Source organism: Nonomuraea sp. ZG12 (genome assembly GCF_052068115.1).
Classification (GTDB): domain Bacteria; phylum Actinomycetota; class Actinomycetes; order Streptosporangiales; family Streptosporangiaceae; genus Nonomuraea.
In genome coordinates this window covers 1-115343 of sequence record NZ_JBQHCW010000006.1, presented here as the reverse complement: position 1 = coordinate 115343, position 115343 = coordinate 1, and the positions used below count along the sequence as shown (strand labels likewise).

The window sequence follows — 115343 nt, the reverse complement described above, 5'->3', positions numbered from 1 at the left end:
GGTCACCGCTGCGCAGCACGAGCAGCGTCGTCGCGAGCGCTCCGCCCAGGATGAGCAGCACGGCGAGGGCGGCCAGGGCAGGCTTGCGCTCGCGCGGGGGCACGGGGAGCTTGCGCGAGGCTGGGCCTGACAACCCGGCCGTGTTGACGGCGGGTTTTTCACTGGTCCTCATGGGTCGGGGGCTCCCATTAGTGAATTGCGGAATTCACGCCATTATGTGCATCCGGGTGGCGGAGTGGGGGTCGAATGCGAAGAACCATGCTTGTTTCGCAGGCGGCTTGGTGTCAACTCAAAATAATCAATGCCTATTGTTTCTAGCGAGTTGACGGGTGTTGACTTTTCCGGCTAGGAGTCACTGGTTTAACATTTGTCACTTTGTTAACTGAGGTTTTCGGATTTATCGCTTTACGTGTGCTTATATTCGGCGCGACCTTAACGGGATATAGGGCATAGGTCAGGCGTACTGGGTGGCGATCCGGGACTTCATGGACTTTTCGCCTTCGCTTTGCGGCTTGTCCACAGGGGTGCGTTCGTGTCCTGGGTTATCCACAGGCCACGGCTTTCATGCCATTGATGTCAACCGAAGGGCCTAACGTCGCTGCGGGCGCTACCTTGGCGCCGAGATCCGACCGAGGAGACGGCACATGCGGATCATGCTCACCGTGCTCGGCGAGGCGAGCAGTCGTGACGTCGTGATCGACGGTGACGATGACGCGACGGTCGCCGCGGTGAGTGAGGCGCTCAGCGGCCGCGAGCCGGTCGCCGAGGTCGTCCGGCTGCCCCGGGCGCGCGCGCCCTACGGCATGTCAGCCACGGCGTCACCCGCCGCGTCTCCCTCTACGTCTCCCGCTGCGGCCACCCGTGTCCCAGGGCAGCGCCTGCCCGACGGGGGCGGCTCGGCCTGGCACACTCCTGGCCCCACCGGCGGGCTCACACGCGAGTCCGCCCTGTGGCGCAACGGGCGTCCTCTCGACCCGCGCGCCCCCGCCAGGTCCGTGCTGCACGACGGCGACAAGGTCACCCTCGACCCCCGCCTCGCCAGGATGACGATCATCGAGGAGCCGGGCGGCGTGGCGGAGATCCGCGTGGTCGGCGGTCCGGCCGCCGGCGCGGTGCACCGGCTGGGGCTCGGGGTCCACGTCATCGGCTCCGATCCGATGTGCGCCATCACCGTCGCCGACGCGGCCCTCGCCCCGGAGGCGGTGACCGTACGCGTGGCTCCCGACGCGATCACCGTGGAGCGCGCGCTGCGGGCGGCGCCCGGCCAGGCGCCGCGCCTCAAGCTCAAGGGCAGATGGGCCGACGAGGTCGCGGAGCTCACGGAGCGGGTGGCGGAGCGGCAGGCGGCGGAGTTCGCCTCCGAGGCCACGCGACCCCCTCCCGAGCTGGGCTCCCAGCCGCTCACCGACGCCGTCGACTGGCCTGAGGACACCCTGCTGGCCTGCGGCTCGTCGCTGTTCACGCTGATGGCCATCGAGCCTCCCGACGCCCACCTGACGCCCAGGCCCGAAGGCGGCGTGGCCTACAACCGGCCGCCCCGGCTGCGCCGTCCGGAGGGCCGCCGCTCTTTCGTACGGCCCAAGGAGCCGACCCGTAACGAAGGGATGCGGCTGCAGTTGCTGGCCGCTTTCCTGCCCGCGGTGCTCGGCCTCACCCTGGCCTTCGTGCTCAACCAGTGGTATTTCCTGCTCATGGCCCTGATGACCCCCGTCATCATGGTCGGCCAGTGGTGGAGCGACCGTCGCCACGGCAAGAAGCAGCACAGGAAGGCACTCAAGGAATACCGGGAGCTGCTCGACGCCTACGAGGAGGCGGTCGAGCACGCCAGGGCCGAGGACGAGCTGCTGCGCAGGTCCGACTCGCCCGACCCGGCCCAGGTGCTGCTGACCGCGATCGGCCCGCGCAGACGGCTGTGGGAGCGCAGGATCCACGATGACGACGCGCTCCGGCTGAGGGTGGGGCTCGCCGATCTGCCCGCCAACCTGGATCTCAGCGAGGAGCAGGGCGGTTCCCTCGATCCGCCGACCTGCCGGGCGGTGCCGGTGTCCCTGGCCATGCGCAGGCTCGGCGTCGCAGGCGTCACCGGGCCGCGCGACCAGGCCACCGGCCTGGCCTGCTGGCTCACCGGGCAGGCCGCGACCCTGCACAGTCCGCGCGACCTGGCCATCGTGATCATCTCCGCGCACGCCGACAGCGAGCGCCGCTGGGGCTGGACGCGCTGGCTGCCGCACTGCGCGCCGCGCGGCGGTGAGGAGTGCGTGGCGCTGGTCGGCGCCGACCCGGAGTCCGCGGCCCACCGCGTCAGCGAGCTGGCCGCCCTCATCGACGAGCGGCAGAACACCGCGATCCCCGAGCTCGGCAAGATCCCCACCGGCTGGGACGACCTCGGCGGCCCCGAGCCGCCCGCCTTCTCGACCTACGACACCCGCCCCTACGACGTGCTGGTCGTCCTCGACGGCGCGCAGGCCCTGAGAGGCCTGCCCAACATGCCCCAGGTCCTGCGTCAGGGCCCGCGAGCGGGCGTTTACACACTGGCCATCGACGACGACCAGCGGCTGCTGCCGGAGGAGTGCGCCACGGTGGCCGCCTGCGACCCCGACGGCCAGGTCCATCTGCGCGGCGGCGGCCTCGACGTGATCGGCCCGGTCCTGGCGGATCTCGTGTCACCCTCGTGGTGCGACCGCCTGGCCAGAGCCTTGTCCCCCATCCGCGACGTGAGCAGGCAGGACACCGCCGGCCAGCTCCCGGACGCGGTGCGGCTGCTGGACCTGCTCGCGCTGCGCTCCCTGTCAGGCCAGGAGCTGGCCGCCCGCTGGCACGACCAGGGGTCGACCCGCGCGCTGATCGGCACCGGCCCCGACGGCCCCTTCTCGATAGACCTGCGTCTGGACGGCCCGCACGCCCTGATCGCGGGCACCACGGGCGCGGGCAAGTCGGAGCTGCTGCAGACCCTCATCAGCTCCCTCGCGGTCGCCAACCGTCCCGACCAGCTCACCTTCGTGCTGATCGACTACAAGGGCGGTGCGGCGTTCAAGGAGTGCACCCGTCTCCCGCACACCGTCGGCATGGTCAGCGACCTCGACGGCCACCTGACTCAGCGCGCCCTGGACTCCCTCGGCGCCGAGATCCGGCGCCGCGAACGCCTCCTGCTGGCCGCCGGCGCCAAGGACATCGAGGACTACACCGGCCATCCGCTGCCCCGGCTGGTCCTGATCATCGACGAGTTCGCGGCGCTGGTCGCAGAGCTGCCCGACTTCGTCACCGGCCTGGTCGACATCGCCCGCCGGGGCCGCTCGCTCGGCATCCACCTCATCCTGGCCACCCAGCGCCCCGCCGGTGTGGTGACGGCCGACATCCAGGCCAACACCTCACTCCGCATCGCCCTGCGCGTCACCGAGCCGGCCGAGTCCGCCGACGTGATCGACATGCCCGATGCCGCGCACATCTCGAAGTCCACCCCCGGCCGCTGCTACGTGAAGTCGGGCGCGGGCGCGGCGACCGCTGTTCAGACGGCCAGGGTGGGCGGCCGCAGCCCGAGCCTGGCCACCGGCGCCACCAACGGCACCGGCGGCCACCCCGGGCTGGGCGGTCCCACCTGGGCCCCGGGCCACGACACGGCCCATGCGGACGTACGAGTCGTGAGCGTCGACTGGCGTTCGCTCGGCAGGACTCTGCCGAGCCGGCCGGACACCGCCGAGATGTCGGCCGTCACCGACCTGTCGATCCTCGCCGACGGCCTGATCGAGGCCGCACGCCTGGCAGGCGTCCCGGAGCAGCCCCGCCCCTGGCTGGAGCCCATCCCCGCCCAGGTGGTCCTGGGCCTTCCCGCCGCAGCCGCACCTCAGCCTCCCGCGACCGGCGACTCCGCCCCTGGCGGCTCGGCGTCGCCGATCACCGTCGTCGAGCCGTACGGACCAGGAACCGCGAGCCGCGACCGGTCAGGCGAGCTGGAGCCGCTCGCCTTCGGTGTGACGGACCGCCCCTGGGCTCAGGACCGGCTCCCCCTCTCGCTCGACCTGGCCCACGGCGGCCACCTGGTGATCGCGGGGGCCGCCCGCAGCGGCAGATCCACCGTCCTGCGCACGATCGCGGGCGCCATCGCGGCCTACGCCCCTCCCTCCGACGTGCACGTCCACGCGATCGACTGCGGGTCCGGCGCCCTGCTGCCGCTGGTGGCGATGCCCCACTGCGGCGCGGTCGTGACCCGCGACCAGCTGGACCGCGTGGAGCGTCTGCTCACCCGTCTCCGGGCGGAGGTGAGCCGCCGCCAGCAACTGCTGGCCGAGGCCGGGCACGCCTCACTGGCCGAATACCGCCAGGCAGGCCATCGACTCCCCTGGCTGGTGCTCATGCTCGACCGCTGGGAGGGCTACGTCGCCGCGTTCGAGGGCTACGACTACGGCCGCCTGCTGGAGTCCCTCATGCAGCTTCTGCGCGAAGGCCCCGCCGTGGGCCTGCGGGCCGTGGTCACAGGCGACCGATCCTGCCTGCTCGGGCAGATCTCCACCCTCTTCGACAACCGCCTGCTTCTCCGCCTCACCGACCCCACCGACTACGGCCTGGCCGGATTCCCCCTCAAGGGCCTGCCGACGTCGATCCCGCCGGGCCGCGCCCTGTCCCTGGGCCAGAACGGCATCGTCGAGCACCAGATCGCCCTCCTCAGCCCCGATCCGGCCGGTCCCGCCCAGGTGGCCGCACTCCAGTCCCTGGCCCGTGCCGCCTCCAGCCCGGTCACCCCGCTCTTCCCGCCGGCGCCGGGGTCGCCCGGCGACGCGGCGGAGGGCCCGGCCTCGCCACACCGTCCCGGCCCCGCTCACGAGCGATCGGTGCCTGCCGGGCGAGGCCCCTGGCTCTGGGAGGGAGAGCCGCCGCTGCGCGTGGACCCGTTGCCGATGCGCATCACCGCCGGTCAGACCCTCGCCCTGGACCCCACGTTCCGCCCGCCGTCGCCCCTGTGGGCACTCGTGGGCGCCGGGGGCGACTCCCTCGCCCCGCTCGGGCTCGACCTGATGGCGCAAGGCCCAGGCGCGGTGATCGCGGGCCCCTCGCGTTCCGGCCGCTCGTCCGTCCTGATGACCGCCGCCGAGTCGCTGATCTCCCAGGGCACACCGGTCATCGCCATCACGCCCAGACGCAGCCCGCTCAAGAATCTGTCCACCGCCCTGGCGATCCTCGACGCCGACGCCACGAACCTCCGGGAGCTGGTCGCCGAGCTGCACCACTACGTGGTCCTCGTGGACGACGCCGAGCTGATCGACCCGGACAGCCCGCTGGGCTCGGCCCTGGAGGAGATCCTCCGCTCCGGCCGTGACGGGGACCACGCCCTGCTGCTCGCCGGCGCGACCACCGACCTGACGGTCGTCTACCGAGGCTTCGCGGCCGAGACCCGCAAGTCCCGCACCGGCGTGCTGCTGTCGGTCCAGAGCCAGGCGGACGGCGACCTCTTCTCCATCCGCCTACCGCGCGGCACCGTCGGCGGCCCCCCAGGCCGCGGCCTCCTGGTCACCACCGGCAACGTCTCCCCCCTCCAGGCAGCCCTCCCGGACACCACCTGAGGACCGCTGCCCATAAGCCCCTGACGACTAAGCCCCCTGACGACCACCCTTGAGACAGCCTTTGACGACCGGCCATGACGACCGCCCTTGAGACAGCCTTTGACGACCGGCCATGACGACCGCCCTTTACGCCCGCCTCTTCCCCACCACCCCTTACAACCAGCCATGAGGGCCACCCTTGAGAACCGGCCTTGACGAGCACCCCAGGCAACCGCCCCTCGCGACCGCCCCAAACGACCGGCCTTACAACCGGCCATGACAACCGGCCCTGAGCGAGCGCCCCTAAGGACCGCCCCTTACGACCGGCCGCTGGGACCAGCCATGAACGAGCGCCCCTGAGCGAGCGCCCTGATGACCGGCTATGAGGATCGGCGCTGAGTGAGCGTCCGCGTCCATGAAACGGAGGTCGGCGGGCTGCGGGTGGCGGTGCTGGTCAGCACCGAGCCGGGACACCGCAACGGGGTCTCTCGGACGACCAGCTAGCTGGCTGGGAAACCGTCAGCTGAGCTGGCCAGGGGAAGACCAACTGGCCGACGGACCACCCGCTGGGCTGCTGGCGGAGGACCAGCTCCGTCGACCGGCGGGGAGACCAGCGGCCGACCACCAGAAGACCAGCCAGCCAACCAGCAGCTGAGCTGGCCACGGGTCGACCAACCGGCCGACGGACCACCCGCTGGGCTGCTGACGGAGGACCAGCTCCATCGACCGGCAGAGAGACCAGCCGGCCAACCACCAGAAGACCAGCCAGCCAACCGGCGGGGATACCAGCCGACCGACCACCAGAAGACCAGCTGGCTGGTTGGTGGAAGAGCGGCTGGATGGTCGGTGGCCGGCTGGGTTGCTGGTTTTAGCTGGTGGCGCGCCAGGCGAGGGACAGGCCGGTGGCGGCGCGTTCGGTGCGGATCTCCATCATGCTGCCCAGGATGGTGGCATGGTCGGACACCATGGGAATGGCGTCGGATGTGTAGGTGATCCGGGCGCTGACGAGCACGGGGCTGCCCTCGGGCTCGTGGAGGCGGCGGGCGGCGGCGGGGTCGAGCAGGCCGGGCCGGACCACTTCGGACGCCCGGGCGACCGCCACTCCCGCGTCGGCAAGGGCCTCGTAGAGGGAGACGGCGGTGAAGTCGCGGTCGCGGATCTGGTCGGCCACCGGCCGGCGGACCCAGGACACCTGGTGTACGGCGGGACGGCCGGCGAACTCGCGGACCCGCTCCAGCCGCAGGGCGGTGTCGCCGGGGCGCAGCCGCAGCTCAGCGGCGACCGGGGCCGGGGCCCGGCGCATCGCCCGCCCGGCCACCACGGTGCGTACGTCGTGGCCCTGTTCGCGCAGGTCGTCGGCCAGGCTGCGGAGCGAGCCGAGCTGGTACGCCAGGTGGGGTGGGGCCACATACGTGCCCTTGCCGGGCCGTTGCACGATCAGGCTCTCGTCGCTGAGCTCGCGCAGCGCCTGGCGCAGCGTCATGAGGGTCACCCCGTAGGAGGCGCTCAGCTCCCGCTGCGGGGGCAGGGCCTCGCCGGGGGCGTAATGTCCCGACCGAATCTTCGCGGCGAGGTCGGCGGCGATGGCGCGGTACCTCGCCTCGTACCCGGCGTCGGTGGTCATCGTGGGGGGTCACACTCCTGGTCGAGGGCCCGCCGCAGGGTCGCGAGGAAGGTCCGCAGGTCGTCCGGCCCGGCCCCGTCGAGCACCCGCCGCATGACCGCGGCGCCGACCACGACGCCGTCGGCGTGCCGGCCGGCTTCCCGCGCCTGGTCGGGCGTGGAAATGCCAAATCCTAGCAAGACCGGCCGGTCGGTGCCCCGTCTGATCCGCGCGGTGAGCTCGGCGGCCGAGGCGGCGAGGGCGGCCCGCTCTCCGGTGGTGCCCATCAGCGACACCGCGTAGACGAAGCCGCGGCTGCGGCGCGAGATCTCCTCCAGCCTCGGCTCCGGCGTCGCCGGCGACGCCAGCAGGACCAGCTCGATCCCGGCGGCGGCGGCCACCTCCGTCAGCTCGTCCGCCTCGTGCATCGGCAGGTCGGGCACGATCAGGCCGCTGACGCCGGCCCGGCGCAGCGCGGCGCAGAACGCCTCGCCCCCGTCGTGCAGCACCAGGTTGTAGTAGGTGCTGACGACCAGCGGCACGCCCACGTCCGGGATCCCGGCCAGGTCGGCGAGGATCCGGCGCGTGCTCGCCCCCCGGGCCAGCGCCAGGTCGCCGGCCTGCTGGATGGTGACGCCGTCCAGGGTGGGGTCGGAGAAGGGCAGGCCGACCTCGATCGCGTCCGCGCCGCCGGCGGCGAACGCCCGCAGGTAGTCCGTCCAGCCGGACGTGATCCCTCCGGTGATGTACGGCATCAGCAGGCGGCGGCCGGTGTCCCGGCGGGCGCGCAGGTGGCGTTCGACCGTGCCCGGAGTCAGTGTGGAGGTCGTCACAGAAGCTCCTTCAGGGTGGAGATGTCCTTGTCGCCCCGGCCGGACAGTGTCATCAGGACCGTTGATCCGGCGGGCAGCTCGCCGCCGTCCGCGGCCCGGATCACCCAGGCCAGGGCGTGCGCCGATTCGAGTGCCGGGACGATGCCCTCGGTACGCGCCAGCCGTATCGCCGCGCCGACCGCCTCGTCGTCGGTCACCGTGACGTACCGGGCCCGGCCCAGGTCGCGCAGGTGGGCGTGCTCCGGGCCGACCCCCGGGTAGTCGAGCCCGGCGGCGATGGAGTGCGCCTGGTTGATCTGCCCGTCGTCGTCCTGCAGGAACAGTGAGCGGCAGCCGTGCAGGACGCCCAGCCTGCCGCGGGCCGCCCCGGCGCCGCCCTCCGCCTCCACACCGGTCAGGCGCGCCGGGGTGTCGGCGAATCCGGCGAACGTGCCGGCCGCGTTGGAGCCGCCGCCCACGCACGCGATCACGTGGTCCGGCACGCCGGTACGGAGCGCGGCGGCGCACTGCTCGCGGGCCTCGTCGCCGATGACCCGCTGGAACTCCCGGACCATCCATGGGTACGGATCCGGCCCGACGACCGAGCCGACGCAGTAGTGGGAGTCGCCGGTGGCCCCCACCCAGTGCCGCATGGCCTCGCTGGTCGCGTCCTTGAGCGTACGGCTGCCCGTGGTCACCGGGATCACCTCGGCGCCCAGCATGCGCATCCGGAAGACGTTCAACGCCTGCCGCTCGATGTCGCGCTCGCCCATGAAGACCGTGGCCTCCAGCCCGAGCAGTGCGGCGGCGGTCGCGGTGGCCACTCCGTGCTGGCCGGCCCCGGTCTCGGCGATCAGCTTGCGCCGTCCCATCCGGACGGCGAGCAGAGCCTGGCCCAGGACATTGTTGATCTTGTGTGAGCCGGTGTGGGTGAGGTCCTCGCGCTTGAGGTACAGCCGCAGGCCCAGCTCCTCCGACATCCGCCGGGCCGGCGTGAGCGGGGTGGGACGTCCGGCGTGCAGGGCGAGGAGTTCGGCCAGGGCGCCGCGGAACCCCGGATCCACCCACGCTTCCCGGAACACCTCCTCCACCTCGCGGCACGCCTCCACCAGCGACTCCGGCGCGTACCGCCCGCCGTAGGCGCCGAACCGGCCCCGCCCCCGGGGCTCGCCCATCGTCCCCGTCGAGTGGACGGGCTCACGCCATGGCGACACGTTTCGCATCCCACACTCACCTCGTTCTATAACTCTTCAGAGAGTTCTATAACAGTGAGTGTGGCATGGACGGGCCTGGGCGCGCCACCCTGACGCGTCCGCTTCGCCGGTCGTACCGGTGTCACATGGGTCCGTCCGCCATCGACGAAGTCACCCCGCAGCCTGGAACCCGTGAATTCTGGGTCTGGTTATTCGGCGTGGAGGCGGTAGAAGTCCGTCAGGCTCTGGCGGTAGTAGGCGAGGTCCCGCTCCAGGGCGGCGCGGGTGAAGCGTTGCGGTTCGTCCTCGCGGGCCGATCGGCCCATTTCCGTCCAGAACTCCTCAGCAGGGAGTTCGTCCGCGTCGTCGGGGAGGAACTTCAGGGCTTCGGCCACGGCGTCCGCGGCGAACCGCCAGCCGGCCGCGACGCTCTCGTACTGGGCATCGTCGGAGGAGTCGGCGGCGAAGAGGAAGGCCTCTTCCAGCGCGCGGTTCGCGTAGGTGACGGCGACGAGCGCCCACTGTCCTGGGTCGATCAGCTCGGAGAGGCCCGGGCCGAAGGTGAGGTCCTCGTTCCTGGCCGCGTCTTGCGAGGCATAGGGCACGAGGACGTCGACCTCTCCGAGGCGTACGCGCCAGGCGTCCTCCTCCTCGGAGAGCACCGCCTGCCGGCTCACGCTGACCGGGTCGTCATCGTCAGGGTCATGCGGGGCACGGCTCTGCGTGTCGGGGGTGTGGTTCAGCTCCAGGTAGAGGAAGGCCTCGACCAGGGTGCGGGCGGGTGGGAGCGCTGGGCCCGGGTGGTCAGGCATGGTGGGCCGCCAGCTCCCGGTAGGTGTCTCTGACGATCATCAGGCGGTCGAGCTGGAACCTGCCGGGTTCGGCCGTGCGCATCTCGTGGCCGCGATCTGACCAGAACGCGTCGGCGGGTGTCTCGTCCTGGCCCGGTGGGATGAACTTGATGATCTCCTCGACGGCCGCGGCGGCGACGGCCAGCGCGTGGTGCGCCTCGTCCGGGTCGTGTGCCGGCACGTTGCCGGCGGTCAGGTCGGCCACCCAGAGCCATTCGCCGGCGTCCAGCAGCTGGGAGGGCTCGTCGCCGCCGAAGGTGGGATAGCCCTGGGGCGTCACCGGGTGCTCCGGGAGGCCGAAGAGGTATTCGCGCGGCTCTTCACACTCGCCGCAGGCACCGGCGTACCGGTTGACCAGCTCGCCCTCGACCGTGGTGAGACCGGTGTCCCAGTCCGTCTCCACCGACCCGCACGTCTTGCAGGGGTGCAGGTCCAGGTAGAGGTGCGCTTCATCCCTGGTGCGCGCCACCGCGAAGGCCATCGCTCATCCTCTCGTCCATTCCCCAGTCTCGCAGCCCGGCGGTCCGGCCCGCGCCAGACCGCATCCCTCAGGTTCGATCATGCCCTGGCGGCGGAGTGTTCGGTACGGCGGCCGCAGAGGCAGGGGCCGTCCTCCGGGCACTCCTCGGGCAGGTGCCACCCGGTCCCGTTGGTGAGCAGGCGCAGGAGCTGCCGGTGTTCGTACGTGAGACGCGACTTCGCGTGCTGCAGCTCGGCGGTCAGCTCGCCGGCCAGCTCGGGCGTGAGCAGGTGAACGATGTCCGGTCGTACGGCGAGGTCGAGCAGGGAGGTGACCCGCGCCGGCCGTTGGGTGGGAGTGGCCGTACGGACCTGGCGTACGGCTTCGGCGAGTGCGGCGACCGCCGGGAGGTCCGGCTGGGAGGTGCCGAGGGCGCGGGACACCGCGTCGGCGGCGGCGGCCGCCGCGGCCCGCTCGGTCGCACCGATGGTGGCGTGGGGGGCTATCTGGAAGACCAGGACGCCGTCCACGAGCGCGGGCGGCCCGGCGTGGCCCTGTGGGGACCGTACCTCGACCGGGATGGGCGGATGGCCGGGCACCACCAGGTCGAGGAGGCCGGGGCCGGGGCGGCGGACCTGGGCGCCGGCGAGCAGGGCGCCGCGCTCGATCGCGTGCATCGCGGCCGTCACGGGCAGCTCGGCCGCCGACATCGGCACCGCCGACGAGCCACCGAACGCAGGCGAGCCCGGAGCACCCACGGGTGGGGACGAGCCCGGCGCCGATGGGGTGCCCCAGTTGATCAGGGCTTCGATCCTGTTGCGGGGCTTCGGGGGTGCTACGCGGCCCAGGTCCTGGGGGGAGGCGGGCGGGGTGTGGCCGCGTCGGGTGATGTCGGCCGCGATGGCGTCGATGGCGGCGGCGAGGTAGCGGCGGACGGCCGGGTCGGTGGCCGCTTGCCACTTGCGGGACAGGTGGGCGTGCTCGTTGAAGCGCGGCAGCAGGCAGTTGTCGGTGCCCTCGGTCGCGGCGGACGGCAGTGCGGTCCTGACCATGCCCTGAGGCCGGCCGGCCGTCGCCGCCGCCTGCTCCTGGCCGAGGTGGGTGATCTCGTGCACCATCACCGACGACACCAGGAGCGGAGGCAGGTCTGGGGAAAGGACCATGATGTGCGGGTCGTCCGCAGTGCCCGCGCGCTGATGGGATCGGCCCATCAGGCCCTCGCCGGGATCGGTCAGCAGCACTTTGACGTGCGCGACGGGCATGGTCGGCGACCGCATGAGCAGCGTACGGCGGTCCCCCGCCCAGGCGGCCGTGATTCCGGCACCGCCGAAGTCGGCCGCCGTCAGGTCCTGGCCGAGGACCTCGGCCATGGACAGTTTCGCGGCCTGTTCCGGCCGGCCCGGCACGTCGTACGGCGTGCCGGGCAGAGCCGATGAATTGCTCGCCATGGCTCCGACGGAGACGCCCTGGCCGGCACTTGTGCCCGCGGTCGGGTGCGGTGTTCCCTGGGCGTACGGCCACTCACCCTTCGGCGCCTCGGCGGCGGCGACGTTCCGCGTCCGCAGTTCCTCCAGGACCTGCTGGGTGAAGGTGCCGGGCACCTCGGAGGTCATGAAGATCAGGCGCAGGTCGAGGTCTTCCTCCTCGGCGATGGCCAGCACCTCGGGGGCGAGCGTGCTGAACGCCTCAGCGAACCCGCCGTCGGCGGTTTCGCTGTGTACGGTGCCGTCGGGGAAGGCGCTGAAGCGGTGCACGCCGTCCGGCTCCCAGACCGCCACCGAGGCCGCTTCCCCGCGCTCGCGTGCCTCCAGGCGCGCGTCCGTGAGCCGCTGGATCAGGCCGGTGCGGGTGGAGGTGGTGGTGAACGTGGCGGTCACCGGGCGCGCCGCGCCGAGCCGTACGCCATGTTCCATCCGTTCGCGCAGCTCCGCGAGCTCATCCTCGAACAGGGTGAGGTAGACCTCGCCGGAGGCGGCGTTCCCCCGGAAGAGCGGATCGCCGACGGCTCGCTCCAGACGGCCCGGCCGGCGGGCCATGCGCTGGTAGGTCACGTCGTAGTCCACCCGGAAGCGGACGGTGTAGGTCTTCGCGCTCTTCTCGTTCTTGGTGCGCTCCTTGCGGCTTCCGCCGCTGTCGGACATGCTCTCCGACGCCTGCTCTCCGATTGACATCCCGACGCCGACCCCGGACGCGTTGTCGGCGCCGTTCATGCCCACGGTCAGGGGGCCCAGCCGACCGCGGCTCACGCTGACGCTCCTGTTGTCCGCCCTTCTGTCGATCTCCCCCTTCTCGGCCTGGTACGGACCGCCGACGACCTCGAGGTCGCTCAGGTGGGCCTCGACGGAGACGTTCAGGCCCTGGTCACGGACGCCCGGCACCGCCACCGGAACCATCACGGCGCCGCCCGGGCTGGCCATCCGGTCGAAGCGGGCGAGCAGGGATGAATCGGACAACCGCGCGACCACCTCGGCGCCCTTCTCCGCCATCGTCTTCGGGCCGAGCATCTTGGTCAGCTGCCCGGAGACGACTTCGTACAGCGTGGGCTTGTCCCGATCGAAGAAGAGGGACTCGACGAAGTGGCCGGCGTGCACCTCCGCGCGCCGGGGGTCGTTGACCGAGGAAGGGGTGATGGGCCCGAGGTGGGCGGGCCTGGACATGCCGGCGGGGATCCGGCGCACCAGCGTCGCGCGCAGCTCCGGCTTGTCGGTCGTGGCGTTACGGACAGTCACCTTGCCCGTGCGCGGATGGGGACGCTCCACCTCGATGACCGGGACCATCACCTGCTCGACCTGCTCGATCCCCCGGAACAACGCCACCCGCTGCAGCGTGACGTCCTGCTGGTTGCGGCTGCCGGAGAAGGAGCGGGTACGGTCTGTCCCCACGCTGAGGCCGCTGGCATCGCCGTTGTCCTCGGTGTTGCCGCTCACCCCGACGGCGTAGGAGCCGTTGTAACTCTCCGTCTCGGTCAGGTCGTAGTACACATACCGCTGCTTGATGATTCCGGCATCGCCGGTGCGGCCGATCAGTTTCGCGCGGTCGGGGGCGACGTCCTTCAGGGGGACCAGTCTCACCCTGACGGTGACCTTCTCGGTCTGTCCGGTCTCCTCCGAGGTCAGCACTTTGTAGCTTCTTTCGAGACCGCGACGGCTCCACATGTCGCCGACATGGATGTGGCTACGATCGCCCGCGAAGTCGACGCTCAGCTGCTTGAGGAAGGTCGGGTCGTGGACCGGCGCTTCGGAGTCGTCCTGGGCCACCGCGTCCAGCACCGCGTCCAGCAGGGTGACCTCGTCGCCTTGTTCGTCGGTCAGGACGAACGACTCGACCGTGCTCGTGCCCATCGAGTTCACCAGCGACGGGGCCAGCACGACGTCGCTGGCCCGCTCGTTGAGCTCGGCCGCTCGGCTCAACGCCCGGTTGAGCCGCTCCACGGGCTCCCGCCGGGTGCGGTCAGGCTTGCCGAGATCGGCGATCTGCCGGACGGCGCGGAGCAGGGTCCGTGGGGTGTGCCGGTCGGCGAGACCCACGTCCTGGCCGGCGGCGCGGGCCTTGGCGACCTCCTTGAGGTAGCGCTGGATCAGCGGAGTGGCCAGCATCGTATCGAGGGACAGGCTGCCGTTGGCGAAGCGCTCCACCGCATCGGCCACCAGGTGCAGGGGAAGGGCGAATTCGCCCTGGGCGTACAGCTGTAGGGCGTCGTACTCGGGGATCGACATCAGGCTCATGCCCTGGCTGGTGGTGTGCAGCGTCTCCCCGGCGGGGGTCCGGCCGGCGGCCGTTCCCGGGACCGCGACGCTCTCCGAGCCGGTCAGCTGGAAGTTCACCTTGGCGGTCAGGAAGTAGTGGATGCCCGTCCCGATCGACAGGTCCTCGTTGCCCGCGATGTCGAGCTGCGACCTGGATGCGCCGGTGCCACTGGTGCGGCTGGGCAGGTCGATTTTCCCCCCGTCATTCGTCGTACCACCGTCGTTCACGCCGGCTGCGCCGACGGACGCGCCCGCGGACGTGTTCGAGGAACCGCCCCAGGAGATGCCGGCGCTGGTGAGCCCGAACTTGATCCGCCCGGACACGTAGTGGACCGCGCCGATGACCTCCGCCTCGCCGAAGGCGCCCGTCACGGACAGCGACGACTGCGTGCCCCCCTTCTGGGGCTGGACGCCCAACTCGTCCTGGTACCGCCCCTCCCGCCATTCCCCCGCGTGGGCGACGAGGCTGCGCGAGCTTACGAAGTTCGCCCAGTGGTGGAACGGGGCCTGCTCCCCTTCTTTCAGGTCCTCCTGCTCCCCTTCTTGCGAGTCCTCCCCCGCGGCGTCCTGGTCCTGCTCGCTGCCCATCGTCCGTGGCAGCACCCGCTCCGCGGCGGCCAGCATGTCCGGCGTGTCCATGTGCAGCAGGGTCGCTTGGTTCGCCACCATGTCGGGCAGGCTCCCCACGGACGCGTTCTGCGGATGCTCAGCGGGCAGCAGGTCGGCGGAGAATCCCAGCGTGACCTGCCCGCCGGAGACGGACAGCTCAGTCCGCTCGCCCTGGTGCAGCAGGTCGAAGATCAGCTTGTGCTCGACGTCCATCTTCGCGACGAGTCCGGCGGTCTCTCCGAGCCCGACCACGTTCCCCGTGTTACCGGTGCTGGAGCCGATGGTTTCCGTGCTCCCCACGCCGAGGTTCGCACCGATGTCGTGTTTCTGGCCGTCCTGCCCGGGACCAGGAGAGTCGCCCATGCCGAGCGAAACTCCGGCACTGTACGTCCTGGACCAGCTGGTCGCCTGGCCCCTGGTGTCCGAGCCGATGGGCAGCCCGACCTGCGCCTCCGAGTCGACCACCCTGATGTTGCCGATGGTGTCGAAGTTCTGCTTCAGCTGAATGTGCAGCGTGTAGAGCTCTGGTGCGTGGTTGAGCTGGTGATGTACCAGATCGACGTAGATGCCGTCCTGCGCCACGGTGTCGTAGGCGGCCAGGATGCGCTGTTCGGTCAGCTGCTCGACGACCTCGATCAGGTTGAGGGCCTGGCTGACGGACTCGATATCGTTGCTCGAGTACGTGTGCTTGTTGTTGGCGTAGGTGAGGACCTCGCCGTCGATCTTCGGCACGATGCCGAGCTCGCCGAGTTTCTTCAGGACCTTCTTGGCCGCGTCGTCCAGGTTGGTGATCGACTCGACCATGGCCGGGCCCGCGCCGCGCATCTGCCCTGGGCCGTCGCCGAGCCAGTCCGGCGGCGCGGCCCTACGTCCCTTGGGCCACCTGGGCCCGACGGTGCCACGCAGCCGGGGGACCCCGTCAGGCCCCCTTACTACCTTGCCGAACCTGTACACGAGGGCCTCGCGGCTGACCGGCAGACCCAGCCGGAAGGCCGCCGATTCCAGCATGCTGACCAGGGCGGTGCCGTGGACCGGGGCCAGGGTGACCGGTGGCTTTCCGGTCTTCCGCACGGTGATCGTGTGGACGAGGCGGACTTCGTACCCCTGCCTGTGTCCCGTCTTGCGGAGCACGTTCGGGTAGATCGCCTGTGCGTTGGCGGTCGAGGAATCCGAGCGGGCCACTCCCCTGCCGAGGTTGCCGCGTGGTCCGAACGTCGGCGCGTACTCCCCATCGGAGCCGGGGAGCTCTACGTCCGTCAGGTCCGGGATCGCCGGCCCGACCGAGCCGGTGATCCCTCGCGACCGGGTGTACGACGCGTTGCCGTTCACCGCGGCGAAGTCGACGAGGACCTCTTCCTCCCACACGGCGTCGCTCGCGCCTCCCACCATTTTGCTGCGGGGCACCTCGACGAGCTCGCTCTTGACCTCCACGGTGGCGTCCTGCCGGCCGTTGACGGTGATGACGCCCTGATATCCGGTGTTGACCGCCTGGCGGAGCTTGACCTGCAACTCTTCGGTGATGATCGTGCGCAGCTGGTGGTGGGCGACGCTGCCGATTCTGGCGTACTCGCCGCCCAGCTCCTTCATCGCGGCGTCGAGCGCTTCCTCCAGGCCGGTCATGCCGCTGGGCGTCACGTTGGGCATGGCCGGGTCACGCTTGTCCGCATCGATCGTGATGACGTCCCGGGCAGGCGGGTCGAGGTAGGGATGCGAGACCCACATCCGCTGGCTCGCGCTGTCACCGGGCTCGCCGGAGTCGACCGTGACCGTGCCCTTCCAGCCCTCCTTGTACGAGGTACGGATCTGTACCTTATAAGCGGCCGAGCCGTCGACCACCGATGAACCCGACCGGTTGTCGACGACCGCCCCCATCTGGGCGAAGCTCGCCGCCGCACCGGTCATGGAGGCGCCCCGGCTCACGTTGGGAGAGATCCTGACATTCACCATTTCGAGGATCATGCGCGCCGGATGGTCCTCGGGCAGATGGGCCGCCAGGGCCGCGGTGTTGATGGGGGGCGCCAGGCCGACGCTGCCCGTCTTGGTCGCCCCGACGGTCCTGCCGCCCAGGGCGAACAGGCCCACCATCATCTCCGAGGCCTCGGTCTCGAGGTCGAGCACCTCGACGAGGTCGCCGACGGTGAGCCGGATGCGCAACTCCGCCGCCGACCGGCTGCTGCCGACGCGCAGCACTCCGCCTTCCGGGGAGATGATCCGCTGGAAGTCCTGACGCATGGCTTTCTGGAGTCCGTCAGTGGTGTACCGGTGGTCGATGCCGTTGTCCCGCAGGAGTTCGTTGACGGTGTCGGTGAGCCGGGTCAGGTGGGCGAACCGGCCGGCGGGCATCGCGTCGGACAGGCTGGCCTCGTCCGGCAGCGCCTTCGACAGCAGGTGCAGGAAGAGCTGGTGCTCCACCCGGGCGCGCAGCGCCAGCTGCAGCTGGGTCGCCCCGGGCCGCAGCGCCTCTTCGTAGGACTTCCGCGCTTCCTCCGCCTGGCCGAGCGCGGTCCGGTACGCGTCGGCGATCCGCTCGTGCCGCTTCTGCGTGGCCTGCTGACGCCGCACCTCCTTGCGGGCCGTGCGTGCGCGTTCGTACCTGCCCGCGTCGCGCTGCCTGTAGGCCCTTCGCGCGCCCTTCGAGAACTGCTGTGCCGTGGCGGCCGCCTCTTCGGCTCGCTGCTCGAGGGTGGCGATCTCCTTCCGCAGCCTCTCTTCGGTGCCGGTGAAGGCGTCGACGGCCTCCTCCATCTGCAGCCGGGAGGGGATGCCGTCCGTCAGGGGCGGCGCGTGGGGTGGCCGTTCGGCCTGGGGCGGCGCCCACGGCGGCGACGGCTCCGGGTGACCGCGCAAGGCGATGTCACGTGCCACCCCGTCGATGTCCACCGCGAGCAGGCGCTTCTCGGGGAGAGTCGTCGCCTGCTTCCACTGCTCGCTGAGGAACGCGTGCTCGTTGAGCCGGGCCGGAAGGCACTCGTCCTGGGTCCCCCGTCGCCGCCAGTCGGTCAGCAGCCGGCGCAGCGTCCGCCGCTTCCTGGGCGACGCCTGCCGCTGCAGGGTGTCGGTGATCTCGTGCAGCCAGACCCTGGCCACCTGGTCCGCGGCCATGCCGGGCGCGAAACGAACGACGTGCGCGGTGTCCTCTGTGGTGCCCGCCCGGATATCGGTCTTCGCCATCAGGGTGCGGGCCAGGCGGCCGACCACCGGCCGGAAGTACTGGACGTTGTCGGCGCCGATCTGTACGCGGAGCGTGGAGCCGTCGCTCGACCAGGTCAAGCTCCGCACGTTCTCCTGAAGGAAATCGCCGGCCTTCAGGGTGGTGATTCCGGCCCGGATCTCGTCGGGGGTGAGGGTCGTGCCGGGCGGCCGGCCGCCGGTCACGAACCTGGTGCCCCGCAGCGGGCGCGACGTGACCGTCCCCGGCCTGCTCGTGTCCTGGTCGCCGTCGGGGGCGCTCTGGCCTTTCACCACCCTGCCGACGGCCTGGACCAGCAGCAGTGTCGCTTCCGCGCGCAGTCGTGACAGGTCGGTGACGTTCTCGGCGCTCCGGTTCAGGGTCGCCTGGATGCCGCGCACGGTCGCGGCGGACACGACGAGGTCGCCGCCGTTGCGCGGCACGACCAGGTCTCCGTCCCGGTTGGCGGTCATGTTCGGGAAGCTGGTCCCCAATGCCTCGACGAGTGCGGTGTGCGCCCTGACGGCATGGGGTGGCGCGTTGTCGGCGAGACTTGTCGCGGTCGCCGCGGGCCGCCGCTCGGAGGTGTCCGCGCCAGGGTCGGTGGCAGGGTCACCCTGGACAGGTCCCGGCTCAGCAGCCGCCTGCCCCGCCGCGGACGGCCCCTGATCACCAGCCGTCTGATCACCGGACCGCGAGTCTGCGGACTCCTGGTCAGCGGACTGCGGGTCACTGGACTGCGTGTCCGCAGACTGCGGGTCAGTTGCCTGCGCGTCTGTGGACTGCGCTTCTGCGGACCGCTGATCACCGGATCGCTGGTCTGCGGACTGTACGTCGCCGGACCGCTCGTCGGCGGATGGCTGTGCCAGGTCGGCTGCCTGGGTCTGCTCGGGGGTGGGGCCGTCCGCGGCGGTGGTGCGGGGGGAGCGCTGGGGGTCCGGGGCCGAGTCCGGGGTCGGGGCGGTGGTCGGGGTCCGGTCCTCGTCCCGGTCGCCGGGCGGCGTGGTGGAGTCGTCGGCGGTGGGCGCCTGGCGGGTCGCCGTTCTGCCGCCGGAGGCGTCGCCCGGCTGTCGCGACTGCTGATCGGCCGCGGACGATGCGCGCGTGCCTTGGTCGGCCGTGTCAGGGGCGCCGGGCCCGGACGTACGGGTGGCGGCGGTGGTCCCGGCGCCCTGCGGGGTTGAAGCGCCCGGGGTGGACGTACCCGGGGTGGGGGCGCTCGGGGTGGGGGCGCTCGGGGTGGGGCCGGTGGTCGAAGGTGGACCGCTCGGTGAGGAGCTGTCCGGCGTGGGGCCGCCGGCGGGGGGCGGGCCGGCCGCCGTGCGCGCCGCGTCCGCCTGCGCGGCGGCGTCGTACGCGGAGGCCAGGGCGCTGGTCGGGTGGGTCAGCGCCGACAGGACGTCGGGGTTGAACGGGCTGATGCTGCCGGTCCGGCCGACACCGCCGAGGAACCCGCCGGTCATGGAGTCGGCGGTGAACGGGTTCTGCCACTGGTCATAAACGACACCGTTGGCGACGAAGCTGCCGACGGGCGAGGCGATGGCGTTGTTGAGTCCGGTGCTGAGCGCGCGCCCCGTGAAGCCGGGGACGTGCCGGGTGACGCTGGAGACGGGTCCGGCCAGCCGCATGCCGACGACGGCGCCGGTGCCCGCGCCCACCGCCGCCGCGCTGGTCTTGTTCCAGTCCCACTCCGTGCGGGTGCCCTTGTTCATCTGCAGGTACTGGGAGATGCCGTCGATGGCGCCTTCCTCGCCGATCTCCTCGACGAGTTCCCTGCCGATGGGGCTGGCGATCAGCCTGGTGAGGGCGGCGGGGCCGGTGGGGCCGGTCATGGCGGCCACCCTGGTCAGATGACTGGCCACGGCGGGCCGCCCGCCCGCTGCCGCGAGTCTGGCGAGCAGACGGCTGATGGCCGCGCGGCCCGCCGCCGCGTACGGGCCGATGAGCGGGGTGGCCGAGCCCGCGGTGAAGAAGGCGACGTAGAGGGCGATCGCGATGGCGATGACCGTGATCCAGAAGGCCACGTTGATGGAGATCTTGGAGTACTGCGTCTCGACCGCGAAGTTGCTCACCTGGGAGGAGTAACTGCCGGCGTTCCCCCGGACACCCGCCAAGCCCGATTCGTGGCCGTACAGGAGTCTTGCTCTGGTGATGAAGTTCGCCGTGGCGGGCGCCGACATGCCGGCCGCGATGGTGCGGGCGGCGGTGCCCGCGGGCGCGTCGTAGCCGGCGACACCCTTCGCCAGGTTCTCGTACGCCTGCGCGAGCGCGGACAGCCCGCTCTCGCTGGCGGCGGGCCACTTCTGGCCGGCCGACAGCATCGGGATCAGCCAGTTGACCACCCACTCGGGCAGCGCCTCGGTCTCCCAGACGGGGAGCGTGTCCCGGTCGATGCGCACGACGGCCTGCTCGGTCGGCTGGCCGCCCGAGCCTTGGGTGTCGATCGTGCCGCCGCCGGTCGTCACTGGGGCTTCCGTTCAGAGCCCGTCGATCGCCTCAAGCCTGGAACGTCCGTCCCGTCGCTGCCCAGTCCTGGGCATTGGCGGTGTGCGCGCCGACGACGTTGTCCACGGAGGCGCGCATCCCGTCACCGAGCTCGGCGATGTCCTTGGCAAGCCGCTTGCACTGGCTGACCATGTTCGTCGGCCCACCGTCGCCCAGGTGGGCGGCCCGGAACGCCTGCCCTTCGGCCTGATCGCCCCAGGGCGCGGCCTCCAGACAGCGCAGGACTTCGGCGGTCAGCTGGGGGCAGTCCTGTTCCAGGTCGCCGGCCATGGTGGCCCATTGCGAGATGCCCTGGTCGGCCACCGACTTGATGAGCACCGACTCGTTCCAGGGGTTCATCCCTCGTCTCCCTTCTCACCGGCGAGCAGGTCGAAGACCTCGTCGATGTCGCCGTCCAGGTGCGCCCTGAGCTGGTCCTGGGGGATCAGCGGTGCGAAGAGCTCGATGATCCGCTCACGGACGCGCTCCCCCGCCCGGCCGGCGGTCTCCACGATGGAGTCGGCCAGGTGCCGGGAGTCGGGGCGGCGGAAGATGCGCGGGTCGAGGTCGAGCCGGACGAGCTCGCCCCGTGAGCCGACGGTCACCGAGACCAGGCCGTCATACGACTTCTCGGTCACCTGCAGTGCCTTGGCCCGCGCGTGGAGCTCCGCGCCTTCGTCCCGTAGCCGCGTGAACGTCGCGCGCAGCTCCTCCGCGTAAGCCTGCATCCCCGCGACCGACTGACTAGCTGAGTCCATGACACCCCCCGACAAACCCCTGCGCACACCCGCCACACGGGACGCTATGCGCCATTTGGGTAAGTTTCTGCCACATGAACATCATGTAACAAGAGGCGGTCTAGGAAAAGCCCTCCACGAGCACTGCGTGTTCCCGTATTTCGCCGGCCTCGGCGCGCGGCACCCAGCGGCGGTGGACGCCGCGCTCGATCCGGTCGAGGCCCAGCTCCGCCGCGGTCAGCACGGACCCGCCGGTGTACTCCAGCAGCAGCTCACCGTCGCGCTCGGCATGCACCTGGAACGGCTCACCACGCCACCGGCAGACCGTGACCACGAAGTGAATCGCCTCGCACTCCCGCGCGGGCACCGGGCGTACGTGGCAGCCGGGTTCCACCTCCTCGAACCCCTCGCGCGGCTCGGCGCTGCGCAGCCGGATCCACAGCTCCAGCGCGTGCGGCTCGGGGCTGGCCACATAGTCGGTCCCCTGCCAGCGGGCCCGGTAGAAGTGCCAGGTCATCGCGCCCGGCCCTGGATCAGCAGCCAGCGCCGCAGGTCACCGTGGTAGATCGCGCGCCGGTGCTCGGTCCCCGCCAGGGTGAGCTCCCAGATCTCGGCGCCGTGCGGCAGCCCGACGCCGTGGATCCGGTATTCGCGGATGACCTGGTCGACGTTGGGCACCAGGCCCATGCCGACGAACGGCGGCTCCTCGACCACCCAGCCCGCCACCGCGTCCCGGCCCTCCTCGGAGATCCCGCCGTACGGGGTGCGGTAGAGGTCCAGCCCCACCGGGCGCCAGCGCAGCAGGTTCAGTGAGCCGTCGCCGGTGATCATCTCGGGCCGGCCCAGCGCCTCGGCCAGCACGACGGGCGTGGCGATGTGCGCGACGTCGAGCGCGTGGTGGCAGTAGCCGGAGACCCTCGGCTCGCCTCCGGCCAGCAGGTCGTGGACGTCGGCGGGGCTCAGCGGCTTCTGCACGACCGGCACCCCCGACTCCGGGTCGAGGAGGAGATCCTGGGCGAGGGTGGGCACGGCCAGCCGGGCCACCGTGCCGGGCTCCAGCATGAAGCCGACCGGCAGGCCGGGATTGATCGCCAGCCCCCACCTCGGGTCCGGCCAGCCCGCCGCCAGCTCCACCAGGGAGGTCACCCGGCAGTGCGCCGCCACGCCGCCGCTCGCCACGCGCATCGCCTCGACCGAGGTGTACGCGAGCATCCAGGTCCGATCCGGCCCCTCGGCGGTCGCCCACGCGACCGGCTCGTCGCCCGCGGCGGCGGCCGCCGTGATCGGCAACGCGAAGTCCGCGTCGCGCAGCAGGCTCAGGCACAGAGCGCTCTGACCTGCCTCATGAGCCGCCCACAGCCGCTCCTCGAAGTCGCCCCCTGGTCGCACGGCCTCACGTTAATCCACGAGCACGGGCGGATGGGGTGCGAAACAGGAGGGAGAACTGGGATATTTGGGGCGAGGTGCCCACAGGACGCCTGACGCGATGAGGGGACATGCAGACCAACAAGGACCTCTATCAGGCTCATCGGCTGATGCAGCAGCGGCTGGGCATGGCGCTGCTGCAGGCCGAGCCGGACGTCCCGGAGTCCCCCATGCGCCGCCAGAACGTGGGCACGTTCGGCGGCATCCTGGTCGGCGTGCTGGTCCTGGCCGTGTTCGGCATCTGGGGGCTGGTCTCACCCGGGAACGCCACCAAGCTGACCGAACCGGGACAATTGCTGGTCGAGGAGGAGAGCGGGGCCACCTACGTCTACAGCGCGCAGCAACGGCGGCTGCTGCCGGTGGCCAACTACGTGTCCGCACGGCTCGTGCTGGACGCCGGGGAGGTCCGCACGCGCAGCGTGAGCGCGGCCTCGCTGGCCGAGTTCGCCCGCGGGCCGCTCATCGGGATCGAAGGGGCCCCCGACTCGCTGCCCGAGCGGGAGAAGCTGGTCAAGAAGCCCTGGTCCGTGTGCGTTCATGACGGGCCCGACAAACTCGGCGAGAGCAAGTCGCACACCACCTTGGTCGCGGGGACGGACGTCGGCGGGAATCCGGTCGGCACGGACGCGATGGTGGTCAGTGACGGGCGGCAGAACTGGCTGATCTGGGCCGATCGCCGCATGCGGGTGGACGAGAACGGCGTGCGGGCGCTCGGCGCACGCCCCAGGAAGGTGCCGCCGGCCTGGCTGAACGCCCTGCCGGCCGGGCATGACTTCAGCGGTCCCAAGGTGATCGGCCTCGGCAGGAAGGTGCGCGCCGGCGGGAAGGTCACGGCGGTGGTCGGGCAGGTCTTCACGGTCCCGGCGGTCCCCGGCACGTCCGCCCGCTGGTACGTGCTGCTCTCCGACGGGCTGGCGCCCATCACCTCCGTGCAGGCCAGGCTGCTGCTGGAGGACCCCGACAGCAAGAAGGCGTACGGATCGCGCCCGGCGCTGCCGATCACCATCGACGCCGCGTCGGCCAACGCCTCGCCGTCGAAGCAGAAGGTGCTGGACGACAGCCTGCCGGCGACCATGCCCGAGGTGGTCAGCCCGCCCGGTTCGGCGCCGCTCTGTCTGACCTACCCGAACACGCAGACGGGCTCGCTCGTGGCGAAGGTGACGATCGGCAGCGACGTCGCGATGCCGACCCCGCCGAGCGCGGGCAACCAGGAGCGGTTCGACCAGGTTCTGCTGCCGCCGGGAGGCGCGGTGATCGCCGGGCTGCTGCCCGGCGAGGGCCAGGTCAGCGCGGCGACCTCCTCCCTGTCGTTGATCAGCGACCAGGGGGTGCGCTACCCGGTGCCGTCGGCGGAGGTGCTCGCCAAGCTCGGCTACGACGCCTCGGACGTCACGCCGGTGCCCGCGAGCATCCTGCGCCTGATCCCGCAGGGGCCGACGTTGGACCCGGCGGCGGCCCGGACACCGATGAACGTCCTGTCCGGATAGCCGGACAGGACGGACAGGCGGGCGGGCGGGCGGGCGCTAGAAGCCGAACTCCGGCATGAAGGAGTCGTCCAGCTTGCCGGCGTCGAACTGGGACTGCGGATCGTCGACGACGTCCAACGTGGCGGGATTCCAGATGGCGCTGGCCTCCATGAGGTTCGGCGCGGTCCCCGACACCGCCTCCAGACCGGGCAGGTCCTGGGTGAACTGGTTGTAGGCGACGGCCGCCACACCCAGGATCACGCTGGCCTTCAGGACCAGCTTCCAGTGATTGGTGAAGATCGCCTTCGCCGTGATGTGCAGGCTCTCCACGACGCCGATGGCCTGCGCCTCGCCGGCGAGCGCCAGGGTCGCCGTGGCGCGCAGCATCGTGACGTAGGCGGCCAGCGTCGTCAGGACGGCCGCGATGGCCACGCAGCACAGCACCAGCGCGTGGGTGCCCTGGGCCGAGGCTTTGAGCGTGCTGCCGGTGTTCATCCTGTTGCTGTCCAGCGTGGCCAGGTGCCCGTCGAGCACGTCCACCTTCTCCAGGAAGGAGGTGTAGCCCCGGCCGGCCCAGTCCTTGTTGCTGCCGATCTCCCTGCTCAGCCGCTTCAGCTCGCCGCGCAGGTAGGTCAGGTCGCTGGCCCCGGTGGCGTGCACGCCTTGGGACGAGGCCGGGGCGGCCATCGGCGGTCGCCACTCCTGCGTGGCCGTCTGCCCCACCGGGCCGGGCTTCGCGCCCGCGTCGATCGGGGTGGTGTTGAGCCACTGGTCGGCCGCCCGATCCTGCTCGGCCGGGTCCGCGACCAGCAGGCCCATCAGCCCGACGATCGGCGAGGCGTACGGCAAGATGACCGCGGCCGCCGTCGCGGTCGCCACCGCGCCGAGGAAGAGCTCGAAATCGCCTTCGTGTGCCATGACTTCTCTAAACCTCTCTGCCGAGCACCGACGGCGCTATGTCCTCGTCCCCGCCCCAGACTCCCTCGTCCTCGGCCAGGTGGGCGCCACGGTCGCGGTCCTGCTCCTGGCCGCCCGCACCGGCTCCCGCTCCGCCGCCCATGGGGTAGAGCGGCATGCCGCTGTTCAGCGCCTTGGAGAGGTTGCCCTGCCCGGCGGCGCCCTGGGCCCCGGTGCCGGACGACGCGCCGCCGACGCCCCCGTCCGGCAGGGTGACGCCCGTACGGGGCATGGAGCTGCGCGGATCGACCGTCGTGCTGTCGGGGATGGGCACCTGCGGCATGGCCGGGGTGTTCAGTCGTGGATCGACGCCCGCCAGATCGGTGCCGTCGGGCGGCTTCACCGCCCCCAGATCGGGAGTCTTCAGGTCCGGCTGGCCGATCTTGTCGAGGTCCGGCTGCTTGATCTGGTCAAGGTTCGGCTGGTCGATGTCACCGGGCTTCGGCACGTCGACGTCGCCGGGCTTCGGGATGTCGACGTCACCGGGCTTCGGCACGTCGACGTCGCCGGGCTTCGGGATGTCGACGTCACCGGGCTTCGGCACGTCGATGTCACCGGGCTTCGGGATGTCGACGTCACCGGGCTTCGGGATGTCGAGGTCCCCCGGGCCTCCCAGACCAGGGCCGCCCTTGCCGATCCCGCCCAGGTCACCGGCTCCGGGAAGCCCGCCCGGCGGCTTCATGCCGCCGATGCCTCCCCCGGGGATCTTCGGAGGCTTCGGGCCGCCCTTGTCGGGCGCCTTGCTGTACAGCTCGGCCTTTTCGGTGTTGTCGGCCGCGTCGGACAGGGCCTTCTTCCAGGACTCGAGCACCTTCGTGCCCTGGGTCAGCGCGTCCGCCGCGCCGTCACGCACCGAGCGGTGCGCGACGTTGAGCCCGCCGCCGACCACGCCGAAGGTCAGCGCGTGCATGTCGATGGCCCTGGTCTTGTCGCTCATCAGCGACAGGTCCTGGCCGTAACCGCCCACGTTGGACCCTAGGTTCCTGACGCTCGAGTACTTCATGTCGAACTCGGGGTCGTTGTCCCTCGGGTGGAGTCTCGGCACGGTGGCGCCGAGCCCGGCGAAGGGATCATCGGTAGACGAGGATGAGTTGGACACTGGCCCCCCTTGTCGCATCGCTCACATACGCTACGCCAGCCTCTCAGATGTCACCCAATAGGACTGGGAGAATAAGGGGTAAATGTGCAACCCTTGGGGCGATAGTTCACTAATGTGACGTCGGGGCCCCGACACCGGATGAATGCCCCGTGTCAGCCGAGCAGCAAGGGAGGGAGATCTGTGGGCGCCGAGCCGCAGACTCAAGTAAGCGAATCCGATCTCAAGGCCGCAATCGCCCTGATCGAGGACGCCGCTACCAAGTTGCGTACCATCCAGCGGAATCTCGACACCGCTGGAGCCACCCTCAAGACGAGCTGGGTGGGTCAGTCCGAGGCCGCCTTCCACGCCGTCCACGTCAAGTGGCACGAGCGGATGGACGTGATCCTCGCCAGCCTGCACCGCCTGGCGGAGAGCATCGGGACGAGCGGCAAGAACTACGCCGCCTTCAACCAGGAGCGGACCGAGGCGATGAACCACATCGCCCAGCTCATCAGCGCCAAGCCGCTCTAAGACCCTTCTAGCCAGACTGGAGGCCGCAGATGGCCGCGGATGACATCTTCGATCGTACAAAGGTCAACTTCTCGGGTCTCGGCCAGGGCGAGGACGCCTTCGCCCAGGCCCACAACGGCCTGGTGGAGACGCTGGAGACACTCGAGCGGGACCTCATGGCCAAGAGCGCGATCTGGGAAGGCCAGTCCAAGACGGTCTTCACCGAGGTCCGGGAGCTCTGGAACCGCGAGGCCAGGGACATGTCGCAGTTCGTCCAGCTGCTCAAGACGAACATCAACATCACCAGCATGAACATGCAGCAGGTCGAGAGGGTCAACTCCCAGATCTTCGACGGCCGCTAGAACGGGCCCAGGGGCGGCACCGCCGGGGTCTGACACCAGAGGGGAAACATGGGCAGCGATCGTGGCGTGGATCTCAGCAGGAGAGCGATCAAGGCGGCCAAGACCGATCTGGAAGAGGCGCTGGCGCTGCTGCGCCCCGACAGCTCGGGCGGCGAGGTGCAGCCGGTCCTCACCCAGTCGGGACCGGCCGGGCAGCTGAGCGCCGACTACGAGGCGCTGGGCGGGCTCTGGCCTGCCGCCATGGGCTACCAGCAGAGCACGCGCGCGGCCGTCACCGCGGTCACCGGCTCCTACGGCAACATCGGCGTACAGGTGGAGAACGTCATCGAGCTGCTCAAGCAGGCGTTGCGCAATTACGACGACGCCGAGGGAGCCGGGGAAGGCAGCAGGCAGGTCTGATGGCCGAGAACCAGGCGCCGATCAGGGCGGAGATCGCCAGCACCGACTTCGACGGGGTGCTGTCGCTCGACCAGCTGCGGGAGACGCTGGCCAAGAACAAGCCGGAGCTGGTGCGCGCCGCCGCCACCGAGCTGCTCACCGCCAAGCAGCGCCTCGACCATCTGGTCGGCGTGCTCGACCTGCATCTGCGGGCGCTGAACGAGCACTGGACTGAGGGCGAGGACGCCAAGGTCGTCAAGACCCAGCTGCGCAGGCTGCGCGACTCCGCCGCCACGATGTCCACCACGATCAACGACCAGCCGGCGGACGCCACCCAGTGCGTGGCCAACCCGACGGGAGTCGCCCCCGCGCTGCTCCTCCAGGCCCACACACTGGCGACCTTCAGGGGCGAGAACCTCCCCGAGTCCCCGGACCGGGACGTCTCGATCCTGGAGGGCGCCTACCAGGGCGGCATGGCCGGCCTCGGCGTGGGCGCCGGGGTCGGATTCTTCGTCGGCGGCGTGGGCGCCGGGCCGGGCGCGGTGATCGGCGCGGTCGTGGGCACCGTGGCCGGCGGCATCACCTCCGCCTTCTCCGACGGCCCGTTCATGAACATGTTCGGCGACTCCAAGGAGGAGCAGGACAGGAACCTCGCCGCGGAGCACATCAGGCTGCTGAGCGAGGCCACCAAGGCCAACAACCAGGCGTTCCCCGCGGCGCTCAGGACCGACATCCCCCAGTTCGACGTCCTGAGCCCGAGACTTCCTGTCACCCCCTTCAACCAGGGAACGCTCCCCGCCGGCGGCCTGCCCGGAGGTCTGCCCCAGTCGTACGCCCCAGGGAGCGGCCTGCCTGACGGCCTGTACGTCCCGAACCAGGACGGCATGCTCGACCCCGGCCGCCACCAGATCCCCGGCTTCGATGACACCGGTCTGTCCATCGCCTTCCCCGGCGGCACGGACGGCCCCGGCGGGACCGACGGGACCGGCGGCGACGGATCTGGCGGCGACGGGTCCGGGACGAACGGCTCAGGCCTCCCCGGAGGCGGGCCGAACTCCACGAATCCCAACGGAACGACGGTCCCCGGCGTAAAGGTGCCCGACGCGCCCAACGGCACGATCCCGGACACCGGCGTCGGCAGCCCGACCGCGCTGGCCGGGCTCCCCGACTCGTCCTTCACCGGCGGCCAGCCCACCGGCTACCCATCCGGCAACCCGACCGGCGTCACGACCGGCCCAGGCTCGCCCACGACGGGCATCGGTAGCCCGTACGGCGGGTCGGGCTTCGGCGCGGCCTCCGGAGGAGCGGCCGGAGGGGCGAGCGCCGCCCTCCTGCGCGCCTCGGGCGGCGGCGGTTCCCCGTTCATGATCCCTCCCGGCGGCGCCGGTGGCGCTCAGCAGCAGAGCGAGCAGGAGCGGAGCACGTTCCTCCTGGAGGACGAGGACTACTTCAGGAGTGAGGAGCCCACGACGGGCCCCTACATCAGCGGTGAATCGAAAGGCAGGGCATGAGCCGTCCAGATGACAGCGGCATGGGCACGCCCGTCCCGGAGTTGGACCTCCCCAAGAACTTCCCCGGCCTCGGCGGGGACGACGGCCTGGGGCCGGACATCGACCACGCGGGCGTCAGAGAGGTCATCTCCCGCCTGCGCAAAGAGCTGGGCACGCTGCGCGGCAGCGCGCCCGCCTCGATGAGCGCCACCTGGAGCGGGCCCGGCACGGTCGCCGAAGTGGCCGGAACGGGCAACATCGGGTCCCAGGAGACGGGCAAGTGGGAAGTGGCCCGCTTCTTCGGCGGAAACACCGCGCAAGCCTACGAAGTGTTCGGAGGCAGCTACTACGAGCTGCTGGACCACGTCGAGAAGTGGGCGGACGCGGTGGAGAAGGCCGTCAGTAATTATGAGAAGGGTCACGCGGACAGCAGTGCGTGAGAATCGGCGAGGGTGACGGAAAATGGCTGAAAACTGGAAGCCGATCAAGCTGTACGTCTACCTCGGCAGCGTCACACCGCCCCAGGGCACGAGCCGGGAGACCGTCCTCGAGTACCTGAACAGCGCCGACCCGGACGCGATCGAGCGCGCCGGGCGGAGCTATGTCGAAGCCGCCAAGCTGGTACAGGGTGACGCCGGGGGCAAGGGCGGGGTCCAGGGCGCGGTCATGAAGGCCGCCGAGGACCTCGCCGCCGTGTGGCGCGGCGGCGACGCCGCCAACGCGCTGAAGGCACTGCGGCTGCTGCACGCCAGCGCGGGCGCGCTCGGCCAGGCCATGAAGCAGACCGGCGAGCCGCTGACCAAGTACGCCGGCGAGGTCAGGCGCTACCGCACGATGGTGGCCGACCTGCCCCCCGCGCCCCTGATCAAGCCCATGCCCACCTTCGCGAACGGCGGTATCGACCTCCCCGGCGGGAACGGCGTGACCGCGCCGCCGGTGATCAGCGCGTACGGCCCGAACGGACTGACCGGCCCGATCATCGACTCGGACGCGCAGGCCAGGAAGCGGCTCGAAGAGCTCAACGTGGTGATCTACGACCTGAACAGCCAGATCGCCGACGGGCTGGCCTTCAAGATGCCGAACATCACCCCGATGGACGTGAACACCGAGCGGGCGCCGCAGCTCGACCCCGGCTCCGGCACGAAGGTGCCCTACGGCACGACCAGGTACTGGAGCGACGGCACGGGCGGCGGCCCGGGCGGCGACTACTCCGATTACACCGGCTCCTCCGGCTCCGAGGACTCCTCCGGCTCGGGACGGCCGGGCGACGACACTCCGGGTCCCGGCGACCGGCCGGGCGGTCCCGAGGACGATACGCCGGGCCGCGAGCAGGACCAGGGCGGGCGCGACCCGGTCGACGGGTCCGACGACGACCCGTCCTCGACCGACCGGCCCGGCAGCGACATCCCCCAGCAGCAGCCGGAACAGCAGCAGCCCGGCCCGAACCAGGACGGCGGCGAGCGGGAGGTCCCCGCGGTGATCGGCGGCGAGGACCGGGGAACCCAGCTCGCCGACGCCACCACCACGACCACGCCCCCGACGACCACCACCACGACGCCCGCGAACCCGCACACCAGCATCCCCACGACCGCCTACACGCCCACCGCTCAGACGCCGTTCACCACCACCAACCCGTTTTCGACCCCCGGCGGGCCGACCGGCGGCACCTGGTACGGCGCCGGCACCCCGGCCTCGGCGGCGAGCCCCGCGGTGCTGCGAGGCGGGCCGGCCGCCGCCGGCAACGGCTTCATGGGATACCCGCCCGGCGGCATGGGCGCGGGCTCCAACGAGGGCGAGGAGCGCACCCGCGAGTACTACGACCCCGAAGGGGACCTCTGGTCCCCGGCGCAGGAGGTCGGCCCGCACACGATCGGCTGACCGGCCCCTCAGCGCTCCATACGGTTGCGGATCTGGTCGAGCTCGCCCATGAGGTCGTCGAAGGTCCGGTTGTAGGCGGCTTCCGCCTCCCGGACCTGGGCCATGGGCCCGTCGGGGTCGTCGGCGAAGCGCATCGGGTTCTCGTCGCCGAACAGCTCCTGCATCGACTCGGTCACCTTGCGCCGCAGGTCGTCCGCTGCCTCGGCGATGACGGCCTGGATGAGCTCGGCCAGCTCGCCGGAGGTGCGGCGCATGGCCTTGGGATGGAGCTGGAGACTGCGCAGGCCGGCGTTGCCCATCTCGACCTGGACCAGGCCGTCCCGGTCGGCCGCCCGGCCGACGAGCTCGGTGAGCACCTCCCGGAGGTCGCCGATGCGAGCCATCTGCGCGTCCGCGTTCTTGAGGACCCTGTCGAGGTCCATCGCCCCGAACTCCCGCTCGATCATCCGCACACTCCCCTAGCCATATTTCCGACGAGAATATCGATTTCTAACCTGACAGGCCCCGGATCCACGTGTAGACCTCCAGCACGCCGAGGGCCAGCGGGAAGAGCGCGATCAGCAGCACGATGTCCACCAGGTCGCCGGCCCGCCCCCAGAACGGCGACAGGCGCCCGGACGGCAGCCACAGGCCGAGCCCGACGACCAGCAGGGCCAGCCAGAGCAGGCCCATCACCACCGCGGCGGCGGCCACCGTGCCCGCGCCCGCGCTCATCGAGACGCCCACCGCCACCAGCCCGCCGAGACCGCCGCACAGCAGCCAGAGCCGCTGGCCCAGGCCGTGGAAGACGCGGGCGCGCAGCAGCAGCGTCAGGCAGAGCACGACGGCCATGGAGGTGGCCATCCAGCCCGGCGTGCCGACCAGGTAGACCAGCGCCCCGATGACGGTCAGCGCGATGCCGACGACCATGCCGGTGGCGTAGCGCCTGGCCTGGGCGGTGCGGCCGAGGACGCCGTCGCTGTCCAGCCGCTGGTTGTCGGCGCGCAGCTCCTCGGCGTTGGTCGGCAGGGTGGGCAGCGGCACCCGGGCGATCCTGAAGGACAGTGAGGGAATCAGCGGGCTGAGCGACATCAGGATCGTGGCGGCCATGGCCGCCGCACCCGCCGCGGGCACGCCGGAGACCATGACCACGGCCGCGGCGAGCGCGCCCACCACCGTCGCGATGGCCGTGCCGAGGAAGCCCGCCACCCCGTCGGCGACCACGCTGCCGCCGATCGTGGCCACCAGCGCGGTGCAGACCAGCGCGGCCAGCAGATGGGGGGCGCCGAGCCCGGCCACGCTGGATCCGCTCGCCAGACCGTACAGACCGGCGACGAAGGCGTACGGGAGCGCGGCGTAGCCGATCAGCGCGCCCGCGGCGGAGTCGCCGACCGCCCTGGACAGGGCGGCGCTGACCCCGATCAGCAGGACCGCCAGCATGCCCGCGACCACGGTCAGGCCCAGCGGCGGGCCGCCCGCGAGGACGAGGGCGGGGACGCCGAGGGCGAGGATGACGGCCGCCGCGCCCGCGCCCAGGAGCCTGGTGTGGCGCGGCTCCCACTTGCTGGAGCTGTCCTTCACCCCGGTGGCCACCACGTCGGCCACATCGTCGTACAGCGCGGGCGGCAGGGTGAACTCGCGCGGCCGCAGGTACAGCACCTCGCCGTCGAGCACGCCGAGGGCGGCGAGCGTCTGGCCGAGGTCGAAGGGCGCGCCGCCCAGCCGCTGGAGCACCCAGCCGGGCGCGCTCGCCGAGTCGCCGCCCGCCTCACCGACCGCGCGCAGCAGTCCGGGCAGGACGTGCGGCAGCGGGATGTCGGCGGGCAGGGCCAGATCCGCCCGGCGACGCGGGGCGACGATCGTCACATGGCACAGCGGCGGCAACGCCGGCGGCGGGGCCTGCTGCGGTTGCCGCTGCGGCGGCCGCTGCTGGGGCTGCTGGAGGTGCTGATGGGCGAGCGAGGTCACGGACATACTCCAGGGGCTTACTGGTTAAATCCGACATGCCGAACATATAGGGACGGTGCTTCTGGTAAGAAAGTGTTTCAGGTGTCAGGAGGGTTGTCTCACCAGTGAGCATTGTCGTCGTCAGGCGCCCCGAACGCCGCCCCAGTCCCCAGCCACCGCGCGGGGAGATCCTGCTGGAGTCTCCGCCGGAGATCCCCGAGGTTCAGCCCGCGGGGCTCAGTGGCATTCTCATGTACTTGCCCATGCTGGCGGGCGGGGCCGCCATGGGGCTGATGTTCACCGCCAACGGCAACTCCAACCCGATCATGTACGTGGCCAGCGGCCTGTTCGCCGTGTCCATGCTCGGCATGACGCTCGGCCAGGTGGGCCGCAACTCGGGTGAGCGCAAGAACCGGCTCAACGGCCTGCGCCGCGACTACTTCCGCTATCTCTCCCAGATCCGCCGGAAGATCCGTAAGGCCGCGATCCAGCAGCGCGAGGCCCTGGAGTGGAGCGGGCCCGCCCCCGACACGCTCTGGTGGGTCGCGATGGGCCCGCGCCTGTGGGAGCGCCGCCCCCGCGACGACGACTTCGGCACGGTACGGCTCGGCACGGGCGTGCAGAAGCTGGCCGTCCAGCTCATCCCGCCGGACTCCAAGCCCGTCGAGGACCTCGACGCGCTGACGGCGGGTGCGCTGCGCAGGTTCGTCAGGACCCACTCCACCGTGGCCGGGCTGCCGGTGGCGGTCGCGCTCGACTCCTTCGCCCGGATCCACCTCGGCGGCGACCCGCGAGCGGTGCGCGACCTGACCAGGGCCATGATCGCGCAGCTCGTCACCTTCCACTCCCCCGACGACATGCGGATCATGGTGTGCGCGAGCAAGGAGTGGATGCCGCACTGGGACTGGGTGAAGTGGCTGCCGCACGCGCTGCACCCCGAGGAGGCCGACGCGGCCGGTCAGGTGCGGCTGATGGCGGAGAACATGGCCCAGCTCGACCAGCTCATGGGCGACGAGCTGAAGGAACGGGCCCGGTTCCGGCCGGGAACGGCCTCGGACGCGCTGCCGTACCACGTCGTGATCGTGGACGGCGGGCACGTACCGCACGACTCCCAGCTGGGCACGGACGCCATCCAGGGCGTCACGGTCATCGACCTGTCGGAGGCGACCGGACCCGTCGAGGAGGGCAGCACCCTCAGGCTCGACATCGAGCCGGACGGGTTCCACATGGTGAAGATCGACCATGCGGGCAAGCGGTCGACGAACCGGCTCGGCGATCCCGACTCGCTCGACTACGCGCGGGCGGAGGGCCTGGCCAGGCAGCTCGCGCCGCTGCGGTCCTCGACCGGCTCCGGCGGCGAGGCGCAGGACCTGCTGGGCGCCAACACCACGCTGACCGACCTGCTCGGCGTCGGCGACCCGGCGCTGCTGCACCCCGCGATGACCTGGCAGCCCAGGGCGGGCCGCAACAGGCTGCGGGTGCCGATCGGTCTCGGCAGCGACGGGCGGGTGGTCGAGCTCGACATCAAGGAGTCCGCGCAGGGCGGCATGGGCCCGCACGGGCTGGTCATCGGCGCGACCGGCTCCGGCAAGTCCGAGCTGCTGCGCACCATGGTGCTCGGCCTCGCCATCACCCACTCGTCGGAGATCCTCAACTTCGTCCTCGTCGACTTCAAGGGCGGCGCGACCTTCCTCGGCCTGGAGACCCTCTCGCACGTCTCCGCCGTGATCACCAACCTGGAGGACGAGCTCCCCCTGGTCGACCGCATGCACGACGCGCTGCACGGGGAGATGGTGCGCCGGCAGGAGCTGCTGCGCGCCGCGGGCAACTTCGCGTCGCTGCGCGACTACGAGCGGGCCCGTGAGCAGGGCGCCGACCTGCGGCCGATGCCGACGCTGTTCCTCGTGCTCGACGAGTTCAGCGAGCTGCTGACGGCCAAGCCGGAGTTCGTCGACCTGTTCGTGATGATCGGCCGGCTGGGCCGCTCGCTCGGCGTGCACCTGCTGCTGGCCTCCCAGCGGCTGGAGGAGGGCCGGCTGCGCGGGCTCGACACCCATCTGTCCTACCGGATCGGCCTGCGTACGTTCTCCGCCATGGAGAGCCGGGTCGTCCTCGGCGTCGCCGACGCCTACGAGCTGCCCTCCGCGCCGGGCAACGGCTATCTCAAGTTCGACACCACCGGCATGACGCGGTTCAAGGCCGCCTACGTCTCGGCGGCGCACCACGGCGACGCCTCCCAGGTGGCCGTGGTGGACGGCAAGGCGCCGATCCGGGAGGTCGTCGAGTACGGCCCCGGCTACATGCCGCTGCCCGAGGTCACCACGCCCGTCCAGCTGAACGCGGAGTCCGACGACGAGCCCGCCGGCGGCAACCAGCGTAGCCTGCTCGACGTGGTGGTCGGCCGGCTCGCCGGGCACGGCCCCGCCGCCCACCGCATCTGGCTGCCGCCGCTGGCCCAGCCGCCCACGCTGGCCCACCTGCTGCCGCCGCTCTCGGTCACCCCCGAGCACGGCCTGTCCACGACGGGCTGGCCCGGCCGGGGCAAGCTGCACGCGGTCGTCGGCATCATCGACAAGCCCTTCGAGCAGCGCCGTGACCCCTTCTGGCTGGACATGTCGGGCGCCGCGGGTCATGTGGGCCTGGCGGGCGGCACGCAGAGCGGCAAGAGCACCGTGGTGCGGACGCTGGTGACGAGCATGGCCCTCACGCACACCCCGCGCGAGGTCCAGTTCTACTGTCTCGACTTCGGCGGCGGCGCGCTCGCCTCCCTGGAGGGACTGCCGCACGTGGGCGGCGTGGCGGCCCGCCTCGACGGCGACCGGGTGCGCCGTACGGTCGCCGAGATCAGCGGGATCCTGGAGCAGCGCGAGCGCGACTTCAGCGAGCACGGCATCGAGTCGATCGTGTCCTACCGGCGGCTGATCCAGGACGGCGAGATCGAGGGCGACGGCTGGGGCGACGTCTTCCTCATCGTGGACGGCTGGCTGACGCTGCGCCAGGAGTTCGACTCGCTCGAACCGATCGTCACCGACATCGCCGCGCGCGGGCTCGGCTACGGCATCCACGTGATCGCCTCCACCAACAAGTGGTCGGAGTTCAGGCCGGGCATCCGGGACCTGTTCGGCACCAAGGTCGAGCTCAAGCTCGGCGACGCCTACGAGTCGGAGGTCAGCAGGAAGAAGGCGCAGGCGGTGCCCGAGGGGAGCCCGGGGCGCGGGCTGACGAAGGACGGGTTCCACTTCCTGTCGGCGCTGCCGCGCATCGACGGGGTGCAGGACTCCTCGAACCTGGGCCCCGGAGTCCGGGGGCTGGTGCAGGCCGTACGGGAGTCCTGGAAGGGGCCTGTGGCCCCGCCGGTGCGGCTGCTGCCCGCCGTGCTGCGGGTCTCCGCGCTGCCCGCCGACGAGGAGCGGATCCCGATCGGCATCGACGAGGCCACGCTGTCGCCCGTGTCGCTCGACTTCGACGCCGACCCGCACTTCGTGGTGTTCGGCGAGAACGAGAGCGGCAAGTCGAACGTGCTGCGGCTCATCGCCGAAGGGCTGGTGCGCAGGAAGCAGCCGAGCGAGGCCATGATGATCGTGATCGACTACCGCAGGTCGCTGCTCGACTCGGCGGCGACCGAGCACCGCATCGGTTACGCCGCCTCCAGCTCGGCCGCCACCGAGCTGATCAACGACGTCAAGGGGGCGATGCTGGGCCGCCTGCCCCCGGCGGACCTGACCCCGCAGCAGCTCCGCGACCGCAGCTGGTGGCAGGGGTCGGACCTGTACATCTTCGTCGACGACTACGACCTGGTCGCGACCTCGTCCAACCCGCTGCTGCCGCTCGTCGACCTGCTCCCGCAGGCGCGCGACATCGGCCTGCACGTGGTGCTGACGCGGCAGATGGGCGGCGCGGGCCGTGCCATGTACGACCCGGTCATCCAGCGCCTCAAGGACATGGCCAGCCCGGCGTTGCTCATGTCGGGCAACAAGGACGAGGGCTACCTGTTCGGCAACGTCCGCCCCCAGCCCCTGCCACCCGGCCGTGGCCATCTCGTCGACCGGCGCTACGGCGCTCGCCTCATGCAGACGGCGTTCCTGGACGCCACGGAAGAGCAGTGATCATGAAAGGAGACGGCTGCCATGGCGGACCTTGACATTCACCTCTCGGCGCTGGACAAGTGCCGAACGGCCATCCGCACGGCCGCCGGCCAGTACAAGGACACGCTGCGCGAGGGCAATCCCGGCAAGCTCACCTACGACGAGGGGGACGAGTTGCGCAACAACCGCGCCCCGGTCAGCGCCGACGCCTTCGGCGACCTGACCGACTCGGGCACCTTGGCCGGGACGGCCGACACCGTCTGGACCACCGTGTTCAGGGAGATGGACGAGGCCCGCAGGAAGCTCGCCGGGGCTGAACACGGCATGAGCAGCGTGGAGGAGAACATCCGCGCGGCCCACAAGGCGACCTCGTGAGCGTTGCCCACCTGCCGGGCGGCGAGAAGCTCGACGCGATGCTGAAGAAGGTCACCGGCGACCCGGGAAAGATCGACGGCATCGCGACGGCCTGGCGGATCCTGGCGAGCGACATCGGCGAGTTCGCCGGGGCGCTGAGCTTCGCCGTCACCGGGGTGGACGAGGCCTGGCAGGGCCGCTCGGCGGACCAGTTCGACACCTACATGCGCAAGTACGGCACCGCAGCCGGGCACCTGAAGGCGGCCCTGGCCAACTCCGCCGCCTCGCTCGACGCCGCCGCCACCGCGCTGCGCTCGGCCCGGACCGACATCGGCGCCATCAGCCGGGACCTGGCCGGCAGCGCGGCCTCCTACCGGACCCGGTTCCTGGCCGGCGACCCCGACGCCACCGAGGAGGACATCCGGCCAGGGCTGACCAAGCTGGTCAACCAGGCGATCAAGGACGCCCAGCCGCATGTGGACGCCGCCGACAAGGCCGTGACCAAGGCGAAGACGGACATCAACGGGTTCCTCGACGATCGCGAGCTGCTCTTCCGCGCGATTCCCGAGGTGTCCACCCAGCAGTTCACGCCCGCGAAGGGCAGGAAGCTCGACTGGGAGCGCGATCCCGATTATCAGCAGGATGGCCGCACCTCGTCGCAGAGCCACAGCGGCAATGGCGCCACATCCGGCGGCTCCGACGCCGGCCTCGGCCCCAGCGGCCCGCCCCCGGCAGGCAGCAGGCCCGCGGCCACCGGGCAGGTCAAGGAGTGGATCGAGCAGGCCATGGAGATCCTGAGACAGCACGGCGTACCGGACTCGAAGATGAACCCGGCCGACATCGCCGCGATCATCCTGCACGAGTCCACGAACGACCCGTACGCGATCAACCTCGAGGACTCCAACGCCGCCGCCGGCACGCCCTCCAAGGGGCTGATGCAGACCATCGACCCGACCTTCGACAGCTACAAGCTGCCCGGGCACGACGACATCTACGACCCGGTGGACAACATCATCGCCGGAGTGCGCTACGCCATCAGCCGCTACGGCTCGGTCTCCAACGTGCCGGGCCTCAACAACGGCAACGGCGGCTACATCGGATACTGATCGGCGAGCCCGGACCGGGCTCGCCGATCAGCTGCCGTCAGCTGCCGCAGCTGGCCCATCCGGCGCTGGTGCTGACGGGGCCGACACTGCCCGAGAAGCGCACGCACTTGCCCCTGGCGGGCAGCTTGACCGGTCCCGCGTAGAACTCGTAGCTGCCCCTGTCGGTCTTGCTGCTGCCGCCCTGCACCTCCAGCGTGGCACTCACCGGCGTCCTCTCACCCACGTGCGTGTTCTTCATGGTGACCACGCAGTTCTGGCCGGCGCGGTCGTTCCACAGCTGGTACGTCACGCCGCCGACGAACGGCTGGGCACGCTGGATGCGGAAACCGGAGCCGCACACCTGCACGGGCTTGTAGGGGTTCTTCATCTGCGTCAAAGGAGGCGCGGTCGTCTTGGGAACCGGCTGCGGCTTGACCTCCGTCTTCGTCGGGGTCGGCTGCGCCGGTGTCTTGGTGGGCTGCACTGTCTTGGTGACGGTAGCGGCGGGCTTACGCGGCCGCTCGGTAGCGGTCGGCTGCCTGCTGGCCGTCTTGGTGACCGTCGGCTGGGGCACCACGACCGGCTGCGTGGGGATCGCCGCCGGGGTGGTGGGCGCGCTGGTCAGATCCGGTATCTGCCCCGTGGGCGAGTCCGACGGCCACTCGGTGGGCAACACCAGAGGGCCCACACCGGACTCGTCCGGGGACGTCGTGGCGGCCCAGGGCGGGGTGACCTCGGTCTGCGGGGTCTCGCCCATCGGGACGGAGTCCTGCGGGTCGAGGGTCACCTCGGCCGAGGCCGACTCCTTGTCCGCCCCCACTCCCGCCTTCGCCACCGAGGCGGTGTTGACCTGCTGGAACTGGACGTACTCACTGGCGCCCCACAGGCCCACGCCGGACAGCAGCGCGACCACGCCCACCCCGGCGATCAGCGCCACGGGGAAGCCCCGGCGCGGCTTCTGCGCGGACTGCTTGTCCGGCATCGCCTCAAGGCGGATCTGGTACGGCGGCTGCTGCTGTTCCTGGTGTTGCTGCTGCTGCCGGCCGGGATCCGGCGGCCCCCACATCGGCTCCTCCGGCTGCTGCGGCACCGCCATCCCCTGCATCGGCGGCCCCTGTACGGCCGGCCCCTGCATGGGCGGTATGGCCGGTCCCTGCAGAGGCGCTCCCTCGACGAGCGGCCCTTGCAGGGGAGGCCCCTGCAACATGGGCGGGCCCTGCACAGGCGGGCCCTGCACAGGCGGGCCCTGCACAGGCGGGCCCTGCACAGGCGGGCCCTGCACAGGCGGGCCCTGCAACATGGGCGGGCCAACCTGCACAGGCGGGCCTTGAGCCGGTGGGCCCTGCATGGGCGAGCCCTGGGGTGGGGGGCCATGCATGGGCGGGCCCTGCAACATGGGCGGGCCCTGGGTCCAGGAGCTCTGGGGTGGCACCATCGGCGCCGGGCCGATCGCGTCGGGGACCGGGGCCGCCAGGGCGGGACGGTCGCCGAGGAAGCCCTGCGGAGGCCCGCCCTGGATGGGCACGCCCTCGATGACCGTCTGGGCGGCGGCCGGCGGCGGCGCGGCCGGGCCCGTGTCGCCGAGCACCTGCATGAGGGCGCTGTAGACGGTGGGCCGCTGCGAGGTCTCCTTGGCCAGCGCCGACAGCAGCACGCCGCGCATCGGCTCGGCCTCGACGTCCACCTCGGGCTCGCCGTTCAGCACCGCGTCCCGGTCGGCGAACGGTGCCTTGCCGGTGCCCGCGAAGGTGATCGTGGCAGCCCAGGCGAAGACGTCCGCGTACGGGCCGTACTGAAGGCCGTGGAGCTGCTCGGGAGCCTGGAAGGCGACCCCGCCGACGGGGTCGCCGATCGCGGCGTCGGTCACGCGGGGGCCGTCGGCGCCGAGGATGACGTTGTGCGGGGTGAGCGCCCGGTGCGACAGGCCCGTGAGGTGGATCGCCGAGAGGGCGGTGAGCACGCCGACCGCCACCCGTTCGAGCGCGTCCCCGCTCAGCGGGCCGTCGTCCGCCACCACCTCGGCCAGGCTCTTGCCCTCGACGTGCTCGCGGACGACGTACGGCCGGTCGCCCAGATATCCGGCGTCGACCACCCTGGCCACGTAGGAGCTGGAGATCCGCTGGGCGTCCAGCTGCGGGACCGGCGCGTCGGCGGCGCGGTCGGGGTCGGGCGGGAGCAGCTTGATGGCGCGGACGGGCGCGTCGTCCGATTCGCGCCCCAGGAAGATGTCTCCACGCGGCCCCTCCGCGAGTAGGCCGACAATCCCGAAGTCGCCGATCCGCTCCGGATCCCCAGGCCGCAAGGGGTGCATGCCAAACCTCTCCACAGAAAGCAATAATCAGTCACATTCAACCAGATCTGTCACATAAGCCACGGGAGTTTCCCGGTTGAATCCGACACTTCACTGTTCTGTTTCCTCGCGGACGCAGTGAGGCGTGAGTGGGTCTGATTTCAGTCGTTACGGCCGGCCCGCCATCCCCGGCGCCGTCCCATGGGGATCACCGCGCGGGCGACCGCCACGAGCAGCGCCAGACCCAGCCCGCACCCCGCGATGATCATCGCCAGCCGGATCCCGTCGTGATCCACGGGCGGCGCCAGGGTCACCGCGCTCGCCGGGAGCGGGCTGACCGGAGGCGGCGCGACCACGGGGGCGTTGGCCGGCTCGAACGGCAGGATCGCGCTGACCGCGAGCATCGGGTTGACCATCCCCTCCTTCCCCCCGCTCGCGGCGGCGTCGGCGGTGTCGACGATGCGCCGCAGGACCTGGGCCTGGTCCAGGGACGGGAAGCGGGCCCGCACGAGCGCGGCCACCCCGGCCACGTAGGGGGCGGCGTAACTGGTGCCCCTGAGCTCCTTGAAGTAGGAGCGGCCCGGCCAGGTGGAGGTGATCCCCTGCCCGGGGCCGAGCACGGCGACGGGCGTCTTGTCGTTGGAGAAGGTGGACAGGCGGCCGTTCGGCCCGGCCGCGCCCACCGCCAGCACCCCTTCGTAGGAGGCGGGGTAGTCGGGGATGGGGGTGCCGTCCTCCTTCTTGATGTTGCCTGCCGCGGCCACGATCAGCGCGTCCTTGGCCATCGCGTACGCCACGGCCTCCCGCAGCGCCGGCTGGTCGGAGGTCGACACCGACACGTTGATGACCTTGGCGCCCTCGTCGGCGGCGGACTTGATGGCCCGCACCAGCAGGTCCGGGTCGCCGTCGCGCTCGGAGTTGGTCTGCTTGTAGACCAGCAGCCTGGCCTCCGGCGCCATGCCGTAGAACGGCACGCCCTTGAGGTATCTGCCGCCGATGATGCCCGCCACGGCGGTCCCGTGCCCGATGCAGTCACGGATGCCGGTGCGGGTGAGATCGGCCTTGCCCGCCACGCGGAGCTGCGGATGGGTCAGGTCGACGCCGCTGTCGATGATCGCCACCGACACGCCCGCGCCGGTCGACAGCGACCAGACGCGCTTGGGGTCGAGCCGCTGCTGTGCCCACGACTCGCCGACCTGCATGCTGCCCCGGGGCGGCTGACACTTCTCAGGAGCGATCGCGGGTGCGAGCGGGAGTTGCAGCCCCAGCAGGCCTGCCAGGAAGGCATGACTGATCATGCCGGAACAGCGTAGTACCGGTCACACGGAAGCCCCGGCCCGGACCGGGGCTTCGCGGGAGAGTCAGCGGGTCGCGGACTCGATGTTGCCTTTGTAGGTGTTGATGACGCGTGCGGCCTCGGTGAGCTCTTCGGACATGCGCGAGAAAGCGGTCCGGTAGTTCTGCCAGGCGCCCTGGAACTTCACCGCCCCCGGGCCGGTCCAGGCAGTGCCGACCTTGGACGCCTCGCGGTCCAGCGCCGCCACCGTGGCGCGCACGGCCTCCGACTGCTGGGTGAACTGGGCGGCCATGGCCTGCATTTCTCCGGGATCGCCACCGAGCATGCTCTGACTCATGCGTACCTCCTGGATCGACGTGAAAGCGCCCTCACACTAAACGCGCCACTTGTCCATCGCCTCCGTTAATGCCGAGCGGCTATGGTCTTCCGGTGCACACGCCTGCCTGGGCCGCTGAATCGCAGGCGAAAGCCAGCACTTACACTCCGTTGAGTGCTCGCCGAGGAAGGACGGACGCCGGTGCAGAAGGTATTGATCGCCAACCGTGGAGAGATCGCCGTGCGGGTGGCCCGCGCGTGCCAGGACACCGGAATCACCAGCGTGGCCGTCTACGCCGACCAGGACCTGGACTCCCTGCACGTCAGAGTGGCCGACGAGGCCTACTCCCTGGACGGGCAGTCCCCCGCTGAGACCTATCTCGACATCGCCAAGCTGCTGCGGATCGCCGAGCGCTCCGGCGCGGACGCCGTGCACCCCGGCTACGGCTTCCTGGCCGAGAACGCGAGCTTCGCGCAGGCCGTCATCGACGCGGGCCTGACCTGGATAGGGCCGCCGCCCGCCGCCATCGCCGCGCTCGGTGACAAGGTGCGGGCCAGGCACATCGCCCAGAAGGTGGGAGCGCCGCTGGTCGCGGGCACCAAGGACCCGGTCTCCGGAGCCGCCGAGGTGGTCGCCTTCGCCGAGGAGCACGGGCTGCCGATCGCCATCAAGGCGGCTTACGGCGGCGGCGGGCGCGGCATCAAGGTGGCGCGCGAGCTCCACGAGGTCGCCGAGCTGTACGACTCCGCCGTGCGCGAGGCCGTGGCCGCCTTCGGCCGGGGCGAGTGCTTCGTGGAGCGCTATCTCGACCGGCCGCGCCACGTCGAGACCCAGTGCCTGGCCGACCGGCACGGCGACGTGGTCGTGGTCAGCACCCGCGACTGCTCGCTGCAGCGCCGCCACCAGAAGCTGGTGGAGGAGGCGCCCGCCCCCTTCCTGTCCCAGGAACAGCTCGACATCCTCTACGACAGCTCCAAGGCGATCCTGCGCGAGGCCGGCTACGTCGGCGCGGGCACCTGCGAGTTCCTCGTCGGTCAGGACGGCACGATCTCCTTCCTGGAGGTCAACACCCGCCTGCAGGTCGAGCACCCGGTGTCGGAGGAGGTCACCGGGATCGACCTGGTGCGCGAGATGTTCAGGATCGCGGACGGCGAGGCGCTCGGCTACGGCGACCCGGAGACGCGCGGCCACTCGATCGAGTTCCGGATCAACGCCGAGGACGCCGGCCGGGGCTTCCTGCCCGCGCCCGGCACGCTCACCGTGATGCGCCCGCCGTCGGGCCCCGGCGTGCGGCTCGACGCCGGTTACGAAGCCGGGATGACGGTGCCGCAGACGTTCGACTCGCTGGTGGCCAAGCTGATCGTGACGGGCCGGACCCGGCGGGAGGCGCTGGAGCGCGCGCGCCGGGCGCTGGCCGAGTTCGAGATCGACGGCATGCCGACCGTGCTGCCGTTCCACCGCGCGGTCGTGTCGGACCCGGCCTTCACCGCCGAGCCGTTCGCCGTCCACACCCGGTGGATCGAGACCGAGTTCGACAACACCATCGAGCCCTACTCCGGTGACGTGCAGGCGGCAGTGTCCGGTCACGGGCCCGAGGCGCGGGAGAGGATCACGGTCGAGGTGGGCGGCAGGCGCCTGGAGGTGGTGCTGCCGGCCGGTCTCGGCACGGCCACGGCTACGCCCTCGGCGAACAAACCCCGGCGTGCCAAGGGCGGTGCGAAGAAGACCGCCGCGAGCGGCGACTCGCTGGTCACCCCCATGCAGGGCACCATCGTCAAGGTCGTCGCCGGCGACGGCGACACGGTGGCCGAGGGTGACACGGTCGTCGTGCTGGAGGCCATGAAGATGGAGCAGCCGCTGGCCGCCCACAAGTCGGGCACCATCACCGGGCTCGACGCGGCCGTCGGGCAGACCGTCACCTCCGGCGCCACGATCTGTGAGATCAAGGACGCCTGACACAGCCCGAGAGGCCCGGCACGCCCTGAGATCACGGACGCCTGACACAGTCCGAGAAAGCCCGGCACATCGTGAGGTCACGGACGCCTGACACGTCCATGCCGGGCCAGATCGACGGCAAAGGTTCCGGGGTCCCGACGACGGCGGCGTCAGGATCCCCGAGACGCCGCGCGCCTGGACGGCCCGGGACGGGTAACGTGCGCAGTGAGGAACTTTGCCGACCGCCCGTTCGTCCTCATGGGCGAAGGAGGCTTGCTGCCAATGAGACATCCGCTGCGCCGAGCAGGGGCCGCAGTAGCGGCTCTGATCGCCGGTCTACTCGTCATCCTTGCGCTTTCCCCTGCCGCCAACGCGGCGGCACCCCCGGACGCTGAGTCCGTGGTGTCCCATTTCAAGGACAAGAAGGACCCTCTCTTTGTGGCACCCGGCTCCACCCTGAGCTCGGACGATCAGTCGCAGATCCGGGATGCGCTCAAGGCGTCCAAGAGCGACATCTATGTGGCCGCGCTGCCTGACGGCACGGTGACCGACCCGGCGACCTATGTCCGCGGTGTCGGCACCGAGCTCCAGGAGGCGAAGGCCGCCTCGTCCGGTGGCCAGTGGACCCTGGTGGTGCTCGACGGTCCGTCCATGTTCGCGACGTCCAACTTCGGCCGCCCCGGCATGACCGACCAGCTCTCCAAGCTCTCCGTGCGCAACAACGACAACGTCGTGGCGGGCATGGACGACTTCATCAAGCGGGTCAACTACATGGCCGAGGGCCGCACCCGCTCCGCGCTCGACTCCGGCCCGGTGGGCGGCAGCGGCGGCGGCACCGGCATCCTGGTGACGCTGGGCGTGCTCGCGCTGGCCGGCGGTGGCGGCTACTTCCTCTACTCCCGTAACAGGAAGAAGAAGCAGGCCATCCAGGACGCCAAGGACCTGGCCGCGGTCAAGCAGACCGTCGAGGAGGACGTCACCAAGTTCGGTGAGGAGATCACCGCGCTCGACACCGACGTCATGCTCGAAGGCGAGGGTGGCCGGCACATCGACGAGTGGCAGAAGGCCCTCGACGCCTACGAGAAGGCCAAGACGCAGCTCAACGCGGTCGAGCGGGCCGACCAGGTGCGCGAGGTGACCGGGACGCTGGAGGACGGCCGCTACTCCCTGGCCGTGGTGAAGGCCAGGGTCAACAAGCAGCCGGTGCCCGAGCGGCTCGCGCCCTGCTTCTTCAACCCGCAGCACGGCCCGTCGGTGCGCAACGTGCGCTGGGCGCCGCAGGGTGGCGTGGCGCGTGACGTGCCCGCCTGCTCGGCCGACGCCGAGGCCGTGGAGCGTGGCTTCGACCCGCAGATGCGCGAGGTCATGGTCAACGGCGAGCGCCGTCCCTACTACGACGCGGGCCCCGCCTACCAGCCGTACGCCTACGGCTACTACGGCGGCTTCGGCGACGTCATGACCGGCATGTTCATCGGCACCATGATGGGCAGCATGATGATGGGCGGCATGATGGGCGGCTTCGGCGGCGGCTACGGCGGCGACATGGGCGCCGGTGACTTCGGCGGCGGCGGCGACTTCGGCGGCGGCGGCGGCGACTGGGGCGGCGGCGACTTCGGTGGTGGAGACTTCGGCGGCGGCGACTGGTAGTCCTGTCTGACCGTTTCTCACGGTAAGGGGCGCGTTCCTTCGGGGACGCGCCCTTCGCCGTTTCAGGGCAGGTGCCGGGGCAGGTCTCCGAGCATGGCCAGAGACGCTCAACCAACTCCGAAATTACGTATTATCGGAAATATGAAGGTCCTCGCCCTGCTGTCCGGCCTGATCACCGCCCTCCTCGCCCTGTTCATCGCCCCCACCCCGCCCACGCTGGGTCCCTGGACGACCGGCGACCCAGCGCTGGCCGAGCGGGTACGGCAGGCGGCCGGGGCGAAGGGATACCGCGGCCTGTCGGTGGCCGTGATCGACGACGGCCGCATCACGCACGCGGGCGTCGGCGACGGCGGCGGGCCCGATCCCCGGCCCGTGGGCCCCGAGACGGCCTACGAGCTGGGCTCCATCTCCAAAGCGACGACCGGGATGTTGCTGGCCGACCTGGCCGCCGACGGCCTGTCCCCCGACACCCCGCTCCGCGAGCTGCTGCCGCGAGTGAAGTTCTCCGACCCGGCCGTGGGCGCGATCACCCTGGCCGAGCTCTCCTCGCACCGGTCGGGCCTGCCCCGGCTGCGGATGACGCCGATGACGTTCGCCCGGTCGTACGTCGCGACCCTCACCGGCGGCGATCCGTACGGCGCGCAGGGCCCGCAGTCGGTGCTGGACGACCTGGCGGCCGTCAGCGCGCAGGAGCGCGGCCCGGTACGTGGCACGGTGCGCTACTCCAACCTCGGCGCGGCCGTGCTCGGCCTGGCGCTGGCCGAGCACGCGGGCACCGACTACGAGAGCCTGCTGCGCGCCCGGATCCTCACCCCGCTCGGCATGGACTCGACCGTGGTCCTGGCCCCGCAGGACCCGCTGCCCGCCGGGCACGCCACCGGCCAGGACGAGAACGGGCGGCCCATGGATCCGTGGCGGGACCACGGCTCGGCGGGCGCGGGCGGCGCCGTCTGGTCCACCAGCGGCGACATCGCCAAGCTGGTCAAGGCCGTCATGGACGGCACGGCTCCCGGCGCGGACGCCGCGACCCCGCGCTTCACCGAGAAGCCGGACCGCCGGATCGGCTACGGCTGGTTCACCACCCGGCACGGCGAGCGCGACATCACCTGGCACAACGGCGCGACCGGCGGTTTCAGCACATACGCGGCCTTCGACAGGGCGAGCGGGCGCGGCGTGGTGGTCATGGGCAACACCAGCAAGCCGGTCCAGGGCATCGGCCTGCGCCTGCTCGGCGTCGGCACGCCCGGGGGCGACGAAGGGCCGCCGGTCCAGTCGCTGGCGTTCGCGCTCCTGTTCTCCTTCGCGGGCCTCGGCCTGCTGGTCTCCGCGTTCCGCAATCCCACGCTGGATCGCCTGTCGGTGACGGGCCGGTTCCTGTGGGCGGTCCTGTTCCTCTGGCTGGCGTACGGGACCGGTGGCTGGTCGTTCGTCCCGCCGCTCGTCTGGGCGCTCGGCGCGGGCGTCCTGGCGGCGGGCGCCGCCGCGGCGCTGACCCGCTGGCGCGCCATGCCGGTGAGCGGCGGGCCGCTGACATGGCGGTCCTGGCCGGGTCCGGCACTCCCGGCCGTCCTCCTGATCGCCTTCGGCCTCGCCACCGCCCTTTGACCTGCTCCTCAGGTGCTGGCGCGCAGGACGAGGTGCGGGGTGAGCAGGGTGGACATGGGCACGACCTTGCCCGCGAGCTTGTCCATGACCAGCCGGACGGCCTCCCGGCCGACCTCCTCCGCCGGGATGAGCACGGAGGTGAGCGGCGGGCTGGCCCGCTCGGCGACGTCGTCCGGGCAGATCGCCACGACGGCCACATCCTGCGGCACCCGCCTGCCGAGCTGGCGGAGCGCGCTGAGGACATGGCCGACGGCGGCCTCGTTGTGCACGACCAGCCCGGAGAGCCCCGGCCGGTCACGCAGGAGATCGCCGACGGTCTCGTACACCTCGTCGAACGTCTCCTCGCACGGCAGCGCCACCCCGCTGACCCCGTGGCCGGCCAGCGCGGCGACGAACCCCTCCCTGGTGCGGCGGGCGAAGCCGGTGCCGCGCTCGTAGACCACCGCGGGGGCGCCCAGCAGCGCGATCGTGTCGTGGCCGCGCTCGGCCAGATGCGCGACGCACTGCGCGCCGGAGGCGGCGAAGTCGAGGTCGACGCAGGTGAGCCCGGCGGGCTCGGCGGGGAAGCCGATGAGCACGCTGGGCTCGGCCAGGTCGCGCAGCAGCGGCACCCTGCGGTCGTCGAGCTCGACGTCCATGAGGACGAACGCGTCGACGAGCGCGCTGGCGGCCACCCGCCGGATCCCGTCGGTGCCCTCGTCGGCGGTCAGCAGGAGCACGTCGTGGTCGAAGGTGCGGGCGGCGGTGACCACCGCGCTGGCGAAGCGCATCAGCACCGGCACGTGCATGCCCGCGCGCAGCGGCAGCACCAGCGCGATCACGTTGGAGCGCTTGCTGGCCAGCGCCCGCGCGCCCGCGTGGGGGTGGTAGCCGAGCGTGCTGATGCTGTCGAGCACCCGCCGCCGGGTGTCGGCGGAGATGGTCCGCTTGCCGCTGAGCACGTAGGAGACGGTGCTGACCGCCACGCCCGCGTGCTTGGCGACCTCCGCGATGGTGACCGAGCGCCCGCTCAAGCGCCGGCTCCGAGGTCGAGCTGGGTCAGCGTCACGCCCTCATTCTCGAACACGACATAGAGATCGTGCACACCCGGCTCCCCCGCGAGGCGGGCGGCCAGGGTCCGCAGGTCGTAGCGTTCGGTGCGGGGCACCGGGAAGGTGGCCAGCGGCCGGCCGTAGAGCGGGTCCCCGAGCCGGAGCGTGATCATGCCGCCTTCGGCGCCACCCGCCACCGCCCGGCAGGAGGCCGCACCGGTGAGATCGACCTGCCGGAACAGGATCCAGGCCCCCTCGGCCTCCGCGCGCACGGCCTCGCCGCTCTCGCGGGCGGCGTCGACGAACGTGATCGCGTCGTACTCGTCGTGGTCCACGGCGCGCAGCAGGCCCTCGCGCGGCGGGATGGTCTCCCCCTCGACCTCGAACCGGGCGCTGAGCCGCAGGTCGGTGGCGCTGCGGCCGACCATGAGCCGGTGCGGGGCGCTCTCCACGACGAACCGGCTCCTGGTCACGTCCCAGAAGGCCAGCTCGCTCACCGGCAGGGTGAGGCGCGCGGTGCCGCTCTCGCCGGGCGCGAGCCGCAGCCGGTCGAAGCCGCGCAGCCGGCGCAGCGGTTGCTTGACGCGCGAGCGCTGCTGGTGGGTGTAGAACTGCACGACCTCCACGCCCTCGCGGGCCCCGGTGTTGGTGACCGTGACCTCGGCGGTGAGCTCGCCGCCCGAGAGCCGTACGCGCAGGTCCGCGTAGCCGAAGGTGGTGTAGCTGAGCCCGTGGCCGAAGGGGTGGCGCGGGGTGCCGCGGAAGTAGAGGTAGGTGGCGTCGGCGGTGATGATGTCGTAGTCCAGCAGGTCGGGCAGCTCCTGCGCGGAGCGGTACCACGTCTGGGTGAGCCGCCCCTGCGGGTCGGCGTCGCCGAACAGCACGTCCGCCAGCGCGTGCCCGTACTCCTGCCCGCCGTGCGCGGACCACAGCACGGCCGGCGGGCCGGCGCTCGTCCAGGTGAGCGGGCAACCGCTGCTGACCACCATGACCGTACGGGGGTTCGCGGCGTGCACGGCCTGGACCACGGCGTCCTGGGCGGGGGCGAGCGCGAGGGTGCTGCGGTCCTCCGTCTCGCGGCCGTTGACCAGGGGGTGGTCACCCACCACCACGACCGCCGCGTCGGCCGTGGCGGCGAGCTCGGCGGCCTGCTCGGCGCCGTTCCTGACGACGTCCATGACCAGCCAGAGCGCCTGGTCGGCGTCGTCGACCAGGCGCAGCGTGCCGTCGTCGCCGGCGCCGACGTAGCAGCCGGTGTGCAGGTGGCGCAGGGCGAGCGAGCCGCGCGGGCGCTCCTCCAGGCGGAACGTCTGGCGCACCTCCCAGCCGGTGGGGCCCGGCTGGTCGTTGACCACAGTCACGTCATCGACGGAGACGAAGCGGCCGGTGGCCACGGCGCGCAGCGCGTAGGCGCCGCCGCCCCAGTCGAAGACGTCGAACGTGTCGGCCGGCCCGGAGCCGAGGCTGAGCGGCCCGCCGGCCGGGTCGGCGGTGACGGGCCCGGCGTCGGCGGTCAGCGTGACCCGGTCGACACCCTCGCAGAACACGGTCTCGCACCGCTCGGCCAGCCCGGTGCGGGCGGTGACGGCGTACGGAAGCGTGCCGCTGTACCAGTCCTCCATGAGCGTGTCGCCGAGCTGGCCGATCACCGCGAGCCGGGTGACCTGGCCCAGGGGCAGCAGGCCGTCGTTGGCCAGCAGCACGAACGACTGCCGGGCCGCCCGCCTGGCCAGGTCCTGGTGTTCGGGGCAGTTGACGACCTCTTCGGTGACGTCGTCGTACGGCGTGGCGGGGTCGAACTCGCCGAGCCGGAACCTGATGGACAGCGCGTGACGCACGGCCGTGTCCACGTCGTCCTCGGTGAGCAGCCCGCGGCGCAGCGCCTCGCGCAGGTGGCCCAGCGTGGCTTCGGCGCGGTCGTCGTCCTGGGTGAAGCTGTCCAGCCCCGCCTTGACGGCGTGCGCGTACGCCTCGGCGGGGGTGTCGTGGTAGGCCTGCGCCTCGACGAGGTTGGCCGGGGCGTAGGCGTCGCTGACCACCAGGAGGTCGTCGGGCGCCCAGCCGCGCAGCACCTCGTTGATCAGCGGGCTGAGGTGTGCCGGGCGGCCGTTGACGAGGTTGTAGGAGGGCATGACCGCGACGGCGGCGCCCTGCTCGATGGCGGGCCTGAAGGCGGGCAGCTCGTACTCGTGCAGCACCCGGGGCGGCACGTTGCTGGAGGTGGCGCAGCGGTCGGTCTCGTTGTTGTAGGCGAGGAAGTGCTTGAGGGTGGGCGCGGTCCGCAGGACGTGGGGCTCGCCGCCGCGCAGCCCGGAGGCGTACGCCGTCGCCAGCAGCCCCGTCAGCCAGGGGTCCTCGGAGTAGCCCTCCTCGTTGCGGCCCCAGCGCGGGTCGCGTAACGGGTTGACGACCGGGGCCCACACGTTGCGGCCGACGCCGGTCGGGTCCTTGTGGTGGAAGGCCAGCACCTCGTCGCCGGTGGCCTCCCCCACCCGGCGCACCAGGTCCGGGTCCCAGGTCGAGGCCAGGCCGATGGCCTGCGGGAACACGGTGGCGGGGCCCAGCCAGGCCAGTCCGTGCAGCGCCTCGGTGCCGGTACGGAAGGGGCCGAGGCCGAGTCGTTCGACGGGCGCCTGGTACTGGTGGAGGAGGCCGACCTTCTCCTCCAGCGTGAGCCTGCTCGACAGGTCGGCGATCCGGTCGAGGAGGGGGGTCTCGGGGTCGCGGAAGGGTTCGTGCATGGCCATCCCTCAGAGGGTGTCGAAGCGCTTCGATGACCGGGCTGGGGCGTTACGGAGGTGTTTCGATGGGTTTCATGAAGGGTGCACGCCGCTGTGAACCTAGGTCAAGAGGTTCCGCCGGGCAATCTCCCCGAATCGACGGAGTCGAGCACCCGGGCCGCGCCCCCCAGCGCCGCCGCGTCGTACCCGAGAGTGGAGGCGACGACCTCGCAGCCGCCGGACTCCGGCGCGATGGCCCGATCGGCGACCTCGGCCCGCACCGGGGGCAGCAGCCACGGGGCGAGCGGGACGTAGTAGCCGCCCAGGATCACCACCTCGGGGTTGAGCAGGTTGGCCAGGACGGACACGCCCCTGCCCAGGTGGGTGCCGACGGCGGCGAGGGTGGCCAGGGTGGTCTCGTCCCCCGCGCGGGCGGCTCGCACCACCTCCTCGATCTCCACCTCGATCTCGGCCGGTGACGGATCCCGGCGGCGCAGCACGGCGCCGATGCCGGCCATCGCCTCCAGGCAGCCGCGCCTGCCGCAGCGGCACTCGGGGCCGTCCGGGTCGAGCTGGACGTGGCCGATCTCACCGCTGTAGCCGGCGCCGCCCCTGCGCAGCCGCCCGTCGAGGATGACGCCCGCGCCGACGCCCATCTCGCCGGTGAGATACACCAGGTCGTCGGCCCCGGAGTGGGCGCCGAAGCGCTGCTCGGCCAGCGCGCCGAGGTTGGCGTCGTTGTCGACCTGGATGGTGAAGCCGGGGTCGCGCAGCGCCTTGGCCAGGTCGCCGGCGAGGTCGGCGTCGTGCCAGCCGAGGTTGGGCGCGATGCGCACGGTGCCCCGCACGTCCACCAGGGCCGGCAGGGCGACGGCAAGGCCGAGGACCTGCCGCTCCTCCTTGACCATCCGGTTGACCACCCGCCGGATGATCGCGGCCACGGCGGCCACGCCCTGGTTGACGGACGCGCCCGCGCTGAAGGAGCGCCGCCAGGTCAGCAGCCGCTCCCCGGCCAGGTCGGTGGCGACGGCGCAGACGTAGTCGACGTTGATCTCCACGCCGATCGCGGCGTACGAGGAGCCGTCCAGGACCAGCATCGTGGCCGGACGGCCCACCCGGTTCTCCGTCAGCCCCGTCTCACGCACCATCCGGCGGTCGATGAGGTCGGCGATCAGGCTGGAGACCGTCGCCTTGTTCAGCCCTGTCGAGGAGGCGATGTCCGCTCGGGAGCACGGCGCGTGCTCCCGCACGAACCTCAGCACGACCGCCAGGTTGGTGGCCCGGACGTCCGCGATGTCGGCCGGCTGAGGGCCGGTCGTGGATGTGATCAAGATTCGCCCCGTTCCCACCGAGAAGTGCCCCCAGCATGCCGTATCCCGAGCTGGTCAGCCGGTCAGGGTGAGATCTTTGAGGCGGATGTCACCCTTGAAGACCACGTACAGGTCCCCCTTTCCCGGCTTGACCGTCGCGGTGGTGGTGGCCCAGGTGTAGACGCCGCCGGTGGCCGGGGCCTGGGCGGTGCCGAGGAGGGCGCCCGTGGGGGAGCCGCGGCGCAGCTCGATGGCGCCGCCCGCGACCGAGGCGACCCCGGCGGTGAGGTGGGCGCCGTGGACGCTGTCGGTGAAGGAGATCCAGTCGCCGTCGGACCCGGCGACCACGTCGCCGCTGACCTTGGTCTCGTCGGCGAAGGTCACACCCTCGTAGGCGTCGAAGTTCATCGCCCTGGTGGTCTTGGTGAGGTCCCTGGGCGGGATCTTCTCGCCGCCGACCCGCAGCGTGGTGCGCTGGCGGATCCGGTCGGAGGACGAGCCCACCAGGATGTCGTGGGTGGCCGGCTCGACCGCCCAGGTGTCCCTGGTGTGGTCCCACACGGCCAGGTCCGACCGCTTGAGCGGGAACGTCACGGTCGTGCTCGCGCCGGGGTCCAGCGTGACCCGCTGGAAGCCGCGCAGCTGCTTGACCGGCTGCTGGAAGCGGGAGCGGCGCTGGTGGGTGTAGAGCTGGACGACCTCCTCGCCCCTGACCTCGCCGGTGTTGGTGACCTTGACGCTGACCTGCTCGCCGCGCACCCGCAGGCCCTGGTAGCCGAAGGTGGTGTAGCTGAGGCCGTGGCCGAACGGGAAGAGCTCACGCCCCTGGTGGTACAGGTACGTCATCCCGGTCTTGGCCAGGTCGTAGTCCAGGATGCCGGACAGCCTGTCGTCGTCGGCGTACCACGTCTGGGTGAGCCGACCGGCCGGGTTGACGTCGCCGAAGAGCACGTCGGCGACGGCGTGCCCGGTCTCGGCGCCCGCGTGGGTGGTCCACAGCAGCGTCGGGGCGTCCACGATGACCGGATAGCTGGTCTCCAGCACCACGACGGTGTTCGGGTTGGCCTTGCGCACGGCCTCGATCAGCCGCTTCTGCCCGTCGCCGAGCCGCAGGTCGGGGCGGTCGTGGAACTCACGGCCGCTGACCCACGGGTGGCTGCCCACCACCACGACCGCGACCTCGGCCTTTCGGGCCTGCTCGGCCGCCGCGGCGATGCCGTCGGAGACGACCTCCTTGGCGAAGCGGGCCGCCTGTGCCTTCGGGGCCAGGCCGAGCGTGCCGTCGGCGGTCACGGTGACGTACGGGTCGGGCAGGCCGTACCAGCTCTCCACGTTCTCGAAGCCGGCGTAACGGATGAGGTGGGCGCCGTCGGACTGGCGTTCCAGCGCGAACTGCTGCTGGACGTACCAGCCGTTGGGTTCGGCGTCGTCGGTGTCGAGGGAGCGCCAGTCGCCGCCGAGCAGTTTGCCGTTGCCCGCGTTGCGGAGTGTGGAGATGCCGCTGACCCAGTCGGTCAGGTCCCACTGCGAGGCGGCCGTGGGGGTGGTGTCGGTGAGGGCGGCGTTGTCGTCCGGGCCGGTGCCGGTGGCGGTGACGTACTTGCCGGACTCGAGGTGCTTGAGCGCGACGCGCTCCAGCCCCTCGCCGGTGGTGACGCCGGGAACGCGCTCCTTGACGCCGTCGAGCGGGGTGATCTGGTACGGCATCGCGCCCCCGTACCAGTCGCTGTAGAGCTGGTCCGACAGGGGGCCGAGCACGGCCGCGGACTTCGGCGACTTCAGCGGCAGCACGCCGGAGTTCTTCAGCAGCACCGCCGCCTTGCCCGCCGTCTCGCGGTTGAGCCGCTGGTGCGCGGGGCTGTTGATCACGTCCGCGGTGATCTTCTTGTACGGCCCGCCGTCGGGGTCGAAGTGGCCCAGGCGGAAGCGGATGGACAGCGCGTGGCCGACGCCCTTGTCCACGTCGGCCTCGGTGATGAGGCCGCGGTCCAGGGCGGCGGTGAGGTTCTCGACGAGCGGGCCGTCGTCGCTGCCGTCGATGGTGAAGCTGTCCTGGCCGGACTTGAGCACGGCGGCGAACGCCTCGGGCTTGTCGTCGAAGTACTTCTCCAGGTCGGTGAGCGCGTGCGGGCCCCAGGCGTCGCTGACGTTGTAGAGCGTCTTGTCGGTCCACGACCTGACGACCTCGTTCAGGTCGGTGTTGACGTGGTTGGGGCGGCCGTTGACCAGGTTGTAGGAGGCCATCACGCCGGTCGCCGCGTTCGCCGAGATGGCCGACTTGAACGCCTGCTGGTAGTACTCGTGCTTGAGCTTGGGCGTCAGGTTGGCCGAGGTGAGGCTGCGGTCGACCTCGTTGTTGTAGGCCAGGTAGTGCTTCAGGACAGGGGCGGTCTTGAGGTAGAACGGGTCGTCGCCCTGCAGCCCCTTGCCGTACGCCGTGGCGATGGCGCCGGTCAGCAGCGGGTCCTCGGCGTAGCCCTCCTCGTTGCGGCCCGCTCGCGGGTCGCGCAGCGGGTCGACCACGGGCGCCCAGACCTGCAGGCCCCACAGGACGGGGTCGAGGGCGTTGTGGCCGCGCGTCTCGTCACCGACGGCCGTGCCGACCTGCTTGATCAGCTCCGGGTCCCAGGTGCTGGCCAGGCCGAGCGCCTGCGGGAAGACGGTGCCCCTGGCCAGCTTCTGGTTCCAGTTGTCGTTGAGGTCGTTGGACCAGCCGACGCCGTGCAGGGCCTCGGTGCCGTTCTTGTGGTACGGGATGCCGAGCCGGGGGATGGCGTCCTGCGACTGGTGCAGCAGCCCCAGCTTCTCCGGCAACGTGAGCCGGCCCAGCAGGTCGCTCACCCGCCGCTCCAGCGGCAGGGTCGGGTCGCGGAACGGCAGGTCGTCGGCGGCCCTGGCGGGGGCGGCGACCATCGAGCCCGCCAGGGTGAGCACCAGAAGTAACGGGAAATATCGGCGCATGGGGGGTCTCCTCGGGATCACTTCACGGCTCCGACCGTGATGCCACGGGTGAGCGTGCGCTGGAAGATCAGGAAGAAGGCGACCGCCGGCACGATCCCCAGCAGGGCCGAGGCGCTGGACATCGTGGCGTCCATGTACCTCTCCCCTTGCAAAATGCCCAGGGCGACCGGCACGGTCTGGTTGTCGTTGGAGATCAGGAAGATCAGCGGCAGGAAGAACTCGTTCCAGGTCCAGATGAAGAAGAAGATCAGCAGTACGCTCAGTGTCGGCCTGCTGATGGGCACCACGACCCGGATCAGCGTGCGGAACCGCCCGGCCCCGTCGATCGCCGCGGCCTCCAGGATCTCCTTCGGGAACTGGCCCAGCACGGCACTGAGCAGGTACGTGCCGAACGCCGCCTGGATCACCGTGAAAATGATGATCATCGACAGCTTGGTGTCGTAGAGCCCGAACTCCTTGGCCAGGTAGTAGAGCGGATAGGCCAGCGCCTCCTGCGGCAGCGTGTTGGCCACCAGGAACAGCACCAGGATCGACAGCCTGCCCCGCACCCGGCCGATGCCGAGGGCGTAGGCGTTCAGCACCGACAGCACCACGGCCAGCACCGCCACCGAGCCGCTGATCAGCAGGCTGTTCCAGAGTTTCTCGCCGAAGTCGACCCGGTTCCAGAAGTCGATGATGCCCTGCAGATAGAGCCCGTCGGGCAGGCTCAGCGGGCCTGACGAGCTGTACTCGGCGGGCGACTTCACCGCGTTGATCGCCACGATGACGAACGGGAACATCATCACGGCCGCGAGCACGCCCAGCGCCGCCAGCACGGCCCAGCGTCCGGGGCCCCTCACCGCTCACGCTCCTGCAGGCGCAGGAACAGGAAGGTGACCACGATGATGATCACGGCCAGCACGGTGGCGATGGCCGAGCCGTACCCCACGTTGCTCTTCTGGAAGAAGTTCAGATAGGAGAAGTACGACGGCACCATCGTGGCGTTGCCGGGCCCGCCGCGCGTCAGCACGAAGATCGGGCCGAACACCTTCAGCGCGGCGATCGTGCAGGTGAGCAGCACCACGAAGATCTCCGGCCGGATCTGCGGGATGGTGATGTGCCAGACCCGGCGCCACCAGGAGGCCCCGTCGAGCTCGGCCGCCTCGTAGAAGGCCGGGTCCACCCGCTGCAGGCCCGCCATGAAGATCACCACCGGGTAGCCGAGCTGGAACCAGACCATCACCGCCATCACCGTGGCCAGCGCCAGATCCGGGTCGCCGAGCCAGTCGAGGTCCAGGCCCAGCGCCTGGTTGATCGCGCCGTACGAAGGGTGCAGCATCCACCCCCACACCACGCCCGCCACCGCCACCGGCAGCACCTGCGGCAGGTAGTACATGGCGCGCAGCGCGCTGGCCGTGCGCGGGCCGAACCGCTTGCCGATGAAGTCGAACAGCGCGGCGGCCAGCAGCAGGCCGAACGCCGTCGGCACGATCGCCATGGCCACGATGAGCGCCACGTTGTTCTGGAACGACAGCCAGAAGCGCTCGTCCTCCAGCAGCCGCGCGTAGTTGTCCAGCCCGATCCACCGGGGCGTGCCCACCCCCGACCAGCGGGTGAAGCTCACGCCCAGGTTCATCAGGAACGGCACCACGATGACGCCCAGGAACAGGATCAGGCTGGGCACCAGATAGAGCCAGTAGCCCTTGGTACGGTTCCTCATCTAGTTACCGAGATCGGCGAGGTTGTCCTCGTACGGCTTGGCGATCTCGGTCAGCACCTGGTCGGGCGTCTTGCTGCCGTTGATGAGGTTCTGCGTCCCCGCGACCAGCACGTCGTAGTAGCCGGGGGCGGGCCAGTCGGGGTAGAACGCCAGCCCGTCCTGAGCCGTCAGCTTGTTGAAGGTCTCGATGAGCTCCTTGCTCTTGGCGTCCGTGATCGCCGCCGGGTCGGCCGCGACCGGCACGCCGCCGGAGTTGCCGAGCAGGTTCTGGATGTCCTTGGTCATCGTGAGGTCGATGAAGTCGTAGGCCAGATCCTTGTTCTCGGACTTCTCCGGGACGACCCAGAGGTTGCCGCTGGAGCCGGGGGCCATGGTGGCGCCAGGGAACAGGAAGTGCCCCCACTCGAACGAGGTGGCCTCCTCGGCGACCCGGCCGTACCACCAGCTCCCGCTGATCATGATGGGGAACTCGCCCTTCATGAACGCGACGCCCATGTCCTCGGCCTTGAGCCCGGAGGACTTCTTGTCGACGTAGCCCTTGCTCACCCAGTCGGCGAACGTCTGCGCGCCGTAGGTGAACTCGGGGCCGTGGAAGTCGACCTTGCCGTTGTAGGTCTGGTACGCGTCCACCCACGGCCGCTGCGCCTTGGACAGCGCGAGCTGGTAGACGATCTGCTGGGCGGGATACTCGGCACCGGCGGAGGCGATGGGCGTCACCCCGGCCTTGACGAAGGTGTCCAGCGCGGCCGTGAACTCCTCGAAGGTGGTGGGCACCTCGACCTTGTGCTTCGTGAACAGGTCCTTGTTGTAGTAGACCATCACGAACTCGCCGTAGTTGGGCAGGCCGTACCACTTGCCGGACCCCATGACCCCGCGATCGTCGTACTTCGCGGTGGTCGCCAGGCCGCCGGGCAGCAGCTTGTCCCAGCCGCGCTTGGTCACCTCCTCGCTGAGGTCGGCGATCAGGCCCTGCTTGGACAGCAGGCCGGCGGTGGCGTTGCCCTTGTTGTACTCCATGAGGTCGGGGGCCTCGTCGGAGTTGAGCACCATGCTCGCCGTCTTCTGGATCTGCTCGAAGCCCTTCTCCTCGAACTCGACCTTCACACCGGGGTGCGCGGCCTCGAACTGCTTGATCGCCTCGGCCCACGCCTTGCCCATGGCGCTGTCGGCGCCCTCGTAGTGCCAGAGCTTGAGCACCCGGGGCGCACCGCTCTCGGGGGCCTCCGCGCCGGAGCCGCACGCCGTCAGGGCGAGCACCACGGCCGCCAGTGCCGCCACTTTCCTCATCATGATTCCTCCTGGATGATGACGGCCCGGCCGGGAGCACCCGCCACCGGGGCGAACTCGACGGCGGCGACCCGTTTCTGCCCGGTGACGGTCACGCGGAGCGTGTCACCGTCCCGGGTGGTCACGACGGCGGTCTCGCCGTCGGTGTCGTGGATCCGCATCCGCCGGTCGCCGCCCCCGAAGGCGACCAGCGTGATCCGGTCCGGCGTGCTCACGGTGCCGCCGGGCCCACTGTCATCGGACTCGGTGATGGGGATGAGCGCGCCGTGCCGGACGAACAGCGGGACCTGCTCCAGCGGCTTGCTGACCGTGACGTACCGGCCGCCGCCGTGCACCTCGCCCGTCCAGTAGTCCACCCACTCCCCCGCCGGCAGGTAAACCGCCCGGACGCCTTCGGGCGAGATCATCGGCGCCACCAGCAGGTCGCGGCCGAGCAGATACTCCAGGTCGGCCTGCCAGGCGACCGGGTCCAGCGGGTGGTCCACGCAGAGCGCGCGCATCATCGGCGCGCCGGTCCTGGCGGCCTCGACGGCCGCTGAATAGATGTACGGCATCAGCCGGTAACGCAGCTTCAGCGCCGCCACCACCTGCTCTTCGACGGCCGGGAACTCCCACGGCTCCCGGCTGGTGGTGCCGTGCAGGCGCAGCAGCGGCGACAGCGCGCCGAACTGGGTCCAGCGGACGAACAGGTCGTCGGTGGGCCTGCCGGTGAACCCCCCGGCGTCGTGACTCCAGAACGGCACGCCGGACAGGCCGTGGGCCAGCCCGCCCCGGATGGTGCTGCCCATGGCCGCGTAGCTGGTGAAGGTGTCGCCGCTCCACTGGGCGCTGTGCCGCTGACCGCCCAGGAAGGACGAGCGCGCCCAGACCAGGCTGTGACCGTGCACCTCGCGGGTGACGGCGGCGACGGCGTCGTTGAAGAGCAGGGTGTAGACGTTGTGCAGGTCCGTGCCGGTCATACCGTCGAAGGCGACCGCGTCGTGCGGCACTCCCTCGGCGAAGTCGGTCTTGAAGGCCTGCACCCCCTGCTGGAGCAGAGGTCGCAGCAGGCTCTGGAACCAGCGGACGGCGGCCGGGTTGGTGAGGTCGACGATGCCGCAGGGCGGGTAGGAGCCGTGCCAGGTGTCGGCCACGTACACCTCGCCATCCCGATTTTTCAGGAAATATCCGGCGTCGGCGGCCTCGGTGAACGCCGGGCTCAGATGAGAGATGTACGGGTTCATCCAGAGACAGACCTTGAACCCCATCCCGTCGAGCTCGGCCAGCATCACCTCGGGCTCGGGAAAGTTGACCGGATCCCACCGCATGTCCGACCAGTGGCCGTCGGTCTGCCAGTAGGTGTCCAGATGCAGCACGTCACACGGGATGCCGCGCTCCCTGATCGTGCGCGCCCTGGCCAGCACCCGCTCTTGGCTGTCCACACAGAACCCGGAGGAGATCCAGGTGCCGAACGCCCACTTCGGCGGCAGCTCGGGCCGGCAGGTCAGCCCGTCGAACCGGTCCAGCACCGCGGGCGGCGTCGGCCCGGCGATCACGTAGTAGTCCAGCACGTCGTCGGGCACCACGATCTGCACCACGCTGTGCGTCGACTGGCACACGTCGAACTCGGCCGGCGCGCCGCTGTCGACCAGGATCCCGTAGCCCTTGCTCGACAGGTAGAAGGGCACGTTCTTGTACGCGCGCTGCGACTCGGCGCCGAACGCGTCGAAGTTCCACATGATCGGCCGCTGCCCGCGCTTGTCCAGCGGCGTGAACGACTCGCCGAACCCGGCGAACGCCTCGTCGGGGGCGGCGGCGAAGCTCTCGTGGTAGGCCACCGCCGCGCCACCGGCCGCCGACCTGCCGAACGGCAGCGTACGCAGCCGCCCGCTGATGTCGGTGTGCCCGCGATCCTGCTCGACCAGCGTGGCACCGGAGGCGTCGGTGAACCTCAGATGCCACGGCGCGAGCTGGATCTCGGCCCGTAGGGAGCCCGCGTCGACCACGATCGGCTCCCCGGGCACCACCTCGGTCCGCGCCCCCCGGTACGTGCCGGGGGTCACGAGCCGGATCGCCCGCTCCGACCGGGGCCTGGCGTCGGCGTCCTCGCTCAGCCGGACCCGGATCACCCCCTCACCGGCCACCCCGATCTGCACGACCAGGGCTTCCTCCGCCGTGGTCACGGCCTTGAGCATCACCCCCGCCGCGTCGGCGGCCACCAGCTCGGCGGCGGTCAGCGCGGACAGCCCGCCCTCACCGTGCGCGCGGACCGGGAGCTCGGGGGGATCGGCAACGAAGTACTCGTGCGCCACCAAAGGGGGGCGATACGGCATGGATGCTCCTCAGCAGGACAGCGCGACTCGTGAGTTAGTTTGGCGTCCATACCAACAAACGTCAACGCCTCAGCTGCCCCGGCCGACTCGCCGCTCCGAGGCGCCGGCCGCGACATCGAGCTATCTTCCGCCGGACGTACCGGCGACCAGGGGCAGCGAGACCGACGTGCCGGCCAGGTCGACGGTGACCTTGGTCCCGGTGCCGGTTTCGGCGACGGTGACGTCGGCGTTGGTCCCGGTCAGCACCAGGCCCAGCCGGTGCCCCGCCTTGAACTCGTAATCCTGCGGCAGCATCGACCAGGTGATCTGGTACGACTTGCCCGGCGTCAGCGGTGTCGGGTGGCTCAGCGACCTGTGGTTCTGCGCGTCCATGATTCCCCGGGCGACCACCTGGAAGCCGGAGGTCACCGTGTTGTCGGCGGCCCTTTGGTAGCAGCCGTCGTCATCGGCCGTGCTCTCGCCGACGCAGTCCTCGTCGTCGATGAGCTTGAGGCCTTGCCCCTGGGAGGGGTCGACGCCGTGGATGCGGGTGTCCTGGCCGTAGTCGACGAGCATGACGCCCAGGTTGGCGGTCGGCCGGTCCAGCTTGACCCGCAGGCTCACTGACGGCGTTCCGGACAGCCGCATCGCGTTGTTCAGCGGCGGGGTCAGGTATGCCAGCCGGTGGGGGTCGGTAGTGCCGGGGTCGCCGGCCATCGCGGTCTCGGTCTGGCTGGTTTCGAGGTAGCTGCCGGTTCCGGTCGACGGTGTCCGTCCCAGTGAGCCGTCCTGCTGCGGTCGCAGGGTCGTCGTCCGCGTCGGCGCCGGCCAGTCGGCCTGGGTGATCCAGCGGTCCGGGCCGAGCTGCACGTCGGCGCGCGGCTGCCGCATGATGTCGTTGGAGACGCCCATCAGTTCGTGGTCGAACCACTGGTGCAGGGTGTTGACCCACACGTCGCGGCGGGCCCAGAACGGGTCGAGGTGCCCGTACTGCGTCACCCACACCTTGCGCTGCACGCCGCGGGGCAGCCCGGCCCACCACGTGGAGAACTGGTCGGCCGTCACGTTCCGGTCCTGCGTTCCCACCACCGAGAAGACACTGGCGCGCACGTTGCGCACCTTCGAGATCGGCCCGGTCCGGTAGTCGAGCTCATGCCAGTAGGCGTTGTAGTCGCCGGTGGCGTCATCCGAGGCGGCGGTCATGCGCTGGTGCACCACCGCGCATTTCTCGTCCGGATCGGCGTCGACCCGTTCGGCCAGCCATTCCTGCCCGCCCTTGAAGTCTGTGAGGGTGCCGTTCGCGCGCCACATCTCGTACCAGCTGCTGGGCGCCGCTAGCGGCACGATCGTCTCCAGCCCCCGCACCCCGGTGCCGGCGACTCCCATGGTGAGGGATCCCTCGTACGAGTGGCCGATCATCCCGGTACGCCCGGTGGTCCAGGCGGCTTTCACCGGAGCACCCTTCGCGTCGTAGGCGGTCGCCCGGCCGTTCAGCCAGTCGATGACCGCCTTGCCGCCCAGCACGTCGGACGGACCGCCGGAGGTCGGGCAGCCGTCGGACAGCCTGGTGCCGATCATGTCGACGGACACGAACGCGTACCCGCGCGGCACGAAGTAGTTGTCGTAAAACAGCGGAAACTTCGTCAGGTTCCCGTCCGCGTCGTACTTCTTGTGATCCAGCCCGAAACCGACACCCGGTTCGTCGAAATACGGGCTCTGGTGCATGATCACCGGGACCTTGAGCCCGGAACCGGTCTCTTTCGGCCGGATGATGTCCACCCGAACCAGATCCTTCTTGCCGTCGCCATCGCTGTCGACCGGTGACTGCACCCGGACGTACTCACGGATGGCGTCTTCATAGGAGAAGACGGGCTGCGTGAGCCCGCCGGAGATTTCGATCTTCGGCTTCGCCGTCGCGGATGCGGCGGGAGCCCCGGCGACCACGACCACGAGCGCGGTCGCGAGCGCGACGGCGGGGAGAAACCCTCGCCGCTGTGATTTTGACATGTCTGCCCCTTTTAGCGGTGTCGGTGGTGAAGTCATCGAGGTCGAACCCGCCGGCCACGGCCCGGCACGGGGTCAGGAGAGGACTCCGTGACAAGCTGTGGCTGCGCAGGTCGACATCCCATCAGGCGGCGTCGAGGGCTCCGGTGATCTTGCGGGCCATCTCGGCCAGGGTGGGGCTGGGCTCGCCACGGTGGGTGGCTGTTTCGATGGCGAGGATGACGGTGCTGCGGAAGTTGTCGGCCTCCGCCGGGTCCTGCTGCCTGAGCAGGCCCATGGCTGCCGTCAGGGTCGGCAGCACCTGGTCGGCGATCGCGGCCACGGACTTGCCGCTCAGCTTCACGCCCGTTGACTTGTCGGCGAGGACGTGCCCGATCGGGCCGGTCGCGGAGGCCAGGGCGATGGAGCCGTCGGTGGCGATCCTGTGGGCCCCGGGCTTACCGGCGGCGCCGGCGGCGGCCAGCAGCGTGACGGCGCCGTAAGCGGCGGTCCGCAAGGTGATCTTGTCCTGGTCGGTAAGGGTGATGGACATGGTGATGTGCTCCTTGTGTCTGTTACGACATTCACTTGAACGACGTGATCGTGAGCCGGCCGGGCTGCCTGTCATTCAGCCGTATGCGTCGGCGTGGCGAGCCGGTCGTCGTCTCACGGTGTGCCGAACCAGCCGGCCAGGGCCTTTCCCAGCGAGGGCGCGGCGGTGCCGGCGGGTTCGTCGGTGGTCGCGGCCCAGGCGACGTGGACGTCCGGGCGGATCAGCAGGGCGTCGGCCGGTCGATCATCGGTTTTGGCGGTGTGGACGTCCACGCGATGCCGCCAGTCCCGGGCGGCCTCGCGGAGGTCCGGGCGATCGGCGAGGTCGAGGAGTATGGGCCGTGCGCTGTGCATGAGCTCCGCGACGCTGGTCGTGCCCTGGTCGGTGTGCAGGGTGAGGTCGGGGGCGAAGGTGCCGGCGAGCGGGTGCTGGTCGGGGCCGGGCATCGGGTAGCGGATGTCGGCGCCGGCGACGAGGGCTCCCATCCGGCGCAGCGGCTGTTCGTCGGCGAGCAGTTCGGAGAAGACCTCCCGTAGCGCCTCGGCTGCCGGGTCGTGCCCGCGCCGCAGTGCCACCTGGGCTCGGGTGTGCAGCAGGGTGCGGGCGCCGGCGAGGTGGCGTTCGCCGTGGTAGGTGTCCAGCAGGCCGGTCGGCGCCCAGCCGTGGATGTCGGCGGCCAGCTTCCAGGCCAGGTTGACCGCGTCCAGCATGCCGGCGTTGAGCGCCACGCCGGTGGCGGGGAACAGATGCGCCGCATCACCGGCCAGCAGGACCCGCCCGTGGCGGTAGCGCTCGGCCTGGCAGGCCTTGAAGGTGAAGCGCGACAGCCGGATCGGTTCTCCCACGGGCAGCTGGACGCCGAGCACGCGGTGGAGGCTGTCCTGGAGTTCGGCCACGGTCATCGGTGTGTCGTCGTCGTACTCGGTGCTCTCGTCTTCGATGGTGTAGAGGGAGACGACCCGGGAGGCGGGCGATGCGCCGACTCCGAAGAGACCGTGGGCGGTCCGGGTGAAACCCGCGCGGATCGTGCCGAAGCCGGGCACATCGAGGTCGCCGTCGCCGGTAATGGTCACCGTCTCGGGCAAGGTGACCTGGGCCAGCCGGTTGACCTCGGGATAGACGGTGCCGGGGAACGGGATGCCGACCCGGTCACGGACCTGGCTGCGTGCGCCGTCGCACCCCACGAGGTAGCGGGCGCTGATCCGGTACGGCCCGTCCGGGCCACGCACGTCCACGCTCACCGCGGCATCGTCCTGGCTCACCTCGACCACCTGGTGTCCGCGGCGGATGTCGACGCCGAGTTCGCCGGCGCGTTCGTCGAGCAGCCGCTCAAGCCGTGGTTGCGGGAGCGGCAGGGCGTGCATCGGGGGGTCCGCCAGCTGGGTGAAGTCCAGGTGCACGCCGCCGAACGGGAACCGGGGAGCCGGGACGGGGTCGGTGCAGGCTGCTTCGAAGCGTTCCAGCAAGCCTCGGTAGCGCAGCAGCTCCAGGATCTGGCCACCGAGGCCACCGGCCTTGGGGGTGTCTCGGCGCCGCGGCTGCCGCTCCAGCACCAGCGGTCGCACGCCGGCCAGGCGCAGTTCGTTCGCCAGCATCAGGCCGGCCGGGCCGGCGCCCGCGATGATCACATCGGTGTCCGTCATCGGCTGTTCCTCTCGCGGGTTTCGGTCGCGTTCGTGCCCTGGCCGGTCGCCGGTGGCGTTGGCGTCCCGGGGGCGGGTACGGCGTGTTCGGCGGCGCGGCTGACCTGCTCCCAGGCGGCCCAGGTGGCCATCCGCCGGCGGGAGATGTCGAAGGCCAGGTCGTAGACCATGCTGCCGAGCAGCAGCCGCAGCGGCGGGTCTTCGCTGTCGACCAGTTTCAGCAGCGCCTCGGCGGCCAGCCGCGGTTCGCTGTCGATCGAGCCCTCGGCCCACTGCTTTTCCAGCTCGGCGCGCAGCGGGCCGTACTGCGCCGAAGGCGACGTGGTGGTCATGCTGGTGTACAGGTCGGTCCAGTAGCCGCCGGGCTGGACGATGCTGAGCTTGACGCCGAACGTGGCGGCTTCCATCGCCAGCGCCTCGCTCATGCCCTCCAGCGCGAACTTGCTCGCGCTGTACATCCCGGTGCTCGGGAAGCCGCCCAGGGCCGCGATGCTGGAGACCTGCACGATGTGACCGGAGGCCTGGGCCCGCAGGTGCGGCAGGACGGCCTGGCAGACCCACATCGCCCCGAAGAGATTGACCTCCAGCTGGGCGCGCGCCTCGGCCTCGGTGAACTCCTCGATCATGCCCGAGGACATGATCCCGGCGTTGTTCACCACGATGTCGAGCCGGCCGAAGTGCTCGACGGCGGTGTTGACGGCGGTGAACACCGCGTCGCGGTCGGTCACGTCCAGCGGAAGGGCGAGCAGCCGATCGCCGTACCGGTCGTCGAAGTCCTGTCGGGTGATGGTGCGGGCGGCGGCGGCCACGTGATCGCCGCGCTCCAGCGCGGCGAGAGCGAACGCACGGCCCAGGCCGCGGCTGGCTCCCGTGATGAACCAGGTGCGGGAAGGGACGGCGTCTGGGGTGCGCATGTGCGGAACTCCGATCAGTTTGCGAGACGATCCGTCTCGTCTCGAATGGTGACGGTACCGGTTTCTCCTCGCCGGGTCAAGACGGACCGTCTCGTCTTGTTTGTTTGTTAGGTTGGATGGCATGACGACCCAGCCCACACCCCCCTCCACCCCACCCCGCCGCAACGAAGCCTCCCGGCGGGCCATCCTCACCGCCGCCTTCGCGCTGGTACAGGAGGTGGGATACGCCAAACTGAGCATCGAGGGCATCGCCGCCCGAGCCGGCGTCGGCAAACAGACGATCTACCGCTGGTGGCCCTCCAAAGGGGCGGTCCTCTTCGACGCCTTCCTCATGCTCAGCGAGCAACCCGACGGCGGAGAAAGCGGCCTGCCCGACACCGGCGACCTGGAAGCAGACCTGAAGACGGTGCTCCGAGCCACCGTCGAAGAACTCAACGATCCGCGCTACGACGAGCCGATGCGCGCCCTGAACACCGAGATCACCCACGATCCGGCACTCGCCGCCCTCTACGCCGAACGACTCGACGGCCCGATGAGAGAACTGAAGAAACAACGCCTGCGCAGCGCCCAGCGGGCCGGGCAACTGACCGAAGACCTCGATCTCGACGTGGCCGTCGACATGCTCTGGGGACCCCTGCTCAACCGATGGCTCCAGCGCAGCGGCACCCTCACCCCCGGCTATGCCGACAGCATCGTCGAGACCGCCCTCAACGGCCTGCGCCCACGTCGCTGAAGCTCGCGCATCATCCCTTGAGTTCCTTCGCGACGCTAAGGGACTGCGTAACGTCGACGCCTCTTGGTGTTCGCATAAAGGGCGCCGGTGGTCGGTGGGGTGGTGGTCATGGCGTGGGGCTCCAGCGGTCGAGGCCGGTCGGCCGGGTGTGGAGGTGGATGAAGCGCGCCCACTGACGCGTGGGGAGCGCCTGCCTGATCAGCGGAAGCGCCGCGTCCTCCTCATGCTTGAGGTGCCCGGTCAGGCCCGTGACCAGCGAGTCGGTGAGGTCACCGAGCCCGCCGAGGCCGCTGAGGCCGGCGTCGGCGTGCAGCTCGTCGATGGCGTTGACGAGCTCCTCCAGGGCGGCGTGCTCGGCCTCCAACGCCTCCAGCAGCGCCAGGTGGTCCGGCCGGTGGGCCAGGGTCCGGCGAAGCGGCGGCCACAGCGCTTGATCCTCGGCGGCGAAGTGACATCGGAGTGACTGCCTGAACAGCCGCCAGAGCGGGACGCGGCGGGGATCCTGGCCGACCCGGACGCTGAGGCGGGTCAGCTGGGTCACCTCGCGGCGCAACGCGTCGTGCATGCCGTACAGCACCGTCATGTCCAGCTCACTCATCGCGGCGCTCAGGTGCAGCTGGTGCCGGCAGGCTCCTTGATGGCGGCATTGAGCCGGTTGAACAAGTTGGTCACGCCGTGGGAGATGCCGCCCTGGTCGACGGCCTTGAAGATGGCGCCGATGCCCTTCATCGCGTCGGGCAGGACGAAGGCAGGATTGTTCATACGTGCTCGCACGAGGGTGCTCCTACAGTAAATGAGTGAGTTGTCCGGCATTGACATGAGGCGCATTGATTCGGCCGGTTCCGGATGGTTCCTAGGCTGCACTGCGCCGTGATCGGGATCAACGCCGACTTCGTGTGCTGATCGATAACATGCGGGTTATCGGAGGAAGGGGATGCATGTGGAGCTACGGGACATCGAGATTTTCCTGGCGCTCGCCGAGGAGCTTCACTTCGGCCGGACGGCCGCGCGGCTGCACGTCTCCCAGGCCCGGGTCAGCCAGGCGATCAAGGCGCAGGAGCGCCGCCTCGGTGCCCCACTGTTCGACCGCACCAGCCGCCGCGTACGGCTCACCCCACTCGGTCAGCAGCTCCGCGACGACCTGAGGCCCGTCTACGCCGGCCTGCGCGACAGCCTCGAACGCGCCCGCCTGGCCGCCCAGGGCATCACCGCCGTGCTCCGCGTCGGCATGCTGCCGCTCAACGTCCACGAGTTGCGCCCCTACTGGGACACCTTCCGCGCCCGCCACCCCGCCTGGAAACTGCGCTTCAGTCATCCCCCTTTCGCCGACCTGTTCGGCAGTCTGCGCCGCGGTGAGATCGACGTCCTGATCGCTTGGCTGCCCGTCGAGGAGCCCGATCTCACCGTCGGTCCAATGCTCTTCGCCGAGTCGCGAGTGCTGGCCGTCGCCGCCGGGCACAAGCTCGCCGGGCGCACATCGGTCTCGCTGGAGGTGGTGGGCGACTTCCAGCATGTCGATGTCGAAGCCAGGCCGGACTACTGGTTCGAAAGCTATGTCCCGTCTCACACCCGCAGAGGGCGTGTCATCGAGCGCGGCCCGCTCGTGCGGAACACCGCCGAGATCCTCACCTGGACCGGCATGGGCGAGGTCGTGGCACTCTTCCCCAGCCACATGACGCGGTACTGGGCACGGCAGGACATCGTCTACCTACCGGTCCACGACGTAGAGCCCCTGCCGTACGCGCTGGTATGGCGGTCCGACACCGAGAACGACCTCATCCGCGCGCTCGCCCGGACCGTCCGCGACCTCGGCCCCCACCCCACCAGCCTCTGACCGGGCACCACGGACCGCCGGATCCGCCCGCTGACGCCGTCGACCACCACAACCCGGCCGACCTCGCCGATGAGATCGGCGTCGTTGCCGACCAGGTCTCAGAGCCCCGAAGCCTCGGGCTGCATGAGCCGGCGGGCCGCCTCGGTGATCGAGCCGGACAGCGACGGATAGACGGCGAAGGTGTGGGCGAGCTGACCAACGGTCAGCCGCTGCTGCACGGCCACCGACACGGCCAGGATCAGCTCCGAAGCGCGCGGCGCCACCACCACACCCCCCAGCACGATCCCGGTGTGCGGCCGGCAGAAGAGCTTGACGAACCCGTCGTTGAACCCCGACATCTTGGCCCGCGCGTTGGTGGCGAGCGGCAGCTTGACCACGTTCGCCTCGATCTCGCCCTCCTCGATGGCCCGCTGGGCGACGCCGACGGCGGCGATCTCCGGGTCGGTGAAGATGTTGGAGGCCACGGTGGCCAGCCGCAGCGGCTGGACGGCCTCGCCGAGCGCGTGCCAGACGGCGATGCGGCCCTGCATGGCGGCGACCGAGGCGAGCATGAGCACCCCGGTGCAGTCGCCGGCGGCGTAGACCCCGGGGGCGGAGGTGCGTGAGACCTTGTCGACCTTGATGAACCCGTTGCGGTCGAGCTGGACCCCGGCCTCCTCCAGGCCGATGCCGCCGGTGTTGGGCACCATGCCGACCGTCATCAGCGCGTGGGAGCCCTCGGCCGTGCGGCCGTCCTCCAGCGTCACCACGACGCCGTCGGCGGTGCGCTTGACGGAGGCGGCGCGCGAGCGGCCCATGACGTTCATGCCACGGCGGCGGTAGACCTCTTCCAGCACCTCGGCGCCGTCGGCGTCCTCGTTGGGCATCATCCGGTCGCGGCTGGAGACGAGCGTGACCTCGGCGCCGAGCGAGCGGTAGGCGCCCGCGAACTCCGCGCCCGTCACGCCCGACCCGATCACGATCAGGTGCTCAGGCAGCTCGTCCAGATCATAAAGCTGGCGCCAGCTGAGGATGCGCTCGCCGTCGGGCTCCGCGCCGGGCAGGATGCGCGGGGTGGCGCCGGTGGCCACGAGCACCACGTCGGCGCGGATCGTACGGTCGCCCGCCCGGACGACCTGGGGGTCGACCAGCCGGCCGCGCGCCTTGACGATCTCGACGCCCTCGGCCTGGACCCGGGTGGCGATGTCGGCCGACTGCGCCTGCGCCAGCTCCTTGACCCGCTTGTTGACCAGCGGCAGATCGACCTGCGCCACGCCGACGTCGCCATCGAGTCCGCCGGTGAAGGACACCCCCAGCGTGGGCGCGTCGAGGAGCGCCTGCTTGCGGACCGAGGTCGCGATCAGGGTCTTGGACGGCACGCAGTCGGTCAGGACGCAGGCGCCGCCTGGGCCGTCCTGCTCGACCATCGTGACCTGCGCGCCTAGTTGTGCCGCTACGAGCGCCGACTCGTAGCCGCCTGGTCCGCCACCAATGATCACAATCCTCGTCACGTATCCCATTGTCCCGCATCCTCTGAGCTGCTGACGAACAGGGCAGCCCTCGCGCGCTAGTCTTGGCTGCTGTGCCTGTCTACGCCGCCTACGGCAGCAACATGGACCCGGAGCAGATGGCCATGCGCGCCCCGCACTCCCCGGTGCGCGACGTGGGATGGCTGCCTGGCTGGCGGCTGACCTTCGGCGGGGAGATCTTCGGCTGGGAAGGCGCGATCGCCACCATCGTCGAGGACCCCGACGAGCACGTCTTCGTCGTCCTCTATGACGTGCCCGAGTTCGACGAGACCTCGCTCGACCAGTGGGAAGGCGCGGCACGCGGTCTCTATCACAAGGTCCGGCTGCGGGTGCAGACCCTCGACGGCGAGATCCTGGCCTGGTTCTACGTGCTGGACGGCTACGAGGGCGGCCTGCCCTCGGCCCGCTATCTGGGCATCCTGGCCGACGCCGCCGAGCGGGCGGGCGCCCCCGACGACTACGTCAAGGAGCTGCGGGGACGCCCGTGCAAGTCGCTCGGTTCCTGATCAGCTGAGCGGCAGGTGCTTGGTCTCCCTCAGCGCGAAGACGTACACCAGCGTGGAGATCAGCGCCAGCGCGGACATGTACCACGGGAACAGCCACGAGGCGTCCGCGTCCTTGAGCGCCGTGCCGATGAGCGGCGCCGTGCCGCCGAAGAGCGCCACGGTCAGTGAGTACGGGAAGCCCGCGCCGGCCGCCCGCACCCGGGTCGGGAACAACTCGGCGTTGACCGCCGCCGAGATCGAGGTGAAGCAGCCGAGGAAGACCATGCCGACGCACTGGATGATCAGAAGGCTGGAGAACGAGTTCGACAGCATGCCCAGCAGCGGCACCGGCAGGATCGTGAACCCGACGCCGAAGGTGATCAGCATGGGCTTGCGGCCGATCCGGTCCGACAGCATGCCGAGCAGCGGCTGCAGCACCATGAAGAACACCAGTGAGATGGTGCTCACGGTGAGCGAGTCGGCCTTGTCGAAGTTCACGTTCTGCTGGGCGTAGGTCGGCAGGAACGTCGTCCAGGTGTAGTAGGCGACCGTGCCCGCGAGCGTGATGCCGACGATGAGCGCGGCCTTGGTCGGGTAGTGGAGCAGGAAGTCGAACAGGCCCGGCCGCTCGGCCCGGCCCGCCCTGATGTCGGCGGCGACCGTGCTGGTCTCTTCGGCTCCCTTACGGATCCACAGGCCCACCAGGCTGATCACCGCGCCGAAGACGAAGGCGATGCGCCAGCCGTAGGAGCTCATGTCGGCTTCGCTGAGCGAGACGGCGAGCAGCGCGGCCAGGCCGGAGGCCAGCAACTGGCCGATCGTGGTGCTGACGTACTGGAAGCTGGAGAACAGGCCGCGGCGGCCGGGGGGCGCCGACTCCACCAGGAACGTGGTCGCCGCCGCGAACTCACCGCCGACCGACAGCCCCTGGATCAGCCGGGCCAGCGTCAGGATGATCGGCGCGAGCACGCCCGCCGCCTCGTAGGTCGGCGTCACCGCCAGCAGCAACGAGCCGAAGCCCATCAACATGATCGTGAACGTCATCGCGGCCTTACGGCCGAAACGGTCGGCGAACGCGCCGACCAGGAGCCCGCCCAGCGGGCGCATGAAGAAACCGACGGCGAAGATCGCGAACGCGCTCAGCACCGGGACGAGCGGATTGTCCGTCTCCGCGAACACCTGCCCGGAGAAGTAAACGGCCAGGAAGCTGTACGCGTACCAGTCGTACCACTCCACGACGTTGCCGATGCTGGCCGCGAACAGCTGGCGCATACGGCTTTTCGGGATGCCGATCGGGGAGGAATCGGGGGGAGAGGTCACCACGAAGGGCTCCTTTGCTCAACTGTCCAGTAATGGCCTACTGTGCAACCCAGCGACCAAAACAGTCAAATATCTAGCCACATTTTGACGAACCCGACACGGAAGCGGCTCTTCTTGGACGTTCTCGACCGGCGGCTGGTCGCCGCCCTCCAGGTCAGCCCCCGCGCGTCGTGGGGCGAGATCGGCCGCGCGGTCGGCGAGCACGAGCGCACCGTCGCGCGCCGCCTGCAGCGGCTGATCGCCGACGGCTTCGTGCGGGTCACCGCCATCCACGACGACCTCCGCTCCGGACACGGCCGCCCTGTCCACCTCCATGTGCGGGTACGCCCGGGCACCGCCGCGAGCGTGGCCCGGGCCCTCGCCGACCGGCGCGACACCCGCTCGGTCTACGCCCTGACGGGTGCCACCGACGTCGGGTGCGAGCTCGTCTCCCCCTCCCGGGACAGGCTGCACGACATCCTGTCCACGCAGATCAGCGGGATCGACGGGGTCGGGCAGACGCAGACCCAGGTCGTCCTGCACACCTTCAGGACGGTCGCGGAGTGGCACGCGCCGTACCTCACCGAGCAGGAGGCGGCCGAGCTGCGGCCGGCGCCGCCGGGCGGTCCCCTGCCGGACGTTGACGGGCTGTCACCGCTGGAGGAGGAAATCGCCGAGCTGCTGGCCGCCGACGGGCGGATCGCCTTCACCGCCATCGCCGAGCGGCTGGAGCTGTCGCTGCCGACCGCGCGCAGGCGGGTCACCTCACTCCTCGACCGGCGGCTGCTGCTGCTCCGGGCGGAGATCGAGCCGGCGCTGATCGGCCTGGAGGTGGAGGCCCAGCTCTGGCTCAAGGTCCGCCCGAACGGCCTGGACCGGGTCGGCCAGCGGCTGGCCGCGCACCCGAACGTGCGCTACTGCGCCGCCACCACGGGCACCCATGGTCTGATCGTCCAGGTGGCCACCGCCCATGAGGAGGACCTCTACCGTTTCCTCTCAGGCGTGGTCGGCTTGCTCGACGAGGTCACCGACGTCAATGTCACACTCATCACCCGCGCCTACAAACGCGGCTATCTACACAAGTCCGGCCTGCTCACCCTGGAGAAGACACCATGACCCCTACCGCCGAGAACGAAGTCGCCGACCTCTGCGTGGAGCTCATCAAGGTCGACAGCAGCAACTACGGGGACGGCAGCGGCCCCGGTGAGCGCGCCGCCGCCGAGGTCGTCATGGCCAGGCTGGCCGAGGTCGGCATCGACGCCACCTACATCGAGAGCGAGCCCGGCCGCGGCAACGTGATCACCCGGATCGAGGGCACCGACCCGTCGCTGCCCGCGCTGCTCGTCCACGGCCACCTCGACGTGGTGCCCGCCAACGCCGCCGACTGGACCGTCGACCCGTTCGCCGGTGAGGTGCGCGACGGCTACATCTGGGGTCGCGGCGCGGTCGACATGAAGGACATGGACGCGATGATGCTGGCGCTGGTCCGCCAGCTCACCCGGGACGGCCGCAGGCCGCGCCGGGACCTGGTCTTCGCCTGGGTCGCCGACGAGGAGGCGGGCGGCGTCCACGGCGCCAAGTACCTGTCCAGGAACCACCCCGAGCTGTTCGAGGGCGTCACCGAGGCGATCAGCGAGGTCGGCGGCTACTCGCTGGAAGTGGACCCGTCGCTGCGGCTCTACCTGATCGAGACGGCCCAGAAGGGCCTGGCCTGGATGAAGCTGGTCGCCGACGGCACCGCCGGGCACGGCTCCATGCTCAACTCCGACAACGCCGTCACCGAGGTGGCCAAGGCCGTCGCCCGGATCGGCGCCCATGAGTGGCCCATCACGCTCACCCCGACCGTGCGCCGCTTCCTCAGCGAGACCGCCGACGCGTTCGGGCTGCCCTTCGACGAGAACGACCCCGCGCCCATCCTGGACAGAATCGGGCCGCTGGTCCGTTTCGTCGGCGCCACGCTCAGCCACACCACCAACCCGACCCAGCTCGGCGCGGGCTACAAGTCGAACGTCATCCCCGGTCAGGCCACCGCCGTCGTCGACGGCCGCTTCCTGCCGGGTCACGAGGAGGAGTTCTTCAAGACGGTCGACTCGCTGATCGGGCCCAAGGTGCGCCGCGAGTTCGTGCACCACGACATCGCGCTGGAGACCTCGTTCGACGGGGCGCTGGTCGAGTCGATGATCGAGGCGCTCAAGGCCGAGGACCCGACGGCGCGGGCGGTGCCCTACTGCATGTCGGGCGGGACCGACAACAAGACGTTCTTCGCCGACCTGGGGGTGCGCGGGTTCGGGTTCGTGCCGCTGCGGCTGCCCGCCGACATGGACTTCGCCTCGATGTTCCACGGGGTGGACGAGCGGGTGCCGGTGGAGGCCCTGCGATTCGGCGTGCGGGTGCTGGACAGGCTGCTCCTAAACTACTGATCGTGAGCATAGATCCGTACACCCTTGCCGGCGAGGCGGCCGCGGCGCTGAAGGCCGCCGCCGGGCTCGACACCTTCGACGTGGCCCTCGTGATGGGGTCCGGCTGGGTGCCGGCCGCGGACGCGATCGGGCAGGTGGTGGCCGAGATCCCGTTCACCGACCTGCCCGGCTTCCGGGCGCCGGCGGTGGCCGGGCACGGCGGCAAGATCCGCGTCGTCCGGACTCCGGCGGGCCGCCACGCGCTGGTGCTGCTCGGGCGCAGCCACCTGTACGAAGGCCGCGGCGTCGACTCGGTCGTGCACGGCGTGCGCACCGCCGCCGCGGCGGGTGTCCGTACGGTCGTGCTGACCAACGCGGCGGGCGGGCTGCGGCCGGAGACGCAGGAGGTCGGCGACCCGGTCCTGATCAGTGACCACATCAACCTGACCGGCGCGAACCCGATCACCGGCACCACGTTCATCGACCTCACCGAGGTCTACTCCAAGCGCCTGCGCGAGCTCGCGCGGGAGGTCGACCCGAGCCTGACCGAGGGCGTCTACGTCGCCTTCCGCGGCCCCACCTACGAGACGCCCGCCGAGATCCGCATGCTGCGCACGCTCGGCGGCGACCTGATCGGCATGTCCACCGTGCTGGAGGCGATCGCCGCCCGCGAGGCCGGCCTGGACGTGCTCGGCGTCTCCCTGGTCACCAACCCGGCCGCCGGGCTGTCCGGCGAGCCGCTCAACCACGAGGAGGTCCTGGAGGTCGGCCGCGCCACCGCCACCCGCATGGGCGTGCTGCTCGCCAAGGTGGTCGATCGGCTGTGAGCCTTCACGAGCAGGCCCGCGCGTGGTTGAGCCAGGACCCCGACCCCGACACCCGGGCCGAGCTGTCGGCCCTGCTGGAGCGTGACGACACCGAGGCGTTGCGGGAGCGGTTCGGCGCCAAGCTGGAGTTCGGCACCGCCGGGCTGCGCGGCGAGCTGGGCGCGGGCCCCAACCGGATGAACCGGGTCACCGTGATGCGCGCCGCCGCCGGCCTGGCCGAGGTGCTCGGCCCCGGCAAGCACGTCGTGATCGGCTACGACGCGCGGCACAAGTCCGACGTGTTCGCCCGGGACACGGCCGCCGTGCTGACCGGCGCGGGCCTGCACGCCTCGCTGCTGCCCGGCCCGCTGCCCACGCCCGTGCTGGCCTTCGCGGTGCGCCACCTCGGGGCCGACGCCGGCGTGACGGTCACCGCCAGCCACAACCCGCCCAGGGACAACGGCTACAAGGTCTACTGGGGCGACGGCTCCCAGATCGTGCCGCCGATCGACAGCCGGATCTCCACCGCGATCGACGCGGTCGGCCCGGTCGACCGCCTCCCCCTGCACTCCCCCGGCACGCTCACCGAGCTGGCCGACTCCATCGTCGACGACTACATCGACGCGGTGATCGCGCTGCCCCTGGGCGACGCGCGCGAGCTGCGGGTCGCCTACACGCCGCTGCACGGCGTCGGCTCCGGCACGCTGACGGGCGCCTTCCTGGCCGCCGGCTTCGAGACCCCGATGGCCGTCGAGGCGCAGCGCAACCCCGACCCGGACTTCCCCACGGTGGCCTTCCCCAACCCGGAGGAGCCAGGGGCGATGGACCTGGCCATCGAGCTGGCCGCCAAGACCGGGGCCGACCTGGTGCTGGCCAACGACCCCGACGCCGACCGGTGCGCGGTCGGCGTCCCGCTCGGCGACGGCAGCTGCCGCATGCTCACCGGCGACGAGATCGGCGGCCTGCTGGCCGAGCACGTCATCACGCACACGTCGGGCGACCGCATGGTGGCCACCACGATCGTCTCCTCGACCCTGCTGGGCAAGATCGCCCGCGCGCACGGCGTCCGCTACGGCGAGACGCTCACCGGCTTTAAATGGATCATCAAAGCGGGCCCCGGCCTGGTCTTCGGCTACGAGGAGGCGATCGGCTACAGCGTCGGCACGACCCACCCGGCGCCCGAGGACGGCGACTCCTTCCCGGAGATCGCCGCGCCCTACCTCCCGGTCCGCGACAAGGACGGCATCGGGGCCGCGCTCACCGTGGCGGCCATCGCCGCCGCCGCCAAACTGGCCGGCCGCACGCTGCTCGACCTCCTGGACGACCAGGCCAGACGGTACGGCCTGCACGCCACCGCGCAGCTTGCGGCCCGCGTGGACGACGTGTCGCTGATCGCCGACGCGATGTCCCGGCTGCGCGCCACCCCACCCACCACGCTCGGCACCCGTACGGTGACCCGCGTCGACGACCTGAGCAGGGACGACGGCGACCTGCCGCCCACCGAGGGGCTGCGCTTCACGCTGTCGGGCGACGCCCGCGTGGTGGTCCGGCCGTCGGGCACGGAGCCGAAGCTCAAGTGCTATCTGGAGGTGGTGGTGCCGGTGACGGGCGAGGTGGCCGACGCCCGCGCCGAGGCGACCGGCGAGCTGGACGCACTGAAGGCCGATCTGAGCGCGGTGCTCGGACTTTAGCCTTCTCACCGGAGTGGCGGCCGCACGAACATCGGCCATCCTAGAATAGGACCACGTTTGGACCCATCATATTTGGACGGTCCAGATTTGGTCCTATCAGGAGGCGGCATGTTCATCGGGCGAGAGCGTGAGTTGGCGTCGCTCGGACGCTTCTTCGGCAGAGTGGGGACTGGGGACCGGCCGGGACGCGCCATCCTGCTGCGTGGCCGCCGACGGGTGGGCAAGTCACGGCTGGCCGAGGAGTTCATCGCCAGATCAGGAGTCCCGTCCTTCTTCTACACCGCGGCCCAGGAGTCACTCGCCGACCAGCTCGAACGCTTCACCGAGGACGCCGCCGTCTCCGACCTACCCGGCGCGGCGCTCTTCACCGAGCTGACCACGGCCTCCTGGGACAGCGCGCTACGGCTCCTGGCCCAGGCCATACCGCAGGACTCGCCGAGCATCATCGTCATCGACGAACTGCCCTTCATGATCAGCGAGGATCCGTACCTGGAAGGCAAGCTGCAACGCCTCTTCGACCGGGAGTTCTCCCGTCGGCCGGTCCTGCTCATCCTGATCGGCTCTGACCTGTCGATCATGGAAGCGATCAACCAGTACGACCGGCCCTTCTACATGCGGGCATCGGAGATGGTGGTCAACCCCCTCACCCCGGGCGACGTGGCCACACGACTGAGTCTGTCGGCGCCGGAGGCCTTCGACGCCTATCTCGTCACGGGCGGGCTGCCCATGATCCTCGACGAATGGCCCGTCGGCGCCACCGTCTGGGACTACCTCGACGACGCCCTCCTCGACTCCACGGCGGCGCTGATCGTGAGCGGGGAGCGCGCCATGGCCGCGGAGTTTCCGCCAGAAGCACAGGCGCGGGTCCTGCTGAAGGCCATCGGTTCGGGGCAGCGTACGTTCTCGTCGATCGTACGGGCATCGGGCGGGATGCCGACCACCTCCGTCAAGCGCGCCCTGCAGATTCTCCTGGAGAAGCGCACGGTCACAGCCGAGCTCCCGCTGTCCGCCAAGCCCTCCAAGGAGACCCGCTATCACATCGCGGACACCCATCTGCGGTTCTGGCTGTCCTTCATCGAACCGGGGACAGCCGAAATCGATCGCGGCCGTGGCGACCTGGCGCTGCGGCGCCTGAAACGGTCCTGGACCGCGTGGCGGGGAACCGCGGTGGAGCCCGTCGTCCGTGAGTCGCTGCGCCGCATGGACCTTCACGAGGGGACGGGCGCCATCGGAGGTTACTGGACGAGGACGAACGACCCCGAGATCGACCTGGTCGGCGCGGATCGGGAGCCGATCGCCAAGAAGATCACCATGCTGGGGTCGATCAAGTGGCTGGAGAACCGGCCGTTCGACGACCACGACATGCGCGAACTCATCGTGCACCAGTCCAAGATGCCCGGCGCCGACACCTCCACCCCGCTGTATGCCGTCTCCCGCTCGGGATGCACCGTCCAGGGCGTCAGGCACGTCACCCCCGAAGAGCTGATTGACGCGTGGCGTTAGGACTTTGGTCTCATCGATGAGACCAAAGTCCGAGCAAGGACCGCGAAATCCGGCCTGTGAGACCAACTGCTCCTGTTGGTCTCACAGATGAGACCGACACCGGGCGATGGGACCAAATCTGGTAGGTCCGAATCTTGACCTACCAGATTTGGTCCCATCAAGATCTGAGAGCGCCAAGACCGTCGGGCTAGGCCAGGCGGAACTGGATCTCGATCTCCCACTTGTTCATGTCCGGCTGCTCCTCCGGGTGGGTCTTGTAGATCTCCAGGCGGCTGCCCCAGTGCTCGCCGTCCGCCTCCGTCGTCATGTCGAACGCCAGCCCCTGCTCGGCCGCCCAGCCGCGCACCGCGTCGATGACGCCGACGAGCTGGTCCGGGTGGCCGACGTGGGTCTCGGTGACGTAGCGACCGGCCGGGACGACGCCGGCGAAGATGTCACCCTCGCCGTCCATCGGGGCCGCGACCGGGACCCCCGCCTCGACCAGCAGGTCCCCTTCCATGTCGATGACCAGGAAGCGGAAGAACGGCCCGCCGTCCGGGGCGACGCCCTGCTCGGCCAGCCAGGCGAAGATCTCACCCAGCCGGTCGGCGACCACGCCGAAGGTCGTCATGGTGATGGTCGCGCGGATCCCGACGTAGTAGCGCTCCGGGAATTCGATGATCTGTGGCATGTTGTCCTCCCTTTCACTCCTATGTACGGAGCGGGGCGCTGGAACTCATCGGTAGGCCGAAAAGTGGGAAGAGACGGGGCTCCAGGTAGGTGGTCACGCTGGTGATGAACCCGCCGCCGGTTTCGATGAGCACCAGGGCGAAGGGCTCGCCGTCCTGGTACTGGCCGTACGCGGGCAGGCCGTTGGCGTCGCCGGTCCGTACGAGATGGGAGCCGTCGCACGGCGCCCCCGAGGCGGCCAGGACGCGGCGGATGCTGTCGCGCCCGCTCAGCCACCAGGTGAACGGCGGCATCGACATCGTGGCGTCCTCGTGCAGCAACGCCACCAGCGCCGCCACGTCGAACCGCTCGAACGCGTCCACATAGCGGGCCAGCAGCTCCTCATCGACGTCAGCGACGGGGGCGGAGGCAAAGGCCGTGGTAGTGGTGGGCAGGGTGGTTCTGGCTCGTTGCAGGGCGCTGTTGACGGCCGCCACGCTGGTGTCCAGGAGCGCCGCCACCTCGGCCGCCGACCAGGTCAGCACGTCGCGCAGGATCAGCACCGCGCGCTGGCGCGGTGGCAGGTGCTGCAGTGCCGCCACGAACGCGAGCCGTACGCTCTCCCTCGACACCGCCAGCTCGGCCGGGTCCAGCAGGTGGTCCGGCAGCGGGTGGACCCAGGCGCTCACCTCCACCGGCTGCCCCAGCGGCGCGCCGGGCTCGGCGGCCGGGCTCAGGTCCATGGCGCGGGCCCGGCGGCGGGCGCCGCGGAGCAGGTCCAGGCAGACGTTGGTGGCGATGCCGAAGAGCCAGGACCGCGCGGACCCGCGTACGGGGTCATAGCGGTCGCGGCTGCGCCAGGCCTTGACCAGCGTCTCCTGCACCGCGTCCTCGGCCTCGAAGGCGGAGCCGAGCATGCGATAGCAGTATCCGACCAGTTCAGGCCGGTGCTCATCCCACTCCATGACGCTCCATCAGGTCGGCGCGATCTCGCTCTGCGGCTCGGCCACCCGCTCCTCCAGGTGTACGGCCTCACGCGGTGTCAGGGTCAACCCTAGAGGTCTAGCTTGTACGGCTTCAGCGGGTTATGGTGCGTTTGACACGAGCAACCGAACGTTCGGTAGGCCCTCTTGAACACCTTTCTCACCGACCGGGACAGCGACGCGGCGCTGCGGATCAGATCCGCGGCGGTGCTGCTCTTCGCCCGTCAGGGCTACGCCGCGACGAGCATCAGAGACCTCGCCAGGGCCGTCAACCTGACCAACGCCGGCATCTACCACCACGTCTCCAGCAAGGAAGACCTGCTCGCCGACCTGATGAGGGCAGGGCATCGCGGGCTCATCGAGGCCACCGCCCGGGTGCTCGACGGCGTCGAACGGCCGCCGGACCGCCTGGCGCTGCTCATCGCCTCGCTCACCGCGATCCACGCCCGCAGCCCCCTGACCACCCGCGTCATGGACGGCGAACTGCGCTCACTCACCCCCGGCTCCGCCGCCCACGACGAGATCATCGCGCTGCGCGACGAGTACGAGGACCACTGGCGCCGGACCCTGGCCGACGGGGTCGGGGCAGGCGTCTTCCACGTCGCCGACCAGAAGCTGTCCCGCCTGGCCCTGATGTCCATGTGCACCGGCACCAGTGAGTGGTACCGCCCCGACGGGGACTCCTCGCTGGAGCAGGTGTGCGCCGAGTTCGTCGCGATCGGGCTGGCTGCGGTCCGGGCTCCCGCCCGGCCCACGGCGAGCGCCGACCTCTCCCTGCTGCCCGACTTCCCCTGGGAGCCGCCGGATGCCTGACCCTTCGCACGAGACCGTCCCTGAGCTGCTCAGACATGCCGCCCGCGAGTACGGCGACCGCGAGTTCCTGCGTTTCCCCGAGGCGTCCCTGAGCTTCGCCGAGGTGGACGCCGAGTCCGATCGGCTGGCCGGGGCGCTCGCCGCGAGGGGCGTGCGGCCGGGCGACCGGATGGCGATCATGATGGAGAACGTGCCCGGCTGGCCGTTGAGCTGGCTGGCGATCCTCAAGGCCGGGGCGATCACGGTGCCGGTCAACGTCCGCTACCGGGCGGCCGACCTGGAGCACGTGCTGCGCGACTCGGGCGCCGTGGCCACCCTGACGACCGAACAGCACACCGCACACGTCCCTGGCCCGGCCTACACCCTGGACACCCTCGCGGGCGCGGCCACCGCGCCCGACATTTCCCCTGACGCGGACGATGTCGCGAATTTTCAGTACACCTCGGGTACCACGGGCTTCCCCAAGGCCTGCATGCTCACCCACGCCTACTGGCTCAGGACCGCCCAGGTCGTGGCGGACCAGATACGGCTCCGCGACGACGACGTCATGATGATCGCCCAGGCGTACTCCTACATGGACCCCCAGTGGACCACCATCCTCTGCCTGATCGGCGGCATCCCCCAGGTGGTGCTCCCCCGCTTCTCCGCCTCCGGCTTCTGGCCCGCCGCCCGCGAGCACGGCGCCACCCTGACCTACGTGCTCGGCACGATGCCACTGCTCCTGCACAAGCAGCCGCCGCACCCGCTCGACCGCGACAACCGGATGCGCCTGGTGCTGTGCTCGGGCATCGCCCCCGGCCTGCACCGCGCGTTCGAGGAGCGGTGGGGCGCGCCCTGGCGCGAGCTCTACGGCTCCACCGAGAGCGGCACGGACCTGATCGCCGCCCCGGAGGCCGGGGACACGGTCGGCACCGGCGCGATGGGGCTGCCGCCGCCCGGCAAGGAGGTCAGGGTCGAGGAGGAGACGGGCGAGATCCTGGTGCGCGGCGTGCCGATGATGAAGGGCTACTGGAACCACCCCGAGGCCACCGCCCACGCCTTCCGCGGCGGCTGGTACCACACCGGCGACCTGGGCCTCCTGGACGCGCACGGCTACATCCACCACCACGGGCGCATCAAGGACACTGTGCGCAGGGGTGGCGAGAACATCTCCTGCGCCGAGGTCGAGCGAGTGCTCGGCGAGCATCCAGCGGTGCTGAACTGCGCCCTGGTGCCCATCCCGGACGAGCTGTTCGGCGAGCTGCCCAAGGCGTTCATCCAGCTCAACGCGGGCTACGAGGCCGGCAGGGACACCGCCATGAGCGTCATCGAGCACGCCAGAGGGCGGCTGGCCCGGTTCAAGATCCCCGCTTACGTGGAGTTCGTCGACGGGTTCACGCTGACCCCGTCGGCGCGCGTGGAGAAGCGTCACCTGCTACCGCCCGGGCGTGACCAGCGCGCCGGGGCCATCGCCGCCGAAGAGGAGCGAACATGATCGACGTGACCGTGCGCGACGAGGTGGCCGTGATCACCCTGCGCCGGCCGGAGAAGCTCAACGCGCTGACCGCCGACATGCGCAGGCGGCTCGCCGCGGCCGTGCGCGACCACGGCGACGGCGAGCGGGCCAGGGGCATCGTGGTCACCGGCACCGGCAGGGCGTTCTCCGCCGGAGAGGACATCAACGAGGCCGTCGGGCAGTCGCTCCTGGCGGAGGTCGAGCTCTTCCACGACCTGACCCGGTCGGTGCTGGAGACCCGGGTGCCGGTGGTCGCGGCGGTCAACGGGCTGGCCGTGGGCGGCGCCGCAGAGTGGACGCTCTGCTTCGACGCCCGCCTCGGCACACCGGACACGGAGTACTTCTGGCCGGAGAACCACATCGGCCTGTCCATCTCGAACGCCGCCAGCCTCCTGCTGCCCCGCCTGGTGGGCGGCCGGGCGCTACGGCTGGTCCTGGACTCCACCCGGCTGGGCGCGGACGAGGCCAGGACGCTGGGCCTCCTGGACGAGATCGCCGACCCCACCGCGCTGGTGGCGAGGGCCATCGCCCTGATCCACCGCTGGACCGAGCCGGGCACCGCCACCGCGGTCCACCTCAAGCTGCTGCGGCCCTCGCTGGAGGAGGTGGAGCGCGCCTTCGCGGCGGAGACCGAGGCCGCCCGCGAGGTCGAGCGGAGCGGCATCGCCCAGGCAGGCATGGACCGCTTCGTCAACCGCCGCAACTGAGCCGCCAGAACCGGAGCCGCCCGGCACAGGCCGACGGCGGTGACGGCGAGGGCGAGGGTCAGTCGACCACGATGGCGGCGATCACCAGGGCGCAGGCCGCGGCGAACGCCGCCAGCGAATCGTACGCCCAGGTCACGCGGGCCGGGCCCGGCTCCTCCTTGCGGAGCTTGGCCCGCTCGGCGCGGTCGGTGATCTGCTCGCCCACCCAGTCGGCGTGCGTCTTGCCGGCGAACGCCTCGGCGGCGGCCTGCTCGGCCTTCGGGAGCGTGGGCTCGGTCGGGTAGCGGCCCCGGCGCGGCACGGGGGCGCCCCTGCGCTGCGCCTTGGCCCGCTCCCTGGCCGAGCTCACCGGCGTCCACAGCCGCAGCATCCGCTCGTCGTCGTAGCCGACGTTGATCGAGTGGGAGACCGTCACGTCGCCGACTGACGCCCACGGCACGAACGTCGAGCGCAGCGGGTTACGCCCGAGCAGGCCGTCCTCGGTGAACACGGTGGCCGGCCGGAGCGCGATCACGTAGACCACCACGGTCAGCACGCCGAGCACGGCCAGCGCCACCATGGACGGCTTGCCGCTGTAGCGGGCGATCAGGTCGTAGACGTTGAAGGCGACGAAGGCCACCCAGATCCAGCCGAGGACGAGCGCGGCCCTGGATCGGTAGACCTGTTTCACGGCTGCCACTTGAGCTGCGCGAACCCTGGCTTGATCACGCCGTTGATCAGCGCGAGCCGCTCGTCGAACGGCAGGAACGCCGACTTCATCGCGTTGACCGTGAACCACTGCAGGTCGTCCCACCCGTAGTCGAACGCCTCCACGAGCTTGGCGAACTCCAGCGAGTGGCTGGTGCCGCTCATCAGCCGGTTGTCGGTGTTGACCGTCACCCGGAAGTGCAGGCGGCGCAGCAGCCCGATCGGGTGCTCGGCGATGGACGCGGCGGCTCCGGTCTGCAGGTTGGAGGTGGGGCACATCTCCAGGGGGATGCGCTTGTCACGCACGTAGGCGGCCAGCCGGCCCAGCTTGGCGGTGCCGTCGTCGGCCACCGAGATGTCGTCGATGATCCGCACGCCGTGTCCCAGCCGGTCGGCACCGCACCACTGGATGGCCTGCCAGATCGACGGCAGCCCGAACGCCTCGCCCGCGTGGATGGTGAAGTGCGCGTTCTCCCGCTGGAGGTATTCGAAGGCGTCCAGATGGCGGGTGGGAGGGTAGCCCGCCTCGGCCCCCGCGATGTCGAACCCGACCACGCCGACGTCGCGGTAGCGCACGGCCAGCTCGGCGATCTCCATCGAACGCGCCTGGTGCCGCATCGCGGTCAGCAGGGTCCCGACCCTGATCCCCCGGCCCGCGGAGCCTTGCTCGAACCCCTCCAGCACGGCCTGGACGACCTCGTCGAGGCTGAGGCCGCGCGTGGTGTGCTGCTCGGGCGCGAAGCGCACCTCGGCGTAGACGACGCCGTCGGCGGCCAGGTCCTCGGCGCACTCGGCCGCCACCCTGACCAGGGACTCGCGGGTCTGCATGACGCCGACGGTGTGGTCGAACGTCTCCAGGTAGCGCTCCAGCGACCCGGAGTCGGCGGCCTCCTCGAACCAGACCCGGAGGCTCTCGGGGTCGGTGGCGGGGAGCCGGTCGTAGCCGGTCTCGCGTGCCAGGTCCACGATGGTCCCGGCCCGGAGACCACCGTCGAGATGGTCGTGGAGCAGGACCTTGGGTGCCCGCCGGATCTCGTCAAAGGTGGGGCTCATCCGCCCATGATACGAGTCCGGCCGGCGGATGCTCGCCCTTGGCTCATGCGGCGCGGATCAGGCACGAATCAGCCACGGGTCAGGCACGGATCAGGTTCTGTTGGCCGTGTCGGGGCTGAAGGCGGGCAGGCAGACGGCGATGTATTCGGCGCCCTCGGCGCCGGTGCTGTAGCGGACCTTCTCCCCCGGCTCGGTCACCAGGGTCTGCCCCGCTGCGACCTCGGTGGTGCCCCCGGCGTGCTCGACGAGGACGGTGCCGCGCAGCACCACGGTGTACTCGGTGAAGGCCGGTGTCTGGGCGGGCTCCTCCCAGCCGGGCGGGGCGACCATGTGGGCGATGGACAGCGCCTCGTCGCCGCTGCTGACCCGGCCGACGTGCTCGTCGATGAGCTTGCCGCCGGGCACCGGGATCCGTGAAGGTCCTTCTAGCTTTCTCACCACCGGGTCAGTGTCCCACGTCGATGACCAGGCGGTCGGGGCCGGTGTACTCCTTCACCCGGAAGGTCCTGGTCCGGTCGCTGATCAGGGCGATGCCGACGTGCCCTTCGAAGTCGCCGGTGGAGACGATGCCGGTGACGGCGGTGAGCGGCTCCGCCGACGTGCCCGTCCAGGTCGGCTCCCCGGCCTCGGTGTGGGCCTCGGCCGGGATGAGCATGACGTGCAGGGCCTGGCCGCCGTCGAGGTCGATGGGCTTGCCGGCCCCCTCGGTCTCCACCTTGCTCTTCCAGCGCACGGTGTAGCCGGGGACGTCGCCCTCGAAGTCGACGACCACCCGGTCGAACCCGTCGTGCCGGGCGACGCGGACGCCCGTCACCCTGGCCGGCACCATGCCGTCGCGCGGGACCTGCACCGGCGTGGTGCCCGTCGGCGAGGGCGCGGTCCCGGCGGGCGTCCTGGCCGGGGCGGAAGCCTCCGGCGGACTGGTCATGGGGCCGGACGGGGATCCGGCCGGCGACGGGGAAGACGTGCTGGTGGTGGTGCGCGCCGCGCTCCCGTCCGGCTGAGCCGTACCGCAGGACAGCAGGAGCGCGCCGCAGAAGGCGAGCGGGGCGAGACGCGCGATGTTCATGTGTGGGGAATGCCCGCTCGCACTTCCGTGAAGCGCCCCGTTGTCGGATCGACATGAGACAGGAGCGGGCCCCGCGCACGCGGGGCCCGCCTCTGCACTGGAATCTCCGGTATGTGAACCCGCCGGTCGACGGATCAGACCGTTTCGTACGCCTTCAGGTCGTCGGCCTCGACGGCCACGGGCTTACGTACCCGCAGACCGGTTGCCGAGATCGCGACGCCGACCAGGGCGAGCACCAGGCAGACCACGATCGCCGCGCGCAGCGAGCCGATCGAGAGCCCGCCGCCGCCCGAGGTGAGCACGGCGGTGACCACGGCCAGCACGACGGCGCCGCCCACCTGACCCGAGGTGTTGAGCAGCCCGGAGGCCAGGCCCTGCTCCTCGTCGTCCACGCCGTTGGTGGCCTGGATGTTCAGCGGCGGGAACGACAGCGCGAACGCGACGCCCAGCAGGAGCATGCCGGGCAGCACCAGGCCACCCAGGCTCGGCGTCTCGCTGATGCCGAGGAACATCGCGTACCCGCCGGCGAGGGAGGCCGCGCCGATGACGATCAGCTTGCCGGTGCCGAACCGGTCGGCGAGGTTCCCCACCCTGGTGGAGCTGAGGGCCACGATCACGCCCGCGGGCAGGAACACCAGCGCGGTGCCCAGGGCCGACCAGCCGAGCAGGTTCTGGAAGTACTGCATGGCCACGAACTGGAAGGACACGTACGAGCCCATGAGGATGAACAGGCCCAGGTTGGCCCGCACCAGCGGGCCGGAGCGCAGGATGCCGAGCCGTACCAGCGGGTGCTTCATCCTGAGCTCGGCGAACACGAACAGCCCGAGCAGGGCGGCGACGGCGACCAGCGAGCCGATCGTGCGCAGGGAGGCCCAGCCGACCTCGGGCGCCTGCACCACGGTGAAGACCAGCAGCAGCATGGAGGCGGTGACCAGCACGGCGCCGAGCAGGTCGTGGCCGCCCTCGGGCCGCTCCTCCACCGGGCGCGGCAGCACCCTGAGCGCCGCCACCAGCGCGATGACGGCGACCGGCACCGGCATCAGCAGCGTGTAGCGCCAGTCGAGCTCGGTCAGCAGTCCGGAGATCACCAGGCCGAGCGAGTAGCCGCTGGCCCCCGAGGCGGTGAAGATGCTCAGCGCCTTGTTGCGCTGCGGCCCCTCGGGAAACGTCGTGGTGATGATCGACAAGGCGGCGGGCGCGGTGAAGGCGGCGGCGACACCCTTGACGAAACGCGCGGCGATCAGCAGCGCGCCGTCGTCCACCACGCCACCGAGCAGCGAGGCGACGGCGAAAACGGCCAGTGCGACCAGGAAGACCCTGCGTCGCCCGAGCAGATCGGCGACCCTGCCTCCGAGCAGGAGAAGACCGCCGTATCCGAGCACATATCCGCTGACGACCCACTGCAGGGTGGAGGTGGAAAGTCCGAGCTCATGCTGGATGGACGGCAACGCGATGCCGACCATCGACACGTCGAGTGCGTCAAGAAAGATCACTGCGCAGAGCACGGCGAGCGCACTCCACCGGGAACCGTGTTTAGAGGACATGAGGGGAAACATTACATGCACTCGCATCTAATGCAAGCGCATTAAATGTCCTTGCATCGGTTTGACCTAAGTGGTACTCTCCGGCCATGGACGAGCAGTACGTGGTCAGCACCTGGCATTACGTCCTGGCCAAGCACGCCAAGGCGATGTGCGCGCTGGAGCGCGAGCTCGGTGCCAGGCACGGCCTGGGGCCCAGCGAGTTCGAGGTCCTCGACCGCATCGTCCACCACGACCGGAAGCTGCGCATCCAGGAGCTCTGCGATGAGGTGCACCTGAGCCAGAGCGCGCTCTCGCGGGTGGTGGCACGCCTGGAGAAGGCCGAGCTCGTCTGCCGCGGCGTCTGCGACTCCGACCGGCGCGGCGTGTTCGTCTCCATCACCGACGAGGGCCGCGCCCGCCACCACGCGGCTCTCCCCACCCACCGAGAGGTCCTGGCCGAGGTCTTCGCCGACGCCCCGGCACCGGTCGGATAGGCGGCACGACCTCATCGGGCGGGCTCCTGCCCGCCCGATCGCTCAGGCGGTGATGCGGTCGATGACCAGGGGCAGCGGCTCCTGACCGGTCGTCCCCACCTCGAAGCCGTCCGCCAGCGCCTCCAGCGCCCGGCCGAACCGGGCCGGGTCGTCGGCGTGCAGGGTGAGCAGCGGCTCCCCCTGCCTGACCACGTCGCCCGGCTTGGCGTGCAGCGTGATGCCCGCCCCGAACGACACCGGGTCCTCCTTGCGCGCCCGGCCCGCGCCCAGCCGCCAGGCCGCCAGCCCCACGGCGTAAGCGTCCAGCCTGGCCAGCACGCCCGACGCGGGAGCCTCGACCACCATGGTCTCGGCCGCCGTGGGCAGGGGCGCGTCCGGATCGCCGCCCTGGGCGGTGATCATGCGACGCCAGGCGTCCATGGCCGAGCCGTCCCGCAGCGCCTCAGCCGGGTCCTTGCCGGCGATCCCGGCGGCCTCCAGCATCTCGGCGGCCAGGCGTACCGTCAGCTCCACCACGTCGGACGGCCCGCCGCCCGCGAGGACCTCGACCGACTCCTCGACCTCCAGCGCGTTGCCCACCGCGCGGCCGAGCGGGCGGTCCATCGCGGTGAGCAGCGCCACCGTGCGCACGCCCGCGTCGGTGCCCAGCGCGACCATGGTCTCGGCCAGCTCACGGGCCCGCTCCGGGGTCTTCATGAACGCGCCGGAGCCCACCTTGACGTCCAGCACCAGCGAGCCGGTGCCCTCGGCGATCTTCTTCGACATGATCGACGAGGCGATGAGCGGGATCGACTCGACGGTGCCGGTGACGTCGCGCAGCGCGTACAGCTTCTTGTCGGCGGGCGCCAGGCCGGAGCCAGCGGCGCAGATCACCGCGCCGGCGGCGCGCAGCACGCCGAGCATCTCCTCGTTGGACAGTGAGGCCCGCCAGCCGGGGATGGACTCCAGCTTGTCCAGCGTGCCGCCGGTGTGGCCGAGGCCACGGCCGGACAGCTGCGGGACGTAGGCGCCGCAGGCCGCCACCAGCGGCGCGAGCGGCAGCGTGATCTTGTCGCCGACGCCGCCCGTGGAGTGCTTGTCGGCGGTCGGCCGGTCGAGCGCCGACCAGTCCATCCGCTCGCCGGAACGGATCATCGCCTGGGTCCAGCCGGCGATCTCCCGCCGGTTCATCCCGTTGAGCAGGATCGCCATGTTCAGCGCGGCCATCTGCTCGTCGGCGACCTCGCCGCGCGTGTAGGCGTCGATCACCCAGTCGATCTGGGCGGCCGTCAGCTCGCCACCGTCCCGCTTGGCGACGATGACCTCGATGGCGTCCATCAGCCCATCCGCGTCAGGTCGTCGGGGCCGAACGCGTAGGGCAGGATCTCGGCCATCCGCTTCGGCCCGTCGACGGTCTCGACCAGCAGCTCCTCGCCGCCGAACTCGAAGAGCAGCTGGCGGCAGCGCCCGCACGGCATGAGCAGCTCGCCATGGCCGTCGACGCAGGTGAAGGCCACCAGCCTGCCGCCGCCGGAGGACTGCAGCGCGGAGACCAGCCCGCACTCGGCGCACAGGCCCACGCCGTAGGAGGCGTTCTCCACGTTGCAGCCCGTGACGATCCGGCCGTCGTCGACCACGGCGGCCGCGCCGACGGGAAACTTGGAATAGGGGGCGTAAGCGTGGTGCATGGCCTCGGCGGCCTTCTCACGGAGCGCGTCCCAGTTGATGTTCAATGTTGTTCCCCCCGGCGGTAGCTCACGCCGTCGGCCTTGGGCATCCGCAGGCGTTGCGAAGCCACCAGGAGCACGAGCAGCGTGAGCACGTGCGGCGTGATGAAGACGAATTCGTTCGGCAGCGTGTCGACGGTCAGCCAGAGCCAGATCAGCACGACCGCGCCCGCCGCCATCCCGGCCAGGACGGTGTACTCCCTGGCGCCCCGGGCGGTGAGCTCGGCCGGCCTGGCCGGCGACAGCATGGCACGGGCCCGGACACCAAGATAGATCAGCAGCAGGATCGCACCGAACAGCAGGAACGACGTGACCGCGCCGGCGCTGCGCAGTTGCAGGCCGTCGGCGTAACCGAACAGCGCGGCGCCCGCCGCTAGCCCGCCCGGCCGCCAGTTGCCGAAGATCATGGCCGCCAGGCCGATGAACCCGCGCCCGCCCGTCTGCCCCTCGACGTACTTGGTGGTCACGAAGACCAGGAACACGCCGCCGAGCCCGGCGAACGCGCCGGAGATGACGACCGCGACGTACTTGATCCGGTAGACGTTCACGCCCAGCGACTCGGCGGCCCACGGGTTCTCGCCCGCGGAGCGCAGCCGCAGCCCGAAGGAGGTGCGCCAGAGCACGTAGAACGTCAGCGGGAGCAGCAGCACGGCCAGCACCACCAGCAGGTTCACGTTGTACGTGAGCCCGCGCAGGATGCCCGCGACGTCCGACAGCAGGAACCAGTGCGTACGCTCCAGGCTCCCCAGCCAGTCGGGCCCGGAGGAGAACAGCGGCAAGCTGACCCGTGGCGGCTGGGACGACAGCGCCGGCGAGGTGGTGATGCCGGCGCCCGCCTCGCCCGCCGGGGTGCCCTCCTTGTAGAGGACCTCCGACAGGAAGCGGGTGACGCCGGGCCCGAGCAGGTTGATCGCGACGCCGCTGATGATGTGGTCGACGCCGAAGGTGACGGTGGCGATGGCGTGGATCAGCCCGCCCACCGCGCCCGCGGCCAGGCCGGCCAGCAGCGCCGCCATGGGGCCCCACTGGTAGCCGGCCCAGCCGGCGAACCAGGTGCCGAGCACCATCATGCCTTCGAGGCCGATGTTGACCACGCCGGCCCGCTCGGCCCACAGGCCGCCGAGCCCGGCCAGGCCGATCGGCACCGCCAGCATCAGCGCGGCGGCGAACGTGCCCGAGGAGGTGATGTCGTTGGCGCCGGACACGACCCTGACCAGCGACATCAGCAGGATGAGCACGGCGACGCCGATGAGCGCCAGATGGTATTTGCGAGTCCTGGTCGATCCCGCGACGGTCGTGGTCGTCATGTTGCCACCTCAACGGGAGTGTTCCTGCCGAGCTCCTGAGCGGCCCGCCGTTCCTCACGCCGCAGCGCGAGCCTCCTGGTGATCTCGTTGGCGATGACGACCAGGAGGACGATCGTGCCCTGGATGATGACGACGACCGAGGGCGGCACGTTGGCGAACTGCAGCGGCCCCTGAGCGTGCTCCAGGAAGCCGAACAGCAGCGCGGCGATCGCGATGCCGACGGGCTGGTTACGGCCCAGCAGCGCGACGGCGATGCCCAGGAAGCCCAGGCCGGGGGTGAAGTTGGAGCCGAAGGAGTGCTTGTCGCCGAGGATCTCGGGCAGCCCGATCAGCCCGGCGATCGCGCCGGACAGCACCATCGCGGCGATGACCATCTTCTTCGCGTTGACACCCGAGGCCGCCGCGGCCGACGGGTTCAGGCCGCTGGCCTTGAGCTCGAAGCCGAACCTGGTCCGCTCCAGCAGCACCCAGAGTCCCACGCCGAGCAGGATCGCCACGATCAGGAAGCCCCACAGCCCGCCACCGCGCGGCGCGGGCAGGCCGAACAGCTCGAAGATCCAGTTGAGGTTGGGGAACCAGGCGGACTGCGGCAGCTCCGGCGTGCCAGTGGTGAGCAGCCCCTCGCTCCGCTCGCCGGTGAAGGGACCGCGGACGAGGAAGGCCGCCAGGTTGATCGCGATGTAGTTGAGCATGATCGTGGAGATGACCTCGTTCACCCCCCTGGTCACCTTCATGATGGCCGGGATCAGCGCGTAGAGGCCGCCCACGACCGCCGCCACCACGATGATCACGGTGATCTGGATCGGGGCGGGCGCGGTGAACGTCGAGCCGACGTACGCGGCGCAGATGGCCGCGATCCGGTACTGGCCCTCCACGCCGATGTTGAAGAGGTTCATCCGGAAGCCGACGGCCACCGCGAGACCCGCGATGAACAGCGTCACGGACCGGTTGATCATGGGCGCGATGCCGTTGACGACCGAGCGCTCGGTCTCGCCGAAGTTGAAGAACGCGGCGAACGCGGCCGACGGGCTGGCGCCCGCCGCGAGGATCGCCACGCTGGAGATGACGAGGGCCACCACGATGGCCGCGACGGCGCCTGCGACGGTCAGCAGCGCCCGGTAGAGCCCTGCGGGCATCACGTCTCCTCAGTGCCGGTGATGGCACCGGTCATGTATCCACCCAGCCGTTCGGGCGTGACATCGGACGGGTCGAGCCGGGCGACGAGCCGCCCCCGGTAGATGACGTGCAGCGTGTCGGACAGGCCGATCAGCTCGTCGAGGTCTGCCGAGATCAGCAGGACGGCCAGCCCGGCGGCTCTGGCGTCGCGCAGGTGGTCCCAGATGGCGGCCTGCGCGCCCACGTCGACGCCCCTGGTGGGGTGGGCGGCGATGAGGAACTTCGGCTTGCCGCTCATCTCACGGCCGACGATCAGCTTCTGCTGGTTGCCGCCCGACAGGGCCAGCGCGAGGGTGTCGACCCCCGGCGTGCGCACGTCGTAGTCCTTGATGATGCGCTCGGTGTCGGCCTTGGCGTCGCGCCTGTTGACGAAGAAGCCGTTGCGCGCGGGCGGTCTGGTCTGGTGACCGAGCACCCGGTTCTCCCAGAGCGAGGCTTCCAGCAGCAGGCCCTGGCGGTGACGGTCCTCGGGGATGTAGCCGACGCCCGCCTCGCGACGCCGCAGGGTGGACCAGGAGGTGATGTCGGCCTCGCCGAGCAGGATGCCGCCGTGCGCCGGGCGCAGACCCATGATCGCCTCGATCAGCTCGGTCTGCCCGTTGCCCTCGACCCCGGCGACCCCGAGGATCTCGCCCTCGTGGATGTCGAACGACACGCCGTCCAGGAGCAGTCGCCTGCCCTCCTCGCGGACGCGGTCGAGGTAGAGCTCGACCGAGGTGCCCGCGGGCACCGGCCGATGGCCGTCGGCCTCCATGGTCAGGCCGGACACCCGCAGCGCCACGGTGTCGGTCACGGTGGACTCGCGGGTCTCCGGGGTGGGCAGCTCGCTGCCGACCATGAGCTCGGCGAGCTGCCGGGCGGTGACGTCCGCGGGGGCCACGCTGGCGACCGTGGTGCCGCGCCGGATCACGGTGATCGCGTCGGCGATGTCGAGCACCTCGTCGAGCTTGTGGGAGATGAAGATGACCGTGAGGCCGCCGGCCTTGAGCTCGCGCAGGTTGTCGAAGAGCTCGTCGACCTCCTGCGGCACCAGGACCGCGGTCGGCTCGTCGAGGATGAGGATGCGCGCGCCCCGGTAGAGGACCTTGAGGATCTCCACCCGCTGACGGTCCCCGACTCCCAGGTCCTCCACCAGCCGGTCGGGGTCGACCCGCAGGCCGTGTCTCTCGGCGAGGTCGTTGATCCGGGCGCGGGCGCCGGCCACGTCCAGGCCGACACCCTTCCTCGGCTCGGCGCCGAGGACGATGTTCTCCAGGACGGTGAAGTTGTCGGCGAGCATGAAGTGCTGGTGGACCATGCCGATGCCGGCGCCGATGGCGTCGCTGGGGGTCCGGAAGCCGACCTCGGCGCCGTTGACCCTGATGGTGCCCTCGTCCGGCTTCTGCATGCCGTACAGGATCTTCATCAGCGTCGACTTGCCCGCGCCGTTCTCCCCTACGATCGCGTGCACCGTGCCGGGTTCGACGGTGATGCGGATGTCGTGGTTGGCCACGACACCGGGGAAGCGTTTGGTGATGCCCTCCAGTTGTACGGCGGGGTGCACCGCGGCGACGGTGTCAGCGTTCATCGGCCGCTCATTCGATCTCTCCTAGAGCTCGGCAGATAGGCCGAAGGCCCGGGTCTCGGATGACCTCGGGCCCTCGGCCTATGTCCGTCATCAAATTTACGGCTTGGCCGGCACCGTGATCGTGCCGTCCACGATGCCCTTCTTGGCCTCGTCGAGCTTGTCCTTGATGTCGTCGATCTCGCCACCGGTGGTGGCCAGGCCCACGCCGTCGACCTTGAGGTCGTAGACCACGTCGTTGCCGCCCTTGGCGCCGCCCTGGAAGGACTTGATGAACTCGAAGACGCCCACGTCGACGCGCTTGAGCATCGAGGTCATGATGACCGACTGGAGGTTGGTCTCCTTGATGGTCTGGCGCTGGTCGGAGTCGACGCCGATGGCCTTCTTCTTGGCCGCGGCCGCCGCCTGGAACACGCCGAGGCCGGAGTCGCCGGAGGCGTGGTAGACGATCTCCGCGCCGTCCTGGTACATCTTCTCGGCCGCGACCTTGCCCTTCTCGGGGGCCTTGAAGCCGCTGAAGTCGCCGTCGGGGGTGAGGTACTTCACGTCGATCTTGGCGTCGGCCTTGACCGACTTCACGCCGGCCGCGAAGCCCGCCTCGAACTTCTTGATCAGGTCGTTCTCGACGCCGCCGACGAAGCCGACGTGGCCGCTCTCGGCCTTGGTCGCGGCGGCGACGCCCGCCAGATAGGAGCCCTGCTCCTCGGCGAACAGCAGGCCGGTGACGTTGGCCGCGTTGGAGGCCGAGTCGACGACCGCGAACTGGATCTCGGGGTATTCCTCGGCGGTCTTCTTGATGTCCTCGCCGTAGGCGAAGCCGACGCCGATGATCGGGTTGTAGCCCGCGTCGGCCAGCTGACGCAGCAGCTCGCCTCGGTTGGAGCCGTCGGAGGCGGGGCTCAGCTCCTTGATCTCGGCGCCGAGCTCGGTCTTGGCCTTCTCCAGGCCGGCGTAGGCGGCGTCGTTGAAGGACTTGTCGCCACGGCCGCCGATGTCGAACGCGAGGCCGACCTTGAGGGCCCCTGCGGCCGGCGCGCTGCTCGCGTCGGCGGAGGGCTGAGCGCTCGCCGTGGTGTCCCCGCCGGTGCTGCCACCGCCGCAGGCCGCGGCCGCCATGAGCATGACACCGGCTGCAGTGCCGGTCGCCAACCTGCCGAATCGCTTGCTGAGCAAGGCGACTCCCTTCCATTTCCCCGCCGTCGAACTTCATCGCGGGCGCGAAGAAACGTACGGCAACCCTGCACGGAAGATAGTTGGTTGACCAGGGCATACCAAACCGCAGCACAGGGTCGCAACCGCTCCGTTATCGACATCAAGCGCGTCCGTGACCTGATGCGCCCGGTGAGGGCCTCCTGCAAGTTTTACCGAACTTTGGGTCTCGCCAGCACTTCGTCCACGGACGATCATGTCAGGGATTCCCACCAACGGTGGAAATATCGTCTGGAGTCCCCTCATGCATCCCTGGAAGGCACTCGCCGTGCCGCTCGCGGCGGCCATGGTCCTGACCATGTCCGCCGCGCCCGCCATGGCGACCATCCCCGCCATCACGGTCGCCGACAACGCGACCCAACCGGTCTTCTCCCGCGCCGACGCCATCAAGCAGACGGTCTTCGTCGAAGTCGCGGGCACCGACAGCGACAGCGACGGCAAGCCCGACCGCGTCGCCGTCGACATCCTGCGGCCCAAGGAGACCGACCAGGGCCTCAAGGTCCCGGTGATCATGGAGTCGAGCCCCTACTACGCCGGCGGCAACGACGTGGCCAACCACCCGGTGGACGTCGACGAGCACGGCAACCCGCTGCCCAGCACCTTACGCTCGGCCGGCAAGATGAGCTCGGAGCCGTTCGACAGCTACTACGACAACTACTTCGTGCCCCGCGGGTACGCCATCGCGCTGGTGGAGAACATCGGCAGCGGCCGCGCCACCGGCTGCCCCACCACGGGCGCCCCCAACGAGACCGCAGGCCCCAAGGCCGCGATCGACTGGCTGAACGGCCGGGCCAAGGGCTTCGACGCCGACGGCCGGCCCGTCCAGGCGACCTGGTCGACCGGCAAGGTCGGCATGATCGGCGTCTCCTACAACGGCACGCTGCCCAACGCGGTGGCCGCCACCGGGGTGAAGGGCCTGGAGACGATCGTGCCGATCGCCGCGATCTCCTCCTGGTACGACTACTACCGGGCCAACGGCGGTGTGCTCGCGCCCGGCGGCTTCCAGGGCGAGGACGCGGACGTGCTGGCCAAGTACGTGCTCACCCGGGAGAACGGCCAGGAGGCCTGCGGCGCGGTGATGGACCACCTGACGGCCGCGCAGGACCGGATCACCGGCGACTACAGCCGCTTCTGGGACGACCGCAACTACCTCAACGACGTGCGCAAGGTCAGGGCCAGCGTCTTCCTGGTGCACGGCCTCAACGACTGGAACGTCAAGACCAAGCAGGCCGCCCAGTGGTGGGAGGCCCTCGCCGAGCGGCGCGTGCCGCGCAAGATCTGGCTGCACCAGGGCACCCACATGAACCCGTTCAGCCTGCGCACCGCCGAATGGCTGCGCCAGCTGCACGGCTGGTTCGACCACTGGCTGTACGGGATCGACAGCGGCATCATGCGGGAGCCGCAGGCCGACGTGGAGATCGCCGCCGGCCGGTGGGGGCAGCACGCCTCCTGGCCGCTGCCCGGCGCCAGGCCGGTGCGGCTGTGGCTGGGCTCGGGCGCCAAGCTGAGCCCGCGTCCCCGCGCCCATTCCGGCCGCGAGTCGTTCACCGACCAGAAGACCCGCACCGCCGAGCAGCTCGTGGAGGCCGCGCCCGCGCCGGATCCGAACCGGCTGGCCTACCTCACCGGCGCCCTGCCCACGGACGTGCGCATCTCGGGCACGCCCACGGTGTCGGTGCGGGCCTCGATGAAGAACGGCTCCTCGCCGTACCTGACGGCCCTGCTCGTCGACTACGGCGAGGACACGCGCCCCAACGGCACGCTGGTGCCGACCGGCGAGAGCTACTGCTACGGCCAGGGCGTCCCGGGTGACACCGGGTGCACGGCGCTGCGCGAGCTGGGCACGGAGGCGACCCCGTACAAGATCGTCACCCGTGGCTGGCTGGACGTCCGCAACCGTCACCGGGCCGACCGGTCCGTGCCCGTCAGGCCGGGCAAGGAGTACGGCTTCAGCTGGGACTTCCAGCCGCAGGACTACGTGTTCAAGAAGGGGCACCGGATCGGCGTCGTGATCATCTCGACGGACTACGACTACACCCTGCGCTACCCGGCGGGCACCGAGGTCACGGTGTCGACCGGACACTCGTCGCTCAAGCTGCCGATCGTCTCCGGCCGCTTCTCCTGAGACACGACGGCGGCGAAGGACTCACGTGAGTCCTTCGCCGCCGTGCGCTCAGGTCAGGCCAGTGCGGAGGTGATCTCGTCCGCCGACGGCAGGTGGCCGCCCTCGAACAGGGCGGTCAGCGCGGTGGTGGCCATGAGGCGGACGCCCATCGCGATGGCCCGCTCGTCGATGTCGAACGTGCCCTGGTGGATGTCGTAGGTGATGCCCGTCTCCGGGGAGCGGGTGCCGAGCCGGGCGAACGCGCCGGGGATCGACTCGAGGTACCAGGCGAAGTCCTCGCCGCCGAGCGACTGCTGCGCCGGCACCACCGCGCCGGCGCCCAGGGCGCGGGTGGCGGCCTCGGCCAGCATGTCCACGCTGAGCTCGTCGTTGACCACGGGCGGCACACCCCGGGTGTAGTCCATCGTGGCCTCGACGCCGTAGGCGCCGGCGACGGACTCCAGCAGTGCCTTGATCAGGTCGGGGGCGGCGTGCCAGGCGTCCTCGTCCAGGCAGCGCACGGTGCCCTCGGCCACGCCCACGTCCGGGATGGCGTTGGCGGCGGTGCCGGCCTGGACCCTGCCCCAGACGAGGCTGAGCGAGGAGCGGGGGTCGACCCGGCGCGACAGCGCGGCGGGCAGCTCGGTCAGGATCTTGGCGAGGGCGAAGACCAGGTCGGCGGTGAGGTGCGGCCTGGCGGTGTGGCCGCCCGGCCCCGACACCCTGATCACGAGCTTGTCGCAGGCGGAGGTGATGGGCCCGGCCTTGAGCCCGACCTGGCCGACGTCGATGCGGGGGTCGCAGTGGAGACCGATGATGCGCTCCACGCCGCTGATGCCGCCCTGGGCCATGACCTCCAGCGCGCCGCCGGGAAGCTCCTCGGCGGGCTGGAAGATCAGCCGCACCCGGCCCGGCAGCAACCCGGCCGCGGCCTGCTGGGCCAGGAAGAGCGAGGTGCCGAGCAGGATCGCGGTGTGGACGTCGTGGCCGCACGCGTGACAGGAGCCGGGAACGGTGGAGCGGTAGGGCAGCTCCTTCTCGTCCTGGAGCGGCAGGGCGTCGATGTCGGCGCGCAGCGCCACGATCGGGCCGTCGCCGCCGCCCACGTCACAGATCACCCCGGTGCCGCGGGGCAGCACCGTGGGGACCAGCCCGGCGGCCAGCAGCCGCTCGGCGATCCGCTGAGTCGTGCGGTATTCGGCGAAGGCCAGCTCCGGATGCATGTGCAGGTCGCGGCGGAACGCCACCAGATCCTGCTCCGTCTCCGCCAGGAACGCGTCGAGTTCCCCTCGAAGCTCACGTCCCTGCATCTGTCACCATCCCGTCCTATGCCATGCGATGACAATGCCCGGCATCGCACCGCTCATAGCGCCATTTTCCGTCATTTGTCCCACTGCGCGCGGAGGCTGTTCGGGTCGGAACAGCCGTCCGGCCAATCAGATGCCACACCCACTGGTTTCGGTGCCAAAAAAAGATCGTCAGCACGGGGTCGCGGATCTCGGCCGCCTGAAGGGTGGACAACCGCCGCAGCCCGGAAACACAGCGGTCGGCCGTGGAACCTGGCGATGCTTCGACTTTATCGCCCTCACGGGGCCTCGCGGCGCCAACTACACCAAAAGTTAGCCGACTGCGTGCCCGTAACCATGGATCGTCACGCTCTGTGACCGTACGCCTGACCCGAATATGGTCATAACGGATCATTAATTGGTGACCCGATGTCGCTACTTCCAAACGTGGTCAGCGATTCCGAATCGTGTGACCTTACGTCATGGTCATGACACTACCGCGCTGGCTGCATTTGCGAATAATGCGTGTTTCACTCGCTATATGATCACTAACATCCCGTTCGGGGAGAAGTATGCCAGGTTGAGCATCTTCGAGCCGGGCGAGGGGACCCTGGTGGTCGTACCCTCGCTGTCTCTTCCGCAGGACGAGCTGCGCCGTATCACCGGAGCGCGCTATTACGAGGAGCGCCTGCTCTTCCTGCTCATGACGCTCCGCCGGCCCAAGGTCAAGGTGGTCTACCTCACCTCCGCGCCGATCGATCCGGAGATCGTCGACTACTACCTCGCCTTCCTGCCCGACCCGGAAGAGGCCGCCAAGAGGCTGGAGCTCATCAGCCTCGACGAACCGCGTCTCCAACCCCTGACCAGAACGTTACTTTCCTGTCCCGATGTCCTGGATCGGTTACGTTCGGTCATCGAAGGTGACGCATGGCTCATCCCGTTCGTGCGCAGCGAGCTGGAGGAAGAACTCGCCTCGTCACTGAACGTTCCCCTCTACGGTCCCGCCACGACGCTGGCCTACTACGGCTCCAAGAGCGGCTCGCGCGAGGTGGGCACCGCGGCGGGCGTGCCCATGGCCCGCGGCTTCGGCGACCTGCGCACGCTGACCGAGATCGAGGACGCGATCGAGTCGCTGCCGGGCGAGCGGGTGATCGTCAAGCTGAACGACGGCTATTCGGGGCTGGGCAACGTCATCCTCGCCAAGGACGACCGGTCACGCAGCAGCTTCTCGGCCGCCGGGGAGACCTGGGCCAGCTTCACCGGCAAGGCCCTGGAGCGGGGGGCCGTCGTCGAGGAGTACATCGAGCACCGGCCGCTGTTCTACCCCAGCGCGCTGGCCCGCGTGACGCCCGGCGGGCACCACGAGGTGCTCGCCACCCACGACCAGGTGCTCGGCGGCCCCAACGGCGACGTCTACCAGGGCTGCACCTTCCCGGCGGCGGAGAAGTACCGCGCCGACGTGAGCGCCTCGGCGGACAGGATCGCCGAGGTCCTGGCGGGCAAGGGTGTGGTCGGGCTGTTCGGCATGGACTTCTTCGCCATGAAGACCGATGCGGGCTACGCGGCCCTGCTGTGCGAGATCAACCTGCGCATCGGCGGCACCACCCATCCCTACGGCGCGGCGCTGCTGGCCACCGGGGCCACCTACGACCCGGTCACCGGCCTGCTCATGGCAGACGGCCGGCCCAAGCACTACACCGCGACCGACAACTGCTCCGCCTCCTGCCTGCGCGGGCGGACGCCGGGCGAGGTGGTGCGCACGGTGCAGCGGCTCGGCCTGGGCTACGACCAGGAGACGCGCACGGGCAACGTCTTCCACCTGCTGGGCGCCCTCCCCGAGCACGGCAAGCTGGGCTTCACCTCCATCGGCGACTCCCGCGACCAGGCCGACGAGCTGCACGCCCGCACTAAACGCGTCCTCTGCGGAGACCTCGCACCCCGATGACCAGGAGCACGATCGCCAGGACGACGTTGACCGCGATCAGGATCCCGTGGACCACGTAGAAGCTGGTCGCGTGCCCGTCGGCCAGGTTAAACCCCAAGTTGATCCACTCGAAGACCATGAACACGCCGAGTGCGATGAGGAATCCGGCGATCTTTCGTGACATGCCACTCTCTCTAGCGTTGAAGGCAGACCATCGGGGGATGTGTCGCCGCATGGGCAACAACACGAAGCTACGCTGAGACCGCAATGTGGACGAAACTGGTGTCTGCCACGGCACTCCTCACCGCGGTTACTCTCGCCGGCCCCGTCATGGGAGCCGCTCTGGCCGCGCCGACCCCTCCCCCGGTGGGCGGCGACTCGCTCGGCAGTCGCGGCCTGGTCAAGCCCGCGGGCATCAAGGCGCCACCGAAGACCAAGGCGACCTCGTTCGTGATCGCCGACCATGAGACGGGTCAGGTGCTCGCGGCCAGGGACGCCCACGGGCGTTACCTGCCCGCCAGCACGCTCAAGATGCTGACCGCGCTCACCCTCATCCCCAAGCTCGACAAGAACCTCACGGTCAAGCCGAGCCGCAACGCGGTCAACCAGGAGGGCAGCGCGGTCGGTCTGCGGCCCACGCCGATCTACAAGGTCGACGACCTGTTCAAGGCACTGATGATGTCCTCGGGCAACGACGCGGCGATGGCGCTGGCCGAGACCAACGGCGGCCTGGACCAGACCATGAGCGACATGAACGCCGAGGCCAAGCGCCTGCAGGCCAACGACACCGTGGCGATCACGCCCAGTGGGCTGGACAAGCCCGGGCAGAGCAGCTCGGCGTACGATCTGGCGCTCATCGCCCGAGCCGGCCTGGCCAACCCCGATTTCCGCCGATATATCAGTACGAAGAGCGCGAAGTTCCCGGCGCCGAAGAAGAAGTTCTACGAGATCAGCAACCACAACAAGCTGCTGTGGCGCTATAAGGGCATGATCGGCGTCAAGAACGGCTGGACCTCCAAGGCCCATGGCGCCTTCGTCGGCGCGGCCACCCGCGACGGCCACACGATCATCGTCTCGATCATGAGGCACAAGGGCTACTTCTGGGACGAGGTCACCAAGCTGCTCGACTGGGGCTTCACCGCCAGGGGCAAGGTCACCCCGGTCGGGCAGCTCGTCGACCCGCTGCCCGAGCAGGCGGCTCAGGCGCCGGTCCAGCAGGCCGCCCCGACGATCAGCGCGCCGGCCGTGGCGCCCTCTGTGACAGGCTCCGGTACGACCGCCGCCAGGCCGCTGCTCGACCACGCCGCCTCCGAGCAGACCGTCACCAGCCGCACGCTGGGCTCGGCCGTCATCGGCGGCGGGCTGCTGTTCGGGCTGGTCTGGCTCGGGTACGGCATCCGCCGCAGGCGCCGGTCACGACTGTGACGCCTGCTCGGATGCCTGCTGGGCGGCTCCCTGGGCCGACGACGGGACGGGTGACGGCGAGGGCGGCGGGGTGAGACCCGCCGTGGCGGTCCAGGCGGCCACGTAGAGCACCAGCCGGGTGGAGACGTTGATCCAGATCAGCAGCCCGACCATGACCGCGAACGCGCCGTACACCGGATTGCCCAGCGTCTGGGCCAGCAGCAGCGACGCGATCTGCTTGAGCGCGCCGAAGCCGACCGCGCCCAGCAGCGCGCCCTTGGCGATCACCCGGAACGGCTGGGCGAGCCTGGCCACCCAGCCCAGCAGGATCACGAACAGCACCCAGTCCGCGCCCACGCTGCCCAGGAGCCCCACGAGCCAGGTCGCCGCCGTGACCACCGGTGAGCTGTCGCCGAAGAGGAAGAGCGCGACGTTCCTGGTCGCCCGCGTGGCCAGCCCACCTGCCAGCACCGACACGATCAGCGTCACGCCCAGCATCAGCAGGGAGAGCAGGTCGCGCAGCTTGCCGAGGAAGAAGGTGAGCGGCGGCGCGGTGGTCATCGAGATCTCCCGCAGCGCCCCGCGCAGCGCGTCCACCGCCCCCAGGCCCGCGTAGAGCAGCCCGAGCAGGCCGATGATCCCCGCGGTCGCCTTGGCGTCCTCGACGGATCTCAGATCGAGCCGGTCGGCCAGACCGGGCAGCTGCTCCAGGATCGCCGCCCGCAGGGCCTGCTCCACGCTCTGGTCGAACACCAGCAGGTAACCCAGCAGCGCGAAGGCCAGCGCGAGCAACGGGAAGAACGACAGGAACGCGAAGTAGGTGACGGCTCCCGCCAGCCGGTCGCCCGACTGCCCCTGATAGCGCTGGACGGTCCTGATCAGGTGGTCGAGGAACGGCCTGCGCACACGCCAGTGCTCCATCAGCCGGCGTCCCCGGCTCTTGGCCGCGTCGATCCGCTGGGTCAGGCTCGCCATCACGGTGCCTCTCAGGTCCCCATATATCGGCAGACCTGCCCTGAAGCGAGCTTCTGTATCCACCGGGCGAACTTTTCTACCACGCCCCACACCAGGCCGCCACAACCTCCACCGGGCCCTCACGCCTACAGTGTGAACAATTCGGCAGATTTAAAGTGGGATCTTCGGCAGATCTTAAGACCCAGGCTCGGCAGATTTAAAGCAGGACCCACGGCAGACTTAAAAACGCAGCTAGGCTGGACACATGCGAGAAGCCATCGATTACCTCCCACGACGTGCGGCTTCCCTGGTGTACGAGGCCTTGGACGACACACGCGTGGTGGTCATCAACGGTGCCCGTCAGGTGGGTAAGAGCACCCTGGCCGAGAGGGTGTGGCGCAACGCGCCGAACGGCATCGCGCGCTTTCTCGACGATCCGACGGTGCGCGTATCAGCGCACGACGACCCGATCCGATTCGTGCAGCATCCCGGTCTCATGCTCATCGATGAGGTGCAACGCGTTCCGGATCTATGGCTCGCGATCAAGCATGTCGTGGATCGGGATCCCCGTCCTGGACGGTTTCTTCTCACCGGCTCTGCCCGGCTTCTTGGCCTGCGCAGTCTCCCTGACGCGCTACCTGGCAGGTCCGAGACCATCGAGCTGTGGCCACTGTCCGTGGGGGAGATCGACGGGCACGAGGATGGATTCGTCGACGCGTCGTTCGATCAGGGAGCCGACCTGCGCAGCGAGTGGCTCGGGCTGCGGAAGCAGGACTACCTGGCCCTGGCGGCACGTGGCGGCTATCCGGAAGCCGTCAAGCGGACCGCTCCGAGGCGTCGGCAGCGCTTCTTCGAGGCGTACGTCGCGGATCTGCTCGCGCGCGACGTCCGGCAAGTAGCCGATATCGCGCGAGCGAGCGAGATGCGCCGCCTCATCTCCCTCCTGGCGGGTCAGACCGCCGGCCTCCTCAATATCAACAGGCTCGCGAACGAGTTGCAGGTATCCAACCCGACCGTTCGTCACTATGTGGACATTCTGGAGACGATCTTCCTGGTCCGTCTCCTGCCCGGCTGGTCGGCCAATGCCACCACGCGTGCCGTCGCGACGCCTAAAGTGATCTTCGTCGACCCCGGGCTCGCCGGCTACCTGACGACCGGCACCGGCGCGGCGCCGTTGGGCGGCCTCTTGGAGAATTTCGTCCTCAGCGAGATCTGCAAGCAGCTCACCTGGTCGAACACTCCCGCACGGCTGTTCCACTACCGGGACCGGGATCAGTACGAGGTCGACGGTGTCATCGAGAACAACGCGGGCGAGATCATCGGTATCGAGGTCAAGTCAGCGGAGACCGTACGCAGTGAGGATTTTCGGGGGCTTCGGCTTCTTCAGCGGCGCCTGGGTGACCGCATGCGAGCGGGGTTCGTTCTCTATTGCGGGTCGGAGTCGCTGAGTTTCGGGGACGGGCTGACCTGTCTTCCCATCTCCGCCCTGTGGACGACACGCTCCGGGGAGGAGTGACGGGGGCGGGCTGTCAGGGCCCGCCCCCTACGGCGTCAGAGGGTGGGGAGGAAGCCGACCCGGTCCCGGACCTCGGCCATGGTCCGGCGGGCCACCAGGCGGGCGCGCTCGGCGCCGATGGCCAGCAGGCGGTCGAGCTCCACCTCGTCGGCCAGGAGCTTCTCGGTGCGCTCGCGGATCGGCGTGAACGTCTCGACCACGGCCTCCGCCACGTCCTTCTTGAACGTGCCGTAGCCCTGCCCCTCGTAACGGGCGACCAGGTCGGGGATGGCGGTCCCGGTGAGCGCGGACTGGATGCGCAGCAGGTTGGAGATGCCCGGCTTGTTCTCCTCGTCGAAGAGCACCTCGGACCCGGTGTCGGTGACGGCGCGCATGACCTTCTTGCGCAGCGGCCCCGGCTGCTCCAGGACGTCCAGGATCCCCCCGGGACTGGAGGAGGACTTGGACATCTTCGCCGACGGGTCCTGGAGGTCGGTGATCTTCTCGACCTCCTTGAGGATGTACGGCTCCGGGATCGTGAAGGTGTCGCCGAAGCGGTGGTTGAAGCGCTGGCCGAGGTCGCGGGTGAGCTCCAGGTGCTGCTTCTGGTCGGCGCCCACCGGGACGCTGTTGGCCTGGTAGATCAGGATGTCGGCGGCCTGCAGGATCGGGTAGGTGAACAGGCCGACGCTGGCGGCCTGCTCGCCGAACTTGGCGGACTTGTCCTTGAACTGGGTCATCCGGGCGGCTTCGCCCATGCCGGTCTGGCAGATCAGGATCCACGCCAGCTCGGTGTGCTCACGGACGTGCGACTGCACGAAGACCGTGGAGCGCTCGGGGTCGAGCCCGGCGGCGAAGAGCTGCGCGGCGGCGACCCGGCTGCGGCGGCGCAGGGCGGCGGGCTCGGTCGCGACAGTGATCGCGTGCAGGTCCACCACGCAGTAGAAGGCGTCGTGGGTCTCCTGCAGCGTGACCCACTGACGAACCGCACCCAGGTAGTTGCCCAGGTGGAAGGAGTCCGCTGTGGGCTGGATGCCGGAGAGTACACGAGGTCTGGCCATAGCAGGCAATTGTGTCAGGAATCCTGTTCGGGAGGCGACTCGACCGGCCCCCGGCGTTTCACTCTCACCCTGGCGATACGGCGGCCGTCGAGCTCGGTCACGGTCAGCTCGAAGCCGGGCACCTCGACCCGCTCGTACAGCTGGGGGACGTGCCCGAGCATGGCCATGACGAAGCCGCCCAGCGTCTCGTAGGGCCCGTCGGGCAGCCGGATGCCGGTCTCTGTGGCGAAGTCGTTGAGGTTCGTCAGGCCGTCGATCTCGATCTCGCCGGCGGGCAGGATCACGGTGTCGTCCTCGATGTCGTACTCATCCCTGATGTCGCCGATGAGCTCCTCGACCAGGTCCTCCATGGTCACGATGCCGGCCGTGCCGCCGTACTCGTCGATGACGATGACCATGTGCTGCCCCTCGTCGCGCATCTCCGACAGGGTCGTGAGCAGGCGTTTGGAGGCGGGCACGAACTTCGCGGGCCTGATGGGCACCAGCTCGCTCAGCGGCTCGGTGCGCCCGGTGAGCACCGGGTCCAGCAGGTCCCGCACGTGCACGAACCCGATGACCTCGTCGTAGGACTCACGGTAGACGGGGAAGCGTGAGTGCGGCAGCCCGGCGGCCAGCACCGCGGCCTCGGCCAGCGGCGTGTCGGCCTCCATGAACTCCACCTCGGTGCGCGGCAGCATGACCTCGCGCAGCTGCCGCTTGCCGGCGGCGAACACCTCGGCGATGAGGTTGCGCTCGTCGGGGGTCAGCTCGGCGTGCCCGACGACCATGTCCCGCAGCTCCTCGGTGGTCACCTCCTCCCTGTCGGCCTTCGGGTTGCCGCCGAGCAGCCTGACGACGCCGTCGGTCGACCTGGACAGCGCCCAGATGACGGGGCGCGACAGGGTGGCGAGGCTGTCCAGGAACGGGGCGACGACCAGCGACAGCCCCTCGGCCCGCTGCAGGGCCAGGCGTTTGGGCGCCAGCTCTCCGAGCACCAGGGAGACGTACGAGATGGCCAGCGTCACCAGCACGAGCGCGAGCAGGGGGGAGACCGCGGTGGGCACCCCCCACCCCTCCAGGACGGGAGAGAGCTGCATGCCGAGCCGGTCGGCGCCGAAGGCGGCAGAGAGCATGGTGGCGACGGTCACGCCGATCTGCACGGCGGACAGGAACCGGTTGGGATCGCGGGCGAGCTTGGCCACCCGCTCGCCACGGCGACCGAGCTGGGACAGCTTGCGGACCTGGCTCTCCCGCAGGGAGACCATGGCCATCTCGGCGCCGGCGAAGAACCCGCCGACCAGGATGAACAGCAGAACCAGGGCGATGTTGGCCACGACGGTGTCAAACATGGTGTTTGGCAGCGTACTCGGCGGCTTTCCCGCGTATGCTGAACGCCAAGCCGTACAAAATCAAACATATTCAGACAGGAGTGAACATGAGGCTGCTGGTCACCGGAGGTGCCGGATACGTCGGCAGCGTCGTCGCCGCCCAGCTCATCGAGGCCGGTCATGAGGTGACGGTGCTCGACGACCTGTCCACCGGGCACGCGGACGCGGTGCCGAGCGGTGCGCGGTTCGTCGAGGCCCCGATCACCGACGCGGGCGGCGCGCTCGACGGGGCGGACGCGGTGCTGCACTTCGCGGCCAAGTCACTCGTCGGAGAGTCGGTGCAGAAGCCGGAGCTCTACTGGGCCAACAACCTCGGCGGCACGCTGGCGCTGCTGGAGGCCATGCGCGAGCGCGACGTACGCAAGATCGTGTTCTCCTCGACGGCGGCCACGTACGGCGAGCCGGAGCGGGCGCCGATCCAGGAGAGCGACCCCACCCGGCCGACGAACCCCTACGGCGCCTCCAAGCTGGCCGTGGACACCGCCCTGTCGGCGTACGCGGGGCTGCGCGGCCTGGGCGCGGTCAGCCTGCGCTACTTCAACGTGGCCGGCGCCTACGGCCACTACCGCGAGCGGCACGCCGTGGAGACCCACCTCATCCCGAACGTGCTCAAGGTCGCCACGGGCGAGCGGGAGTCGGTCAGCGTGTTCGGCACCGACTATCCGACGGCCGACGGCACCTGTGTGCGCGACTACGTGCACGTCTCCGACCTGGCGCGCGCGCATTTGCTGGCGCTGGAGGCCTGCGAGGAGGGCGAGCACAAGGTCTACAACCTGGGCAACGGCACCGGCTTCTCGGTGCAGGAGGTGATCTCGGTCTGCCGTGAGGTCACCGGGCACGAGATCCCCTCGGTGGTCGGCCCGCGTCGTGCCGGGGATCCGGCGGTGCTGGTCGCCTCGTCCGAGAAGATCCAGCGTGAGCTGGGGTGGAAGGCCGAGCGGACCTCCCTGCGGGACATCGTCTCCGATGCCTGGGATGCGCTTTCCGGCAATTGACCGTGTACCGGCGCTAAATTTATGCTCTGATACGAAATGTGAGGAACTTTTCACCAAGGGTTACGAAGGTGCTGTTCGGCATCCTCGTCGTGCTCGCCAGCATGACGGTCGCCGCCGGGGTGGTGTTCGCGACACCCGACCCCACCCCACGCGGCCCCGCGGCCACCCACCCGGCCACCCCCCTCCAGCCGTAGGGCCGGAGATGGGCCGGGTGGGCGAAGGTGTCAGATCAGGCCCAGCTCGCGGACCGCGTCGCGCTCCTCGGTGAGCTCGCGGACGGAGGCGTCGATGCGCTCGCGGGAGAACCCGTCGATCTCCAGCCCCAGGATGATCTCGAACCTGCCGTCCACGGCGCGGACCGGGAACGACGAGATGAGCCCCTCGGGCACGCCGTAGGAGCCGTCGGACACGACCGCGGCCGAGGTCCACTCCGTGCCGTTGACCCAGTCATGGACGTGGTCGATGGCCGCGTTGGCGGCCGAGGCGGCGGAGGACGCGCCACGGGCCTCGATGATGGCGGCGCCGCGCTTGGCCACCGTCGGGATGAAGGTGTCGCGCAGCCACTCGGGGTCGACCTGGTCGGCCGCGATCTTGCCGCCGACCTCGGCGTGGAAGAGGTCGGGATACTGCGTGGCGGAGTGGTTGCCCCAGATCGTCAGGTGCTTGATCTCGGTCACCGGGACCTGCAGCTTGGCCGCGAGCTGCGACAGGGCGCGGTTGTGGTCGAGGCGGGTCATCGCGGTGAACCGGTCGGCCGGGACGTCCGGCGCGTTCTGCTGCGCGATGAGCGCGTTGGTGTTGGCGGGGTTGCCCACCACCAGGACCTTGATGTCGTCCGCGGCATGGTCGTTGATCGCCTTGCCCTGCGGGCCGAAGATGCCGCCGTTGGCGCCGAGCAGGTCACCGCGCTCCATGCCGGCCTTGCGCGGCATGGCGCCGACCAGCAGCGCGATGTTCGCGCCATTGAAGGCGACGTCGGCGCTGTCGGTGATCTCGATGCCGGACAGCAGCGGGAAGGCGCAGTCGTCGAGCTCCATCGCGGTGCCCTCGGCGGCCTTCACCGCCTGCGGGATCTCCAGCAGGCTCAGCTTGACCGGGACGTCCCGGCCCAGCAGCTGGCCCGACGCGATGCGGAACAGCAGCGCGTAGCCGATCTGACCGGCTGCTCCGGTGACGGTCACCTTGACGGGCGTGGCCATGGCCTTCCCCTAACTCGCAGGTAGATTCACTGACTTTCGGATGTTACCCGGTCGTCATCCGCAGGCTTTCATCGCGGGCACCTTCGACTCCGGTGTGAACTCCACGTTGGCGAAATGTTTCTTCATGAGCTGCTCGACGAACCCGGTGCGGTAGAGGTCGGCGATCACGCCGTTGATCGCCTTGCAGGTCTTGACGTCGCCCTCCTTGAGCGCGACGGCGTAGCGCTCGTCGTTGAGCTTGGCGCCGAGCACCTTGTAGCGCTGGTTCTCCCGGCTGGCGAACCCGGCCAGGATGAGGTCGTCGCCCGGCACCGCGTCCACGCCGCCGCTCCTGAGCAGGTCCATGCACTCGGCGTAGTTGCCGGCCGGGACCGGCTCGACCTTCACCCGGTCCTGCACGAAGCCGACGGACGGGCTGTTGACGCCGCAGATCTTCTTGCCCTTCAGGTCGTCGATCGAGTCGATGGACCCGGTGCGCACCAGCAGGTCCTGGTGGGCGAGGTAGTAGGGCCCGGCGAACTCGACGTCGTCGTCGTTGACGGAGTAGGTGGCGATCACCATGTCCACCCGGCCCTCGGCCAGCGCGCCGGCCCTGTTGCCCCTGGACACGGCGACGAAGTCGGTCTGCTCGGCGCCCAGCTCCTCGGCGATCCGCTTGGCGAGGTCCACGTCGAACCCCTCGAAGTCGCCGCCGCGCAGGAGGCCGACGCCCGGCAGGTCGCCCTTCACCCCGACCACGAGCTTCCCGGTCTTGGCGACCTTGTCCGCCACGGACGAGTAGGCGGCCGAGGGCTGCTCGTCGAAGGGCTCCTCCCCCGCCGTGTCGCCGAAGAGCGCCGGCGGCCAGCCGTTCGCGACGGCGAGCACCGCCACCGCCACCGCCGCGGCCACGACTAGGGCCAGCGTGGCGGCCAGCGCCACCCACCACCTCCGGCGCCCGCGCCGCGCGGGCACCGGTGCCGGCGCGCCGCCGCCGATCTGCTGGTACGGCGCCGCGTCGCCGGTCTCCTGAACCGGGGTGCCGCCCCTGTGCTGGTACGGCCCGCCTCCGGTGTGCCGGGACGGGGTGCCGCTCGTCTGCTGGTGGGCCATGCCTCCGGTGTGCTGGGGCGATGTGGCGGGGGCGGGCGGGGCCACGGTGCCGCCGGTCTCCCGCTTGGCGAGCGTCGGCGAGACCCGCATGAACGGCGTGGTGTCGTCGCTCGCCACCTGCACGCCCTGGGTCAGCACGGCCGTGGAGGCGCCCACGGTCTCGGGCTGGCCGAGCAGCCGCAGCAGGATCTGGTCGGCGGACGGCCGGTCGGCGGGCGACTTGGACAGGGCCGCGCGCACCACCCCGCGCAGCGGCTCCGGCATCATCCCCACGTCGACCTCGTGGTTGAGGATCCGGTTGAGCACGGCGGCGATGGAGCTGCCCTCGAACACGGACGTCCCGGTGGCCGCGAACGTGATCGTCGCCCCCCACGAGAACACGTCCGTATAGGGCCCGACCTCGTCGCCGGCGATCTGCTCCGGCGCCATGTAGGCGGGCGTCCCGATGGCCCTGCTGGTGATGGTCCCGCTCGAGTCGATGATCCGGGCGATCCCGAAGTCCACCACCCGGGGCCCGTCGGCGGCGATGAGCACGTTGTCGGGCTTGAGGTCGCGGTGGATGATCGAGGCGTGGTGGATCGCGGTCAGCGCGGTGGCCGTGCCGATGGCCAGCCGGTCGAGCACCGTCCCGCGCAGCGGCCCCTCGCTGTCGATGATCTCCTTCAGCGCCGGGCCCTCGATGTACTCGCTGGCGATGTAGGGCGTGTCGCCGTCGAGGTCGGCCTCCATCACCCTGGCCGTGCAGAACGACGCCACCCGCTTGGCGGCCTTCAGCTCTCTGGCGAAACGGGACCGGGCGATGGTGTCACCGGTGAATTTCACGTGCAGCAATTTGACGGCCGCGCGCTCGCCCTGGTCGTTGATGCCCAGGAAGACGATGCCCTGGCCGCCTTCACCGATCCGCCCGGACAGCTCGAACGACCCCAACTGGGTGGGATCGCCGGCTACGAGCGGCGAGATCTGCGGCATTCATCTTCCCCACGTGTGCACAAAGCCCGACCACGCAAACTTTACGACGCCGGACTACTTCCCAGAGAACTGTTAACCGTTCGTGACGTCACGGTTTGCCGCGCACCTGTCAGGAATGGTGACACACACCCCATTTCATCGCACCAGCGCGACGTACATCCTCTCAGTTCTTCTCCTTGCACCGCCGCGCGCCCTGAGCAGCCGGCCCTGGAAGGTGTCGCCGACCCGGCCCCGCCGACGTCGGCCGAAGCGAGCACGAATGGAGAAGCGCCCGGTACGGGGCCGTTTGTAGCGTGTCTCGCAGATGCATCATCCCTCGCACACCAAGGAGACACGACATGAAAGCGCACGTCAGCTCGATCCTGCTCGGCGTCCAGGACATGGACCGGGCCAAGCGGTTCTACACGGAGGGGCTCGGCTGGAAGATCAAGGACGACTACGGCGTCTCGGTGTTCTTCGAGTCCGACGGGGCCTCCCCCGTCGGCTTCTACGGCCGCGACGGCCTGGCCGACCAGGTAGGCACGAGCCCGGAGGGCAGCGGCTTCAGCGGGCTGGTCCTCACCTACGTCGTCCGTAGTGAGGCGCGGGTCGACGAGATCCTCGCGGAGGCGGAGAAGGCCGGCGCCACGGTCCTCAAGCCCGCCGGCGCCCTGCCGTGGGGCGGGTACGGCGGCTCCTTCGCGGACCCGGACGGCTACATCTGGAGTCTCGGCTACAGCTCTCACGGTACGGACCAACCCTACGCCGAGTAGCCACCGCCCGACTGACATCGGCCGCCTCCGCGGGGTCGTAGCCGGCCATCCGCGTCTCTGGTGCACCGATCACCGTCAGGTGGGTGGTGGTGAGCCGCAGCTCGCCGACCGCCGCTCTCGGCGCCATTTCCCCGGGTGGCCAAAGGCAGTGCATGGTATCAATCACATTTCTCTTAGTGGCGGCGACGGGGTCGATATTCGCCTATAGAGGCGTCCGCGCACCCGTTCAACGGGCTGCCGTGGACAACTTCGCGGACCGCCACATGCTGGTCGTCACGGCGTTCAGCGTGGATCGCATTCTGCGCCACCTGCATGTACGGCAGCGGTTCATGTGGGCGGGGGCGGGAATCGGGTCGGGTTTCATGCTCGCCGGATACACCACCGATTCCTTCCGCGGCGGCCTTTACCTGGCATTCAGCGGCTGGTTCCTCAGCATTGTCACGGCGGAGTTGCGATTCGCCCGGGACGGCGGGCGTATTCGCCGGCCCATCGGCGTCATGCTCGCGCCGCCGCTGCTCACGCTCGCCTGGCGAACGGCGGCCGTCCTCGCGTCCGCCGTCGCGCTGAGCGCGGTGCTGCGTTCGTTCTGGCAGGAGGTCGCGGTCACCGAACGGCTCTGGGCGGTCTGCACCCTCGGCGTCGTGCTCGCCGTGGAGCTGCTCGTCATGGGCCTGAACAGACGGGAGCCGGCCGCCGGGCCCGCCGACCTGGTCGCCAAGGTGGCGATCCGGTCCAACTCCGTGCGCACGCTGCTCGCGGGCGGCACGATCGTCGCGCTGTGGATCGCACCGGGCAGCGGACTGCCGGAGATCCCCTACGCGTTGAAGGTGATCGGCTGGCTTCTCGCCTTCGGACTTCCGACGCTGGCGGTGGTGAAGGCCATGGCCCCGTGGCGACCCACCGGCCGCAGCCCGGCGGCGGCGAAGGCCGTGGCCACCTCGCGCCCGGTGGACGTGCTGCGGGCTCTGCGCCTGGCGTCCGGGCGGCACTGGCCGGTGCTCGCCTCGGCGCTGCTCGCCGTCGGCCTCGCCACCGTCACGCCGTACGGGGAGGTGGAGCCGCCGGACGAGCGGCGTGCCGCCGCGGGGGCCTTCAGCGGACCGGCCCGGTACGCGAGCCGGTCGACGAACGAGTGGAGACTGTACGCGGACGACGGCACGGCGACGGAGGACGGTCATCCCCTGGTCCAGGCCCGCGCCGACGTGGGCCCCGGCAGGACCGCGCCCCTCGCGCTCAGCGGCGACGGCCTCCACGTCGTCTACCTCGACGACGCCACCGGCCGCCTGGTCATGCTGGACCTGTCCAGTGGTGTGACGCACGAGCTCACCGACCCGCTGCCGCGCGGGTCCGCCCCGACCCCGGCCATCTCCCACGACGGCCGCTACCTGAGCGTGACCACGCCCACCGGGGTGGAGCTCGTCGACACCCGGACGAACTACCGGACGAAACTTCCCGAGATCCACCGTGTGCTCGGCTTCGGCCCCGGCGGCCTGGTCGCCACCACCGGCCGTCCGGCTCTGCCCGGCTCCCCCGACACCGAGCTCCTGACGCTGGACCACCGGGGCGACGTCCGTACCCGCGTGCCTTTCGACCCCACTCTGCGCCCGCACGTGTCCCTGGACCCACGGTCCCTGATCATCACAACGGACGACGAGGTGATGACCATGGACGCGCGCACCGGCCGGGTCCGCGAGCGGACGCGGCTGCGGCTCCCCAAGCACTACGGACCGCCCGAGCCGCTCGGATGGGCCGAGGACGGCCGCGTCCTGATCGAGATCGACCCGGAGGACGGCGATTCGGCCGAACACCACCTCCTGGACCCGGCCACCGGCAGGACCGGCCCGCTGCGGGACATCCCCACCGACGCCGTCTTCGGCAGGTGGCCATGAGGCGACCCTGGCGTTCCGCCACCGCCACCGCCGCCGGACTCGCCGCCGCCGTCGTGGCCGCCGTCGTGGCCGCCGTCGTGGCCGCCGCCTGGGTGGTCGCCCCGCTCTCGGCGGAGCCGCCGGTCCGGTTCATCACCCCGAAGGCGGCTGCGGCGGCGCCGGCCCAGCCGCCCGAGAAGCTCGACGGACCCACGACCGCTGCCGTGCGGTACGCGTACAAACCCTCATGTATGGAACAGACCGGCCCCTGCCAGAACTGGACCCTCGTGACCATGACAGGGGAGCGGTGGTGGGTGCCCGGCGCCGATGCCCGGGGGCGCGGTCGTCGGCTGGACCACGGAGGGCCTCGTCCTGGCGTCGGAGAAGACCACGACCACCAGGCCCGGACACGTCTCGTCGATCTCGTACGTCATCCGCTCGCCCACGGGCGAGGCCGTCCAGCGGATCGAGTTGCCCGGCAACCTGAGCGGCGCCCTGCCGTCCCCCTCAGGGCGCCTGATGGCCACGCTCGCCGACGAGGTCACCCCGCAGAACGTGGTCAACGCCGGCGTCGTCCTGGTGGACCCCACGACGGGCCGCACCGCGCGCACCGTCGTCCCGCGCCTGCCCACCGGCCGTCAGGCGGCGGCGATCGTGCGCTGGGAGGGCGAGGACGCCCTCGTGGTCAGGTCCGCAGGCCGGTGGCGCGACACCGCGTACCACGTCCTCGACCTGGCCACCGGGACCACGCGGCCGTTCGACGTCCGGATGGCCGACGTGGTGAACCTGCCCTTGGACCCGGTGGCGCTCGCGGTGCTGATCGGCCGCGTCCGCTAGTACATCAGCGAGCGGGCCTTGTACGACGTGCGCAGGAACGGGTTCTTGAACTTCGGGTACGCCACGGTCGCCGGGTCTCCGTCGGAGGTGTAGCGCATGTCCGGGTTGGCCTTCAGCCAGTCGAGCCAGGCCGTCGAGCAGAACTGCGCGCAGTCGCCCTTCTTGTCCATGGCGCGGATACGCGGGATGCCGAGCGGGTCATAGGACTTGCTGTACGGCGACGGCGCGGGCGTGTAGCCGGCCAGGAAGGCGGCGCGGTGCTGGTAGTGGGGACCGCGCAGGGCCCATTCCTTCTTGTTGGGCTGGTTGCCGTACGGCAGCGCGATGGAGACCGGCTTGGTCTGGGAAAGCGAGGTGATCGTCTCGGCGATGCTGCCGATCTGCTCCTCGACCTGCTGCTTGCTGCGCCCGCGCAGGTTGTGGTGGTCGCGGGTGTGGTTGCCGATGTCGAAGCCGTTGTCCCTGAGCCAGATCAGCAGTTGCGACTGCTCCTCCCGCTTGCTCTTGCCGAACATGTCGCGGGTGACGTAGAAGGTGGCGACCGGGCGGAAGCCCGGGTTCTTGGCGGCCACGTCCTGCAGGATCGCGATCGCGGTGTCCTTCTGCGGCGTGCCCATCGCGTCCAGCGTGAGCTGGCTGGGCGAGGAGTCGTCGAAGGTGAGGACGACCGGGTGCTTGCCCGCCGGGATGTCGATCTTGCCGGTGACGAGCTCCGCTGCCGTGATCGGCACGTAGCCGTCCTTGACCAGCCGTTCGAGATCCTCGCGGAACTTCGCGGGCGTGCGGTCGTCGGTGGTGGCCGGTTTGGGGACGATGCGGTGCCACATGAGCACCGGGATCTGCCCCAGTTCGTTGGCCTTGACCTTGGCCGCGGCCGCTACCTTGGCGGCCTTGCTCCGTTGCAGCTTGGCGGCGGCCTCCGCCTTGGTGTCCTTGACCTGGGTCACCGGCTCGGATCCGCACCCGGAGAGGATCGCAGCGACCACGACCACACCCACGCCACTGATGAAAGGCAGTCGCATTCGAACCCCCCGAAACGCGTACGACTGGTTACGGAGAGCTCTTACCCAGGTGATCAACCGTGCCACGCCAGCGATCATCAAAGAGATGGTCTTGACCCGCACAGAAAAGGGCCGCCCGTAGGCGGCCCTCCACGTGAGACGGCTCAGGCCATCTTCTTCTTCAGGGACTATTGAGCCGTATCACCGACGTCGTGAGGTGCCTGCCATGCCCAGCGTTGGCCTGTCACAGAGTCGTCAATCTCGGCCATCGGTTGTCATCTCTGGCCAGCGACGGACGGCCCACAGACGGCCCAGCAAAGGAGCTGCCTTCACGCTGTTGCGTTCGCCGCGCTCACCGAGAACGGTGGCAGGGGGCGGCCTACTTCATCATCAGGTGGAGCGCTACAGCGACTGCGAGGCCCGCTGCGGGACTACCGGCGACGAAGCCGGCGCATCTGGCCGCTGATCGTCATCACCCCTCCAACTCCTTCAGCATCACTGCAAAGACAGGCGCCCCCGGCAAAGGGGTTCCGCCCGAAGTCATCTCTCGATGCCGGGTGACCAGGCGTATTCCCGACGTATTCCACGCTGCTGCCGACGCGTGCAACGATCACTCCGGTGAACCTCGGGCCGCCGGGATCGCTCATGTCAGAAGCCTCGTCAGAGGCC

Annotated in this window: 91 protein-coding genes (1 of these 91 running past the window's edge); 35 read left to right on the top strand and 56 right to left on the bottom strand. The window is 70.4% G+C overall.

Annotated features, from left to right (window positions below):
* Window positions 1–172, bottom strand: the start of a protein-coding gene (locus tag ACTMTF_RS19100) for a hypothetical protein (protein ID WP_441111895.1). The gene continues 497 nt to the left of window position 1, outside the view; 172 of the gene's 669 nt are visible here — the first part of the coding sequence; it begins with the start codon at window positions 170–172; its stop codon lies beyond the left edge, outside the window.
* A 472-nt stretch (window positions 173–644) separates the two neighbouring features.
* Here ACTMTF_RS19100 and ACTMTF_RS19095 point away from each other — a divergent pair, with 472 nt between their 5' ends.
* Window positions 645–5555: an FtsK/SpoIIIE domain-containing protein gene (locus tag ACTMTF_RS19095; RefSeq protein WP_441111894.1), complete on the top strand. Its 4911-nt coding sequence runs from the start codon at window positions 645–647 to the stop codon at window positions 5553–5555.
* Window positions 5556–6402: 847 nt separating this feature from the next.
* Here the strand turns inward: ACTMTF_RS19095 and ACTMTF_RS19090 are convergent.
* The 10 genes from ACTMTF_RS19090 to ACTMTF_RS19045 form a co-directional block, all read right to left on the bottom strand.
* Window positions 6403–7158 (bottom strand): GntR family transcriptional regulator, encoded by a 756-nt coding sequence (locus ACTMTF_RS19090; RefSeq protein WP_441111893.1) that lies wholly within the window; start codon window positions 7156–7158, stop codon window positions 6403–6405.
* The gene (gene trpA, locus ACTMTF_RS19085; RefSeq protein WP_441111892.1) at window positions 7155–7970 is read right to left on the bottom strand and encodes a tryptophan synthase subunit alpha; all 816 of its coding nucleotides are present in this window, start codon (window positions 7968–7970) and stop codon (window positions 7155–7157) included. The genes ACTMTF_RS19090 and trpA overlap by 4 nt, the downstream gene beginning before the upstream one ends.
* Window positions 7967–9172: a tryptophan synthase subunit beta gene (gene trpB / locus ACTMTF_RS19080; protein ID WP_441111891.1), complete on the bottom strand. Its 1206-nt coding sequence runs from the start codon at window positions 9170–9172 to the stop codon at window positions 7967–7969. Before trpB ends, trpA begins: the two co-directional genes overlap by 4 nt.
* Window positions 9173–9351: 179 nt before the next feature.
* Window positions 9352–9954: a hypothetical protein gene (locus ACTMTF_RS19075; protein ID WP_441111890.1), complete on the bottom strand. Its 603-nt coding sequence runs from the start codon at window positions 9952–9954 to the stop codon at window positions 9352–9354.
* Entirely contained in the window at window positions 9947–10474 is a 528-nt protein-coding gene (locus tag ACTMTF_RS19070; RefSeq protein ID WP_441111889.1) for a hypothetical protein, read from the bottom strand. Before ACTMTF_RS19070 ends, ACTMTF_RS19075 begins: the two co-directional genes overlap by 8 nt.
* A 77-nt stretch (window positions 10475–10551) precedes the next feature.
* A complete protein-coding gene (locus ACTMTF_RS19065; protein WP_441111888.1) occupies window positions 10552–20442 on the bottom strand; it encodes a hypothetical protein in 9891 nt (3296 codons plus the stop codon).
* 31 nt (window positions 20443–20473) lie between these two features.
* On the bottom strand, window positions 20474–20821 hold the full coding sequence (locus ACTMTF_RS19060) for a hypothetical protein (RefSeq protein WP_397008282.1): 348 nt from the start codon (window positions 20819–20821) through the stop codon (window positions 20474–20476).
* Window positions 20818–21219, bottom strand: a complete 402-nt coding sequence (locus tag ACTMTF_RS19055) for a YbaB/EbfC family nucleoid-associated protein (protein ID WP_441111887.1) — start codon at window positions 21217–21219, stop codon at window positions 20818–20820. The genes ACTMTF_RS19060 and ACTMTF_RS19055 overlap by 4 nt, the downstream gene beginning before the upstream one ends.
* Before the next feature lie 100 nt (window positions 21220–21319).
* A complete protein-coding gene (locus ACTMTF_RS19050) occupies window positions 21320–21715 on the bottom strand; it encodes a hypothetical protein (RefSeq protein WP_441111886.1) in 396 nt (131 codons plus the stop codon).
* The gene (locus ACTMTF_RS19045; protein ID WP_441111885.1) at window positions 21712–22587 is read right to left on the bottom strand and encodes an SseB family protein; all 876 of its coding nucleotides are present in this window, start codon (window positions 22585–22587) and stop codon (window positions 21712–21714) included. Before ACTMTF_RS19045 ends, ACTMTF_RS19050 begins: the two co-directional genes overlap by 4 nt.
* Window positions 22588–22694: 107 nt before the next feature.
* On the opposite strand from ACTMTF_RS19045, the gene eccB reads away from it, so the two are divergent.
* Window positions 22695–24110, top strand: coding sequence for a type VII secretion protein EccB (eccB, locus tag ACTMTF_RS19040; protein WP_441111884.1), 1416 nt, complete (start codon window positions 22695–22697; stop codon window positions 24108–24110).
* 36 nt (window positions 24111–24146) lie between these two features.
* Here the strand turns inward: eccB and ACTMTF_RS19035 are convergent, their stop codons facing one another.
* Window positions 24147–25007: a hypothetical protein gene (locus tag ACTMTF_RS19035; protein WP_441111883.1), complete on the bottom strand. Its 861-nt coding sequence runs from the start codon at window positions 25005–25007 to the stop codon at window positions 24147–24149.
* Between the two features lie 7 nt (window positions 25008–25014).
* Complete coding sequence (locus ACTMTF_RS19030; RefSeq protein ID WP_441111882.1) at window positions 25015–26145, bottom strand: hypothetical protein; 1131 nt, start codon at window positions 26143–26145, stop codon at window positions 25015–25017.
* A gap of 180 nt (window positions 26146–26325) precedes the next feature.
* Here ACTMTF_RS19030 and ACTMTF_RS19025 point away from each other — a divergent pair, with 180 nt between their 5' ends.
* Genes ACTMTF_RS19025 through ACTMTF_RS19000 form a run of 6 tightly spaced genes read left to right on the top strand, consistent with a single transcriptional unit; the run spans window position 26326 to window position 30742 of the window.
* Window positions 26326–26655: a WXG100 family type VII secretion target gene (locus ACTMTF_RS19025; RefSeq protein WP_397008268.1), complete on the top strand. Its 330-nt coding sequence runs from the start codon at window positions 26326–26328 to the stop codon at window positions 26653–26655.
* A gap of 29 nt (window positions 26656–26684) precedes the next feature.
* Window positions 26685–26996, top strand: coding sequence for a WXG100 family type VII secretion target (locus tag ACTMTF_RS19020; protein ID WP_397008266.1), 312 nt, complete (start codon window positions 26685–26687; stop codon window positions 26994–26996).
* A gap of 48 nt (window positions 26997–27044) precedes the next feature.
* A complete protein-coding gene (locus ACTMTF_RS19015) occupies window positions 27045–27395 on the top strand; it encodes a hypothetical protein (RefSeq protein ID WP_397008264.1) in 351 nt (116 codons plus the stop codon).
* Window positions 27395–28885, top strand: a complete 1491-nt coding sequence (locus tag ACTMTF_RS19010) for a WXG100 family type VII secretion target (protein WP_441111881.1) — start codon at window positions 27395–27397, stop codon at window positions 28883–28885. The genes ACTMTF_RS19015 and ACTMTF_RS19010 overlap by 1 nt, the downstream gene beginning before the upstream one ends.
* Window positions 28882–29304, top strand: a complete 423-nt coding sequence (locus ACTMTF_RS19005) for a hypothetical protein (RefSeq protein ID WP_397008262.1) — start codon at window positions 28882–28884, stop codon at window positions 29302–29304. Before ACTMTF_RS19010 ends, ACTMTF_RS19005 begins: the two co-directional genes overlap by 4 nt.
* A gap of 22 nt (window positions 29305–29326) precedes the next feature.
* The gene (locus tag ACTMTF_RS19000) at window positions 29327–30742 is read left to right on the top strand and encodes a hypothetical protein (RefSeq protein ID WP_441111880.1); all 1416 of its coding nucleotides are present in this window, start codon (window positions 29327–29329) and stop codon (window positions 30740–30742) included.
* An 8-nt stretch (window positions 30743–30750) separates the two neighbouring features.
* Here the strand turns inward: ACTMTF_RS19000 and ACTMTF_RS18995 are convergent, their stop codons facing one another.
* A complete protein-coding gene (locus tag ACTMTF_RS18995; RefSeq protein ID WP_441111879.1) occupies window positions 30751–31188 on the bottom strand; it encodes a YbaB/EbfC family nucleoid-associated protein in 438 nt (145 codons plus the stop codon).
* Window positions 31189–31231: 43 nt separating this feature from the next.
* The gene (gene eccD, locus ACTMTF_RS18990) at window positions 31232–32689 is read right to left on the bottom strand and encodes a type VII secretion integral membrane protein EccD (protein WP_441111878.1); all 1458 of its coding nucleotides are present in this window, start codon (window positions 32687–32689) and stop codon (window positions 31232–31234) included.
* Window positions 32690–32793: 104 nt separating this feature from the next.
* Here eccD and eccCa point away from each other — a divergent pair, with 104 nt between their 5' ends.
* From eccCa to ACTMTF_RS18975, 3 genes are read left to right on the top strand one after another with little or no spacing between them, the layout of a single operon-like run.
* A complete protein-coding gene (gene eccCa, locus ACTMTF_RS18985; RefSeq protein ID WP_441111877.1) occupies window positions 32794–36774 on the top strand; it encodes a type VII secretion protein EccCa in 3981 nt (1326 codons plus the stop codon).
* A gap of 21 nt (window positions 36775–36795) precedes the next feature.
* Entirely contained in the window at window positions 36796–37128 is a 333-nt protein-coding gene (locus ACTMTF_RS18980; protein ID WP_441111876.1) for a hypothetical protein, read from the top strand.
* Window positions 37125–38213, top strand: a complete 1089-nt coding sequence (locus ACTMTF_RS18975; protein WP_441111875.1) for a transglycosylase SLT domain-containing protein — start codon at window positions 37125–37127, stop codon at window positions 38211–38213. Before ACTMTF_RS18980 ends, ACTMTF_RS18975 begins: the two co-directional genes overlap by 4 nt.
* Before the next feature lie 37 nt (window positions 38214–38250).
* On the opposite strand, the gene ACTMTF_RS18970 is transcribed toward ACTMTF_RS18975, so the two are convergent.
* The 3 genes from ACTMTF_RS18970 to ACTMTF_RS18960 all read right to left on the bottom strand — a co-directional run bounded on the left by ACTMTF_RS18970 (window position 38251) and on the right by ACTMTF_RS18960 (window position 42116).
* Window positions 38251–40503, bottom strand: a complete 2253-nt coding sequence (locus ACTMTF_RS18970; RefSeq protein ID WP_441111874.1) for a protein kinase domain-containing protein — start codon at window positions 40501–40503, stop codon at window positions 38251–38253.
* 140 nt (window positions 40504–40643) lie between these two features.
* Window positions 40644–41780 carry a S8 family serine peptidase gene (locus ACTMTF_RS18965; protein WP_441111873.1) on the bottom strand — a complete coding sequence of 379 codons (1137 nt, stop codon included), beginning with the start codon at window positions 41778–41780 and terminating at the stop codon, window positions 40644–40646.
* Between the two features lie 63 nt (window positions 41781–41843).
* Complete coding sequence (locus ACTMTF_RS18960) at window positions 41844–42116, bottom strand: WXG100 family type VII secretion target (RefSeq protein ID WP_441111872.1); 273 nt, start codon at window positions 42114–42116, stop codon at window positions 41844–41846.
* 180 nt (window positions 42117–42296) lie between these two features.
* On the opposite strand from ACTMTF_RS18960, the gene ACTMTF_RS18955 reads away from it, so the two are divergent.
* The 3 genes from ACTMTF_RS18955 (at window position 42297) to ACTMTF_RS18945 (ending at window position 47282) form a co-directional block, all read left to right on the top strand.
* Window positions 42297–44051: an acetyl/propionyl/methylcrotonyl-CoA carboxylase subunit alpha gene (locus ACTMTF_RS18955; protein WP_441112140.1), complete on the top strand. Its 1755-nt coding sequence runs from the start codon at window positions 42297–42299 to the stop codon at window positions 44049–44051.
* A 378-nt stretch (window positions 44052–44429) separates the two neighbouring features.
* A complete protein-coding gene (locus ACTMTF_RS18950) occupies window positions 44430–45677 on the top strand; it encodes a hypothetical protein (RefSeq protein WP_397008249.1) in 1248 nt (415 codons plus the stop codon).
* A 141-nt stretch (window positions 45678–45818) separates the two neighbouring features.
* Window positions 45819–47282 carry a serine hydrolase domain-containing protein gene (locus ACTMTF_RS18945; protein ID WP_441111871.1) on the top strand — a complete coding sequence of 488 codons (1464 nt, stop codon included), beginning with the start codon at window positions 45819–45821 and terminating at the stop codon, window positions 47280–47282.
* A gap of 8 nt (window positions 47283–47290) precedes the next feature.
* Here the strand turns inward: ACTMTF_RS18945 and ACTMTF_RS18940 are convergent, their stop codons facing one another.
* From ACTMTF_RS18940 to ACTMTF_RS18885, 12 genes are all read right to left on the bottom strand, one after another.
* Window positions 47291–48295 (bottom strand): LacI family DNA-binding transcriptional regulator, encoded by a 1005-nt coding sequence (locus ACTMTF_RS18940; RefSeq protein WP_397008245.1) that lies wholly within the window; start codon window positions 48293–48295, stop codon window positions 47291–47293.
* On the bottom strand, window positions 48292–51054 hold the full coding sequence (locus ACTMTF_RS18935; RefSeq protein ID WP_441112139.1) for a glycoside hydrolase family 3 C-terminal domain-containing protein: 2763 nt from the start codon (window positions 51052–51054) through the stop codon (window positions 48292–48294). The genes ACTMTF_RS18940 and ACTMTF_RS18935 overlap by 4 nt, the downstream gene beginning before the upstream one ends.
* 104 nt (window positions 51055–51158) lie before the next feature.
* Entirely contained in the window at window positions 51159–52364 is a 1206-nt protein-coding gene (locus tag ACTMTF_RS18930) for an ROK family protein (protein ID WP_441111870.1), read from the bottom strand.
* A 54-nt stretch (window positions 52365–52418) separates the two neighbouring features.
* Entirely contained in the window at window positions 52419–55304 is a 2886-nt protein-coding gene (locus tag ACTMTF_RS18925; RefSeq protein WP_441111869.1) for a glycoside hydrolase family 3 C-terminal domain-containing protein, read from the bottom strand.
* Between the two features lie 17 nt (window positions 55305–55321).
* Window positions 55322–56143 carry a carbohydrate ABC transporter permease gene (locus ACTMTF_RS18920; RefSeq protein WP_441111868.1) on the bottom strand — a complete coding sequence of 274 codons (822 nt, stop codon included), beginning with the start codon at window positions 56141–56143 and terminating at the stop codon, window positions 55322–55324.
* Window positions 56140–57003, bottom strand: coding sequence for a carbohydrate ABC transporter permease (locus ACTMTF_RS18915; RefSeq protein ID WP_441111867.1), 864 nt, complete (start codon window positions 57001–57003; stop codon window positions 56140–56142). The genes ACTMTF_RS18920 and ACTMTF_RS18915 overlap by 4 nt, the downstream gene beginning before the upstream one ends.
* Window positions 57004–58293 carry an ABC transporter substrate-binding protein gene (locus ACTMTF_RS18910; protein WP_397008233.1) on the bottom strand — a complete coding sequence of 430 codons (1290 nt, stop codon included), beginning with the start codon at window positions 58291–58293 and terminating at the stop codon, window positions 57004–57006.
* A complete protein-coding gene (locus ACTMTF_RS18905) occupies window positions 58290–60602 on the bottom strand; it encodes a TIM-barrel domain-containing protein (protein WP_441111866.1) in 2313 nt (770 codons plus the stop codon). Before ACTMTF_RS18905 ends, ACTMTF_RS18910 begins: the two co-directional genes overlap by 4 nt.
* A gap of 120 nt (window positions 60603–60722) precedes the next feature.
* Window positions 60723–62588 carry a CocE/NonD family hydrolase gene (locus ACTMTF_RS18900; RefSeq protein WP_441111865.1) on the bottom strand — a complete coding sequence of 622 codons (1866 nt, stop codon included), beginning with the start codon at window positions 62586–62588 and terminating at the stop codon, window positions 60723–60725.
* Window positions 62589–62709: 121 nt separating this feature from the next.
* On the bottom strand, window positions 62710–63117 hold the full coding sequence (locus ACTMTF_RS18895) for a hypothetical protein (RefSeq protein WP_441111864.1): 408 nt from the start codon (window positions 63115–63117) through the stop codon (window positions 62710–62712).
* A gap of 113 nt (window positions 63118–63230) precedes the next feature.
* Entirely contained in the window at window positions 63231–64760 is a 1530-nt protein-coding gene (locus ACTMTF_RS18890) for an FAD-dependent monooxygenase (RefSeq protein ID WP_441111863.1), read from the bottom strand.
* Entirely contained in the window at window positions 64757–65674 is a 918-nt protein-coding gene (locus ACTMTF_RS18885; protein ID WP_441111862.1) for an SDR family oxidoreductase, read from the bottom strand. The genes ACTMTF_RS18890 and ACTMTF_RS18885 overlap by 4 nt, the downstream gene beginning before the upstream one ends.
* Before the next feature lie 121 nt (window positions 65675–65795).
* Here ACTMTF_RS18885 and ACTMTF_RS18880 point away from each other — a divergent pair, with 121 nt between their 5' ends.
* Entirely contained in the window at window positions 65796–66407 is a 612-nt protein-coding gene (locus ACTMTF_RS18880) for a TetR/AcrR family transcriptional regulator (protein ID WP_441111861.1), read from the top strand.
* 106 nt (window positions 66408–66513) lie between these two features.
* On the opposite strand, the gene ACTMTF_RS18875 is transcribed toward ACTMTF_RS18880, so the two are convergent.
* Both ACTMTF_RS18875 and ACTMTF_RS18870 read right to left on the bottom strand, forming a co-directional pair.
* The gene (locus ACTMTF_RS18875; protein ID WP_441111860.1) at window positions 66514–67005 is read right to left on the bottom strand and encodes a hemerythrin domain-containing protein; all 492 of its coding nucleotides are present in this window, start codon (window positions 67003–67005) and stop codon (window positions 66514–66516) included.
* An 8-nt stretch (window positions 67006–67013) separates the two neighbouring features.
* The gene (locus ACTMTF_RS18870; protein WP_441111859.1) at window positions 67014–67181 is read right to left on the bottom strand and encodes a hypothetical protein; all 168 of its coding nucleotides are present in this window, start codon (window positions 67179–67181) and stop codon (window positions 67014–67016) included.
* A 166-nt stretch (window positions 67182–67347) separates the two neighbouring features.
* On the opposite strand from ACTMTF_RS18870, the gene ACTMTF_RS18865 reads away from it, so the two are divergent.
* Window positions 67348–68241: a LysR family transcriptional regulator gene (locus tag ACTMTF_RS18865; protein ID WP_441111858.1), complete on the top strand. Its 894-nt coding sequence runs from the start codon at window positions 67348–67350 to the stop codon at window positions 68239–68241.
* 98 nt (window positions 68242–68339) lie between these two features.
* Here the strand turns inward: ACTMTF_RS18865 and ACTMTF_RS18860 are convergent, their stop codons facing one another.
* Entirely contained in the window at window positions 68340–69731 is a 1392-nt protein-coding gene (locus ACTMTF_RS18860; RefSeq protein WP_441111857.1) for an NAD(P)H-quinone dehydrogenase, read from the bottom strand.
* Window positions 69732–69802: 71 nt separating this feature from the next.
* Between ACTMTF_RS18860 and ACTMTF_RS18855 the strand changes: the two genes are divergently transcribed.
* The gene (locus tag ACTMTF_RS18855; protein WP_397008221.1) at window positions 69803–70255 is read left to right on the top strand and encodes a gamma-glutamylcyclotransferase; all 453 of its coding nucleotides are present in this window, start codon (window positions 69803–69805) and stop codon (window positions 70253–70255) included.
* Here ACTMTF_RS18855 and ACTMTF_RS18850 read toward each other — a convergent pair whose 3' ends face one another.
* Window positions 70256–71557: an MFS transporter gene (locus ACTMTF_RS18850; protein WP_441111856.1), complete on the bottom strand. Its 1302-nt coding sequence runs from the start codon at window positions 71555–71557 to the stop codon at window positions 70256–70258.
* Window positions 71558–71668: 111 nt separating this feature from the next.
* On the opposite strand from ACTMTF_RS18850, the gene ACTMTF_RS18845 reads away from it, so the two are divergent.
* The 5 genes from ACTMTF_RS18845 to ACTMTF_RS18825 all read left to right on the top strand — a co-directional run bounded on the left by ACTMTF_RS18845 (window position 71669) and on the right by ACTMTF_RS18825 (window position 77932).
* Entirely contained in the window at window positions 71669–72649 is a 981-nt protein-coding gene (locus ACTMTF_RS18845) for an Lrp/AsnC family transcriptional regulator (RefSeq protein WP_397008217.1), read from the top strand.
* Window positions 72646–73953 carry a M20/M25/M40 family metallo-hydrolase gene (locus tag ACTMTF_RS18840; RefSeq protein WP_397008215.1) on the top strand — a complete coding sequence of 436 codons (1308 nt, stop codon included), beginning with the start codon at window positions 72646–72648 and terminating at the stop codon, window positions 73951–73953. The genes ACTMTF_RS18845 and ACTMTF_RS18840 overlap by 4 nt, the downstream gene beginning before the upstream one ends.
* Before the next feature lie 2 nt (window positions 73954–73955).
* Window positions 73956–74759 (top strand): purine-nucleoside phosphorylase, encoded by an 804-nt coding sequence (locus tag ACTMTF_RS18835; RefSeq protein WP_397008213.1) that lies wholly within the window; start codon window positions 73956–73958, stop codon window positions 74757–74759.
* The gene (locus tag ACTMTF_RS18830) at window positions 74756–76429 is read left to right on the top strand and encodes a phospho-sugar mutase (RefSeq protein WP_441111855.1); all 1674 of its coding nucleotides are present in this window, start codon (window positions 74756–74758) and stop codon (window positions 76427–76429) included. The genes ACTMTF_RS18835 and ACTMTF_RS18830 overlap by 4 nt, the downstream gene beginning before the upstream one ends.
* 108 nt (window positions 76430–76537) lie before the next feature.
* Window positions 76538–77932, top strand: a complete 1395-nt coding sequence (locus tag ACTMTF_RS18825; protein ID WP_441111854.1) for an ATP-binding protein — start codon at window positions 76538–76540, stop codon at window positions 77930–77932.
* A 187-nt stretch (window positions 77933–78119) separates the two neighbouring features.
* On the opposite strand, the gene ACTMTF_RS18820 is transcribed toward ACTMTF_RS18825, so the two are convergent.
* Complete coding sequence (locus ACTMTF_RS18820) at window positions 78120–78602, bottom strand: GyrI-like domain-containing protein (RefSeq protein ID WP_441111853.1); 483 nt, start codon at window positions 78600–78602, stop codon at window positions 78120–78122.
* Window positions 78603–78621: 19 nt separating this feature from the next.
* Entirely contained in the window at window positions 78622–79545 is a 924-nt protein-coding gene (locus ACTMTF_RS18815) for an RNA polymerase subunit sigma-70 (protein ID WP_441111852.1), read from the bottom strand.
* A gap of 165 nt (window positions 79546–79710) precedes the next feature.
* Here ACTMTF_RS18815 and ACTMTF_RS18810 point away from each other — a divergent pair, with 165 nt between their 5' ends.
* From ACTMTF_RS18810 to ACTMTF_RS18800, 3 genes are read left to right on the top strand one after another with little or no spacing between them, the layout of a single operon-like run.
* Window positions 79711–80376 carry a TetR/AcrR family transcriptional regulator gene (locus ACTMTF_RS18810; RefSeq protein WP_441111851.1) on the top strand — a complete coding sequence of 222 codons (666 nt, stop codon included), beginning with the start codon at window positions 79711–79713 and terminating at the stop codon, window positions 80374–80376.
* Entirely contained in the window at window positions 80369–81850 is a 1482-nt protein-coding gene (locus ACTMTF_RS18805) for an AMP-binding protein (protein WP_441111850.1), read from the top strand. Before ACTMTF_RS18810 ends, ACTMTF_RS18805 begins: the two co-directional genes overlap by 8 nt.
* Window positions 81847–82578 carry an enoyl-CoA hydratase/isomerase family protein gene (locus ACTMTF_RS18800; RefSeq protein ID WP_441111849.1) on the top strand — a complete coding sequence of 244 codons (732 nt, stop codon included), beginning with the start codon at window positions 81847–81849 and terminating at the stop codon, window positions 82576–82578. The genes ACTMTF_RS18805 and ACTMTF_RS18800 overlap by 4 nt, the downstream gene beginning before the upstream one ends.
* A 58-nt stretch (window positions 82579–82636) precedes the next feature.
* On the opposite strand, the gene ACTMTF_RS18795 is transcribed toward ACTMTF_RS18800, so the two are convergent.
* From ACTMTF_RS18795 to ACTMTF_RS18775, 5 genes are all read right to left on the bottom strand, one after another.
* Complete coding sequence (locus tag ACTMTF_RS18795; protein ID WP_441111848.1) at window positions 82637–83248, bottom strand: hypothetical protein; 612 nt, start codon at window positions 83246–83248, stop codon at window positions 82637–82639.
* Window positions 83245–84318 carry an adenosine deaminase gene (locus ACTMTF_RS18790; RefSeq protein ID WP_397008193.1) on the bottom strand — a complete coding sequence of 358 codons (1074 nt, stop codon included), beginning with the start codon at window positions 84316–84318 and terminating at the stop codon, window positions 83245–83247. The genes ACTMTF_RS18795 and ACTMTF_RS18790 overlap by 4 nt, the downstream gene beginning before the upstream one ends.
* A 90-nt stretch (window positions 84319–84408) precedes the next feature.
* Window positions 84409–84759 (bottom strand): cupin domain-containing protein, encoded by a 351-nt coding sequence (locus tag ACTMTF_RS18785; protein WP_441111847.1) that lies wholly within the window; start codon window positions 84757–84759, stop codon window positions 84409–84411.
* A gap of 4 nt (window positions 84760–84763) precedes the next feature.
* Window positions 84764–85387: an AMIN-like domain-containing (lipo)protein gene (locus ACTMTF_RS18780; protein ID WP_441111846.1), complete on the bottom strand. Its 624-nt coding sequence runs from the start codon at window positions 85385–85387 to the stop codon at window positions 84764–84766.
* A 134-nt stretch (window positions 85388–85521) separates the two neighbouring features.
* Entirely contained in the window at window positions 85522–86880 is a 1359-nt protein-coding gene (locus ACTMTF_RS18775; protein WP_441111845.1) for an MFS transporter, read from the bottom strand.
* Window positions 86881–87017: 137 nt separating this feature from the next.
* Here ACTMTF_RS18775 and ACTMTF_RS18770 point away from each other — a divergent pair, with 137 nt between their 5' ends.
* Window positions 87018–87404 carry a MarR family winged helix-turn-helix transcriptional regulator gene (locus ACTMTF_RS18770; RefSeq protein WP_397008185.1) on the top strand — a complete coding sequence of 129 codons (387 nt, stop codon included), beginning with the start codon at window positions 87018–87020 and terminating at the stop codon, window positions 87402–87404.
* Window positions 87405–87446: 42 nt separating this feature from the next.
* On the opposite strand, the gene ACTMTF_RS18765 is transcribed toward ACTMTF_RS18770, so the two are convergent.
* The 6 genes from ACTMTF_RS18765 to ACTMTF_RS18740 all read right to left on the bottom strand — a co-directional run bounded on the left by ACTMTF_RS18765 (window position 87447) and on the right by ACTMTF_RS18740 (window position 94330).
* A complete protein-coding gene (locus ACTMTF_RS18765) occupies window positions 87447–88721 on the bottom strand; it encodes a thymidine phosphorylase (RefSeq protein WP_441111844.1) in 1275 nt (424 codons plus the stop codon).
* A complete protein-coding gene (locus ACTMTF_RS18760; protein WP_441111843.1) occupies window positions 88721–89116 on the bottom strand; it encodes a cytidine deaminase in 396 nt (131 codons plus the stop codon). Before ACTMTF_RS18760 ends, ACTMTF_RS18765 begins: the two co-directional genes overlap by 1 nt.
* A complete protein-coding gene (locus ACTMTF_RS18755; RefSeq protein ID WP_441111842.1) occupies window positions 89113–90417 on the bottom strand; it encodes an ABC transporter permease in 1305 nt (434 codons plus the stop codon). Before ACTMTF_RS18755 ends, ACTMTF_RS18760 begins: the two co-directional genes overlap by 4 nt.
* Entirely contained in the window at window positions 90414–91553 is a 1140-nt protein-coding gene (locus tag ACTMTF_RS18750; RefSeq protein WP_441111841.1) for an ABC transporter permease, read from the bottom strand. The genes ACTMTF_RS18755 and ACTMTF_RS18750 overlap by 4 nt, the downstream gene beginning before the upstream one ends.
* The gene (locus ACTMTF_RS18745) at window positions 91553–93160 is read right to left on the bottom strand and encodes an ABC transporter ATP-binding protein (RefSeq protein WP_441111840.1); all 1608 of its coding nucleotides are present in this window, start codon (window positions 93158–93160) and stop codon (window positions 91553–91555) included. Before ACTMTF_RS18745 ends, ACTMTF_RS18750 begins: the two co-directional genes overlap by 1 nt.
* Before the next feature lie 96 nt (window positions 93161–93256).
* Complete coding sequence (locus ACTMTF_RS18740) at window positions 93257–94330, bottom strand: BMP family lipoprotein (protein WP_441111839.1); 1074 nt, start codon at window positions 94328–94330, stop codon at window positions 93257–93259.
* A gap of 280 nt (window positions 94331–94610) precedes the next feature.
* Here ACTMTF_RS18740 and ACTMTF_RS18735 point away from each other — a divergent pair, with 280 nt between their 5' ends.
* On the top strand, window positions 94611–96491 hold the full coding sequence (locus ACTMTF_RS18735) for a Xaa-Pro dipeptidyl-peptidase (RefSeq protein WP_441111838.1): 1881 nt from the start codon (window positions 94611–94613) through the stop codon (window positions 96489–96491).
* A gap of 53 nt (window positions 96492–96544) precedes the next feature.
* Here the strand turns inward: ACTMTF_RS18735 and ACTMTF_RS18730 are convergent, their stop codons facing one another.
* Window positions 96545–97780: a M20 family metallopeptidase gene (locus ACTMTF_RS18730; protein WP_441111837.1), complete on the bottom strand. Its 1236-nt coding sequence runs from the start codon at window positions 97778–97780 to the stop codon at window positions 96545–96547.
* 517 nt (window positions 97781–98297) lie between these two features.
* Between ACTMTF_RS18730 and ACTMTF_RS18725 the strand changes: the two genes are divergently transcribed.
* Window positions 98298–99701, top strand: coding sequence for a peptide ligase PGM1-related protein (locus ACTMTF_RS18725; protein ID WP_441111836.1), 1404 nt, complete (start codon window positions 98298–98300; stop codon window positions 99699–99701).
* Here ACTMTF_RS18725 and ACTMTF_RS18720 read toward each other — a convergent pair.
* Window positions 99664–99864, bottom strand: a complete 201-nt coding sequence (locus ACTMTF_RS18720; RefSeq protein ID WP_397008165.1) for an SCO4848 family membrane protein — start codon at window positions 99862–99864, stop codon at window positions 99664–99666. The two genes, ACTMTF_RS18725 and ACTMTF_RS18720, sit on opposite strands and share 38 nt — an antisense overlap.
* A gap of 98 nt (window positions 99865–99962) precedes the next feature.
* Between ACTMTF_RS18720 and ACTMTF_RS18715 the strand changes: the two genes are divergently transcribed.
* The gene (locus ACTMTF_RS18715) at window positions 99963–101105 is read left to right on the top strand and encodes a D-alanyl-D-alanine carboxypeptidase family protein (RefSeq protein ID WP_441111835.1); all 1143 of its coding nucleotides are present in this window, start codon (window positions 99963–99965) and stop codon (window positions 101103–101105) included.
* On the opposite strand, the gene ACTMTF_RS18710 is transcribed toward ACTMTF_RS18715, so the two are convergent.
* Window positions 101094–102059, bottom strand: a complete 966-nt coding sequence (locus ACTMTF_RS18710; RefSeq protein WP_441111834.1) for a YihY/virulence factor BrkB family protein — start codon at window positions 102057–102059, stop codon at window positions 101094–101096. The genes ACTMTF_RS18715 and ACTMTF_RS18710 overlap by 12 nt on opposite strands.
* 244 nt (window positions 102060–102303) lie before the next feature.
* Here ACTMTF_RS18710 and ACTMTF_RS18705 point away from each other — a divergent pair, with 244 nt between their 5' ends.
* Window positions 102304–103554, top strand: coding sequence for an ATP-binding protein (locus ACTMTF_RS18705; RefSeq protein ID WP_441111833.1), 1251 nt, complete (start codon window positions 102304–102306; stop codon window positions 103552–103554).
* Window positions 103555–103589: 35 nt separating this feature from the next.
* Here ACTMTF_RS18705 and trpS read toward each other — a convergent pair whose 3' ends face one another.
* Window positions 103590–104594: a tryptophan--tRNA ligase gene (gene trpS, locus ACTMTF_RS18700; RefSeq protein ID WP_441111832.1), complete on the bottom strand. Its 1005-nt coding sequence runs from the start codon at window positions 104592–104594 to the stop codon at window positions 103590–103592.
* 14 nt (window positions 104595–104608) lie between these two features.
* Window positions 104609–105922 (bottom strand): hemolysin family protein, encoded by a 1314-nt coding sequence (locus tag ACTMTF_RS18695; RefSeq protein WP_441111831.1) that lies wholly within the window; start codon window positions 105920–105922, stop codon window positions 104609–104611.
* 86 nt (window positions 105923–106008) lie between these two features.
* Between ACTMTF_RS18695 and galE the strand changes: the two genes are divergently transcribed.
* The gene (gene galE, locus ACTMTF_RS18690; RefSeq protein ID WP_441111830.1) at window positions 106009–106956 is read left to right on the top strand and encodes a UDP-glucose 4-epimerase GalE; all 948 of its coding nucleotides are present in this window, start codon (window positions 106009–106011) and stop codon (window positions 106954–106956) included.
* Window positions 106957–107024: 68 nt separating this feature from the next.
* Window positions 107025–107150 carry a hypothetical protein gene (locus tag ACTMTF_RS18685; RefSeq protein WP_397008151.1) on the top strand — a complete coding sequence of 42 codons (126 nt, stop codon included), beginning with the start codon at window positions 107025–107027 and terminating at the stop codon, window positions 107148–107150.
* A gap of 30 nt (window positions 107151–107180) precedes the next feature.
* Here the strand turns inward: ACTMTF_RS18685 and ACTMTF_RS18680 are convergent, their stop codons facing one another.
* Entirely contained in the window at window positions 107181–108155 is a 975-nt protein-coding gene (locus ACTMTF_RS18680; RefSeq protein WP_441111829.1) for a malate dehydrogenase, read from the bottom strand.
* Window positions 108156–108209: 54 nt separating this feature from the next.
* Window positions 108210–110216 carry a serine/threonine-protein kinase gene (locus ACTMTF_RS18675; RefSeq protein WP_441111828.1) on the bottom strand — a complete coding sequence of 669 codons (2007 nt, stop codon included), beginning with the start codon at window positions 110214–110216 and terminating at the stop codon, window positions 108210–108212.
* Window positions 110217–110554: 338 nt separating this feature from the next.
* Between ACTMTF_RS18675 and ACTMTF_RS18670 the strand changes: the two genes are divergently transcribed.
* From ACTMTF_RS18670 to ACTMTF_RS18660, 3 genes are all read left to right on the top strand, one after another.
* Window positions 110555–110968, top strand: a complete 414-nt coding sequence (locus ACTMTF_RS18670; protein ID WP_397008145.1) for a VOC family protein — start codon at window positions 110555–110557, stop codon at window positions 110966–110968.
* Window positions 110969–111207: 239 nt separating this feature from the next.
* Window positions 111208–112857: a hypothetical protein gene (locus ACTMTF_RS18665; protein WP_441111827.1), complete on the top strand. Its 1650-nt coding sequence runs from the start codon at window positions 111208–111210 to the stop codon at window positions 112855–112857.
* A 306-nt stretch (window positions 112858–113163) separates the two neighbouring features.
* Entirely contained in the window at window positions 113164–113673 is a 510-nt protein-coding gene (locus tag ACTMTF_RS18660; protein ID WP_441111826.1) for a hypothetical protein, read from the top strand.
* Here ACTMTF_RS18660 and ACTMTF_RS18655 read toward each other — a convergent pair.
* Both ACTMTF_RS18655 and ACTMTF_RS18650 read right to left on the bottom strand, forming a co-directional pair.
* On the bottom strand, window positions 113670–114695 hold the full coding sequence (locus ACTMTF_RS18655; RefSeq protein ID WP_441111825.1) for a polysaccharide deacetylase family protein: 1026 nt from the start codon (window positions 114693–114695) through the stop codon (window positions 113670–113672). The genes ACTMTF_RS18660 and ACTMTF_RS18655 overlap by 4 nt on opposite strands.
* 410 nt (window positions 114696–115105) lie before the next feature.
* A partial coding sequence (locus ACTMTF_RS18650; RefSeq protein ID WP_441111824.1) for a hypothetical protein occupies window positions 115106–115343 on the bottom strand: 238 nt, incomplete at its 5' end.

Coding starts and splice junctions, on each gene's coding strand:
- ACTMTF_RS19095 (WP_441111894.1), top strand. CDS start 645: ATGCGGATCATGCTCACCGTGCTCGGCGAGGCGAGCAGTCGTGACGTC.
- ACTMTF_RS19090 (WP_441111893.1), bottom strand. CDS start 7,158: ATGACCACCGACGCCGGGTACGAGGCGAGGTACCGCGCCATCGCCGCC.
- trpB (WP_441111891.1), bottom strand. CDS start 9,172: ATGCGAAACGTGTCGCCATGGCGTGAGCCCGTCCACTCGACGGGGACG.
- ACTMTF_RS19075 (WP_441111890.1), bottom strand. CDS start 9,954: ATGCCTGACCACCCGGGCCCAGCGCTCCCACCCGCCCGCACCCTGGTC.
- ACTMTF_RS19070 (WP_441111889.1), bottom strand. CDS start 10,474: ATGGCCTTCGCGGTGGCGCGCACCAGGGATGAAGCGCACCTCTACCTG.
- ACTMTF_RS19060 (WP_397008282.1), bottom strand. CDS start 20,821: ATGAACCCCTGGAACGAGTCGGTGCTCATCAAGTCGGTGGCCGACCAG.
- ACTMTF_RS19055 (WP_441111887.1), bottom strand. CDS start 21,219: ATGGACTCAGCTAGTCAGTCGGTCGCGGGGATGCAGGCTTACGCGGAG.
- ACTMTF_RS19050 (WP_441111886.1), bottom strand. CDS start 21,715: ATGACCTGGCACTTCTACCGGGCCCGCTGGCAGGGGACCGACTATGTG.
- eccB (WP_441111884.1), top strand. CDS start 22,695: ATGCAGACCAACAAGGACCTCTATCAGGCTCATCGGCTGATGCAGCAG.
- ACTMTF_RS19035 (WP_441111883.1), bottom strand. CDS start 25,007: ATGGCACACGAAGGCGATTTCGAGCTCTTCCTCGGCGCGGTGGCGACC.
- ACTMTF_RS19020 (WP_397008266.1), top strand. CDS start 26,685: ATGGCCGCGGATGACATCTTCGATCGTACAAAGGTCAACTTCTCGGGT.
- ACTMTF_RS19015 (WP_397008264.1), top strand. CDS start 27,045: ATGGGCAGCGATCGTGGCGTGGATCTCAGCAGGAGAGCGATCAAGGCG.
- ACTMTF_RS19010 (WP_441111881.1), top strand. CDS start 27,395: ATGGCCGAGAACCAGGCGCCGATCAGGGCGGAGATCGCCAGCACCGAC.
- ACTMTF_RS19005 (WP_397008262.1), top strand. CDS start 28,882: ATGAGCCGTCCAGATGACAGCGGCATGGGCACGCCCGTCCCGGAGTTG.
- ACTMTF_RS19000 (WP_441111880.1), top strand. CDS start 29,327: ATGGCTGAAAACTGGAAGCCGATCAAGCTGTACGTCTACCTCGGCAGC.
- ACTMTF_RS18995 (WP_441111879.1), bottom strand. CDS start 31,188: ATGATCGAGCGGGAGTTCGGGGCGATGGACCTCGACAGGGTCCTCAAG.
- ACTMTF_RS18980 (WP_441111876.1), top strand. CDS start 36,796: ATGGCGGACCTTGACATTCACCTCTCGGCGCTGGACAAGTGCCGAACG.
- ACTMTF_RS18970 (WP_441111874.1), bottom strand. CDS start 40,503: ATGCACCCCTTGCGGCCTGGGGATCCGGAGCGGATCGGCGACTTCGGG.
- ACTMTF_RS18965 (WP_441111873.1), bottom strand. CDS start 41,780: ATGATCAGTCATGCCTTCCTGGCAGGCCTGCTGGGGCTGCAACTCCCG.
- ACTMTF_RS18960 (WP_441111872.1), bottom strand. CDS start 42,116: ATGAGTCAGAGCATGCTCGGTGGCGATCCCGGAGAAATGCAGGCCATG.
- ACTMTF_RS18945 (WP_441111871.1), top strand. CDS start 45,819: ATGAAGGTCCTCGCCCTGCTGTCCGGCCTGATCACCGCCCTCCTCGCC.
- ACTMTF_RS18935 (WP_441112139.1), bottom strand. CDS start 51,054: ATGCACGAACCCTTCCGCGACCCCGAGACCCCCCTCCTCGACCGGATC.
- ACTMTF_RS18925 (WP_441111869.1), bottom strand. CDS start 55,304: ATGCGCCGATATTTCCCGTTACTTCTGGTGCTCACCCTGGCGGGCTCG.
- ACTMTF_RS18915 (WP_441111867.1), bottom strand. CDS start 57,003: ATGAGGAACCGTACCAAGGGCTACTGGCTCTATCTGGTGCCCAGCCTG.
- ACTMTF_RS18910 (WP_397008233.1), bottom strand. CDS start 58,293: ATGATGAGGAAAGTGGCGGCACTGGCGGCCGTGGTGCTCGCCCTGACG.
- ACTMTF_RS18905 (WP_441111866.1), bottom strand. CDS start 60,602: ATGCCGTATCGCCCCCCTTTGGTGGCGCACGAGTACTTCGTTGCCGAT.
- ACTMTF_RS18900 (WP_441111865.1), bottom strand. CDS start 62,588: ATGTCAAAATCACAGCGGCGAGGGTTTCTCCCCGCCGTCGCGCTCGCG.
- ACTMTF_RS18895 (WP_441111864.1), bottom strand. CDS start 63,117: ATGTCCATCACCCTTACCGACCAGGACAAGATCACCTTGCGGACCGCC.
- ACTMTF_RS18890 (WP_441111863.1), bottom strand. CDS start 64,760: ATGACGGACACCGATGTGATCATCGCGGGCGCCGGCCCGGCCGGCCTG.
- ACTMTF_RS18885 (WP_441111862.1), bottom strand. CDS start 65,674: ATGCGCACCCCAGACGCCGTCCCTTCCCGCACCTGGTTCATCACGGGA.
- ACTMTF_RS18880 (WP_441111861.1), top strand. CDS start 65,796: ATGACGACCCAGCCCACACCCCCCTCCACCCCACCCCGCCGCAACGAA.
- ACTMTF_RS18875 (WP_441111860.1), bottom strand. CDS start 67,005: ATGAGTGAGCTGGACATGACGGTGCTGTACGGCATGCACGACGCGTTG.
- ACTMTF_RS18840 (WP_397008215.1), top strand. CDS start 72,646: ATGACCCCTACCGCCGAGAACGAAGTCGCCGACCTCTGCGTGGAGCTC.
- ACTMTF_RS18825 (WP_441111854.1), top strand. CDS start 76,538: ATGTTCATCGGGCGAGAGCGTGAGTTGGCGTCGCTCGGACGCTTCTTC.
- ACTMTF_RS18820 (WP_441111853.1), bottom strand. CDS start 78,602: ATGCCACAGATCATCGAATTCCCGGAGCGCTACTACGTCGGGATCCGC.
- ACTMTF_RS18815 (WP_441111852.1), bottom strand. CDS start 79,545: ATGGAGTGGGATGAGCACCGGCCTGAACTGGTCGGATACTGCTATCGC.
- ACTMTF_RS18805 (WP_441111850.1), top strand. CDS start 80,369: ATGCCTGACCCTTCGCACGAGACCGTCCCTGAGCTGCTCAGACATGCC.
- ACTMTF_RS18800 (WP_441111849.1), top strand. CDS start 81,847: ATGATCGACGTGACCGTGCGCGACGAGGTGGCCGTGATCACCCTGCGC.
- ACTMTF_RS18790 (WP_397008193.1), bottom strand. CDS start 84,318: ATGAGCCCCACCTTTGACGAGATCCGGCGGGCACCCAAGGTCCTGCTC.
- ACTMTF_RS18780 (WP_441111846.1), bottom strand. CDS start 85,387: ATGAACATCGCGCGTCTCGCCCCGCTCGCCTTCTGCGGCGCGCTCCTG.
- ACTMTF_RS18770 (WP_397008185.1), top strand. CDS start 87,018: ATGGACGAGCAGTACGTGGTCAGCACCTGGCATTACGTCCTGGCCAAG.
- ACTMTF_RS18765 (WP_441111844.1), bottom strand. CDS start 88,721: ATGGACGCCATCGAGGTCATCGTCGCCAAGCGGGACGGTGGCGAGCTG.
- ACTMTF_RS18755 (WP_441111842.1), bottom strand. CDS start 90,417: ATGACGACCACGACCGTCGCGGGATCGACCAGGACTCGCAAATACCAT.
- ACTMTF_RS18750 (WP_441111841.1), bottom strand. CDS start 91,553: ATGCCCGCAGGGCTCTACCGGGCGCTGCTGACCGTCGCAGGCGCCGTC.
- ACTMTF_RS18745 (WP_441111840.1), bottom strand. CDS start 93,160: ATGAACGCTGACACCGTCGCCGCGGTGCACCCCGCCGTACAACTGGAG.
- ACTMTF_RS18735 (WP_441111838.1), top strand. CDS start 94,611: ATGCATCCCTGGAAGGCACTCGCCGTGCCGCTCGCGGCGGCCATGGTC.
- ACTMTF_RS18730 (WP_441111837.1), bottom strand. CDS start 97,780: ATGCAGGGACGTGAGCTTCGAGGGGAACTCGACGCGTTCCTGGCGGAG.
- ACTMTF_RS18725 (WP_441111836.1), top strand. CDS start 98,298: ATGATCACTAACATCCCGTTCGGGGAGAAGTATGCCAGGTTGAGCATC.
- ACTMTF_RS18720 (WP_397008165.1), bottom strand. CDS start 99,864: ATGTCACGAAAGATCGCCGGATTCCTCATCGCACTCGGCGTGTTCATG.
- ACTMTF_RS18710 (WP_441111834.1), bottom strand. CDS start 102,059: ATGGCGAGCCTGACCCAGCGGATCGACGCGGCCAAGAGCCGGGGACGC.
- ACTMTF_RS18705 (WP_441111833.1), top strand. CDS start 102,304: ATGCGAGAAGCCATCGATTACCTCCCACGACGTGCGGCTTCCCTGGTG.
- trpS (WP_441111832.1), bottom strand. CDS start 104,594: ATGGCCAGACCTCGTGTACTCTCCGGCATCCAGCCCACAGCGGACTCC.
- ACTMTF_RS18695 (WP_441111831.1), bottom strand. CDS start 105,922: ATGTTTGACACCGTCGTGGCCAACATCGCCCTGGTTCTGCTGTTCATC.
- galE (WP_441111830.1), top strand. CDS start 106,009: ATGAGGCTGCTGGTCACCGGAGGTGCCGGATACGTCGGCAGCGTCGTC.
- ACTMTF_RS18680 (WP_441111829.1), bottom strand. CDS start 108,155: ATGGCCACGCCCGTCAAGGTGACCGTCACCGGAGCAGCCGGTCAGATC.
- ACTMTF_RS18675 (WP_441111828.1), bottom strand. CDS start 110,216: ATGCCGCAGATCTCGCCGCTCGTAGCCGGCGATCCCACCCAGTTGGGG.
- ACTMTF_RS18670 (WP_397008145.1), top strand. CDS start 110,555: ATGAAAGCGCACGTCAGCTCGATCCTGCTCGGCGTCCAGGACATGGAC.
- ACTMTF_RS18660 (WP_441111826.1), top strand. CDS start 113,164: ATGCCCGGGGGCGCGGTCGTCGGCTGGACCACGGAGGGCCTCGTCCTG.
- ACTMTF_RS18655 (WP_441111825.1), bottom strand. CDS start 114,695: ATGCGACTGCCTTTCATCAGTGGCGTGGGTGTGGTCGTGGTCGCTGCG.